Origin of the sequence: Microvirga zambiensis WSM3693, assembly GCF_016735695.1 — a bacterium.
In the GTDB taxonomy this organism is placed as follows: domain Bacteria; phylum Pseudomonadota; class Alphaproteobacteria; order Rhizobiales; family Beijerinckiaceae; genus Microvirga; species Microvirga zambiensis.
Map to the genome: position 1 here is coordinate 1 of NZ_JAERQD010000001.1, position 112,239 is coordinate 112,239.

The window sequence follows — 112,239 nt, forward strand, 5'->3', positions numbered from 1 at the left end:
CCGCCTCGCTGATGGAGCGCATGGAGAACGAGGGCATCGTCGGACCCGCAAACCACGCCGGCAAACGCGAGATTCTGCTCGAAACGCAGGGAGACGATTAAGGGGCGAGCATCGTTATTCGCTGACCCGGCGGGCCACGCGAGTGAAAACCGGGTCCACTTTTCCGCACGATGCGCTAATCGGAACCTTGACCTGCCTGCGGCTCTTCTGCGTCATGGACAATGGCCAGGCTGCGGTCATCATGGCTTTCCCGCGGAGATTCGTCCGGATGCGTCCCCTCTCCCTCGCCAGCTTGGCAACCGCCCTGTCCTTCGGGGCAGGCGCTCTGCCAGCCATGGGGCAGACGCTTCCGATCGAGCTGATCATGCCGCCGTCGCGGTCGGTGGCGGCGCAGCGCTTCAGTCGTTCCGCCTCTTCGCTCCCGACGGCGTTCTTCCATCGCGGACCGATGCCGGCCTCACCGCCCCGTCCGGTTATTCCCCGGCCCGCGAATGCGGAACAGGTTCTGGCCGTCACCACGCCGCTGCCGCCGAGCAGGCCCCCGGCGGCCGAGATGCAGGAAGATTTCGACAACGAGCCCATGGCGATCGCGCCCTTCGCGACGGCGGCGGTCGAGCTCGCTCCTCCGGCGCGGCCCCTGTCCAACAGCGCCGTGGTGGAGAAGGCCAATGCCTATTTCACCCATCTCAACACCCTGGTGGCCGACTTCAGCCAGGTCGGGGGCGACGGGCGGCGGGTGAAAGGAACACTCTTTCTCCAGCGCCCCGGCAAGGTGCGTTTCGAATACGACCCGCCCTCCAACCTGCAGGTGATCGCCGACGGCCGCTCGGTCGCCGTGCGCGACCGCAAGCTCGCCACGCAGGATCTCTATTCGATCTCGCAGACGCCGCTGAAGTTCCTGCTGCGCGAGCGGGTCAATCTCGGCCAGGACATCCGAATCACCGGCATCACCAATGACGGCGATTCGGTGCGCATCCATCTGCAGGATTCCTCGACGCTGGGCGGCACCTCGCGCATCACCCTCTATTTCGATCCGCAGGTTGAGATCCTGAGCCAGTGGCGCATCGTCGACGCACAGGGCTTCCAGACGATGGTGATGCTCGACAAGATCGAACGCGGACGGCGGATCGACCAGGACATGTTCAAGATCCAGTACGAGGCGATCCTCGGCGGGAACAATTAAATCTGTATTTAGTCAATGCTGAAGCGGAGACAACAGCCTGAGCCCTCATCCTGAGGAGGCCGTCAGGCCGTCTCGAAGGACGAGGGCGTCTCCAGCGCCCTCGTCCTTCGAGACGCAGCTGCGCTGCTCCTCAGGATGAGGTTGGGAAAGCCGCAGAGGTCGGAAGCGTGCCCTTCCCTCCGGCGCAAATCTGTCGTAGCCGAAGGGATCTTCCGAGGGCTTCTCCCGTGCAATTGACGATCTCGACCTGGAACATCAATTCCGTTCGCCTGCGCCTCGACCAGGTGGGCCGCTTCCTGAAGGAGCGCCGTCCCGACATCCTGTGCCTGCAGGAGACCAAATGCCCGAACGACAAGCTGCCCCTCAAGGAGCTGCAGGCCTTCGGCTATCCCTTCGTCGTCCATATGGGCCAGAAGGGCTATAACGGCGTCGCCATCCTCTCCCGCTATCCCTTCGCCGAGACCGGCGTGATGGAGATGTGCGGCCGCCAGGATGCGCGCCACATCACCGTCACCTTGAGCCGCGAGGCCAAGGCGGCGGCGGGGCTGACGATCCATAATTTCTATGTGCCCGCAGGCGGCGACATTCCCGATCCCGGCCTCAACGAGAAATTCAGGCACAAGCTCGATTTCATGGCCGAGATGCGCTCCTGGGGCGGCAAGGCGAAGCCCACCTCCGCGCCTGCCATCCTCGTGGGCGATCTCAACGTGGCGCCGCTCGAGCACGACGTCTGGAGCCACAAGCAGCTTCTCGACGTGGTGAGCCATACGCCGGTCGAAACCGCGGCCCTGGAGGAGCTGCGCCAGGAGGCGGAATGGATCGACGCGATGCGCATCCTCCGTCCCGAGCCGGAAAAGATCTATTCCTGGTGGAGCTACCGCTCGCCGGACTGGGCGGCCGCCGACAAGGGCCGCCGGCTCGACCATATCTGGCTCTCCAAAGGCATGCAGGACACCCTTCGCTCCATGGACGTCACCCGCGACACCCGCAGCTGGGACCGTCCCTCCGACCACGCGCCCGTGACGGCGGTGCTGGAGCTGTAACGCCCGCAAGCCAGCGGCAAGCTTAGCTGCCTAAGGAACCGTTTCCTTTCCAAAAGACGGTGCCTTGGGGGGCAAGCGGATGATTCTCAAACTGCGTTCGATCAAAAGCCGGGTCCTGCTGCTGGCGGGCCTAGGCTTCGTCGGGGCCTGCACGATCCTGACCTTCGCAGGCACGACGATCATGATGAGCTCCGCCCGGAGCGAGGCGGTCGTCGCCGCCGAAACCCTGCTCAACCAGTACAAGGGACAGGTCCAGGCCGAGATCGGACGCGCGATCTCGGCAGCCATGGTGATGAATTCCGCCGTCGAGGCGGTGATCTTCGACCAGAAGGTCGACCGCGACGAGCTCGCCGAGATCGTCGCCAAGACCGTCGAGAGCCAGCCCAATCTGCTCGGCATGACGCTGGCCTTCGAGCCGAACGCCCTCGACGGGCACGACAAGGATTTCCTCGCCCATACCTATTCCGACCCGACCGGCCGCTTCGCGCCCTATTTCTTCTGGCGCCAGGACCGTAAGGTCGGCGTCGAGCCGCTCGACCTGTCGAAGACGCAGGCCATCGCGAACTGGTACACCAAGCCCCTGCGCGACAACCGCAGCCAGATCGTTCCGGCCTATACCTATGCCATCGAGGGGAAAGAGGTGCTGATGTCGACCGTGAGCGTGGTCGTGCGCCGCTACGGCACGCCGGTCGGCGTGATCACGGCCGATATGAGCCTGAACGCGATCGCCGAAACCATCGCGGCGCTCAAGCCCTTCGGGGCGGGCACGGCGAGCCTCGTCGGCGCCGGCGGCTTGTGGGTCGCCAACAGGGATGCGCAGCTTCTCGGCAGGCGCGCCGAGGATTCCCTGCTCGCCGGGTTGAAGGAAAAAGCCGCATCGGCCGGCTTCGCCGACACCGTGATCGAGGATGCCGGCGTCGAGACCTATCGCGCGGTCGTCCCGGTGACCTTCCCCGGCATCGAGGAGCCCTGGCTCCTCGCCGTCTCGATCCCCGTCGACGCCATGATCGACGGGGCGCTGGACGCCCGCAACCTGATGCTGCTGACGGCGATGGGACTGCTGGTGCTCGCCCTCGCCGGTGCCTGGTGGGCCGCCCGCTCGCTCGCAACCCCGATCGCACGCATGACGCAGACCATGAAGGCGCTCGCCCATGGCGATACGGGCGTTGCCGTCACCGATACCGGCCGCGCCGACGAGATCGGCGCCATGGCCGGCGCGGTGCAGATCTTCAAGGATGCGCTGATCGCCAAGCGCGACGCGGACGAGGCCGCGGCGGTGGAGGCCGACGCGAAGATGCGCCGCGCTCAAGTGCTCGACCGGCTGACGAAGCAGTTCGAGGCCAATGTCTCGGTGCTCACCAACGGGTTGTCCACCGCGGCTTCGCGCATGGAAGGCACCGCCCGCTCGATGACCGCCGTGGCGGACCAGACCACGAGCCAGTCGGTGACGGTCGCCTCCGCGGCCGAGCAGACCTCCGCCAATGTGCAGACGGTGGCCGCGGCGACGGAGGAGCTCTCGATCTCCATCCGCGAGATCGCGTCCCAGGTCGGCCAGTCCTCGCGCATCGCCGAGCAGGCCGTGACGGAGGCGCAGCGCACCACCGCGACCGTGCAGGCGCTCGCCGCCTCGGCCGAGCGCATCGGCGACGTGATCCAGCTCATCAACAACATCGCGTCGCAGACCAACCTGCTCGCGCTCAACGCCACCATCGAGGCGGCCCGCGCGGGCGAGGCCGGCAAGGGCTTCGCGGTCGTGGCAAGCGAGGTGAAGAACCTCGCGAGCCAGACCTCGAAGGCGACGGAAGAGATCTCCGCACAGATCGGCGGCGTGCAGCAGGCGACGGTCGAGGCGGTGCACGCCATCGAGACCATCGCCCGCACCATCGGCGAGATGTCCCAGATCTCGGTGTCGATCTCCGCCGCCATGGAGGAGCAGGGCGCCGCCACCTCCGAGATCTCGCGCAACGTGCAGGAGGCCGCGCGCGGCACGGAAGCGGTCACGGGCAACATCAACGACGTGCGTCAGGGCGCCGGCGAGACCGGCACGGCAGCGGCGCAGGTGCTCGCCTCGGCACAGGAACTCGCCCGCCATTCCGAAACCCTCGGCGCGGAGGTCGGCTCGTTCCTGTCGGGGGTCAAGGCCGCCTAACAACGGAGCGGGCCTCAGGAAGGCCGGCTCGAAATTCTCCGACCTCATCCTGAGGAGCCGCTGAAAGCGGCGTCTCGAAGGAGGTTTCAGAGAGCACTGGAGACGCCCTCGTCCTTCGAGACGGACCTTACGGTCCTCCTCAGGATGAGGGCTACGGGGGCGCATCCTTCAGGAACCAGCCTCTAACCTTCGGGCTCGCTCTCGCCGTCGATGGCGATGAGCTGCTGGCGCACCCGTTCCAGCCCCTCGCTAAGGCGGACGAGCTCCTCGGCCATCGCCTCCCGGATCGCCTCGGCGGCGTCCGGGAATTCCTCCAGCACCCGGCGCATGAGGCTCGGGCTGACGCGGATGATCGTCGACGGTTCGCGGGCCGTGGCCGTGGCACGGCGCTCGATGCGGGCGAACAGGGCTGCCTGTCCGATGAGCGCCCCGGGGCCGGCGAGAAACGTCTCGGGCGAGCCGTCCTCCAGCGCATCGAGGGCGATGGCGCCGCGGCTCACCACATAGCCTCCGTCCGAGCGGTCGCCCTTGCGGAACAGGACATCGCCCTCGCGAAAAGTCCGGTTCTCCGAGGCGAAGGCGACGAGGCGCAGGGCATCCTTCTCCAGCAGGCCGAACAGGGGCGCCTGGCTCAAAATCGCGATGTCGTCGTCGAGCGCCATGATGGTGTTTTAGGGGATCAGCTTGTAGCCGCCGGGCTCGGTCACGAGGATGCTGGCATTGGACGGGTCGGATTCGATCTTCTGACGCAGACGGTAGATATGCGTCTCGAGGGTGTGGGTGGTCACATTCGAATTGTAGCCCCAGACCTCGGTGAGCAGGGTGTCGCGGCCCACCACCGCCTGGCCCGCGCGGTAGAGATAGCGCAGGATCGCCGTTTCCTTCTCGGTCAGCTTGAGCTTGGAGCCCTTTTCCGTGGTGAGCAGCTTCGAGCCCGGGCGGAAGATGTAGGGCCCGATCTGGAACACCGCATCCTCGCTCGCCTCGTATTGGCGCAGCTGCGCGCGGATGCGGGCGAGCAGGACCGCGAATTTGAAGGGCTTGACCACATAATCGTTGGCGCCGGCCTCCAGGCCCATCACGGTGTCGCTGTCCGAGCCTTGAGCGGTGAGCATGATGATCGGGCTGCGGAAGCCGTTCTGCCGCATGACCTTGACCGCTTCGCGCCCGTCCATGTCGGGCAGGCCCACATCCATGATGGCGAGATCGATCCGGTCGCCCTTCACCGCCTCGATGGCGCCGTTGGCCGTCTCGGCGGTTGCGACCTGGAACTCGTCATAGAAACCGAGCTGTTCGGCCAGGGTGTCGCGCAGGTCCTGATCGTCATCGACGACGAGGAGGCGGCTTGCATTCGACATCTCAAACCCTTCAACACGATGAATCGCAAAAGTCGCTGGCGCGGCCTTCCGGAAGCGGGAACCCCAGATACTAAAAACCTCTTGGGTCTCAAGCTGGTTCGTCCGCCCCTTGTCGCCGCGCACGATCCGGGTCGAAAATCGCGGCCTGGCATGACGCCGGCGCGAGCCTTGAGCTTCGGATCATGCTCGAGGCATAAGAGTAGTCATTCCCAGCTTGACAACAAGAGGGGCATCACGTCCCTTCCACTGCCCATGAAACCGTCTCGCGTCAATGTCATCCGCGTCTTCCGCTCACCCCTCGACCACCGGCGCGGGCGGCTGGAAGCCGGCAACCTCGTGCTGCCCTGCGCACTCGGGCGCTCCGGGACGAGCCGCGCCAAGCGCGAGGGCGACGGCGCCTCGCCGGTCGGGCGCTTCCGGATCCTGCAGGGCTTCTACCGGGCCGACCACGGCCCCCGGCCCCGGACGGGCTTGGTCCTCAAGCCGATTAGGCCCCATGACGGCTGGTCCGACGACATGCGGGATCGCCGCTACAACCGCCTCGTCCCCCTGCCCTGCCCCACCAGCCACGAAAAGATGTGGCGGGACGACCATCTCTATGACGTGGTGCTCGACATCGCCTGGAACCGCGGCCCGATCGTCAAAGGCCGCGGCAGCGCCATCTTCCTGCACCTCGCCCGCCCCGGCTTCTCGGCGACGGAAGGTTGCGTGGCGATAGAGAAACGCATGATCCGCCGCCTCATGGAGCGGATCGGGCCGGACACGCGGATCGAGATCGTGGGGTGACACCCCGTCGTGATGGCCATCATCGAGTTCGATCCGGGATTGACGCCCTTTCACGTCATGGCCGCGCGTGTCCCGGCCATCCCGATCCGAAGAGCACGGCGCTTCAGACAATCGGGATCACCGGCACGAGGCCGGTGATGACGTAGGTGGGTATGATGGCCGGCACTACGCACCAACCACACTCTCGTAAAACACCTCCGGCCCGTCGATCTCGCGCAACCTTCCCTTCTCGATGAGCAGAAACCGCGTGCCGATGGCTTTGACGAAGCTGCGGTCGTGAGAGACGACGATGCAGGTCGCCTCGTTGTCGAGAATCTCCGCTTCGAGCTGCTCGCGGCCGGGGATGTCCACGTGGTTGGTGGGCTCGTCCATGAGATAGAAATTCGGCTCGGACAGGCGCAGGGCCAGAAGCCCGAGCCGCGCCTTCTGGCCCGGCGAGAGTTTTGCGATGGGCAAGCCCTGTTTCTCGATGGGAAAGCCCGCCTCCGCCAGCACCGCGCGGCTGCGCTGATCGCCGAGTCGGAAGCCTGACAGGATGAAGTCGTGCGCGGTGCCTTTTTCCGGCAATTGCCGCATGTCCTGATCCACGAAGCCGAGCGCGAGGCTCGGGCTCACGCGGATGCCGTCGCATCCCTCCGGCGTCACCATCGCATTGTGCAGCAGGCGCACGAACTGCGACTTGCCGGCACCGTTGCGGCCGAGCACGATGATGCGATCTCCTTGCGCGATTTCTAGCTTCGGGATTGCAAAGAGCCTGCGTCCGTCCGGTGACAGGACAGTAACGTTGTCGAGCGCCACGAGCACGCGCGCGTGGGTGCCGCGGTTGCCGAGCCTGATCTCGCCCGGCCGTTCCCTGTGCACGGCGCGAGCAGCCTGTTCCAGCGCATCGGCGCGGCGTTTGATCTGTGCCGATTTCACCTGCGCCGCATCGCTGCCGCTGTTGATGCCGACATTGCGCAGTTCCGAGGCGCTCTGGCGCAGGCGCTTGACCTCGCGCAGAGTTTTTTCGCGCTGCGTCTGCGCAGCTGAATCGTGCGCGTCGAGCAGGTCACGGGCACGGCGATAAGGATGCGCGAAAGAGATCGATTCCTCCGGCCGCAGGAACAGCGTTTTCGTGGTGCAGGCGTCGAGGAAATCGCGGTCGTGGCTCGCCACGACGATGGGCGCCGTGTAGCCCGCCACGCCGACCCAGGCCTCGAGCTTGAACAGCTTTTCGAGATCGAGATGGTTGGTGGGCTCGTCGAGCAGCAGCAGATCCGGCTGCGTGATCCAGGCGCGTGCGATCAGCGCCAAACGCTGCCAGCCGCCGCTGAGCGCGCGCATCGGAAGCATGCGCAGTTCGGCCGGCGTCTCGAACTCGTCGAGCACCATGTCGACGCGCCATTGCTGGCTGTCCCGCTCGTCACTGGGAAGTGCGTCGAGCAGAACGTCGTGCAGCATCACGTCGAGCAGGTTTTGGGGAACATCCTGCTCGACGAGCGCGACGCGCAGACCGCGCGAGCGGACGATATCGCCATGCGTCGGCTCCATGAAGCCGGCGAGGCATTTCAGAAGGGTCGATTTTCCGGCGCCGTTGGCGGCGACGAGACCGATGCGGTCGCCCTCGCCGATGACGAGGTCGAGGTTTTTGAACAGGGGCGTGTGGGCGATAACGCCGACATTGCGAAGGCTCAAGGAGGCCATGAGGATCTCACTGGTGCGGCGCGCAGGCAAAGGCTGCGCGCTAAAAAGTCTGGAACGTGTCATGCGCGACCGATCCTTGTGGATCACAGGCGCGATAAGCCGTTCAGAGCTGACCAGGATGAGATGAAAGCAGGCGGAGCATTTTCAGCAAAAGTGGAAACCGGTTTTGCTTTAAGAAAATGCGGCAATAAAAACCTGCCGTCAGATCCGTTCGATGGCCGGCCCTGCAACAAGCTGCTGCAGGGCATTCCAGGGGCCGAACATGCGTAGATGCACCGCTTCGCACATGCAGCCCTCCTTCGGTTCGATGTGGATCGCTGCGCAAGAATTAACCGGAAAGCACTGTCGATGCAACGTCTCCCGCCGCACGGCGCTTGATGAAATCGACGAAAGCGCGCAGCGGCGCCGGCATATGCCGGCGGCTCGCGTAATAGATGAAGGGTCCGGAGAACGGCGGCAGCCACTCGTCCAGCACCGAGACCAGCGCGCCGCTTTTCACATGCGGCTCGACGAAGCCTGCGAAGGTGGCGATCAGCCCGAGCCCCTGGATAGCGGCGGCGATCTCGAGATCGATGCTGTTGGCGATCACGCGGGCATTCGGCGTGATCTTCACCACTTCGCCGTCGCGCTCGAATTCCCACGGATGCATCACACCGCTGGCAAAGCGATGGCGGATGCAGGCGTGATTGAGAATGTCCTTCGGATGTAAGGGCCTTCCATGCGCTTCGAAATAGGCCGGCGCGCCGACGACGGCGAAGCGCTGCACGCGCGGGCCGATGGGCACGGCGATCATGTCCTTCTCCAGCCGCTCGTCGTAGCGGATGCCGGCATCGAAGCCCGCCGCCAGCACGTCGACGAAGCTGTCCTCCGTGGTCACCTCCAGAGCGATGCCCGGATGAGCGGAGAGAAACGGCCCGAGGATTGGCGGCAGCACCAGCCGCGCCACGGCGGTCGGCACATTGAGGCGCAGGGTCCCGCTTGGCGAATCGCGAAAGCCGTTGACCGCATCGAGCGCGGCGGCGACTTCGCCGAGCGCCGGGCTCAGCCGTTCCAGCAGCCGCTCACCCGCCTCCGTCGGCGTGACGCTGCGGGTGGTGCGGTTGAGAAGCCGCACCCCGAGCCGCGCTTCCAGGCGACGCAGGGCCTCGCTCAGGGACGAGGCCGAAACCCCGCGCAGGCGGGCGACGCTGCGGAAGCTCCGCGCCCGCGCCACCGCCGCGAAGGCTTCGAGATCGGCGAGATCGACATCGCGCATTGTTCGAAAACCCAAACAGCCTGTTTCGTTTATGCCGGATTATCGCACGAACCGGAAGCGGGCATGATCCGTTCATGCCAGCGAACGCGCCGGCCGAGATTTTCAGGAGACCATCGATGCACTATCGCCAATTGGGACAAACCGGCCCCGAAGTGTCCGCCTTCGGCCTCGGCTGCATGGGCATGTCGGGCATGTACGGACCGGCGGATCGGGCCGAGAGCATCGCCACCATCCATGCGGCGCTGGAGGCCGGCATCACCCTGCTCGACACGGGCGACTTTTATGGCATGGGCCATAATGAAATACTGATCGGCGAGGCGCTGCAGGGCCGCGACCGCGACCGGGCGATCCTGAGCGTGAAATTCGGCGCCATGCGTGAGCCGTCCGGCGCCTGGCTCGGCTACGATGCGAGGCCCCAAGCCGTCAAAAGCTTCCTCGCCTACACCCTGCAGCGCCTGCGGGTCGATCACATCGACATCTACCGCCCGGCAAGGCTCGATCCGAACGTGCCGATCGAGGACACGATCGGCGCCATCGCCGACATGGTGAAGGCGGGCTATGTGGGCCATATCGGCCTTTCGGAGGTCGGCGCCGACACCATCCGCCGCGCAGCCGCCGTGCATCCGATCTGCGATCTGCAGATCGAGTATTCCCTGATCTCGCGCGGCATCGAGGACAGCATCCTGCCCGCCTGCCGCGAGCTCGGCATCGGCATCACCGCCTATGGCGTGCTCTCCCGCGGGCTGATCAGCGGCCATTGGCAGAAGGGCTCCCAGGGCCAGGGCGATTTCCGCCAGCACAGCCCGCGCTTTCAGGACGGCAACGTGGAGAAGAACCTCGCCCTCGTCGAAGGCCTCAGGTCCCTGGCGGACAGTAAGGGCGTCAGCGTCGCCCAGAACGCCATCGCCTGGGTTGCGGCGCAGGGCGAGGACATCATCCCCCTCATCGGCGCCCGCCGCCGCGACCGGCTCGCCGAAGCCCTCGGCGCCCTCGACGTGACGCTGACGAAGGAGGATCTTGTGACCATCGAGCGGATCGTTCCAAAGGGCGTCGCCGCCGGTGAGCGTTATCCATCGGCGCAGATGGGCATGCTGGACAGCGAGCGGGGGTGAGGTGTGCCCCTTCGACGTCATCACCGGCTTTGTGCCGGTGATCTCGATTAGGAAAAGCGCAGCGCTTTAAGGGATCGAGATGGCCGGGACAAGCCCGGCCATGACGAATGCGAGGGATTTGCTATAACAGATCTCAATCGCCTCGCAGGACCTGCTTCATGCCTTCGCACGCCCTCCTTCGCATCGTCTTGAGTACCGGAATCGGCCTGTCGATTCTTCCAGATGCCGTCGCTCAGGATCTCGGCGCCTGGCGGGCGTTGACGGCCGAGGAGGAGAAAGCGCGCATCGGCGATACTCCGCAAAAAGATGCCGATCCGTCGACGATCGAGGCCGACTTCGATGGCGACAAGGCAAAGGACAAGGCCCTGATTGCCGTCAGAGCGACGGATGGGGCCCGCGGGCTCGTCGTCTCCCTCAAAAGCGGGCTTCACGTTCTGGTGCTGTCCGGGGAGAACAGGGACGGGACCGATGCGGACAAGTCGCCCCTGCTGGAAGCGGGAATCCGCGTGGCCAAACCCGGCCCCTGGAGGGCGAACTGCTTCGAGGATTGCGTGGCTCATCCGCCCAGGACCTTCGCGCTGAGGAATCCCGGCATCTTTTTCTACGACGATGGCTCGACCATGCTCTACTGGTGGGATGCGAAGAAGAAGCGGTTTACCAGTGCCCTGATGGTGCATTGACAGGCGCTGTCACGCCTTCGCCCGGCTCCCGAAGATCGCACTGCCGACCCGCACATGGGTGGCTCCCAGCTGGATCGCGGCATCGAAATCGGCGCTCATGCCCATGGAGAGGGTCTTGAGCCCATGCTTCCTGGCGAGCGTGTTGAGCAGGGCGAAATGCGGCGACGGCGGATCCTCCGCCGGCGGGATGCACATCAGGCCCTCGATCTCCAGGCCGTATTGGCTGCGGCAGGCATTCAGGAAGGCGTCGAGCTCGGACGGCGCGACGCCGCCCTTCTGCGGCTCCTCGCCGGTATTCACCTGCACCAGCAGGCGGGGCTTTTTCCCCTGCTTCGCGATCTCCTTGGCGAGCGCCTCGGCGAGCGACGGGCGGTCCAGCGTCTGGATCGCGTCGAAGAGCGCCACCGCCTCCTTCGCCTTGTTGGACTGGAGCGGGCCGATCAAGTGCAGCTCGACGCCGTCATAGCGCTCGCGCAAGGCAGGCCATTTCGCCTTTGCCTCCTGAACATAATTCTCGCCGAAGACCCGCTGGCCGGCCGCTAGAACCGGCTCGATCGCCTCCGCCGGAAAGGTCTTGGAGACCGCCACGAGGGTGATCGCGGACGGGTCGCGGTCATAGTCGGATGCGGAGCGCCGTATGCTCGCCTGCACCTGCCTCAAACCCTCGACTGCGTCGTTCTCGCTCATGGGACCCTCTCATGATCATCTCGCATGCGCGAAACCGTTGACCGCGCCGGAGAGCTGTGTCCTAGTCCGGCGCAACGTGGCGGCGCAAGCCGCTTGAATCTCCAGCATGACGGATAGCGAAGAAAAATGAGGCCCGAGCGCTACAACGCCAAGGAAGCCGAGCTGAAATGGCGGAAGGTCTGGAACGACCGCGACCTGTTCCGGACGAACAACGACGACCCGCGTCCGAAATACTACGTGCTCGAGATGTTCCCCTATCCGTCGGGGCGCATCCATATGGGCCACGTGCGCAACTACACCATGGGCGACGTGGTGGCGCGCTACAAGCGCGCCAAGGGCTTCAACGTGCTCCATCCCATGGGCTGGGACGCCTTCGGCATGCCGGCCGAGAACGCCGCGATGCAGAACAAGGTCCATCCGAAGGAGTGGACCTACGCCAACATCGCCACCATGCGCTCGCAGCTGCAATCCATGGGTCTCGCCATCGACTGGAGCCGCGAGATCGCGACCTGCGATCCGAGCTATTACAAGCACCAGCAGCGCTTGTTCCTCGACTTCCTGGAAGCAGGCCTCGTCGACCGCAAGACGGCGAAGGTGAACTGGGATCCGGTCGATCACACCGTGCTCGCCAATGAGCAGGTGATCGACGGCCGCGGCTGGCGCTCGGGCGCGCTCGTCGAGCAGCGCGAGCTGACCCAGTGGTTCCTGAAAATCACCGATTACGCGCAGGATCTCGACGACCGGCTCGACAGTCTCGACCGCTGGCCGGACAAGGTGCGCCTGATGCAGCGCAACTGGATCGGCCGCTCGGAGGGCCTGATGGTCCGCTTCGCCCTGAAGCCGGAAACGGTGCCGAACGGCGAGACCGAACTGCAGATCTACACCACGCGTCCCGACACCCTGTTCGGCGCCAAGTTCATGGCGGTTGCGCCCGATCATCCGCTGGCGAAGGCGGCTGCCGAGAAGAATCCCGAGCTCGCGGCCTTCATCGAGGAAGCCAAGCGCATGGGCACGGCGCAGGAGACCATCGACAAGGCGGAAAAGCTCGGCTTCGACACGGGCGTCCGCGCGGTGCATCCCTTCGACCCGGACTGGACGCTGCCCGTCTATGTGGCGAATTTCATCCTGATGGAATACGGCACCGGCGCCATCTTCGGCTGCCCGGCGCATGACCAGCGCGATCTCGACTTCGTCAACAAGTACGGCCTCGGCAACACGCCGGTGGTCTGCCCGCCGGACGTGGATCCCGCCAGCTTCGTGGTCACGGACGTTGCCTATGACGGCGACGGCCGGATGATCAATTCCCGCTTCCTCGACGGCATGACCATCGACGAGGCGAAGGAGGAGGTCGCGCGCCGCCTCGAGAGCGAAATCCGCGGCAACCGGGCCGTCGGCGAGCGCAAGGTGAATTTCCGCCTGCGCGACTGGGGCATCTCGCGCCAGCGCTACTGGGGCTGCCCGATCCCGATCATCCATTGCGATGAATGCGGCGTCGTGCCCGTGCCGAAGGACCAGCTGCCCGTGGTGCTGCCTGAGGACGTGTCCTTCGACGTGCCGGGCAACCCGCTCGACCGTCATGCGACCTGGAAGCATGTGGATTGCCCGCAATGCGGCGGCAAGGCCCGGCGCGAGACGGATACCATGGACACCTTCGTGGATTCGTCCTGGTATTTCGCCCGCTTCACCGATCCGACCCTGACGGACAAGCCGGTGGACCGCGCCACCGTCGACGCGTGGCTGCCGGTCGATCAGTATATCGGCGGCATCGAGCACGCGATCCTGCACCTGCTCTATTCGCGCTTCTTCACCCGCGCGATGGAGAAGACCGGCCATGCCGGCATCGACGAGCCTTTTGCGGGCCTGTTCACGCAAGGCATGGTGGTGCATGAGACCTACAGGGACGAGAGCGGCAACTGGGTGCTGCCCGCCGACGTGCGCTTCGAAACCGACGACGGCGTGCGAAAAGCCTTCCATGTGGAGACCGGCGCCCCGATCGAGATCGGCTCGATCGAGAAGATGTCGAAGTCGAAGAAGAACACGGTCGATCCGGACGAGATCATTGCCTCCTACGGCGCCGACACCGCGCGCTGGTTCATGCTCTCCGACTCGCCGCCTGAGCGCGACGTGATCTGGACCGAGGAAGGCGTGCAGGGCGCGGGCCGCTTCGTGCAGCGCGTGTGGCGTCTCGTCGGCGAGATCGCCGACCGCACGGCCGGCGCGGACGCGAGCATCGGCACCGGCCCCATCGCCACCGCCGTGCGCAAGGCCGCGCACAGGGCGCTCGCCGCCGTCGAGGACGATGTGGAGCGCCTGCGCTTCAACCGCTGCGTCGCCCAGCTCTACGAGCTCGCCAATGCCCTGCAGGATCTGGCGAACCAGGCCAAGAATGCGGACGAGCCGGGCCTGGGCGGGGCTTTTGCGGAAGCCGGACGCATCTTCGTGCAGCTCTTAGGCCCGATGATGCCGCATCTGGCCGAGGAATGCTGGGAGACGCTTCAGCAGCCCGGCCTCGTCGCCGATGCCGCCTGGCCGCAGCTCGACCGCTCGCTGCTCGTCGAGAACACGATCACCCTGCCGGTGCAGGTGAACGGCAAGAAGCGCGCCGACGTGACGGTTGCCCGCGATGCGGATCAGGTTACAGTCGAGGCGGCCGTGCTCGCCCTCGACGCCGTGCAGAAGGCGCTCGACGGGAAGCCCGCCCGCAAGATCATCGTCGTTCCCCAAAGGATCGTGAATGTCGTCGCTTAGTTTCAGGGTCCTTGCCCGCGTTGCAGTGGTGGCAGGCCTTTCTCTCGGCCTGTCCGCGTGCTTCCGGCCGCTCTACGGTCCGACCGCATCCGGCCAGTCGCTCCAGACGGTGCTCGCCGCCATCGACGTGCCGGAGGTGCAATGGCCGCCGGCGCTTGCGAATACGGGGCATTATCTGCGCAGCGAGATGATCTACGCCCTGAACGGTTCGGGATCTGACACGCCGAAGCGTTATGCCCTGAAGATGGTCTTGGCCCAGAGCCAGTCGAGCCCGGTGATCGATACCCAGATCGGCGCGCCGAGCTCGGTGATCCTCGGCGGCACGCTCACCTACACCCTGACAAGCCTCGACGGAAAGACCGTCGTGACCACGGGCGTAGCGACCTCCTCCGCCAGCTTCGACCGCTTCCCGCAGCGCTTCGCCAATATCCGTGCCAACCGCGATGCGGAGATCAGGCTCGCCAAGGATCTGGCGCAGCAGGTGCGCACCCGGCTGTCGGCGGTGCTCGCGAACAGCTGATCCATGGTCGCGGTCAAAGCCGGAGACGTGGATGGAGCGCTGCGGCGCCCCGATCCGCGCATCGGTCTGTTCCTGTTCTACGGGCCCGATATGGGTCTGATCAACGAGCGTGCCCGCCTTGTCGCCGAGCGCTCGGTCGATGACCCCGCGGACCCGTTCCAGCTCATCCGGATCGACGGCGACGACATCGCCGCCGATCCCGCGCGCCTTGCCGACGAGGCCGGAACCATGGGCCTGTTCGGCGCCAAGCGCGCCATCTGGGTGAAATCCACCTCGCGCAACATCGCACCGGCCGTCGATGCGGTCCTGAAGGGCGAGTTACAGGACACGGTGATTGTCATCGAGGGCGGCGACCTGCAGAAATCCTCGCCCCTGCGCACCCTGTGCGAGCGCTCGCAGAAGGCACTCGCCCTGCCCTGCTATGCCGATTCCGGACGCGATCTCGGTAACGTCGTCGACGAAACCTTGAAAGACAACGGCTTTTCGATCCAGCGCGAGGCCCGCACCGCCCTGATCGCGAGCCTCGGCGGCGACCGCCTCGCCACCCGCGGCGAACTCTCCAAGCTGATGCTCTACGCCCATGGGCAGCGCGAGATTACGCTTGCCGACGTGGATGCGATCATGAGCGACGTGTCGAGCCTCGCCATGGATGCGGTGGTCGATGCCGCCTTCGCCGGCGAGGGTACGGGGCTCGAGACCGGCTCCCGGCGCCTCGCCGCAGAGGGCGTCAACGCCTCCGTGCTGCTCGGCGCGGCGCTCCGCCACGCGTTGATGCTGCTGAATGCCCGCCTTTCCGTTGAGGAAGGTCGCCCGATTCCGACGGTGATGGAAACCATGCGCAGCCTGCATTTCCGGCGCAAACCCCTGGTCGAGCGCCATCTCCAGCGCTGGACCGGCGACAGCCTCAGGAGCGCGATTTCGCTGCTTCAGACGAGCCTCCTGCAGACGCGCCGCATGGCCGATCTCGACGACACGATCGCGGCGAAGACGCTGCTAGACATTGCCCGGGCGGCACGGCGGTAGGGCACCCCGAGGAGATATAAATCGCGACGTCATGGCCGGGCTTGTCCCGATCACCCACGTCTTGGGAACCACCACGCTGCAAAGACGTGGGTCCCCGGGACAGGCCCGGGGATGACGGTGGAGGGCGGCATGAGGGACGGTGTCATTCCCGGCCGGACATGGCGCAGCCATTGCAGGGAAAGGGAATCCACTCATGAGCGCGACGCCATGGACCCCTAGTTTCGCTCACCGGGATCACACCATCACCCGTCATGGCCGGGCTCGTCCCGGCCATCCCGACAAGCCACAGCGCCTGAATCCATGGAGTTGCGGTATGAAATTTGTCGAGCAGATCGGCTCAGAAGGAATAGGTCTCGTTCATGGTTCCGGGCTCGGCTGTGAGGACACCCGAAATACATATTATAGTTGATAAACTTCGTCCAGCAAAAGCGTCACTGCGCTGTGCATGGATATGCGCAAGCTCATCGGTAGCAATTTCGCCCGGATCAGGCGAGAAAAAGGCTTGACCCAGGAACAGGTCGAGGAGCGGTCCGGATTGAGCCAGCAATATCTCAGCAGCCTCGAGCGGGGCCGAAGGAACCCGACGATCGTGACGGTCCATGAGCTGGCGCAGGCTTTGGGCGTCAGCCATCTCGACCTTCTCAAGCCGGATGGCCCGCCGCCGACACAGGGCTGAGGCTCTGCGATGCCGCGACCCTTCCGTCGCGGCTGGTGGCGCAAGCGCCTTACGGATTCAACCGCCGGCACAAGCCGTCGAGCTGGTCCAGGGTCTTGTACTTGATGCGCAATTCACCGCCGCTGCCCTTGTGGTCGATGCTCACCGTGAGGCCGAGCACGTCCTGCAGCGCTTTTTCGAGCGCCCTTGTGTCGGGATCCTTCTCCGCCTTGGCGGGCTTGGCCGCCTTGGCCTCCGTCTTCGCCGGCGAGGCATTATCGGTCTGCGCGATCTCCTCGACCTGGCGCACGCTCAGGCCCTCGTCGAGGACGCGCTTCGCCACCTGGACCGGATCCTTCACCGAGAGCAGCGCGCGGCCGTGGCCGGCGGTGAGCTTGCGCTCCATCAGCATCTTGCGCACGCCGACAGGCAGATCGGTGAGACGCAAAGTGTTGGCGATGTGGCTGCGGCTCTTGCCGATGACTTTTGAGAGATTCTCCTGCGTGTAGGAGAACTCGGCCATCAGGCGCGAATAGCCTTCCGCCTCCTCGATCGGGTTGAGATCGGCGCGCTGGACGTTCTCGAGGATCGCGTATTCGAGCGATGTCTTGTCGTCGATGCTGACGATGACCACCGGCACCCGGTGCAGCCCCGCCTTCTGCGCCGCGCGCCAGCGGCGCTCGCCGGCGACGATCTCGAATTCGTCCCTATGGTTCGGGATCGACCGCACCACGATGGGCTGGATGATGCCGCGATCCTTGATCGACTGTGTCAGCTCGCCTAGATCCGCGTCGTCGAAGACCTTGCGCGGGTTGCGCGGGTTCGGGCGCAGGAACTCCACCGGCACCGAGCGCGGCACGAAGCCCTTGCGCTCGAGGTTGCCCATCTCGTCCCCCACCTCGCCGATCAGGGCGGCCAATCCACGACCCAGGCGCGACTTACCTTCTTCTGCCATTGTCTCTCTCAAAAAATTTTAGGCCGCGCGCAGGGCGCGTTCACGCTGGATGACTTCCGAGGCAAGCCGCAGATAGGCCTGCGAGCCGGCGCATTTCAGATCGTAGAGCAGGACCGGCTTGCCATGCGACGGCGCCTCCGACACGCGGACATTGCGCGGGATCATCGTCTCGTAAACCTTGGCCCCCATGAACTGGCGCACATCCGCCACCACCTGTCCCGACAGGTTGTTGCGCGGGTCGAACATGGTCAGAACCACGCCGTGGATCGACAGATCCGGGTTGAGGGCCGAGCGGACCTGTTCGACCGTTTTAAGCAGCTGGCTGAGGCCTTCCAGAGCAAAAAATTCGCATTGGAGGGGGACCAGAACGGCGTCAGCAGCGGTCAACGCATTGATGGTCAGAAGATTCAGCGATGGCGGGCAGTCGATCAAAATATAGGTAAAAGGTTCACTTACCTCAGAGGCCGAAAGACCTTCGATGGCGGAGCGGAGCCGATGCGCCCGGTTGCGCTCGTTGGCGATCTCCAATTCGACGCCAAGAAGGTCGAGAGTCGAAGGCGCGACCGACAATCCGGGCACCACGGTCTCGGTGATCGCCTCCTCCAATGAGGCTTCGCCGGCGAGCACATGATAGGTCGAGACCTGACGGCTCTTGCGGTCGATGCCGAGACCGGTCGAGGCATTGCCCTGCGGGTCGAGATCGATGATCAGAACTTTCTCGCCGATGGCGGCGAGCGCCGTGCCGAGATTGATCGCCGTCGTCGTCTTGCCGACACCACCCTTCTGGTTGGCGAGGACGAGAACGCGTGGTGTCGCCCCAAGCGCGCCTGGTTCGGGTCCGTTGCGGTCGGTCATCATGAATGGCTCTCGATGGAGGTGATGCGCAGAATCCTGGCGTCAGGATCGGTCAGGCTCGGCAGGATCTCTGCCTCGAATGTCCACTTTTTCCGGGCCTCGGTCAATTCGATCTCGACGTCGCGACCCTTGGGAAAGAGACCCATTGTCCCCGCTTTCAACAACGGTGCGGTCCAGTCCAGCAGCATGTCGAGCGAGGCGAGCGCCCGAGCCGAGACCACATCGGCCTTGCCGACGAAGCCTGGCACAACGGTCTCAAGTCTCGCTTCGTGAATGGTCGCCGAGGCTCCGGTGAGCCGGGCGATCTGGCGCAGGAAGGCACATTTGCGCGAATTGCTCTCGACGAGATGGACGTGAAGTCCCCTCTCCGCGCCGGCAATGGCGAGGACCAGACCGGGGAAACCGGCCCCGGATCCGAGGTCGAGCCAAGTCCTCGCTTCGGGGGCGAGATCCAGAAGCTGCAGCGAATCGACGATATGGCGCTCCCAGATCTGGCTCAGCGTGGCCGGACCGACGAGGTTCTTGATCGCCTGCCAGCGCCGAAGCTCCCGCTCCAGCAGTTCCAGCTTCTCGAATGTTTCACGTGAAACATTCAGGTCGGAAGGGGTCAGAATAGTGGATTTCGTCACGAGAGAGGCTCGGCAATGTGGGCAGCGCGCCCCGGTGCCTTGCGGGCATGGGCGGCCAGAAGCGTCAGCGCGGCAGGAGTGATGCCTTCGATCCGAGCCGCCTGTCCCAGGGTCTTAGGACGGACGAGATCGAGCTTGGCCTTGATCTCATTCGAAAGGCCGGGCAGACCCTGAAAATCGATGCCCTCGGCCAGGACCACGCCCTCGTCCCGACGATAGGCGGCGATATCCGCCTGCTGCCGGTCGAGGTAAACCGCATAGGTCGCGTCCGTCTCAAGCCGCTCTTGGACAGGCCCGCTCACGGAAGATAGCTCCGGCCACACCCGAGCGAGGTCGGACCAGCCGATGCTCGGATAGGACAGTAGTTGGTAGGCGCTGCGGCGGATGCCGTCCTGGTTGAGCTCAAGCCCATGCCGGGCCGCTTCCTGCGGGGTCAGGCTGAGCGCCTGCAGCCGCTGCCGGGTGTCATGGATCTCAGCCTGAGAGCGTTGAAAATGCCTCTCGCGCTGCGTGCCGACGCAGCCGATCTCGAGGCCCTTGCCGGTCAGGCGCTCGTCCACATTGTCGATGCGCAGGCTCAGGCGATATTCGGAGCGCGAGGTGAACATGCGATAGGGCTCGCTCACGCCGCGGGTAATCAGGTCGTCGACAAGAACGCCGATATAGGATTCGGCCCGGTCGAAGACGATTCCATCCAGGCCGGACGCACGGCGGGCGGCATTGAGGCCGGCGACCAGCCCCTGGGCGGCCGCCTCCTCATAGCCGGTGGTGCCATTGATCTGGCCGGCGAGGAAAAGGCCCTCGACGGCCTTGGTCTCGAGCGCGGCATTCAGGTTGCGCGGGTCGACATAATCGTACTCGATGGCATAGGCCGGCTGCAGCATCCGTACTTTTTCCAGGCCCGGAATATGGGACAGGAAGGCGAGCTGCACGTCTTCCGGAAGGGAGGTCGAGATCCCGTTGGGATAGACGGTGAAGTTGTCGAGGCCCTCCGGCTCCAGGAAGATCTGGTGCCCGTCCCGGTCGCCGAAACGCACAACCTTGTCCTCGATGGAGGGGCAGTAGCGCGGCCCCCTGCCCTGGATCTCGCCGGAATACATGGCCGAACGGTGCAGGTTGTCCCGGATCAGCTCGTGGACCTTGGCCGTCGTGCGGGTGATGCCGCATTCGATCTGCGGGTTGTCGATCCGGGTGGTCAGCAGCGAGAATGGCACCGGCTCGTCATCGGCCGCCTGCTTGTCGACACCGGCCCAGTCGATGGTGCGGCCGTCAAGGCGGGGCGGAGTGCCGGTCTTAAGACGCCCGAGGCTGAAGCCGAGCCGCTCGAACGTCTTCGGCAGGCCGAGCGAAGGCCGCTCGCCCATGCGGCCGGCCGGGATCTTCTTCTCGCCGATATGGATCAGGCCCGACAGAAAGGTCCCGGTGGTGATGACAACAGTCCCGGCGGCGAGCACCTGACCGTCGGCGAGCAGAAGACCGGTAATCCGTCCGTTCTGTACGACGAGGTCGTCCGCCTCCCCCTCCACGATGGCGAGGTTCGGAATCTGCAGCAGCTCGGCCTGCATGGCACGGGCATAAAGCTTGCGGTCGGCCTGGGTGCGCGGTCCGCGCACGGCGGGGCCCTTGCGACGGTTGAGCAGGCGGAACTGGATGCCGGCCTTATCGGCGATACGGCCCATGACGCCGTCGAGCGCATCGATCTCGCGCACGAGGTGACCCTTGCCGAGCCCGCCGATGGCCGGGTTGCAGGACATGGCCCCGATGGTCGAGAGCTTGTGCGTGACCAGAGCCGTGCGCGCACCCATACGGGCAGAGGCGGCGGCCGCCTCGGATCCCGCGTGGCCGCCGCCGACGACGATCACATCGAACACCGCGCTCATCTTATCTCCTGTTGGAACGTCGAACTGGAAGCAGGTTCCAACCCGGTTTCAATCCGACGTCCGCTTATCCTGAACCGTCGCCAGCGCCCATCGCAGCTTCGCGTCAGTGAGACCGCGGGCTCACGATCCTCTGATGCGCTGATCTAGGTGCTGGTTCGGCAGAGGTCAAAAGGGCAAAATGTTTCACGTGAAACATTTTGGTTCTGCACAGCCTACCCACAGCGCATGCACGGCGGATTCAACATTGTTCCACCGATTCGTGAATGGGGAAATTGGCCTTCCGCGGGAAGGTTCGGTTGATACGCCTCCTGCGCAGCTCTTTTCCCCAAAGTCCGTATTGCTGAGCGCTCGCTCCGTCCTGAGAGCCACGCAATGGCGTCGAGAAGACCCCGTCCTGAATGCCTGGCTAATCAAGCGCGACTGACGTTCATTCACCACTCCTCCGTCGTTCCTAACCTACCCTCCAACGTCATCCCCGGGCTTGTCCCGGGGACCCACGTTTTGGCAACCGCAGCGGCGTAAAGGCGTGGGTGGCCGCAACAAGTGCGGCCATGACGGCGAGGGTGAGGTTAGGGGATGACATCTCGGGCAAGTCCGAAGCTCATGGGGAAGAGGGCTAGGGGCACAGCCCCTTCATCAGCCAGATTCTCTGGATGAGGCTAAGCAGCTTTCGCTTGAGTAAGAATCCCCGCAGCCGCAATCACTTGCCGATGCAGAAGCTCGAAAACAGGCGGTCGAGCACGTCCTCGACATCGACGCGGCCGGTGATCTCGCCGATCGCCCGGGCGGCGAGCCGCACTTCCTCCGCCGCCAGTTCGAGCGGTCCGCGGCTGACGAGCATGGAACGGGCGCGCTGCAGGGAGGCATGAGCACGCTCCAGCGCCTTGCGGTGACGCTCACGGGTGACGATGGCATCGCCCTGCCCCATCAGGTTCTCAGCCTCGGCCTCGAGACGCTCGATCAGCTCCGGCAGGCCCTCGCCAGTCGTGGCGGCGACCAGAAGATCGCAACCGGGCGGGGATCTGCCGAGATCGGCCTTGGTCCCCACTTTCAACAGGCGCCGGGCCGTAGGCGCGATATTCTCCTCGCCTTCCGGCGGCACGAGCCAGAGCACGAGATCGGCATCCTGCACCCGGGCGCGGGCACGGGAGACGCCCTCCTGCTCGATCAGATCCCCGCTCTCACGCAAGCCGGCGGTGTCGACGACGATCACCGGCAGGCCACCGAGATCGCAATGCACTTCGATCACGTCCCGGGTCGTGCCGGCGATCGGCGAAACGATGGCGACATCGCGTCGGGCGAGCGCATTGAGCAGGGTCGACTTGCCCGCATTGGGCGGGCCGGCAAGCACCACGGTCAGCCCCTCGCGCAGGCGCTCCCCGCTCCGGTTGGCGGCGGCGCGGCCGATCTCGCCAATGACCCGGTCGATCATGGCAAGGATCTCCCCCTCCAGATCCTCGGGCACGTCGCCCTCGTCGGAGAAGTCGAGGCTCGCCTCGAGCAGGGCCAGCACCTGCAGCACGCTCTCGCGCCAGCCTTCCGCTGCATTTCCCAATCGGCCGCCGAACTGGCGCATGGCCTGGCGCCTTTGCGCCTCGGTCTCCGCGTCGATGATGTCGGCAAGGCCCTCGACCTGGGCGAGGTCCATGCGGCCGTTGAGAAAGGCGCGGCGGGTGAACTCCCCTGCCTCTGCCGGGCGGCAATTCTCGATGGTGCCGAGCGCGCGGAGCACCGCCGCCCGGGTCGCCAGCCCGCCATGGATGTGGAGCTCGGCCTGATCCTCGCCTGTAAAGCTCTTCGGCCCCGGCATCCAGAGCACTAGTGCCTGATCGAGCGGCTCATCGGTGGCCGGGTTCTTCAAGGTCCGCACGACGGCCCGGCGCGGCTTGGGTACGCTTCCCGCCATCCGCTCCAGAATGGTTCTGCTCTCCCCGCCGCTGATCCGGATCAGGCACACGGCGGCGCGGCCGTGCCCGGAAGCCATCGCGAAGATCGTGTCGTCCGAACGCATGAGCGTGAACCTCGTGAGGAAAAGAGGATTTAAGGTTGACGATGTCTTAAAAACAGAAGGCGCGGACCGTAGCGAGTCCGATGCCGGAGCAGGTCCGATGAATCGCCTGAGCGAGGCCCATTCCCCCTACCTTCTGCAGCACAGGGACAATCCTGTCCATTGGTGGGAATGGGGTCCCGAGGCGCTGGCCGAGGCGAAGCGCCTCGACCGTCCGATCCTGATCTCGATCGGCTATGCCGCCTGCCACTGGTGCCATGTCATGGCGCATGAAAGCTTCGAGGATCCGGATGTCGCCTCGGTCATGAACGCCCTCTTCGTCAACATCAAGGTCGACCGCGAGGAGCGGCCGGATGTGGACCATGTCTACATGAGCGCGCTCCATCTCCTGGGAGAGCAGGGCGGCTGGCCGCTCACCATGTTCCTGACGCCCGAAGGCGAGCCGTTCTGGGGCGGCACCTATTTTCCGAAGGAGCCGCGCTTCGGCCGCGCCGGCTTCGTCGCGGTGCTGCGGGAGGTGAGCCGCCTCTACCACGCGGAGCCGGAGCGGATCCTCAAGAACCGGGATGCGATCAGGCAGCATCTGGCGAAGACGGAGCAGGGTGACGGCGGCACCCTCGGCCTGGACGATCTCGACCGTTTGGGATTACGCCTCTCCGGACTCATCGACACGGAGAACGGCGGCCTGCAGGGCGCCCCAAAGTTCCCCAACCCGCCGATCCTCGAAGTCCTCTATCGCTATGCCCGCCGCAGCGGCGACGCGGAGGCGAAACGGCGCTTTCTCCTGAGCCTGGAGCGCATGGCGCTCGGCGGCATTCGCGATCATCTCGGCGGCGGCTTTGCCCGCTACTCCGTCGACGAACGCTGGCTCGTGCCGCATTTCGAAAAGATGCTCTACGACAATGCGCAGCTGCTGGAGCTCTATGCGCTGGGATACGCCGAGACCGGACATCCCCTCTTCCGGGACGCGGCCGAGGGGATCGTCGCCTGGCTGCAGCGGGAGATGACGATTCCCGAGGGCGCCTTCGCCGCGAGTCTCGACGCGGATTCGCAAGGAGAGGAAGGCCGCTTCTATGTTTGGACCCTGGCCGAGATCCGCGAGGCCTTGGGCGAGGACGACGCCCCCCTCTTCGCCAAGGTTTACGACATCACGGAGGACGGCAATTTCGAGGGCCACAACATCCCGAACCGGCTGATCTCCGGTGATGCACCGCTTGGCGTTGAGGAGCGGCTGGCAATCATGCGGGCGAAGCTGCTGGAGCGGCGCGCCTCCCGCGTCACGCCCGGCCTCGACGACAAGGTGCTGGCCGACTGGAACGGGCTGATGATCGCCGCCCTCATCCGCGCAGCACCCCTCCTCGGCCGGCTGGACTGGATCGGCATCGCTCAGCGGGCCTATGGCTTCATCTCGAAGTCGATGAGCCGGGACGGACGGCTCGGCCATTCCTGGCGCGGCGCGCTGATCTTTCCCGGCTTCGCCCTCGACCATGCCGCGATGATGCGCGCGGCGCTTGCCCTTTACGAGGCGACGTCGGAGCCGTCCTATCTCCAGGACGCGCGGACCTGGCGCGACGTGCTCCTGGCGGAATACATGGTCGAGGACAATGGCTGCCTCGCCATGACGGCCCGGGGAGCCGACCCGCTCGTCGTCCGGCCGCAGCCGAGCACGGACGATGCCGTGCCCAATGCCAATGGGGTCGTTGCCGAAGCGCTTGTGAGGCTTGCGCAGATCACCGAGGAGGAGGCGGACATCGAACGCGCACAGGAGGTTCTGAGTCGGCTCGTCGGAATCGCCCGCTCATCGCCCCTCGGCCACGCCTCGATCCTCAACGCCCTCGACCTGCACCTGCGCGGTGTGAGCATTCTGATCACGGGACACAACGCCGGAGCATTGCATCAATCCGCCCTCGCCCTGCCCTATCTCGACCGCAGCGTTCGCCTTCTCAAGGCAGATGAGATGCTCCCCGACGATCATCCCGCCAAGGCCCTCGCCTCCTCGCACGCCGAGGCCCAGGCCCTCGTCTGCGCCGGCATGCGCTGCTCGCTCCCGGTCTTGGATGCGGATGGCTTGCGGGCGCGTGTGGAGGAAATGCTGGAGATCGGCAAGAAGAGCTAGCGAACTCTCGAAGAATACAACCTCGATGTCATGGCCGGCCTCGTGCCGGCCATCCCGATCCTGTGAAGCGCTTGCGCCTCTCTTCATCGAGATCACCGGCACTGATCCCCGGCTCAGGTCCGGGGAGGTGATGACAGGCGGTGAGTTTGCATAGGGACCTTAACAATCCGGCTCGCGCGTCACCGCCTCACGCTTGAGATGGGTCAGCGGCAGGGAGGCATCGGATTTCACCCGGGTCAGGGCGAAGTTCGAGCGGATGTCGCCGATCATCGGCAGGACGAGGAGTTTCTCCGTCAGCAGCCGCTCATAGGCCTTCAGGTTCGACACCACGATCTCGGCGATGAAATCCGCCGTGCCGGAGACCATGTGGCAGGCCACCACCTCGGGCATGGCGGAGAGCGCCTGCTGCAGCGCCTGCGCATTGTCGCGGGAATGCTTTTCGACCTTGATATCGACGAAGACCGTGAGCCCGAGACCGACCGATTCCCGGTCGAGCACGGCGCGGTAGGTGCGGATGAAGCCGTCGCGCTCGAGCCGCCGGACCCGGCGCAGGCAGGGCGAGGGCGAGAGGCCGACCTGATCCGCCAGTTCCTGGTTGGTCAGCCGCCCGTCGGACTGGAGCGCGCTTAAGATCCGCAGGTCGATGGCGTCGAGATCGATATAGGGCATGGTTTTACCGACAGCCGCTTTCGCGCAATTTTCTGCCAAGAAGTCCCGATAATCAAGTATCACTTCGCAAGGACATGCCATGTCATGCCAGGATATGCTCAAACGCATCGATGGAGATGCGTCATGTCCGACCTCGTTCACTCCCTGCCGCAGAGCCGGATCCGACCCGCTCTCATCGGCTGGCTCGCGGCCCTGGCGACGGTTACGATCTGGGCAGTTTGGGCGGTGGCGACCCGCCATGCGGTCACCCACGACCTGCCGCCGGTCGCCATCGGCATATTGCGCTTCGGCGTGCCTGCCGTGCTGCTGGCGCCGATTGCATGGCGCACCGGGCTCTTTCCTAAGGGACTGGGATTGCCGAAGAGTCTCGGCCTTCTCGGCTCCGGTGCTCCGTTCTTCCTCATCGTCGCGCTCGGCATGCAATTCGCGCCGGCGGCGGAGATCGGTCCGCTGCTGCCGGGCACCATGCCGCTCTTCGTCGCCCTCATCGGCTGGCTCGTCTTCGGCGAGCAGCTCGCCCGAATGCGCGCTTTCGGCTTCGCCCTGATCCTGATCGGTGTCGCCTGCATCGGCGGCCATGGGCTCTTCATGACGAGCAATGGAACCTGGCGCGGCCACCTGCTCCTGCTGACCGGCGCCTGCCTGTGGGGAATCTACACCCACGCCTATCGCCGCAGCGGTTTGTCGGCGCTGCAGGCGGCGTCCCTCATCGGGCTGTGGTCCTTCCTGATCCTCCTGCCCTTCGGCCTGCCGCCGCTCATCCGCGCGATCGGCAACGGCTTGGCCGGCCCGCTCGTGCTGCAGGCCCTTCTCCAGGGCTTTCTCTCGGGTGTTGCCGGCATCGTTTTCTACGGCATCGCCATCGACCGGCTCGGCGCCTCTCGCGCCGCCGCCATCTCGCCGCTCGCCATCGTGCTGGCGGCGCTGTTCGCGATCCCGATGCTCGGCGAGATTCCGGATGCGGCCGCGATGATCGGGATCACCTTGGCGACCCTCGGCGTCGTGCTGGCGAGCGGTGCGTTCGGATCTGCGCCGAAACTCTCACCCTGACTATCCAGCGTGATCTTCCCGACATTGTCATCACCTCCCCGGACTTGATCCGGGGATCGGTGCCGGTGATCCCGATCTGAAGAACGCTGTGCTTCACACCATCGGGATGGCCGGCACGAGGCCGGCCATGACGAGCGACATTTGCAGACACAACGAAAAACCCCACCCTCCGCGAGGAGGATGGGGCCGGGATTCCGTGAGGCGGGCGTTCCGCCTCAGGTGTTCATCGAGTCGAAGAAATCCTGGTTCGACTTGGTCTGGCGCAGCTTGTCGAGCAGGAACTCGATGGCATCCACCGTGCCCATCGGGTTGAGGATGCGGCGCAGCACGTACATCTTCTTGAGCGTGTCGCTTGGTACCAGCAGCTCTTCCTTGCGGGTGCCGGAGCGGGTGATGTCGATCGCCGGGAAGGTGCGCTTGTCGGCGACCTTGCGGTCGAGAATGATTTCCGAGTTGCCGGTGCCCTTGAACTCTTCGAAGATCACCTCGTCCATGCGCGAGCCGGTATCGATCAGCGCGGTTGCGATGATGGTGAGCGAGCCGCCCTCCTCGATGTTGCGCGCCGCGCCGAAGAAGCGCTTCGGACGCTGCAGGGCATTGGCATCGACACCGCCGGTGAGCACCTTGCCGGATGACGGCACCACGGTGTTGTAGGCGCGTCCCAGGCGCGTGATCGAGTCGAGCAGGATGACCACGTCGCGGCCATGCTCGACGAGGCGCTTCGCCTTCTCGATCACCATCTCGGCCACCTGCACGTGGCGCGTCGCCGGCTCGTCGAAGGTGGAGGCCACGACCTCGCCCTTCACCGAGCGCTGCATGTCGGTCACTTCCTCCGGGCGCTCGTCGATGAGCAGCACGATGAGGTAGCACTCGGGATGGTTGGTGGTGATTGACTGCGCCACGTTCTGCATCAGCACGGTCTTACCCGTGCGCGGCGGCGCGACGATCAGCGCGCGCTGGCCTTTGCCGATGGGCGAGACGATGTCGATGATGCGCGGCGAGAAATCTTTGCGCGTCGGATCGGCGATCTCGAGATTGAAGCGCTCGTGCGGGAAGAGCGGCGTCAGGTTGTCGAAGTGAACCTTGTGCCGGATCTTCTCCGGATCCTCGAAATTGATCGTATTGACCTTGAGCAGGGCGAAGTAGCGTTCGCCCTCCTTCGGGCCGCGGATCGGGCCGTCCACCGTGTCGCCGGTGCGCAGGCCGAATTTCCGGATCTGCGAGGGCGAGACATAGATGTCGTCGGGACCGGGCAGGTAGTTCGAATCGGCCGAGCGCAGGAAGCCGAAGCCGTCCTGCAGCACCTCGACCACGCCGGCGCCGATGATCTCGACCTCGCGTGCCGCCAGCTGCTTGAGGATGGCGAACATGAGCTCCTGCTTGCGCATGGTGCTCGCGTTCTCGACCTCGAGCTCTTCGGCGAAAGTGATGAGTTCGGTGGCGGATTTGGATTTCAGGTCTTGAAGTTTGATTTCCCTCATCGGGGAACACTCTCGGGGTAAAGTCGCGGGCAGAAGAGCTGTACGCGGGGGAGATTAAGGGGAACGTTCGACAGGGCCGCCGGGTTCACGAACCGTGACTGAGAGAGCCCTGAGGCCCCGTGCAGCGCACCTGTCTTTAGAGGAAGAGACCTTTGTTCTAGCCGTTTTCTCCGAAAATCACAAGAGCCTTCCTCGCCCCGTCCGGGAACGTTCCCTTTCACAAGGCGGTTATCGGTCGCCGAACAAGAGCATCGGACCCAAAAGTGGACCCACTTTTGGGATCCAATCCGATGCTCCGTTCCTAAACATGGCGCATCGTTGAATGCGGAAAACCGGGTCCACTTTTCCGCACGATGCGCAAGGAGAAACCTGCCGTGAGCCAGCTGACCCTCGCCGACCTGTCCGACAAGATGCGCGACATCGATTTCGCCATGCTCTCGACCCATGCGGAGGGCGGCGAGATCGCCGGGCGTCCGATCAGCAACAACGGCGATGTCGCCTACGAGGGCGATTCGTACTTCTTCTCCGACGGGAACACGCGGACGGTCGAGGATATCAAGCGCGACCCGAAGGTGTCCCTGTCGTTCCAGGGCAGCAAGGGCCTTCTCGGCAAGCCCCCGATCTTCATCGCCATCGAAGGCCGCGCCGAGCTGATCCGTGACAGGAAGGTCTTCGAGGAGCATTGGACGAAGGATCTGGAGATCTGGTTCAAGGACGGCGTCGACACGCCGGGCCTTGTCCTGATCAAGGTTCACGCCACCCGCATCCATTACTGGCACGGCACAGACGAGGGCGAAGTGAAGCCCTGACCGCAGGCGGTCAGAACGGCTTCACGATCACCAGGATCACGATGCCGATCATGAGAACCGTCGGCACCTCGTTGATCATGCGGTAGAATTTCGCCGGGCGGGTGTTCTGGTCGGCGGCGAACACTTTTACCGTCTTCGACAGGAAGCCGTGCACGCCCGACAGGATCAGCACCAAAAGCACCTTCGCATGCAGCCAGCCGGAGGTGTACCAGCCGCCCTGCCAGATCAGGACCAGGCCGAGGATCCAGGCGAGGATCATGGCCGGGTTGATGATCGCCTTGAGCAGGCGCCGCTCCATGAGCTTGAAGGTGTCCGACTGGATCGAACCCTTCGGCGCGTCGCAATGATAGACGAAGAGGCGCGGCAGATAGAGCATGCCTGCCATCCACGCGATGATCGCGATCACGTGGAACGCCTTGATCCAGTCGTACAGCATCGTGCCTAAGCCCCCCGCACGCGAGCGATCATTCGCTCCACATGGTCGATCGGCGTTTCCGGCAGGATGCCGTGGCCGAGATTGAAGATGTGCGGGCGGCCGCGGGCCGCGCTCAGGATGTGGTCGACGCCCTTGGTCAGCGCCTCGCCGCCGGCGATCAGGGCGAGCGGGTCGAGATTGCCCTGGGTGGCGAGGGACTCCGGCAGGGTCGGCAGCACGATCGCCGGATCAAGCGTCCAGTCGAGTGCGAGCGCATCGCCGATGCCGGTGGTTGCGAAACGGTGGAGATTGGCCCCGCCCCCGCGCACGAAGACGATCGCCTTGGCGTCCGGCCGCGCGGATTTCAGGCCCTCCACCATGCGGCGGATCGGATCGAGCGAGAGCCGGTCGAAGAGCGCTGGCGGCAGGGCGGACCCAAAACTCTCGAAAATCTGCACCGCCTCGGCCCCCGCATCGATCTGGCGGATGAGATAGGCGGTGGAGGCTTTGACCAGCCTGTCGATGAGCGCATCCATGAAGGCCGGATCGCGATAGGCGGTGAGCCGGGCCGGGGCCTGGTCCGGCGTGCCCTTGCCGGCGATCATGTAGCTCGCCACCGTCCAGGGCGCACCGCAGAAGCCGAGAAGCGTCGTCTCCTTCGGCAGGCTCTTGCTCAGGCGGTCCAGGGTTTCGAAGACCGGGTCGAGCCGCTCCAGCGGCAGTTCTTCGGCAAGCCTGGAAAAATCTGTCTGCGAGGTGATCGGATCGAGCTTCGGACCTTCGTTCTCGACGAAGCGCACGTCCTGGCCCAAGGCATGGGGAATGACGAGAATGTCGGAGAACAGGATCGAGGCGTCGAAGCCGAAGCGCCGGATCGGCTGGAGCGTCACCTCCTCGGCGAGCCTCGGATTGTAGCAGAGGTCGAGAAAGGAGCCTGCCTGCTTTCGGGTTTCGCGGTATTCCGGCAGATAGCGACCGGCCTGGCGCATGATCCAGATCGGCAGCGGCCAGACCGGCTCGCCGTTCAGCACGCGCAAAATCGCTTTGGTGGAACGCTCGCTCACAGGCCCTCTCTTAAAAGAATAATCTTTGAATCTAAGAATCTGATGTTTCTCTTGGGCCGTGAATCGCAAAGCCGCAACCCCGTCCACAGACACTCCACATGGGCTGCGGCGTTAAGGGTCCATTAACGGTTGGGGCGGTCCTGCCACAATCCTTTCCGAATTGTTAAACCTTAACAGCCCGTTAACGAAGCTTAACCAAGTCTGAATCGGATGGGTGCGGGTGATTCGTGCCGGATTCTCCCAGTTCGACAGCGCCGATGCTGCACAACGGGCAGCGCTGTTGATGAGATGGCCTGAATCCCACAGGCCCTCGTGCTGGACCTCTTCACCCAGGCGTTTTATCCACACTGATCGACTCCTGCAGTGGATGATGGGAGAGGCTGGCTCATCAAACTCTGACCTCATCCTGAGGAGCAGCGCAGCTGCGTCTCGAAGGAGGATCCAGTGTAGGCTGGAGACGCCCTGATCCTTCGAGACGGACCTGACGGTCCTCCTCAGGATGAGGGCTGGGGAAGGTGCCGATGATGAGACCGGCCTTTGAGGAGAACGAGTCGTGGGACGCAGCTATTTTCATCTCCATCTTGTCTCCGACTCGACCGGTGAAACACTCATCACCGTCGCCCGTGCGGTGGTCGCGCAATATGAAGGCGTCGCTGCCATCGAGCATGTCTACCCCCTCGTGCGCTCCAACACCCAGCTCGAACGCGTGATCAGCGAGATCGAGACCGCGCCGGGCATCGTGCTCTACACGCTGGTGGAGCAGGATCTCGCCGGACGCCTCGAAGAGGTCTGCCGCGCGACGGGCTCGCCCTATCTCTCCGTCCTCGAGCCGGTGCATGCCCTGCTCTCCTCCTATCTCGGCACCCATTCGACGGCCCGGCCCGGCGCGCAGCACATGCTGAACGCAGAATATTTCAAGCGCATCGACGCCATGAACTTCACGCTCCTGCACGATGACGGGCACCTGCCGCACGATCTCGACGAGGCAAACGTGATTCTGGTCGGCGTGAGCCGCACCTCGAAGACGCCGACCGCGATCTATCTCGCCAATCGCGGTCTGAAGACCGCCAACATTCCCCTCGTTCCCGGCGTGCCGCCGCCGGCTGTGCTCGAGACGGCGCGCAAGGCTCTCATCGTCGGCCTCGTCGCGACGCCGGAGCGCATCGTGCAGATCCGACAGAATCGGCTGCTCAGCCTCAATGCCGACGACGATACATCTTACGTGGACCGCGACGCGGTGGCGGAGGAGCTTGCCGCCTCCCGGCGCCTCTTCGCCCGCAACGGCTGGCCGGTGATCGACGTGACGCGCCGCTCCATTGAGGAGACGGCCGCCGCGATCATCGATCTCTACCGCGACCACCGCCTGCGCTTCATCGCGGAATAAACCAATGCCGGTGCTCTGGACCCCCAACGACAAGCTGCTTCTCGCCTCGACCAGCGCAACCCGCCTCGCCCTGCTGGTGAGTGCCGGGCTTGCGGTGGAAACGCAGAATTCGGGCATTGACGAACGTGCCGTCGAGGCGGCGGCGGAGCAGGAACGGCTTGACCCGCCGGCGCTCGCCCAGCGTCTCGCCGACGAAAAGGCGCTTGCCGTGAGCCGTCGCCATCCGGAGCGCGTGGTGCTCGGGGCCGATCAGGTGCTCGACGGCGCGGGCGAGGTCTTTCACAAGCCCGCCAACCGGGATGCCGCGCGGGCGCAGCTCTTGAAGCTGTCCGGGCATTCCCATGCGCTGCATTCCGCAGGCAGCCTCGCCATCGGCGGGCAGGTGGTGGAGCAATTCTCGCGCAGCGCCTATCTCGTCATGCGCCCGCTGACGGAGGAGGCGATCAATCTTTATCTCGACCTCGCCGGGCCCGATGTGCTCAAAAGCGTCGGCGTTTACCAGCTCGAAGGGTTCGGGGTTCATCTGTTTGAGGCGGTCGAGGGGGATCATTCCACGATCCTGGGACTCCCTCTCCTTCCGCTTCTCGCCGCCTTACGCCGCCTCGGCTGCCTGAGTCTTTAAAGGTTAGAGTTCATGCCGAAGGCCTTCGTCACCGGCCATCCGATCAAGCATTCCCGCTCGCCGCTGATTCACGGCCATTGGCTGAAGGAATACGGACTCGACGGATCCTATGAGCGCATCGACGTGGCGCCTGTGGATTTCGGGGAGTTTCTGCGCGGCTTTGCGGCTCGCGGCTTTGCCGGCGGCAATGTCACCATCCCGCACAAGGAGGCGGCCTTCCTCGGCGTCGACCGCAGGACGGCGCGGGCCGAGCGCGTCAAGGCGGTCAACACGCTCTGGATCGAGGACGGCGTGCTCTGGGGCGACAACACCGACGTGGCCGGTTTCATGGCCCATCTCGACGCGAGCCTGGGGACAGGCTGGGAGCAAAATGTGGATACGGCATTGGTGATCGGCGCGGGAGGCGCTGCCCGTGCCGTCGTGGCCGGCCTGCAGGATCGAGCCCTGAAGCGCATTTTCGTCACGAACCGGACCCTGGCCAAGGCGGAAGACCTGGTCCGCGATCTCCGGCCGGGCAGTGCGGTCGGTCTCGAGACATCCGCATGGGAGGCTCTCGGACGGGTGATCCCCCATGCAAGGCTCATCGTCAACACCACCTCGCTCGGCATGGCGGGCCAGCCTCCCCTCGCCCTCGACCTGGCGCGGGCTCCCCGCGATGCCGCCGTCGCCGACATCGTCTACGTTCCCCTCGAAACACCCCTCCTCGCAGCGGCGAAGGCGGAAGGCCTGAAAACCGTCGATGGGCTCGGCATGCTGCTGCACCAGGCGGTGCCGGGCTTCGAGCGCTGGTTCGGTGTCAGGCCCGAGGTCACGCCCGAATTGCGGGCCCTGATCCTTGCCGATATCGAGGGCCGCAAATGACTTTCGTGCTCGGGCTCACCGGCTCCATCGGCATGGGCAAATCGGCCACCGCCGATCTTTTCCGCAGGCTCGGCGTGCCGGTGCACGATGCGGACGCCACCGTGCACCGCCTCTATCGCGGACGTGCGGCGCCGCCGATCGAAAAGGCTTTTCCCGGCACCGTCGGCGACGGCATCGTCGACCGGGCACGCTTGAGTGCCGCTGTTCTCAACGATCCCGCGCGCATGAAGCAGCTGGAAGCCATCGTCCATCCGCTGGTGCGCGAGGAGGAGAAGAATTTTCTCGCAAGGGTTTCCGCCCTCGCGCCCGTCGCCGTTCTCGACATCCCTCTCCTCTTCGAGACCGGCGGCGAGCGGCGCTGCGATGCGGTTCTCGTGGTCACGGCGCCATTGTCTGTGCAGCGTGCCCGGGTTCTGGCCCGCCCCGGCATGACGGAGGAGAAATTCTCTGCCATCCTCGCCAAGCAGATGCCGGATGCGGAGAAGCGCGCCCGCGCGCATTTCCTGGTCGATACCGGCCGGGGCTTCGCCTCGGCGGAAGCGCAGGTCCGGACCATTCTCGCCTGTCTCGCCGGCCGGCCGGGACGGCGTCATCCCTTTGTGACGAAGAGCTGAATCAACGATGTTGCGTGAAATCGTTCTCGATACCGAAACCACCGGCACCGACCATGCCAAGGGCGACCGGGTGATCGAAATCGGCTGCGTCGAGCTCCTCAACCACATTCCGACGGGCCGGAACCACCACGTCTACATCAACCCGGAATTCCCGGTCGCGCCCGGCGCCTTCGCGGTGCACGGGCTCTCCAATGAGTTTCTCGCCGACAAGCCGGTCTTTGCGGCGATCGCGGATGAATTCGCCGATTTCATCGGCGATGCCCGCCTCGTCATCCACAACGCGGCCTTCGATATTGGCTTCCTCAATGCGGAATTCGCCCGCACCGGGCACCGGCAGTTCAAGCTGGCCGAGGCCGTCGATACCCTCGCGCTGGCCCGCCGCAAGCATCCGGGCGCCGCGAACAATCTCGATGCGCTCTGCGCCCGCTACGGCATCGACAATTCGAGGCGCACCAAGCACGGGGCGCTTCTCGACGCCGAGATCCTGGCCGAGGTCTATATCGAGCTGATCGGCGGCCGGCAGGTCGGGTTCGACCTGTCCCTGAAGCCCGCAGCCCGGGCCGGCGCCCTGCAGGCGCAGGCCGCCGGTCGCGAGGCACGCCCGCGCACCCTGATCTCGCGCCTCACCGAGGCCGAGCGTGCCGCACACGAGGCCTTCATCAAGTCCCTCGGCGAGAACGCCCTCTGGCGCGAATATCTCGGCAAGGCGCCGGAGGCCTCGTCCTAGAAATCCTAACCTACCCCCACAGCCCTCATCCTGGGGGCAGCCGCAGGCGGCGTCTCGAAGGAGCTTCCAGTGCTCTCTGGAACCTCCTTCGAGACGCAGCTTCGCTGCTCCTCAGGATGAGGGTTTATGGAGAAGGCGCAAAAGAAAAGGGCGAGACGGTAACCGCCTCGCCCGATCCAAAAAACGCGAACCTGTCGGAGTTCTTACGACAGCGTCGGACCGTTGCCGTTCTGCTGGCCCTGCACCTCGGCGGCGCGCTGGCGGTAGAGGGCGACGAAGTCGATCGGGTCGATGTAGAGGGGTGGGAAGCCGCCGTTGCGCACAGCCTCGGCCACCATCTGGCGGGCGAAGGGGAAGAGCAGGCGCGGGCACTCGATCATCACCACCGGATGCAGCTGCTCCTGCGGGATGTTCTGGATCCGGAACACGCCCGAATAGGTGAGCTCGAAGGCGAACAGCACTTCCTTGCCGCCGATCTTGGCATCGCCCTCGAGGGTCAGGTCGACCTCGAAATCGGCCTCGGCCAGCTGCTTGGCGTTCACGTTGACCTGCAGGTTGATCTGCGGGCCTTCCGCCTGCTGCTGCAGGGAGCGGGGGGCGTTGGGATTCTCGAAGGAAAAATCTTTGCAGTATTGCGCAAGCGCGTTGAGCGCGGGCGCTCCGTTCTGTGCCGGATTGTCGGCCATGGATTTATGCTCCCTAAGGGGGTGTCTCGTCGGGCCCTGACGGAACACTTTGTAAAGCAAAGCGCCGGCTCGCTTCGGGCCATGGGTCCTCGCGCTATCAGCTTCTCATAGCCGAAGCAAGATTGAGCCGATGCATTCGCTTGTCGGAGGAGGAGGTGGATGTTACGACCTCAGGACCCCATATGCGAAGGATGACCCCTTCGCCTCCTCGACATTACGCCCGGCGGCAACCGGGCGCGGGGGGCTCACAACGGATCGACGATGCAGGATTCCTTCGACATCACGACCCTTATCTTTATTGTACTCGCCGTTTTCGTGATCTGGCGCCTTCGCTCCGTCCTGGGACAGAAGACCGGCAACGAGCAGCCGCCCTTCGATCCGCTTTCGCGCCGCGATGCGCCCCTGCGTCCAGGCAACGCACCCGCCGAGCCGGATCACAATGTGGTGCGGCTGCCCGGCGCCACCGAGGCCCGTCCTACCATCGAGGTTGCCGCGGCCGAGCGCTGGAAGGGCATCACCGAGCCCGGCACGCCGACCGCCGCCGCCCTCGACGGCATCCTGCGCCTCGAGCCGAACTTCAACCCGTCCGAATTCCTGGAAGGCGCCAAGGCCGCCTACGAGATGATCGTCACCGCCTTCGCGCAAGGCGACCGCAAGACCCTCAAGGACCTGCTCTCCCGCGAGGTCTATGAGGGCTTCGAACGCGCCATCACCGAGCGCGAGCGCCGCGGCGAGACGGTCGAGACCACCTTCGTCTCCATCGACAAGGCCGAGCTCGCCGGCGCCGAGCTGCAGGGCAAGAACGCCCAGATCGTGGTGCGCTTCCTGTCCAAGCTGATCTCCGCCACCCGCGATGCCTCCGGCAACGTGGTCGACGGCAGCCCCGAGACCGTGGGCGACGTCACCGATGTCTGGACCTTCGCCCGCTCCTTGGGCAGCCGCGACCCCAACTGGCAGCTCGTGGCGACCGAAGCGGGGCAATGAGGCATGCCGGGCGGGCTCTTCTTGCTTGCTCTTGTCTCTGGACGCTGAGCATGTCCGCCGCGGCCGGATCGGCGCGCGAGGGCCAGGCGCGCCTCGAGCCCCTGCCCTTTACGGCGCTCGCGGGCTGGGACCAGGACGATCACGCCGCCGCCTATCGCGCCTTCCTGCGCTCCTGCCGGGCCCTTGATGCTTCCTCCGCCGAATTGCGGCCTGCCCAGGCGCCACAGGAAGATCTCCTTCGCATCTGCCGAGAGGCTCTGAAGACGCCTAGCCTCGGCAAGACAGGGGCCAAACGCTTCTTCGAGACCCATTTCCAGCCTGTCGCCGTGACGCCGCTTTCCGGAAACGGCTTTCTGACAGGCTATTACGAACCTGAATTTCAGGGCTCCCGCACGCGCAATGCGACCTATCGGGTTCCCCTGCTCGACCGACCCGACGATCTCGTCACCGTCCCGCAAGGTGAGACTCTGCCCGGCCTTCAGCCTGGGCTGCAGGCCGCGCGGCGCAGCAAGGACGGCTACGAGCCCTATCCCGACCGCGCCGCCATCGAGGAAGGGGCTTTGGGCTCGCGGGCCAAGCCCATCGTTTACCTGAGCGAGCCGGGCGAGGCCTTCATCATCCATGTGCAGGGCTCGGCCCGCATCCGGCTTTCCGACGGCACGGTGATGCGGGTGGCCTATGCCGGACGCAACGGGCGGCCTTACACCTCCATCGGCCGCCTGCTGGTGCAGCAGGGCGAGATGGATCTGGAGACCATGACGCTCGCCAAGCTCATGGGCTGGCTCAAGGATCATCCGGAACCGGCCAAGGCCCTGATGCGCCGGAACGAATCCTACATCTTCTTTCGCGAGGCCCGCGAACTCGCCCCGGAGGACGGCCCCATCGGTGGTGCCGGCATTCCCCTCGTTCCCGGCCGGAGCCTTGCGGTCGACCGGTCGCTCTGGGCCTATGGCCTGCCGGTCTGGCTCGACGGGCAATTGCCCCTGACCCTCGATGAGGCCGAGCCTCTGCGGCGGCTGATGATTGCGCAGGATACCGGGTCGGCCATCGTCGGCCCGGCGCGGGGCGATTTCTTCTTCGGCAGCGGCGAGGAGGCCGGCCGTCGCGCCGGCCTCCTGCGCCATCCCGTGCGCTTCGTGGTCCTGCAGCCGAAACCCCGTTCATGAGCAAGAGAAGCCGGACCCGTCAGCTCAGCCCCGAGGAGAAGCGGCTCTGGTCCCATGTGGCCCGGCACGTGAAACCCATGAAGGGCAAGCTTTTGCCGCCCGAGCCCGAACCCGGCGAGGCGCCAGCTCCTAAGCCTGCTCTTGCCCCGCCTTCCCCTGTTCTTCACCCTCTCCCCGTCCCCGCCAAGCCCGCCCTGCCGCCGCTCGCCCCCGTCGAGCGCCGAACGCTCCAGGCCCTGCGCCGGGGCCGCAAGGACGTCGACAGCGTCATCGATTTGCACGGCATGCGTCAGGAGGAGGCCCATTTTGCCCTGCTGAGCTTTCTTCACCGGGCGCAGAGCTCAGGCTACGGGCTCGTGCTGGTCATCACCGGCAAGGGCGGCGCGGCAGCCGGTTTCGGGATCTTCGAGGAGCGCGGGGTGCTCAGGCGGATGGTGCCGCACTGGCTGCGCCTGCCCGACCTGCGCGCTCTGGTGATCGGCTTCGAGGAGGCCTCTCCCCAGCATGGCGGATCCGGGGCACTCTATGTCAGGCTCCGCCGGCGGCGGAGTGCGGGATCGGGCGATGACACCCTTCGGTGAACGAGTGCGGCAGCTGCGCCGGGAGCGCGGACGGATGTTGAAGGACATGGCCGCGCATCTCGGCGTGTCCAGCGCCTATCTCTCCGCACTGGAGCGCGGCGAGCGCGGCAAGCCGACCTGGACCCTGATCCAGGGCGTGCTGCAATACTTCCACATCATCTGGGACGAGGCCGACGAGCTCACCCGCCTCGCCGACCTCTCCGATCCCCGCGTGAAGATCGACACGGCCAACACCGACCCGAAGGCGACGCTTTTCGCAAACCGCCTGGCGCGGGAGATCGGCGACCTGACCCCGGAGGAGCTGGAAGCCCTGCTCGCGGTGCTCGACCGGGCCCAGGAGCGGGAGCGGGGGGCGATCGGTGACAAGCACTCTTCCCTCCCCCTTGTGGGGCGGGATTGAGGGCGGGGGTGTGAGCGCGGTGCGCTTCCTGCTCTCTCGACGTCATCACCTCCCCGGACTTGATCCGGGGATCGGTGCCGGCGATCCCGATTAGTTAAAGCGCCACACTTCTCCATATCGGGATGGCCGGCACAAGGCCGGCCATGACGTGGCAGGTATGATAGGAAGCTCTCGCCCCGTCGGGCAGCCCCTTGACCTCCCCCGCCCCGGATGCGAAAGCGCCCCGTCATTTCATAACCCCGGTGGCTCATGTCCCAGACCCGCATCGACGTCCTTACCCTCGGCAACGCCATCGTTGACGTGCTCGCCCATACGGACGAGGCCTTCCTGCTCGAGAAGAAGGTGCACAAGGGCGCCATGCAGCTCATCGACGAGGCGCGGGCGGAAGAACTCTACGGCGACATGGGCCCGGCAACCATCGTGTCCGGCGGATCCGGCGCCAACACGGCAGCGGGGGCAGCATCCTTCGGCGTGAAGGCCGGCTTCATCGGCAAGGTGAAGAACGACGAGACGGGCAAGCTCTTCGCGCACGATCTCAAGGCCATCGACGTGCATTATGACGTGAAGCCGGCGCAGGACGGTCCCGCCACCGCCCGCAGCTTCATCCTGGTGACGCCGGACGGCGAGCGCACCATGAACACCTATCTCGGCGCTTGCCAGAACCTCACGCCTGAAGACGTCAATCCGGAGACCGTACGCGCTTCCTCCATCGTTTATCTCGAAGGCTATCTCTGGGATCCTCCGGCGGCCAAGGAAGCCTTCCGCAAGGCGGTGAAGATCGCCCACGAGGCCGGCAACAAGGTCGCGCTCACCCTCTCCGACGCCTTCTGCGTCGACCGCTACCGCGACGAGTTTTTGGGTCTCATGCGCGACGGCAGCCTGGACATCCTGTTCGCCAACATCCACGAGCTGCAGAGCCTCTACGGCACGTCCTCGCCCGAGGCTGCGCTCGCGGCCCTGCGTGAGGAAAACGTGCTCGGCGCCATCACCCGTTCGGCCGAAGGCGCGCTGATCGTCACCCGCGGCGAAACGAAGGCCGTGCCGGCCTTCCCCGTGGAGCGCGTGGTCGACACCACCGGCGCCGGCGACCTCTTCGCCTCCGGCTTCCTCGCCGGCCTGGTGAACAACCTCGACCTGACCGACTGCGCCCGTCTCGGAGGCCTCGCCGCCGCCGAGATCATCAGCCATCTCGGCGCCCGCCCGCAGGCGAACCTGCGTGAGATGGCACAGCAGCAAGGGCTGCTTTCGTAAGCAGCACCCTCCCCGTCATGGCCGCACTTGTTGCGGCCACCCACGTCTTGGGAGCCACAACGATGCAAAGACGTGGATACCCGGCCCAAGGCCGGGCATGACGCTGGGTTCCACCTCCGTCCCGGCGCCGTAAAAGGTCGTTACAGCCGCCGCAGCGCCACCGTCTCGATGCGATGGCTCGGGCCCTTCTTCAGGATCAGGCTGGCGCGCTGGCGGGTCGGCACGATGTTGTCGCGCAGGTTCGGCAGGTTGATGCGGTTCCACAATCCGTCGGCGGTGGCGATCGCCTCGGCCTCGGGCAGTTCCGCATAGCGCCGGAAATAGGAGAGCGGATCGCGGAAGGCCGTGTGGCGCAGGCGCAGGAAGCGGTTGACGTACCAGCGGTGAAGGTCGTCCTCGTCCGCGTCGATATAGACCGAGAAGTCGAAGAAGTCGGAGACGAAGGGAATGGCGGTGCCGTCCTTCGGCAGGCGCGCCGGCTGCAGCACGTTGAGGCCTTCGACGATGAGAATGTCGGGCCGGTCGACGGTCGTCTCCTCGCCGGGCACCACGTCGTAGACCAGATGGGAATAGAGCGGGGCCTTCACGTTGCGCTTGCCGGCCTTGATGTCGGCGAGGAAGTGCAGGAGCTTGCCCGTGTCGTAGCTCTCCGGAAAGCCCTTGCGCTCCATCGATCCGAGCCGCGTCAGCTCGGCATTGGGCAGAAGGAAGCCGTCGGTGGTGACGAGGTCGACCTTCGGCGTGTTGGGCCAGCGGGCGAGCAGCGCCTTCAGCACGCGGGCGGTGGTGGATTTTCCGACTGCGACCGAGCCCGCCACGCCGATGATGTAGGGCACCTTCTCCTGCTGCTCGGCCAGCAGGAAGCGCTGGGTCGCCTTGAACAGCCCCTGCGTCGCCGCGACGTAGAGGGAGAGCAGGCGCGAGAGCGGCAGGTAGATCGCCGCGACTTCGTCGAGAGAGATCGGGTCGTTGAGGGATTGCAGTTGCACCACCTCGTCGGCGGCGAGCGTCATCGGCGCATCGGCGCGCAGCTTAGCCCATTCGTCGCGCGAGAAGATGCGATAGGGCGACAGCCCGTCATCGGTCTCGGGGGGAAAAACCACGTTGGGCTGGTCCATGCGAACCACCTCTTTCGTTTACGTCTTGCGCGCGGCCTTTTCGGCAAGACCCGACTGCGCCGTGCGGCGCTCCAGTTCGGCCATGACGTCACTTAGAGGAATGTTTGCGCCCTGCAACACGACCAAAAGATGATAAAGCACATCCGCCGCCTCGGCCGTGAGGTTTTCCCGGTCGCCCTGGACGGCGGCGATCGCCGCTTCCACCGCCTCTTCCCCCAGCTTCTTGGCCGCCTTGGACGGCCCGCCGGCGATCAGCTTGGCCGTATAGGATTCAGCTGCAGGCGCCGATGCGCGCTCGGCGACGATGCGGGCGAGGTCGTTGAGGGTGAAGGAGGTCATGGGGTTTTCGTTGCCTCGTTGTCATCCCCGGCCGGAGCGAAGCGCAGGGGAAGGGGATCCAGGAATCCTCGCACTCTGAATGGATCCCCTTCCCGGCCCTCACGGGCCGCCGGGGATGACATCGTGTCCCTATTTCTCTGTTCCTACGCAGTCTTGTCCAGCCGCATCTTGAGGCCTTTGTCGGCCATATAGCCCTTGGCTTCCGCAATCGTATGGGTGCCGAAGTGGAAGATCGAGGCGGCGAGCACGGCGCTGGCATGGCCTTTTTCGACCCCATCGACGAGATGGTCGAGATTGCCGACGCCGCCGGAGGCGATGACGGGCACGGAGACCGCGTCCGCGATGGCGCGCACGAGCGCGAGATCGTAGCCGCCCTTGGTGCCGTCACGGTCCATGGAGGTGACCAGAAGCTCCCCTGCCCCGAGCTCGGCCACCTGCCGAGCGAAGGCAATGGCGTCGATGCCGGTGGCGTTGCGTCCACCATGGGTGAAGATTTCCCAGCGCGACGGCTCACTCTCGCCAGACACCTTCTTGGCGTCGATGGCGACGACGATGCATTGATTGCCGAACTTTTCCGCCGCCTCGCGCACGAAGTCCGGGTTCTTCACCGCGGCGGTGTTGATCGAGACCTTGTCGGCGCCGGCGAGCAGGAGCTTGCGGATGTCATCGACGCTGCGCACGCCTCCACCGACGGTGAGCGGCATGAAGCAGGCCTCGGCGGTGCGCTGCACGACATCGAACAGGATCCCCCTCGCCTCGTGGCTCGCGGTGATGTCGAGGAAGCACAATTCGTCGGCGCCCGCCGCATCATAGGCCTTGGCGGCCTCGACCGGATCGCCCGCATCGACGAGATCGACGAACTGCACGCCCTTCACGACACGGCCGTCCTTGACGTCGAGACAGGGGATGAGGCGAACTTTGAGCATCACGCGGGCTCCTTGCGCACCGCCTTCAGCAGCGCCAGCGCTTCCTGCGGGTCGATGCGGCCGTCATAGAGGGCGCGGCCCGAGATCGCGCCGTTGAGCACGGCGCAATCGGGTTCCGTCAGGCGCTCGATATCGGCCATGGAGGCGAGGCCGCCGGAGGCGATGACGGGGATCGAGACGGCGCGTGCCAACCCTAAGGTCATCGGGAAATTGAGGCCTTTCAGGATGCCGTCGCGGGCGATGTCGGTGTAGATGATGGCGGCAACCCCGGCATCCTCGAAACGCCGGCCGAGCTCTTCGGCCGACAGGGTCGAGGTCTGGGCCCAGCCTTCCACGGCGACGAGCCCGTCCTTGGCGTCGATGCCGACGGCGATCTTGCCCGGATGAAGGCGCGCGGCCTCGCGCACGAAGGCGGGATCGCGCACCGCCGCCGTGCCGATGATCACGCGGGAGACGCCCTTTCGGAGCCAGCCCTCGACCGTCTTCATGTCGCGGATGCCGCCGCCGAGCTGCACCGGAATGCTCACACGCTTGAGGATCTCCTCGACGGCGGACGCATTCATCGGCTTGCCGGCGAAGGCGCCGTCGAGATCGACCACGTGCAGCCACTCGAAACCCTGGCGCTCGAAGATGGCGGCTTGGTCGGCGGGATCGTCGTTGAACACGGTCGCCTGGTCCATGTCGCCTTGAACGAGGCGGACGCAGCGGCCTTCCTTGAGGTCGATGGCAGGATAGAGGATCACGGGCGCCACCTCAAAAAATTGGCGATGAGCTTGAGGCCGAGGGCCTGGCTCTTCTCGGGGTGAAATTGCGTGCCGACGAGATTGTCCCGCCCGACGATGGCGGTGACCGGGCTGCCGTAATCGGCAGTGGCGACCACGTCGTCCGGATGGGCGGGTGTCAGCGCATAGGAATGCACGAAATAGGCGTGCAGGCCGTCGGGCCCGGTCGGAATGCCGTCGAGCAGCGGGTGCGGCTTCGCGAGCGTCAGCGTGTTCCAGCCCATATGCGGGATCTTCAGGCCGGGGTCGCTCGGCGTGATCGCCTTCACGTCGCCGTGGATCCAGTCGAGGCCGTAGCTCACCGTGTGCTCGAGCCCGCGCGTCGCCATGAGCTGCATGCCGACGCAGATGCCGAGAAAGGGGCGCTTGTCCTCGTGCACGCGCCGCTGCAGCACCTCGACCATGCCGGGCACGGCATCGAGGCCACGGCGGCAATCGGCGAAGGCGCCGACGCCCGGCAGCACGATCCGGTCGGCTTTCGCGACGAGGTCGGGATCGGAGGAGACGGCGATGGACAGATCGAGCTCCGCTTCCCGCGCCGCGCGCTCGAAAGCCTTGGCAGCGGAGTGCAGGTTGCCGGACCCGTAATCGATGATGACGACGCTCACCGGGGACGCTCCGCATCGGGGAAGAGACCGATCACCGGTTCGGATCGTCTCGTCGTGGAGAGGAGCGGCGAGGGAGTCGGGCTGCGGGGCAGGGCGGCGGGCCTCGCCTCGAGCCAGCGGGCGAAGGCCTTGGCCTCCGCCTCATCCCGGTCGGCGGCGGTGACCGCATCGACCATGGGACGGCCGCGGCGGGTCAGAGTCCAGCGCCGCAGGCTGTTGGCCTCGAGCCCGATCAGAATCTGCAGCAGAACCTGCGCGATCGAGGCGGCGAGGGGATGCACGTCGAGGAGCGCCATCAGGCCGCCGAAGGCGACGACGAGGACCAGGACACCGATGCCGGCAAGCCAGAGCCGGTGGTAGAAGAACCACAGGAAGGTGAAGACGAAGGCCCCCCAGGAGAAGGAATCCTTCACGAGCTCGGACTCGTCCAGAGCTGTCGGATCACCCGGCCGCGCATCGCGGGCAAGGTGTAGGGTAAAGGTGGTCATGGCGACGTTTCCTCAAGCCCTGTCCGGTGAAGTGTCGCTGGCGTGCTCGCCGGACAAGGCGTCTCTTGAAGGGATCTAGAGCGTACCCTTGGTCGAGGGAATGCGGCCCTCTTCCCTTGGGTCCAGTGCCACGGCCTGACGCAAGGCCCGTGCCAAGCCCTTGAAGCAGCTCTCGGCGATATGATGGCTGTTCTCGCCGTAGAGCGTCTCCACATGGAGCGTCAGGCCCGCATTGATGGCGAAGGCCTGATGGAACTCGCGCACCAGCTCGGTGTCGAAAACGCCGATCTTTTCCGTCGGGAAGGTGGTCCGGAACACGAGGAAGGGGCGGCCCGATATGTCGAGCGCGACGCGCGTCAAGGTCTCGTCCATCGGAAGATGGATGTCGGCATAGCGCGTGATGCCCTTTTTATCGCCAAGCGCCTTCAGGATGGCCTGGCCGAGCGCGATCCCGGTGTCCTCGGTCGTATGATGCTGATCCACATGCAGATCGCCCGTCACCTTCACGGACAGGTCGAAATGACCGTGGCGGGCAAAGAGTTCGAGCATATGGTCGAGGAAGCCGACCCCCGTGGAGATCTCGGCCTTGCCGGTGCCATCGAGGGCGATCGACAGGGCGATATCGGTCTCGGCGGTGCGACGGCTGACGCTCGCGGAGCGCATCATCAAAATCCTCTGCGGAACAAGAGACAGGCGCCTTCTAGCAAGCCGCGGCGAGAAACGCCACCCGGCGGGCGTGTTTCCTCCCGTTGCAGGGGTTGGGTTAAATCCTCACCACAGGCGCGGTGGTGGGACGACAATGTGCGCTTCACCTCGGTCGCGCCCCGCAAGGGGAAGAAAAACTTCCGCGTTGTTTTCAAGCCATGAATGACTAAGTGAGGGTCCAACGATCATATCTTGTCCCGCCGGAGACCCTATTCCCGTGTCCGAAGACGCCGCACCCCGCATGCATGCCACCACCATTCTCATGGTCCGCAAAGGAGGCCGCGTCGTCATCGGCGGCGACGGGCAGGTGAGCCTGGGGCAGACCGTGGTGAAGGGCAACGCGAAAAAAGTCCGGCGCCTAGCCAAGGGCGGCGTGATCGGCGGCTTCGCCGGCTCGACGGCCGATGCCTTCACCCTGTTCGAGCGGCTCGAGGCCAAGCTCGAACAATATCCCGGCCAGCTCACCCGCGCCTGCGTCGAACTCACCAAGGACTGGCGTACCGACCGGTATCTGCGCCGTCTCGAGGCCATGATGCTCGTTGCCGACAAGGATGTCGGCCTGCTGCTTTCCGGCGCCGGCGACGTGCTCGAGCCGGAAAACGGCATCATGGCGATCGGCTCCGGCGGCAATTATGCGCTCGCCGCCGCGCGGGCGCTTGCCGATTCCGCCATGGACGCGGAAGCCATCGTGCGCCGCTCGCTCGCCATCGCCGCCGAAATCTGCGTCTACACGAATGCGAACATCGTCATCGAAACGCTCGATGAAGCCTGATTGCCCGTCATGGCCGGATGTGATCCGGCCATCCACGTCTTCACCCTCTCCACGCCGCAGGGCGTGGATCCCCGGGGACAAGCCGGGGGATGACGATCACCCTTTGAGCCAAGACATCTCATGACCACGTTTTCTCCCCGCGAAATCGTTTCCGAACTCGACCGCTACATCGTCGGACAGAACGACGCCAAGCGCGCGGTCGCCATTGCGTTGCGCAACCGCTGGCGCCGGCAGCAGCTCGAAGGGGCCCTGCGCGAAGAGGTGGCGCCGAAGAACATCCTGATGATCGGCCCCACAGGCTGCGGCAAGACCGAGATCTCGCGCCGTCTCGCCAAGCTCGCGGGCGCGCCCTTCATCAAGATCGAGGCGACCAAGTTCACCGAGGTCGGCTATGTCGGCCGCGACGTGGAGCAGATCGTGCGCGATCTCGTCGAGATCGGCATCGGCCTCGTGAAGGAGGAGCGCCGCCGGCAGGTGCAGGCGAAGGCGCATGTCGCGGCCGAGGAGCGCGTGCTCGATGCGCTCGTCGGCGCGACGGCCAGTGCCGCCACCCGCGATTCCTTCCGCCGCAAGCTGCGCGCCAACGAACTCGACGACAAGGAGATCGAGGTCGAGCTGCAATCGGGCGGAGGGCAGGGGATGCCCATGTTCGAGATTCCCGGCATGCCCGGCGCCTCGGTCGGCGCGATCAATCTCTCCGACATGTTCGGCAAGGCTTTTGGCGGCGGACGCGCGAAGACCCGCCGCACCACCGTGCGCGAGGCCTATGAGCCGCTCGTGACGGAAGAGGCCGACAAGATGATCGACCAGGACGCCATCGTACAGGAGGCTGTGCGTCAGGTCGAGAACAACGGCATCGTGTTTCTCGACGAGATCGACAAGATCGCCGGCCGCGAAGGCCGCACCGGCGCCGATGTCTCGCGCGAGGGCGTGCAGCGCGACCTGCTGCCGCTGATCGAGGGCACCACGGTCTCGACGAAATACGGGCCGGTGAAGACCGACCACATCCTCTTCATCGCATCGGGTGCGTTCCACGTCTCGAAGCCCTCGGATCTTCTGCCCGAACTGCAGGGCCGCCTGCCGATCCGCGTCGAGCTTTCGCCGCTCACCGTGGAGGATTTCAAGCGCATTCTCACCGAGACGGAGGCGAGCCTCATCAAGCAATCGGTCGCGCTGATGCAGACGGAAGGCGTCAGCCTCGTCTTCACCGACGATGCCATCGACGCGCTGGCGCAGGTGGCGGTCGACGTGAACAATTCCGTCGAGAATATCGGCGCGCGCCGCCTGCAGACGGTGCTGGAGCGCGTGCTCGACAACGTCTCCTTCACCGCCCCCGACCGCTCCGGCGAAACGGTGACCATTGACGCCGCTTACGTGCGCGGCGAGGTGGAGAGCCTGGCGAGGAACACCGACCTGAGCCGATTCATTTTGTAACGCGACGCTGTCGTCCCACTCTCCCGCGTCATCCCCGGCCTTGTGCCGGGGACCCACGTCATTGGAACCGCTGCGCTGCAAAGGCGTGGGTGGCCGCAACAAGTGCGGCCATGACGAGAGGTTGGTGGAACCACCCTCCCGATTCGCGACTTGCATCGGGATGAATCCGGACCTGGAAGACCTGAAGGCGAAGGCGCTGGCGATCCATGAGCGTCTCTGCGCGGTCTACGAATGTCCGATCCCTTATTTTCACAATCTCGACCCGCTGAGCGAACTGGTCTCCTCGCTCCTCTCCCATCGCACGCGCAATGCGGATTCGGGCCGCGCCTTCAAGGCGCTGCGAGCGCGCTATTCCGATTGGCAGGATATGATCGAGGCGCCGGTTGCAGAGGTGGAGGAGACGATCCAGGGCGTAACCTGGCCGGAACAGAAGGCGCCGCGGCTGCAGGCCGTTCTGCACGCGATCAAAGAACGCCATGGCGCCCTCTCGCTCGACTTCCTCGGCGCCATGCCGGTCGCCGAGGCGCGGGCCTGGCTCGAAAGCATTCCGGGTATCGGGCCGAAGACGAGCGCGGCGGTCTTGTCGTTCTCCGTGCTGCGCAAGGCGGCGCTTCCCGTCGACAGCCATCATCACCGCGTCGCCCAGCGCACCGGGCTCATTCCGCAATCCATGAGCGTCGGCCCGTCTCATGCGGCGCTCGCGGCGCTGCTCCCGGAGGATTGGGATGCGCAGGCGGTCTATGACCATCACGAGATCATGATGCTGCACGGCCAGCGCTGCTGCTTCTTCACGAATCCGGCCTGCGGGCGCTGCGCGATCCTGGAGCTTTGCCCGACGGGTCAGGGCAGGGTGCAGGCCGAGGGGCGCAGGCCCGCGCGGCGAAATCGCGAGCGGGCGGATCGGAGCCCGAATGTCTCCCGCTCCCGCGAGAGCTGACCCGAATTTGCCAAGTTACGGAACGACCTTAAGTCTCGGGCGTTCGCCTGTTGAGATTGGAGGACCGCCCCCATGCGTAAATTCTTGATGGCTATCGCAGCCACGGCCGTGCTTGGCACTTTTGGCCTCACCGCTCCGGCCTCGGCCGCCCAAACGCAGACCGCGCCCGTAAACGAGCTGGTCGCGGCGATCCAGAACGGCACGGTGAACGCCGAGTACGTGCAACGCAGGGGCGGCGGACGCCATGTGGCGCGCGGCGGCAGCTATCGCGGCGGCGCTCGACATGTCTATCGCGGCGGCGCGTATCGCGGCGGCCGCTATGCATATCGCGGTGGCGTGTATCGTGGCGGCCGCTATGCATATCGCGGTGGCGTGTATCGTGGCGGCCGCTACGTGAACCGTGGCTATTATGGGCGCGGCTACTATGGCGGGCGCTACTACGGGCCCCGCTACGGCTATTACGGTCGAGGCTACGGTTACGGTGCCGCAGCCGGCGCGATCGGGTTGACGACCGGCGCCATCGTCGGCAGTGCCATCGCGCAGTCCAACAACGCTGCATCCTACTGCGCGCAGCGCTACCGCTCCTACAATCCGGCGACCGGCACCTATGTCGGCTACGACGGCGTTCGTCGCCGCTGCCCTTAAGGGGTTCGGACGTGCGGATATACGAAGCGGGCCATTCGGCCCGCTTCTTTTTTGATCTCTACTTCGCCGCGATGACGGCGATCTCGACCTTGAAGGCGGGCGCTGCGAGCTTGGCCTCGACGGTGGCGCGGGCAGGGGTGTTGCCGGGCGAGACCCAGGCATCCCATACCGCATTCATCTCCTGGAACGTGCCCATGTCGGTGAGCCAGATATTCACCATCAGGAGCTTCGACTTGTCGGTGCCGGCTTCCGTCAGCAGGCCGTCGATGATCGCGAGGATTTCCTTGGTCTGCTCGGTGACGCTTTGCCCGGCGCTCTGGTTGGCGACCTGGCCGGCGAGATAGACCGTGCTGCCGTGAACGACGGCGCCGCTCATGCGCGGGCCGGGCTTGATGCGTTGGATCGTCATGGAATGTCCTCGTGCGTTTCCGGGATCTGCCTTTTCGGGGGCAGGGCGCTTCAGGTCAAGCCGTCAATAGAGACTCGTACGCTGCCTTTCCGGCAGTTCCTTGTCGTAGGCCTCGCCGCCGACCTCGTCGTTCGACAGGGCAGCCAGGATCCGGCCCGCGCTCGGCAGAGAGCCTCGCGCCACATGCTTTTGCGGGTTCCACAATTCGGAGCGCAGGATCGCGCGGGCGCATTGGAAGAATACGGCCTCCACCGCGATCGCGATCACCGATTTCGGCGCCTTGCCGTCGATGGAAAAGCTCTCCAGCAGGGACGGCTCGACCGAGATCGCGGCACGGCCGTTGACGCGCAGGGTCTCGCCGATGCCGGGGATCAGGAACAGCAGGGCGACATTCGGATCGCGCACGATGTTTTTGAGAGAATCGATTCGGTTGTTGCCGCGACGGTCGGGCAGCAGCAGGGTCTTCTCGTCATGGACGCGCACGAAGCCTGGCCCGTCGCCGCGCGGCGAGCAGTCGAGCCCTTCCGGCCCCCTCGTCGCCAGCGCCAGGAAGGGCGAAGCCTCGATCAGAGCCCGGTATTCGGGCACGATCCGGTCCGTCTCCTTCAGGAGGGAGCCTCTGTTGACCTCGCCATAGAGGGATTCGAGTTCGGTGATGGTGCTGATGATGTGGGACATGTCTCGACGGGCCGCCCCGGAACCCGTCCAGGGATCGTGATTTGACAATCCGCACTCTGGTGCAACTGCATGGCGGCAGGCAAGCCCGAAAGCTTATCAAGGCCGGGCGGATGTGAAAGGCGCGTATGAGCAGCGTTCAAGGCGGAGCCGCACCTTTAGCCCCGGGTTCCGAGTATCCCATCCGAACGCGCGAGGTTCGGCTTTTCACGGGCTTAGTGCTCGGCGCCTTCCTTCTCACCCATTTCAGCAACCATGCGCTGGGCCTCGTCTCGGTCGAGGCGATGGAGGCCGGGCGCGTGTGGTTCAACCGCCTGTGGCGCAATCCGGTCGGCACCGTCATTCTCTACGGCTCGGTCTTCGCGCATTTCGTGCTGGCTTTGCTCGCTCTCTACCGGCGTCGGACCCTGCGCATGCCGATCCGCGAGGCGGCGCAGCTGGCGCTCGGCGTGAGCCTGCCCTTCCTCCTGATCGCCCATGTAGTCGGAACCCGAATCGAATGGACCCTGACCGGTCACGATTCCGGCTATCCGGAGGTGGTTCGCAACCTCTGGATCAACAATCCCGATATCGGCGCCCGGCAGGCACTGGCCCTCGTGATCGCCTGGCTGCACGGATGCCTCGGGATCTATTTCTGGCTGCGCCCGAAACCCTGGTTTCCGGCCTATGCACTGCTTCTCTATACGGGCGCCGTCCTCGTCCCGGTTCTCGCGCTCCTCGGCTTCGCGGAGGCGGGGAGGGAACTCGCCGATCTGCCGGAGCGGTTTTCCCAACGGCCTGTTCATCCAGACTCCGACCTTCTGCCGATGGTCGGCCTCAGCCTTTACGCGATCTTCGGCGGCCTTGTGGTGGCGACGCTCGCGGGCCGCGCCGTCCGCAGCCTGCGCCTATGGTCGCGCCGGGTGCGCATCTTCTACCCCAACGATCAGGTCGCGACCGTGCCGCTCGGCTTCAGCGTGCTGGAGGCGAGCCGCATCGCCGGCATCCCGCATATCTCCGTCTGCGGCGGGCGCGGGCGCTGCTCGACCTGCCGCGTCCGCGTGCTCGAAGGCGCCCAGCGCCAGCCGCCGCCGACGCCGCAGGAGCGCGGCACGCTCGCGCGCATCAAGGCCGGCCCCAATGTGCGGCTCGCCTGCCAGTTCCGGCCGACCCACGACGTCTCGGTGGTGCCGATCCTGTCCACGGGCCGCAACGGGGTGACCGCCCTGGTGCGCGGCGGGCGGGCGCAGGGGCAGGAGCAGGAGATCGCGGTTCTGTTCTGCGACCTGCGCGGCTTCACGACGCTCGCCGAGCGGCGCCTGCCCTTCGATACGGTCTTCATCCTCAACCGCTATTTCGAGGCGGTAGGCGAATCGGTCGAGGATGCGGGCGGCTATATCGACAAGTTCATCGGCGACGGCGTGCTCGCCCTCTTCGGCCTGCGCACCACGCCGCAGCAGGCGGCGCAACAGGCGCTCGATGCGGCTTTGCGGATCAAGACGGCGCTCGTGCATCTCAACGAGGAATACGAGAGCGAATTCGAGCACCCCTTGAAGATCGCCATGAGCCTCCATGCCGGTCCCGCCATCGTCGGGCAGATGGGCTACGGCCAGGCCACCAGCCTCACCGCCGTCGGCGACACGATCAACGCGGCAAGCCGCCTGGAGGGGCTCGCCAAGGAACTCGACGTGGAGCTCGTGATCTCCGAAGACCTCGCCACCCGCGCCGGCCTCGACCTCTCCGACCGCGACCGCCAGATCGTCTCCATCCGTGGCCGCGCCGCACCCTTGGGGAGCTGGATCATTCCGCAGGCGGATAGTTTGGTCGGCTCCTCGCAGCAGCCCTCATCCTGAGAGGCTGGCTCATAGAGGTTTCCGCCCCCTTAGCCCTCATCCTGAGGGCCGCCAACGGCGGCGTCTCGAAGGACGAGGGCGTCTCCGGTGCTCTCTGGATCCTCCTTCGAGACGCAGCTTCGCTGCTCCTCAGGATGAGGAAAGAGCGGTCCGAGCATGAGGTAGGGGCCAATAAAAAAGCGCGGCGAGAGCCGCGCTTTTTCGTTCGCTCGAAGCTTTGGCGATGTTACTCGCCGGCCTGCTTCTGCTGGTCGCGCTGGGCGCGCTCGGCGTCGCGTTCGGCCTTGAGCTGCTCGGTGATGTCCTCGCCGGTCTCCTGGTTGACGACCTTCATGGAGAGGCGGACCTTGCCGCGCTCGTCCATGCCGAGGAACTTCACCTTCACCTTGTCGCCCTCTTTCACCACATCGGTGACCTTGCCGACGCGGTTCTTGGCGAGCTCGGAGATGTGGACGAGGCCGTCGCGGGAGCCGAAGAAGTTCACGAAGGCGCCGAACTCCATCACCTTCACCACCGTGCCCTCGTAGATCACGTTGACCTCGGGCTCGGCGACGATGGAGCGGATCCAGTTATAGGCCGCCTTGATCGACTTGCCGTCGGCGGAGGCGATCTTGATCAGGCCGTCGTCGTTGATGTCGATCTTGGCGCCGGTCTTCTCCACGATCTCGCGGATGACCTTGCCGCCCGAACCGATGACTTCGCGGATCTTGTCGACCGGGATCTGCATGGTCTCGATGCGCGGGGCATGCTCGCCGAGCTCGGCGCGCGGCGCGGTGAGCGCCTTGTTCATCTCGGCGAGGATGTGCGTGCGGCCGGCCTGAGCCTGCTCGAGCGCGACGCGCATGATCTCTTCCGTGATGCCGGCGATCTTGATGTCCATCTGGAGCGAGGTGATGCCCTGCTCCGTGCCGGCCACCTTGAAGTCCATGTCGCCGAGGTGATCCTCGTCGCCGAGAATGTCGGACAGGACCGCATAGCGCTCACCCTCGAGGATGAGGCCCATGGCGATGCCGGCCACCGGACGGCGGAGCGGTACGCCCGCATCCATCAGCGCAAGCGAGGCGCCGCAGACGGAGGCCATGGAGGAGGAGCCGTTCGATTCCGTAATCTCCGACACGACGCGGATCGTGTAGGGGAAGTCGTGGGCGGCCGGCAGCATCGGGTGAATGGCGCGCCAGGCGAGCTTGCCGTGGCCGATTTCGCGGCGGCCGGGCGAGCCCATGCGGCCGGTCTCGCCGACGGAATAGGGCGGGAAGTTGTAGTGCAGCAGGAAGGTTTCCTTGCGGGTGCCTTCGAGCTCATCGATGAACTGCTCGTCCTCGCCGGTGCCGAGGGTGGTCACGACCAGCGCCTGGGTCTCGCCGCGGGTGAACACGGCCGAGCCGTGGGTGCGCGGCAGGACGCCGACTTCCGACACGATCGGACGGACGGTCTTGAGGTCGCGACCGTCGATGCGCGAGCCGGTGTCGAGGACGTTCCAGCGCACGACCTTGGCCTGGGCCTCCTTGAAGACGGCCTTGACCTTCTCGGCCTCGAAGCGGGCTTCACCCTCGGCCGGGCAGAGCGCCTCGAACACCTTCGCCTTGACGGCGTCGACGGCGGCATAGCGGTCCTGCTTCTTGGTCAGCTTGTAGGCTTCGCGCAGGTCCTTCTCGGCGATTTCGAGAACGGCCTTTTCCACCTCGGACACGTCCGCGGGCTGGTAGTCGCGCGGCTCCTTGGCGGCCTTCTCGGCAAGGCGGATGATCGCCTCGATCACCGGCTGGAAATGCTTGTGGCCGAACATCACGGCGCCGAGCATCACGTCCTCGGCCAGTTCCTTGGCCTCGGACTCGACCATGAGCACGGCGTCGGCGGTGCCGGCGACCACGAGGTCGAGGGAGGTCTGCTCCATCTCCTGCAGCGGCGGGTTCAGCTTGTACTGGCCGCCGATATAGCCGACGCGGGCGGCGCCGACCGGGCCCATGAAGGGCACGCCGGACAGCGTCAGGGCCGCGGAGGCGGCAACCATGCCGACGATGTCGGGATCGTTCTCGAGATCGTGCGAGAGCACGGTGACGACGACCTGGGTGTCGTTCTTATAGCCCTCGACGAAGAGGGGGCGGATCGGACGGTCGATGAGGCGGGAGACCAGGGTCTCCTTCTCGGTCGGACGGCCTTCGCGCTTGAAATAGCCGCCCGGGATGCGGCCTGCGGCGTAGGTGCGCTCCTGGTAGTTCACCGTGAGCGGGAAGAAGTCGAAGCCGGGCTTCGGCTCCTTGGCCGAGACGACGGTGGCGAGAACGGTGGTCTCACCGTAGGTGGCGACGACGGCGCCGTCGGCCTGGCGGGCCATCTTGCCCGTCTCCAGCACGAGCTTGCGCCCGGCCCAAATCAGTTCTTCGCGTTGAATGTCGAACATGTTGCGTCTTTCATGACAGCGGGGCGGGGGCTCGATGCCATGAGCAAGACGGCGAGAGGCTCCGCCGGGATTCGAACCCGCCTGCAGAAGCCTCTTGCGATCCTGCCATGGTCATCGTGTCTGCCGCCTCCTTTGAGAACACCGGGACCTTATGATCGAACCGGTGGAGGCCGTCCGGAGCCGGGCTCCGGACGGAAGTTTCATCGCAAAGCTTAGCGGCGGATGCCGAGCTTCTCGATCAGCGTGCGGTAGCGGCCCTCGTCCTTCTTCTTCAGATAGTCGAGGAGCGAACGGCGCGACGACACCATCTTCAGAAGGCCACGGCGGGAATGGTTGTCCTTCGTGTGGCTCTTGAAGTGGCCGGTCAGGTTGTTGATCCGCTCGGTGAGAATGGCGACCTGCACCTCGGGGGAGCCGGTGTCGCCAGCCGTTTGGGCGAATTCCTTCACGAGCGCGTTCTTGCGCTCAGCCGTAATCGACATCGTATGTCCTTTCAGGTTTGCATTAAGGGAGACCGTGAGCCTTCAGGGCTTCGGGTCAGGGGCATCCGGAAAGGGCCGGGCCGGGATGTCGTCCAGCGCGGTCCGAACCCGGACGCGTCTTTTTCGGGGTTAAGCATCGGACCCAAAAGTGGATTTGCACTTTTGGGATCCATCCGATGCTTATTTAAACCGGCGCATCGTTCAGCGCGGAAAAACGGATCCACTTTTCCGCACGATGCGCTGAACCCTCGAAAAGATGGCGCACCATACACGAAAAGCGTCCAAGCGCCAGAGAAATCGTTTTTCTCAAGCGGGGCAATAGGATGGGCCTGCAAACGCACCCTCGTCATGGTCGGGCTCGTCCCGGCCACCCACGTCTTCATGCCGGCTGGCAGACGTAGGTCCCCGGAACAAGTCCGGGGATGACGTACGAGGAAGTCTCAAGCGCCGAGATTGAACACCCGGTGCGGCACGAGCTCGCCGCGCTCCACGTCGCCGACGGCGACGAGGACGCCGTTGCAGGTGGCGAAGACCTTGCCGGAGAGCGGCGCCTCGCGACCGCGCAGGATGATGGACTGGCCGCGCATGAGGCGCCCGGCCATGTCGCGGCTGACCGCGATGGAGGGAATCTCGCTGAGCGCCGTCTCCACCGGGCGAAGCGCCGCAGGATCGGTGGCGACATCCTCGACGGTGACCGCCTCGTGCTCGGTGAAGGGCCCGACGCGGGTGCGCCGGAGCGCCGCGATATGGCCGAGGCAGCCGAGCGCCCGGCCGAGATCGCGGGCGATGGCGCGCACGTAGGTTCCCTTGCCGCAATCGGCCTCGATCACCGAACGGTTGCCCGCGTGGTGGATCAGGGACAGGCGGTCGATCTCGACGGTGCGCGCCTGCAGCTCCACCACCTCGCCGTCGCGGGCGAGGTCATAGGCGCGTTCGCCGGCGATCTTGATGGCGGAAAACCGCGGCGGCACCTGCTGCACCTGACCGGTGAAGCGGGGCAGGTGGGCTTCGATTTCGGAGGCCTCGGGCAGGAGGTCGGTGCGCTCCACCACCTCGCCCTCGGTGTCGTCCGTGGTGGTCTCCTCACCCCAGGCCACGGTAAAGACGTAGGATTTGCGCCCGTCCATGACGAAGGGGACCGTCTTGGTCGCTTCCCCGAGTGCGATCGGCAGGATGCCGGAGGCAAGCGGATCGAGGGTGCCGGCGTGTCCCGCCTTCTTGGCGGACAGGCCGCGCTTGACCACCGCCACCGCATGGGTCGAGGTCATGCCGACGCCCTTGTCGAGGATGATCCATCCGTTGACGTCGCGCTTCTTCGGGCGGTCGCCGTGCGGCCTCCGCTGCGGGCGTTCTTCGCTCATCGCACTCACTCGCTGTCGTCCTCGGAGGTGTCGGAGGCAGGCTTTGCCGTGTCGCGGGCGACCCGCTCGGAGCGCAGCAGCGCATCGATGCGTGCGGCCTCGTCGAAGCTCTCGTCGCGACGGAAGCGCAGGTCGGGCGCGAATTTCAGGTTGACCCGGCGGGCCACCTCCTGGCGCAGCACCTTCCTGTTGCGGTCGAGAGCCTTGAGCACCGCCTCCTCGTCGCGACCGCCGAGCGGCATGATATAGGCCGTGGCGAGCTTGAGATCGGGCGACATGCGCACTTCGGGGATGGTGATCACGTTGCGCGTCAGCGCGTCGTCCTGCAGGTCGCCGCGGGAGAGGACCTCGGCCAGCGCATGGCGAATGAGCTCGGCCACACGCTGCTGGCGCTGGGAGGGTCCTGTGGTTTGTTCGAAACGTTTGGCCATTGTTACTTCTCCGGGATTGGACCGGATCATTGAGGGACGTCAGGGCCGGGTCCGTCCCGGCCATCCCGATTGAAAGAGGCATGCTGCCCGTCAAAGCGAGATCACCGGGACAAGCCCGGTGATGACGCATTGTTCAGGGATGAGTGCGAAGCGGCAGCTTACAGCGTCCGCTTCACCTCCTCTACGCGGTAGCACTCGATGATGTCGCCTTGGCGCATGTCCTGGTAGTTCTCGAAGGCCATGCCGCATTCCTGGCCGGACGTGACCTCGCGGGCATCGTCCTTGAAGCGCTTGAGCTGCGAGAGCTTGCCTTCGTGGATCACCACGTTGTCGCGGATCAGGCGGACATGGGCGCCGCGCTGGACCACGCCGTCGAGGACGCGGCAGCCCGCGACCTTGCCGACCTTCGACACGTTGAACACCTCGAGGATCTGCGCCTCGCCGAGCCGCTCTTCGCGCAGCGTCGGAGCGAGCAGTCCGGACATGGCCGCCTTCACGTCATCCACGAGGTCGTAGATGATGTTGTAGTAGCGGATCTCGATGCCGGCGCGCTCGGCCGCCTCGCGCGCTTCCTTGTGGGCACGCACGTTGAAGGCGAGGATGATGGCGCCCGAGGCTTCCGCCAGGGTGACATCGGATTCCGAGATGCCGCCGACGCCGGCCTGGATGATGCGGGCTGCGACCTCTTCGTTGCCGACCTTCTCGAGAGCGCCGACGATCGCTTCCGCCGAACCCTGCACGTCGGCCCGGACCACGAGCGGGAATTCCTTGCGGCCCGCTCCGGCCTTGAGGTCGCGCATCATGTCGGCGAGCGTCCGTCCGGACGAGCCCATGCGGGCCGCCTGACGTTCGCGCTTCTGGCGCGTGCGGTATTCGGTGACTTCGCGGGCGCGGGCTTCCGACTCGACCACCGCCACGCGGTCGCCGGCTTCCGGAGTTCCGTTGAAGCCCAGCACCTCGACCGGAACCGAGGGACCGGCCTCCTTCACGTTGGCGCCGAGATCGTTGATCAGGGCGCGCACGCGGCCCCATTCGGCGCCGGCCACGACGATGTCGCCGGTGCGCAGCGTTCCGCGCTGGACGAGCACGGTGGCCACGGGACCGCGGCCGCGATCGAGCTTCGCCTCGATGACGGTGCCTTCCGCCGAGCGCTCGGCATTGGCCTTGAGCTCAAGGATTTCGGCCTGGAGCTGGAGGCCTTCGAGCAGGGTCTCGAGACCCTCGCCGGTCTTGGCCGAAACCTCGAATTCGAGGGTCTCGCCGCCCATCGACTCGACGACGATGGAGTGCTGCAGCAGCTCGGTACGAACCCGCTGCGGATTGGCGTCGGGCTTGTCGATCTTGTTGATCGCCACGATCAGCGGCACGCCGGCCGCCTGCGCATGAGTGATCGCCTCGACCGTCTGGGGCATGACGCCGTCATCGGCTGCCACCACGAGCACGACGATATCCGTCACCTTGGCGCCGCGGGCGCGCATGGCGGTGAAGGCGGCGTGGCCGGGGGTGTCGATGAAGGTGATCTTGCCGCCGAGCGGCGAGGTCACCTGGTAGGCGCCGATGTGCTGCGTGATGCCGCCGGCCTCGCCGGAAACCACGTTGGTCTTGCGGATCGCATCGAGCAGCGAGGTCTTGCCGTGATCGACGTGACCCATGATGGTCACGACCGGCGGACGGGTGACGAGGTTCTCGTCCACATCCGGCGTATCGAACAGGCCTTCCTCAACGTCCGACTCGGCGACGCGCTTCACCGTGTGGCCGAGCTCTTCCGCGACGAGCTGCGCGGTATCGGCGTCGATCACGTCGGTGATCTTGTGCATCTCGCCCTGCTTCATCAGGAACTTGATCACGTCCACGGCGCGCTCCGACATGCGGTTGGCGAGCTCCTGGATGGTGATCGTCTCCGGAATCGTCACCTCGCGGGCGATCTTTTCCTTCTGCTCCACCTGGCGGTGGCCCATGAGACGCTGATTGCGGCGACGGAAGGAAGCGAGCGAGCGGGTGCGCTCGTCCTCGCCCGAGGTCGCGTTGGCCAGGGTCAGACGGCCGCGGCGCTTCTCTTCGCCGGGGGCGGTCTTGGGCGTCTTCGGCAGGGCTGCGGGCTTTGCCGCGACGCCGGGACGACGGATGGTGCGTGCACCCTCCTCCTCCTCCGTCGCAACGGCGCGGGCCGCAACTGGGGCAGCCGAGCGGACATTCGGCTTTGCCGTTTCCGGATCGGGCGCGACGGGCGCAGCGGGGCGCGCCATGTGGTTCAGGCTCGGCGGACGGCCGCCGGTCGTTCCCACGCCGGGACGGGACCCACCGAAACCGCCGGGACGCGGACCGCCGGAGCGGGGACCGTCGCCGCGCGGACGCTCGGTCCGGGGGCCTTCGAAGCGTCCGCCATCCTGGCGCGGAGCGCCGGTGCGGGCTGCCGGAGCAGATCCTTGGGCCGGACGCGGCGGGGTGGCCTCTTCGCCGAGACGGCGGCGAGCCTCGTCCTCGGCGCGGCGCTTGCGCTCCTCGTCCTGACGGCGGCGCTCGTCTTCCTCGCGCTTGCGGGCTTCGGCAGCTTCGCGGTCCTTGGCCTCGGCAGCCTCGCGCTCGGCGCGGCGGACAGCCTCGTCGGCCTGCCGCTTGCGGTCTTCCTCGTCGCGACGGCGGGCATCGACCAGCGCGTTCATGCGCGCATCGCGCTCCTGCTCGGAGAGCGTCTGCAGCACCATGCCGCCGGATCGGGGCGTGTTCGGCGCGCTGCGCTGCGGACGGCCACCCTGAGCGGGCGCTGCCGGCCTCGGGGCCGGAGCGGCGGGCTTGGGCGCGCTCGCGGGTGCCGCGGCGGCGTGATGCGTCGCGGGCTTCTCATTGGCCCCGCCGGGGCCGACAGCAGGGCGACGCTTGACCGTCTCCACCACGACCGACTTCGACCGGCCATGGGAGAAGCTTTGGCGCACCGTGCCTTGCTCGACAGGTCGCTTCAGAGAAAGCGTCTTGGACGACACATGAAGAGTCTTGTCGCCCTGGTTTTTCGTATCAGTCATTCCGCCTCAGTTCCTGCGGGTTTCATAGTCGTGGGTTCGCCGGTCCCGTTTCCGAGGCCAGTTTGATCGGCGTCGGTGCCGCAAAAGGTGCGGTAACGATGCCAGCGGTTCAGAAAGCCGTCGCTCCCAGCGCCCGCGACGAGGGCAGCATGTATCACATGTGACCGGCCTAATGCCAAATCCAATTCGTCATTCGACAATTCTTGGATGACCGGAAAGCTAGATATTGCCTCGCCGAGGCGTTTACGCAACTGGTTCGCCAATTTTCTTCGCCCATCTTCGGCCGCCTCTGCGGCGTGAATAAGGGCAACGACGGGCTTATCCGTGATGGCCGACTCGACCTTGAAGAAGCCCGTGATCACCGAGCCGGCCTTGTTGGCGAGCGACAGGCCCTGGCGAAGGTCCTCCCGAAGGAGGTTCCCGATATCCGCGGCGAGGGTCTCCGACGCCTTGGTCTCGGTCTTGAAGGCTCGTGAGAAGAGGCGACGTTTAGCCGCCTCCTCCACCTTGTCGTAGCGGGCCGTGACCCAGACGCCGCGGCCCGGCAGCTTGTGCCGGAGGTCGGGCACGACCTGATTGTCGGGCCCGAGGACGAAGCGGATCAGTCCCGCGGGGCTTTGAGCCTCGCGGGTGACGATGCAGGTGCGCTCCGGTTCATGCCGCGGCACGGGTGCTGACCTCGCTCCATCATAGCCGGTTTTAAGACGGCTGAGCTTCGGTCTCGGCCTCTTCGGCCGATCCCTCGGTCTCAACGATCTCTTCCGGCTGCTCGATCCATCCCGCCTTCACGCGGGCGGCCATGATCATGTTCTCGGCATCGGCGCGGGAAACGTCGAAACCGTCCAGCGCCCCCTTGTAACGGGTCGCCTCCGGACCGCGTCCCTCCGTCCAGCCGACGAGATCGTCGGTGGCGCAGCCGGCCAGATCCTCGAGATTCTTGATGTCGTTCTCGCCGAAGGCCACCAGCATGGCGGTGGTGACGCCGTCGATATCCTTCAGGTCGTCGTCGACGCCGAGCTCCTTGCGGCGGGCCTCGTTCTCGGCCTCGATGCGGGAAAGGTATTCCTGGGCGCGGCTCTGGATCTCGGCGGCGGTGTCCTCGTCGAAGCCCTCGATGGAGGCCACTTCGCCGGAATCCACATAGGCGATTTCCTCGACCGAGCGGAAGCCTTCCGATGCGAGGAGCTGGCCCACCACCTCGTCCACGTCGAGGGCGTTCATGAACAGCTCGGTGCGCTCGGCGAATTCCTTCTGACGGCGCTCGGATTCCTCGGCTTCCGTGAGGATGTCGATGTCCCAGCCGGTGAGCTGGGAGGCGAGGCGCACGTTCTGGCCGCGGCGGCCGATGGCGAGGGAGAGCTGATCGTCCGGCACCACCACCTCGATGCGGTCGGCCTCCTCGTCGAGCACGACCTTGACCACTTCCGCGGGCTGGAGCGCGTTGACGATGAAGGTCGCCTGATCCTGCGACCAGGGGATGATGTCGATCTTCTCGCCCTGGAGCTCGCCGACCACCGCCTGGACGCGGGAGCCGCGCATGCCGACGCAGGCGCCGACGGGATCGATCGAGGAATCGCGCGAGGAGACGGCGATCTTGGCGCGGGAGCCCGGATCGCGGGCGACGGCCTGGACCGTGACGATGCCGTCGTAGATCTCCGGCACTTCGGAAGCGAAGAGCTTCGCCATGAACTGCGGATGCGTGCGCGACAGGAAGATCTGGGGCCCGCGGGCCTCGCGGCGCACGTCGAAGAGATAGGCGCGGATGCGGTCGCCCGGGCGGAAGGTCTCGCGCGGGATGAGCTCGTCGCGGCGGATGATCGCCTCGCCGCGGCCGAGATCGACGATCACGTTGCCGTATTCGACGCGCTTGACCGCGCCGTTCACGATCTCGCCGATGCGGTCCTTGTATTCCTGGTACTGGCGGTCGCGCTCGGCGTCGCGCACCTTCTGCACGATCACCTGCTTGGCCGACTGGGCGGCGATGCGGCCGAAATCGAAGGGCGGCAGGGTATCGGCGATCACGTCGCCCACCTGGGCCGCCGGGTTGTGGCGGGTGCGGGCCTCGGACAGGGTGATCTCGCGGGAATCGTTCTCCACAGCGCCGTCATCGACCACGAGGAGGTGCCGCGCCAGGCGCAGTTCGCCGGTCTTGGAATTGATCTCCGCGTGGATGTCGGTCTCGGCGCCGTAGCGGGACCGGGCAGCCTTGGCGATGGCATCCGCCATGGCGTCGAGGACGATCTGCTTGTCGATCACCTTCTCGCGGGCGACCGCATCGGCGATCTGCAAGAGTTCAAGCCTGTTGGCGCTGATAGCCATCGAGGTCGCTCCTTAATTCGGTTTCTTCTGATCGGACGGGTCCTGCGGCTCGTCGGGCGCGTCGACCATATCCGTGTCTTCGTCAAGATCGTCCGTGGTCGGCGCGGTTCCCCGGCGCAACGATTCACGGATCAGCTCATCGGTGAGAACGAGATGCGCCTCGCCGAGATCCGTCAGCGGCACGCGGGCGATAGGCTCGAGGCCTTCCTTCACGTCCGGCAGCTCGATCACGAGCTTCCCGTCCTCCACGCCCCGGAGGAAGCCGCGGAAACGCTTGCGGCCCTCCAGCGGAACGGCCATCTCGACCTTGGCCTCATAGCCGCCCCAGCGCTCGAAGTCGCTGGCGCGCACCAGCGGGCGGTCGATGCCCGGCGAGGAGATTTCCAGGTGATAGGCCGTCGCGATCGGATCCTCAAGATCGAGCACCGGCGAAATCGCCCGGCTCACGGTCTCGCAATCGCTCACGGACATGGTGCCGTCCGGCCTCTCGGCCATGATCTGCACGGTGCATCCGTTCGCGCCCGTGACACGCACCCGCACGAGATTGAACCCGAGATCTTCGATCACAGGCTCGACGATCGCCGCCACACGGGCAGCGACGCCGTTCTCCGTAATCAGCCGCTTGTCGCGTTCGTTTGTCATGGCTCTCCGACGCTCTGGCGTTCAAGCAATAAAAAAGAGCGGACCCCGGGGGGCCCACTCTCGACCAGCAGCTTGACGCTGCAACCAGAGCTGACGTCGCAGATATACCGATTCAAGGCAAAAAAAGCAAGGGACCTGCAAAAGGCGGGTTTTCGGCGCCCTATCGGATCAGATCCGGACGAAGGTCAGGTAGCTCGGCACCCGGCCCTCGCGGATCGCCTTGGCCTCGTAGCGGGTGCCCGGCCAGCCCTCATAGGGCTTGCGCCAATCGTCGGCGCGGGTGGCTGTCCAGCGGAAATGCCGGGAGCGATGGGCCCTTGTGAGAACCCAGCCGATATAATCGTCGATATCGCTCGCAAAGCGCAGCTCCGCTCCGGGCTTCATCACGCGTGCAAGCGTCTCGAGCATCTCGTCCGAGACGAGGCGGCGCTTGCGCTGCCGGCGCTTCGGCCAGGGATCGGGATAGAGGATGTAGACGCGGTCGAAGGACGCATCGGGCAGGGTCGGCAGCAGGTCCGTGACGTCGTCGTCCCAGACGCGGATGTTGTCGAGACGCTCGTGCTCGATCACGGCCAGAAGCTTCGCCATGCCGTTCACGAAGGGCTCGCAGCCGACGATGTTGACGTCGCGATGGGTGCGGGCCTGAGCTGCCAGATGCTCGCCGCCGCCGAAGCCGATCTCGAGCCAGCTTTCCCGCGCGGCGCGGTTCGGGAACTGGCTGGGGAGGTCCTGGCCCGGAATCGCACGGATGGCGGGCAGCAGGTTCTGGATCAGCTCGTCCTGCCCGGCGCGCAGCTTCTTGCCTTTGCGGCGACCGAAGAAGGCACCGGCCCATTCGGAGGCTTCGCTCATCGGACGCATGCTCCTGACAACATCACGACCCGGATCATAAATAACCCGGCGCTTTATACATTGAGAGCCGGTCCCTTTCGGGAACCGGCTCAACTTTAGGAATTCCCAGCGCCGCCGAAGGCAGGCTCGGCGGCCGGAACGCTTTTAGCGGAAGGCCGCCTTCAGACGATCGGCGAGGTCCGTGCGTTCCCAGGAGAAGCCGCCATCGGCCTGCGGCGTGCGGCCGAAATGGCCATAGGCCGAGGTGCGGGCATAGATCGGCCGGTTGAGGCCGAGATGGGTGCGGATGCCGCGCGGCGAGAGGTCCATGGCGTCCATGAGCACCGCCTCGAGCTTGCCCTCGTCCACCTTGCCGGTGCCGTGCAGGTCGACATAGATCGACAGGGGCTTGGCGACGCCGATGGCGTAGGAGAGCTGCAGGGTGCAGTTCTCGGCGAGGCCGGCTGCGACCACGTTCTTGGCAAGATAGCGGGCGGCATAGGCAGCCGAGCGGTCCACCTTGGTCGGATCCTTGCCCGAGAAGGCGCCGCCGCCATGCGGGGCCGCGCCGCCATAGGTGTCGACGATGATCTTGCGGCCGGTGAGGCCGCAATCGCCGTCGGGTCCGCCGATGACGAACTTTCCGGTGGGGTTCACGTGCCAGATCGTGTCGGCCGAGATCCAGCCGGACGGCAGCGTCTCGCGGATATAGGGCTCGACGATGGCGCGCACGTCGTCGGAGGACAGGGTCTCGTCGAGATGCTGTGTGGAGAGAACGATCTGGGTGGCCGCGACGGGCTTGCCGTTCTCGTAGCGCAGGGTGACCTGGCTCTTGGCGTCGGGGCCGAGCTTGGCGGCATCGCCGACCTTGCCCTTGCGGGCGGCGGTCAGGTTTTCGAGGATCTTGTGGGCGTAGTAGATCGGCGCCGGCATCAGCTCAGGCGTCTCGTTGCAGGCATAGCCGAACATGATGCCCTGGTCGCCGGCACCCTCGTCCTTGTTGCCGTCGGCATCGACGCCCTGGGCGATATGCGCCGACTGGGCGTGGAGATAGACCGAGACGTCGGCGTTCTTCCAGTGAAAGCCTTCCTGCTCGTAGCCGATATCCTTGATCGCCTCGCGGGCAAGCTCGATCACCGTGTCCTTGGTGATGGAGTCAGGGCCGCGCACCTCGCCGGCGATGACGACGCGGTTGGTGGTGGCGAGCGTCTCGCAGGCCACGCGGGCCTCGGGCTCTGCAGCCAGATAGGCATCGACGACGGCATCGGAAATCCGGTCGCAGACCTTGTCCGGATGCCCCTCGGAAACGGATTCGCTGGTGAAAAGGTAGCTCGAGCGCCGCACGATGGAGGTTCCTTCAGGCAATAGAATATCGGTGCCCGGGGGTCGGCCACAGGCTTCAAAGCATGGTCATGCCGCAGGCTTGCGGAAAGGTCAAGCGGACGCGTTCGTTATGACGAACGCTCGACCTCGTCCTGGGCGGCTAAGGAAGCGACCAGCTGCACGATGCTCTTGCGGACCTTTGAATTCTTGATGCCGGTAAAATGCCGCACCAGCTGCAGACCCTCGGGCGTCGACATCATATCGGCGACATAGGCCGGCGCACCACCGTCCGCGAAACCGGATTCGCCCTTGGTCGGCTTGATGCCGTCGAAAAAGAAATCGATATCGACACCCAGGATCCTGGCGATCTCGACGAGACGCGCCACGCTGATCCGGTTCATGCCCTTTTCGTATTTCTGAACCTGCTGGAAGGTCAGCCCCAGCATATCGCCAAGCTTTTCTTGGCTCATGCCAATAGAAACGCGGCGCATCCGCACTCGGCTACCAATTTCCTTATCGATCGACCCCGTCGACTTCTTCATCGTGGCCTGTCCCCTCGGCAAAACTGACGCAACGGCAGGACATTGTTACTTAAGGAGAGGTTGATTGGTGCCTGCGGCGCACAGTCAAGATCATTAAGCAGATCGCAAGCGTGGCCGTCAAAGAAAACCTGCCCACCCTCCTATAAAGAGTAACGGGTTCCGCAACTGGAAGAGAAGCATCTAGAACGCCATCAACTCCCAGTGGCAATTCGTTCAGGATTCTCCCGAAGGGATCGATGATCGCGGAGATTCCCGTGTTGGCTGCCCTGACCAAAGGCAAGCCCTCCTCGACAGCCCGCAGACGGGCTTGGGCGAAATGCTGATACGGCCCCGGCGTCCGGCCGAACCAGGCATCGTTCGTCACGTTCAGGATCAAGTTAGGGCGGGGGCCGTCGGCCAGGATCTCGCCTGGAAAGATCGCCTCGTAGCAGATCGTCGCAGCCGTCGGAGGCAGGCCCGGAATCGCAAGTGTGGCCCGCTTCGCGCTCGGCTCGAATCCGCCGGGAATATGCACGAACTGGCGCAGGCCGAGCGAGCGGATCAGGGTATCGAGGAAACCCGGCACATACTCGCCGAAGGGGACGAGATGCACCTTGTCGTAGGAACCGAGGATCGTTCCGCGGTCGTCGATCACCTGGATCGCGTTGTAGAACTTGCCGACCTCCTCCCCCGGCAGGGGCTCGTCCATGCGCGCCGCACCCGTGATCAGAGCCGTGCCGGGTTCCAGCAGGGCAGCGATCTGCGCCAGGGAGGCGGGATCGCGATGGAGCAGGAAGGGAAAGGCCGATTCCGGCCAAATGATATGGGTCGGCGCGCCCGCACCGTCGTTCCAGCCAGGCCTGGCGCTCAGCGACAGGTAATGCCGCATGATCGGCGCACGGTTGCGTGGATTGAACTTGGCGTCCTGGGGCAGGTTGGGCTGCATGATGCGCAGGCGCACATCCGGCACGCTGGGCGAGGCCTCAGCGGGCAGGCGCCAAAGACCGAAGCCCGCCATAGCGGCGAGCAGGGCGGCCGCAAGCGCCGGTGCCATCCAGCGCTCGTTTCGCGTCCGACCGGTGATCAGAACCGCCGGCGCCGCCCCGATGCAGAGGCTCAGGAAGGTCAGGCCGTAGAGGCCGACCATGGAGGCGGATTGCATCAGCCAGAGGTTCTGGCCGAGCGCCATGCCGGGGTTGTTCCAGGGAAAGCCGGTGAAGAGGTGTCCGCGCAGCCACTCGGCGATCGTCATGCCGACAGCGAAGGCGAGGATGCGCCAGGCATCGGGCAGCCAGAAGAGGCGGGCGAGGACGAAGCCCAAGGCCGGGAAGACGGCGAGAACGGCCGGCAGGCCGAGAACCCCGAAGGGCATGGCCCAGGCGAATTGGTCGGCTTCCACCAGGAAGGCGGCACCGAGCCACCAGAGCCCGGCGACGAAATAGCCGAAGCCCCAGAACCATCCGAGAAAGGCTGCGGATCTATAGGGCGCCCATTGGGACGGGCCGTCCTTGACCGTCCCGTCGAGCAGCCAGATGACTGGTGCCAGCGACAGGGCGAGGGCGGGCAGGAAGCCGAAGGGCGGCATGGCCAAAGCCCCGACGGCCCCCGATGCAAAGGCCGTCAGCCAGCGGCGCCAGCCCCTCAGGAGACCGGCGCGCTTCGCGAGCAGAATCATTCAGCGGCAGCGCTTTCAGGGCGCGGAGCGAGCGGCTGGCCCTCGCTGATTTCCACATCGGTGGCGACGACGCGGCGGTGGATGCGTAAGCGTTTCACCCGTCGGGGGTCGGCGTCCAGAACCTCGAATTCGAGGCCGGCGGGGCCGACGATCACCTCACTGCGCGAGGGCACGCGGCCGGCGAGCGTGACGATGAAGCCGCCGAGCGTGTCGATGTCCTCCGCGCCTTCCTCCTCGGTGAGATCGACGCCAAGCACCTCCTTGACCTCGTCGAGGCTGGCGCGGGCATCGGCGATGTAAGAGCCGTCGGTGGCCTGCGTGACGGTGAGGGTCGAATCCTCGTCGTGCTCGTCCTCGATGTCGCCGACCACCATCTCGACCAGGTCCTCGATGGAGACGAGGCCGTCGGTGCCGCCATACTCGTCGATGACGAGGGCCATGTGGGTGCGCGTTGCCTGCATCCGCACCAGAAGGTCGATAGCCGGCATGGAGCGGGGCACGAAGAGGACGGGGCGCAGGATATTGGCGGAGGATAGGGTCATCGACAGGTCGATCTGACCGAGGCTCGGCGGCGGCGTCTTGTCATCCGTCCCCGCTCCCTGCGTGCCGTTGTCGGCACCCATGGCGATGAAATCGAGGAAGTCCCGGATATGGACCATGCCCTTCGGGTCGTCGAGGGTCTCGCCATAGACCGGCAGGCGGGAATGGCCCGCGGTGCGGAAGAGGCTCAAGAGGTCGCCCAGATTGGTGTCGGCCGACACCGCCACGATGTCGGCGCGGGGCACCATCACATCCTCCACCCGGATGCGGTGGAAGGAGAGCACGTTCTTGAGCATCGCCCGCTCCCGGGGCGAGAAGTCCGTGTCCTCGACGGTCTCGGCGAGGGCATCCTCAAGATCGTGGCGGATGGATTCGCGGGGTTTCAGGCCGAGGCGGGTCAGAACCCGGTCGTACCAATGGTCGCGACCTTCGTCTGTCTCGGTGACAGGTCGGTCGCTACGACTTCGATCTTCGTTCATGGTCGTGGGTTGTCAGCTCTCATGCTGCCATATCGCGGTAGGGGTCGGCGATGCCAAGGGTGGCGAGCGCCTTGACCTCCAGACCTTCCATGATCTCCGCCTCCGCCTCGACTTCGTGGTCGTAGCCGAGAAGATGCAGAACTCCATGGACGATCAAATGGGCAAAATGATGCGCGAGCTCCTTGGATTCCTCCTCGGATTCGCGCACCAGGGTCTCGTAAGCTAAAGCAATATCGCCGAGATGGCGAGGCCCCGTCGCTCCCGGCTGCTCCGGCGCCGGAAAGGACAGCACGTTGGTGGGCTTGTCCTTCGCCCGCCATGTACGGTTCAGCTCCCGGACCTGGGCATCGTCGGTGAGCATCACGCTCGCCTCAAATGCGCCCCCGGCCTCGTAAGTGACGGCGAGCGCGGCCTCGGCCGCCTTCTGCGCCAGGGCTTCCGCATCCGGCAGGCGTTCCCACGCGCCCGCCTCGATCATGATGCCGAGCTCGATCACGGCCTGCGCTCCCGATAATCCTGGCGCGGCGGCTCCGGCGGCGCCTCGCGGGCAGCCTTGTCGTAGGCGGTGACGATGCGGCGCACGAGATCGTGACGCACAACGTCCTGCTCCTTGAAGATGACGCGGGCGATGCCCTCGACCCCCTGCAGGATGCGCACCGCCTCGACGAGGCCCGATTTCTGGCCCGGCGGCAGGTCGATCTGCGACGGATCGCCGGTGATGATCATGCGCGAGCCTTCGCCGAGACGGGTCAGGAACATCTTCATCTGCATCGAGGTGGTGTTCTGCGCCTCGTCGAGCAGAACCAGCGCGTTGGTCAGCGTGCGCCCGCGCATGAAGGCCAATGGCGCGATCTCGATCATGCCGGTCTGCAGGCCGCGGTCCACGTGCCGGGCCTCCATGAAATCGTAGAGCGCGTCATAGATCGGGCGTAAGTAAGGATCGACCTTCTCGCGCATGTCGCCGGGCAGGAAGCCGAGGCGCTCGCCCGCTTCCACGGCGGGGCGCGAGATTATCAGGCGGTCCACCTGTCCCGCTTCGAGCAGCGACACCGCATAGCCGACCGCGAGCCAGGTCTTGCCGGTGCCGGCAGGCCCTTCCGCGAAGACGAGCTCGTTCTGCTTGATCGCCTTGATATAGGCGTTCTGCGCCGCGTTGCGGGCGCGCACCGCCCCGCGCCGGCGGGTGGAGATCTGGTCGAAGGCGGTCATGCCCGGAACCGGCGGTTCCTCGGCGGCGGGAAAGAGGCTGCCCTGCAGGGTGCTTTCCTCGACCGCGCCGTCCACGTCGCCGGGGCCGAGCGCTCCGCCCTGGCGGGCGCGCTCATAGAGGCCTTCCAGCACGCGGCGTGCCATCTCGGAGGCTTCCGGCGTGCCCTTCACCGTGACCCGGTTGCCGTTGGCGATGGCGGTCACGTTGAGGCGCCGTTCCAGATGGGCGAGGTTCTGGTCGTATTGTCCGAAGACGAGGCTGGCGAGGCGGTTGTCCTCGAAGGTGAGGATGATCTCGGCCTCTTCGACGACGCCGGGATGCAGGCTGCCGGCGTTCCGTCCCTTTTGTGCACGTGCGGTCGCGTTGTCCGCTGGGCTCAAATGCCTCTCCTCTGAATGTTCGCCGCAAGGCTCGCGGCCAACGAATATGGGGTCTTTCGGTACAACGATCTAGCGCATCGTGCGGAAAAGTGGCTCCGGTTTTCGCTTGCGCGGCCCGCTGGGTCCGCGCTCAACGATGCGCTCGTCAAACAGTGGAGCACCGGATTGGATCCCAAAAGTGGGTCCACTTTTGGGTCCGATGCTCTAAGCCGCTTCCTGGCTGCCGGATCCGACCCATTCCCCGAGCAGGCTGTTGGAGCCGGCCTGGGTGATCCGCACCGTCACGATCTCGCCGATGGCGTGGCTCTCGCTCGCGAAATGCACGGCCTGCAGATAGGGCGACTTGCCCGCCATCTGGCCCGGATGACGACCAGGCTTCTCCACGAGAACGTCGAGACTCTGGCCCACGGTTCCGCGATTGAAGGCCTGGCGCTGCACTTCCAGCAGAGTCTGCAGCCGCGCCAGACGCTCGGCCTTCACGGCCTCGCTCACCTGGTTCTCGATCTCCGCCGCAGGCGTGCCGGGGCGGGGGCTGTACTTGAACGAGAAGGAGCTGGCAAAGCCCACATCGGATATGAGCCGCATGGTCTCCTCGAACTCCGCATCGGTCTCGCCGGGGAAGCCGACGATGAAGTCGGAGGACAGTGCCAGATTGGGCTGCGCCTTGCGGATGCGCTCGATCAGGCGGCGGTACTCGTCGCCGGTATGCTTGCGGTTCATCACGTCGAGAATGCGGTCGGAGCCGGATTGCACCGGCAGGTGAAGATAGGGCATCACCGCAGGCAGATCGCGATGGGCGGCGATCAGCTCGTCGTCCATGTCGCGCGGATGGCTCGTGGTGTAGCGCAGGCGTGCGATGCCGGGCACCTCCGCCAGGCGATGCAGCAGCCGGCCCAGCGACCAGACCGAGCCGTCCGGTCCCTCGCCGTGATAGGCGTTCACATTCTGCCCGATCAGCGTCAGCTCGCGCACGCCCGCATCGGCAAGGCGCAGGGCCTCGTCGAGGATTTTTGCGACCGGGCGCGAGACCTCCGCGCCGCGGGTATAGGGCACGACGCAGAACGTGCAGAACTTGTCGCAGCCTTCCTGAATGGTGAGGAAGGCCGACACGCCGCGGGTCCTGATGGCCGCCTTCGAGGGCTTGGGCAGATGATCGAACTTGTCCTCGACCGGAAATTCCGTGTCGACGATGCGATCAGCGCGCGACTTCTTCAAGAGCGCCGGCAGGTTGTGGTAGTTCTGCGGACCCACCACCACGTCCACGGCGGGCGCCCGGCGCAGAATCTCCTTGCCCTCGGCCTGCGCGACGCAGCCGGCGACGACAACCCTGGTCTCCTGGCCCTGAGCCTGCCGCTCCTGCTTCAGCTCGCGCACGCGGCCGAGCTCGGAATAGACTTTCTCGGCGGCCTTCTCGCGGATGTGGCAGGTATTGAGGATGACGAGATCCGCCTCCTCCATCGCCTTGGTCTCGCTATAGCCTTCGGTCGCCAGCATGTCCGCCATGCGCTCGGCGTCATAGACGTTCATCTGGCAGCCATAGGATTTGACGAAAACTTTTTTCACGAGGTCGGACCGCTTCTGCTTTGAAATCGAGCGCCCTTTTAAGCCTTTTATACGTGCAAGAGAATAGCGGCCGTTTGGCTCAAGGAATCCCAGTTGCTTCGGCCGGTTGCAAACCCGTCTCGTCATCCCCGGGCTTGTCCCGGGGACCCACGTCTTCGCAGCGCCACGGTTCCCAAGAGCATCGGACGGATCCGTCTCGACCGATGCTCTCATTCAAGAAGAAAGCATCAGAATCATCCCAAAAGTGCAAATCCACTTTTGGGTCCGATGCATTAGACGTGGGTGGCCGGATCAAGTCCGGCCATGACGGGCGGTGTGAGTTTCAGGCGATGTCTCTCACTCCCGAAACGCGCCCTCCACCGGCGCCGACAATTCCGCATCGGCGGCGAGGATCTCGGCGATCACCTTCGCGAAGGCCGGACGCGCGCTGACCCGCGTATACCAGGAGGCCAGGGCGTCGTGGCCTTTGAGCGATGGACCACCGAGGCGGCGGGTCCAGAACACGGCCATGAAGACCGCGATGTCGGCGGCGGAGAAGGTGCCGCAGAGATAATCCCGGCCCTGCAGCTTCCGGTCGAGCTCGGCGAATTGGCCGGAAAGGACCGGCTCGGCCTCCCGTGCCTTCAGCTCCTGCGCGTCCCGGCGCGCGAGATCGTCGGGCTTCGGCTCGGTGCGATGCATCAGGAAGCGCAAGGGGGCGAGCATGACCTCGTCGGCGAAGAGGTCGAGCAATCGGCAGCGGGCGCGCTCCGCCGGTGCCTTCGGAAAGAGCGCCGGCTCGGGATAGGCATCCTCGAGATATTCCAGGATCAATGTCGAATCGTAGAGGGACAGATCGCCGTCGACGATGACCGGGACCTGTCCCTTGGGGTTGATCGCCATCACCTCCGGGTTCCGGGGGCTGTATCCCTTCGTCTGGGTGAACGGCACCAGGATCTGCTCGAAGGCGAGCCCCTTCTCGCGAAGCGCGATTTCGACCTTGCGCGAGAAGAGACTGACAGGTCCGGAATAAAGCTTCATCGGGTCGGCTTTCGGGACTTCAGCGGCTGAAGGTGGTGGGCAGGTGATCCTGCCAGGAGGCAGCATTCAAGCCATCCACATCGGCCCGCGACAAGCCGATATCGGCCAGCGCCCTGTCGTCCATCTGGTAGAGTTCCTTCGAGCTCTTGCGCCGGTCGAGCCAGGATTCGAAGCGCAGGAGCAGCTCAAGCACGTTGTTCCGGTGCTCGCGGCGGGCAGCGTGGAGCCCAAGATTTGCTGAGGCATATCCGATCGCCATGACAGGTCTCCTTGAATGGCTTTCCATTGAGGAGAAATGTGCTCCTGTGATAGGTTATAAGCAAACGAGAAGATCTTCAGTTCAGCCCAAGGAAAGCTTGGGCATCAGACCGGATCCGCCATGTCCCGCCGCCGTCTTCCGCCACTCAATTCCTTACGCGCCTTCGAGGCCGCGGCGCGCCATCTGAACTTCGAGAAGGCCGGCGACGAAATCGCCGTGACGGCGAGCGCCGTGGGCCAGCAGGTGAAATCGCTCGAGGCCTGGCTCGGGCGGCCGCTCTTCCTGCGCCAGCCGAGCCGCGGCGTTGTGCTGACGCCGCTCGGCGAGCATTACGCCGCCTCGCTCTCCGACATTCTCGACCGGCTCGACGACGCGACGGCGCAGGCCCTGCGCTCCGACCGCTCCAGCGTGATCACGGTGAGCTCCATGCCGAGCTTCGCCGCCGGCTGGCTGATCCCTCGTCTCGGCTCGCTGAAGGCGCAGCATCCGGATCTGGAGGTGCGGGTCTCCGTCGATACGCGGCTGACCGATTTCGCCCGCGAGGACGTGGATGTGGCGATCCGTTTCGGGCGCGGAAACTATCCCGGCCTGCGCTCGAACCTTCTAATGGAGGAGTATTTCTTCGCCGTCTGCAGCGCATCCCTGATGGGTGATTCGAAGCGGCCGCTGAACGAGCCCGCGGATCTGCGCCATCACACGCTGCTGCACGAAGCTGTCGAGACCATCCCGGACTACACGACCTGGGATCGCTGGCTCGCATCCATCGGCGTGACGGGCATCGACACCTCCCGAGGCCCGCGCTTCGCCCATACCTATCTCTGCCTGCAGGCGGCGGCCTCCGGCCAGGGCGTGGCGCTCGCCACCAACGTGCTGATCGGCGATTACCTGCAGGCCGGCCGCCTGATCCAGCCCTTCCCGCAGCAGGTGAAGGGATCCTATCAATATTACGTCGTCTGCCCCGAGGCGACGGCCGACCGCCCGGCGCTCTCCGCGTTCCGGTCCTGGCTGCTGGCGGAGGCAAGGGCGCATGTGGAGGCGGCAAGGGTTTAATCCAACCCGTCATGGCCGGGCTTGTCCCGGCCACCCACGTCTTTGGACCCCCAGCGCTGCAAAAGACGTGGGTCCCCGGGACAAGCCCGGGGATGACGGCGGAGGCGACGCCATGACGAGTGTTGTGCTCACGCCGCCTTCAGCGCGCGCCGCACTTCCGATTCGGCGAACGCGGTCGCCTGCTTGCGGCTGCCGTTGAACGGGATCGGATCGCCCCAGGTCACGACCACGTCGAGGGGAACGCCGCGGATGAACAGTTTGAGATGGGGCCCAAGGTCCATGTCGCCGTACCAGGCGATGAAGGGGCGCTCGCGCCGGGTCACGGGCAGCCCGTTGCGGTTCGTATAGGCGATGGCGAGCGGCTGCAGGAATACGCGCTCGACACTGTCGTGCATCAGCGCGGTCTGGGCCGCGCCGACGAGGGATGAGCGGAAGGGCAGGAGCCGGTTGCCGTCGCTGGTGGTGCCCTCGGCGAACAGCACGATCGCCTCGCCTTTCACGAGGCGATGGGCGAGGGCGGCGTTGACCTCCGCCGTCGCCTTGCGGCGCTGGCGGTCGATGAAGACGGAGCGCTGCAGCCGCGCGAACAGGCCGACCACGGGCCAGCCTGCGACCTCCGATTTCGCGATGAACGAGAGCGGATGCAGCGAGCCGATCACGGGGATGTCGAGCCAGGAGACGTGGTTCGACACCACGATGGTCGGCGCGTCGGTGGGCGGCGTACCCCGCTCGATCACGCGGACATTGAAGAGTTTGAGCAGAATCCGGTGAAACCACACCGGCAATACGTGCAGGACCGACGACCAGCCGAAATGCAGGGCGAGCATCTGCAGCGGAATGAGCACGAGGCTGCACAGGCCGAGCAGGAGCAGCCGGAAGACGGAGGCGATCTGCGTCACGCCTCGTCCCTGTCGAGGGGCACCGCATAGAGCTCGAGCCGGTGATAGACCACCTTGTAGCCGAGCCGCTTTGCGATCTCGTTCTGCAGCGCCTCGATCTCCTCGGAGCGGAACTCGATCACGGCTCCGGTCTCGAGATTGATGAGGTGATCGTGGTGCTCGCGCGCGGCCTGCTCGTAGCGCGAGCGGCCGTCGCGGAAATCGAGCCGCTCGAGAATGCCCTCGGTCTCGAACAGTTTCACCGTGCGATAGACCGTGGACAGCGAGATACGGTCGTCCACCACCGCGGCACGCCGGTGCAGCTCCACCACGTCCGGATGGTCTTCCGCCGCGTCGAGGATCTGCGCGATGATGCGGCGCTGGCCGGTCATGCGCAGGCCCTTGTTGCGGCAGGCGCGCTCGATGGCGTCCGACCGGCGCGGCTTGGCGGATGTCATGTTGCGTGGGGCCACGGCTTACCTACTCCTCACCGAGGCTTATAGGGGACACGGGCTAGAGGGCCAAGGCCATGGTCAGCGCCGCGACCCTCGTTCCGTCGGGCTTGCGGTAATAGCCCTCGCGGCGTCCGGTCTCCGCGAAGCGCAGGCGGCGATAGAGCGCGATCGCAGGCAGGTTGCCTTCCTCGACCTCGAGATGCACGCGGGCAACACCCTTGCGCGAGAGCGCGTCGAGATGGTGCGCAAGGAGCGGGCGTGAATGGCCCCTGCCCCGCGCCTCGGGAGCGACGGCGACCGTGATGATCTCTGCCTCGTCGAGCACGATCCGCGACAGGACGAAGCCCGCCGGCTTGGACGCGCGTCCGAGAAAGAGCCCGTCGGCGAGGACGCCGCGTTCTCCGAGCAGACGCTCGAAGTCGAGGGTGCTCCAGCCGCGGGAGAAGGCGGAGGCATGGATGGCGGCAAGCCGCGCGGCGGCCTCGGTGCCCAGAGCCGCGCAGCGCGGGGCGGGCGGATGGATGAACCGGTCGAGAATGCTCATTGCGAGATTCTCATTGCCGGGCGATTCGGGCCCCGTCCTGCGGCTTGGCGTCGGGCTCGCGCAGATAGAGCGGCTTCGGCAGGGCCTGATTCGGATCGGCGAGGGCGCCTAGCCGCGCGACCCAGCCGATATCGGGAAAGCCCGACACTTCGCCGATATGGGCCTCGACACCCTGTGCCCTCGCCTCGGCGGCGAGCATCGCAGCCGCCGATCCGGCGACGAGGATCGGGCCGGAGCCGAGAAGGCGGATCGCCTCGCGATAGGTCATGAGTCCCGGCGGAATGATGGTGCGTCCGCCGGCGGCGATGGCCTGGATGTAGATATGGCCGTGCTTGGCATCGATGGCGGCGGTGAAGAGCCCGCGCCGGTCGCCGACCATGAGGGGCGCGAGAAAGGCCGAGAGCGTCGCGACCCCGACCACCGGGATGCCGGCGGCAAGACCGATGCCCCGCGCGGCGCTGATGCCGACCCTGAGGCCCGTATAGCTGCCGGGGCCGACCGTGACGGCGACCCGGTCCAGCCCCTCGAAGCCGCCCTCGACCTGCGCGGAAAGCCGGTCGAGCAGCGGCATAAGGGCCTCCGCATGGCCGCGCTCCATGGGAATGGTCTCGGCCGCCAGCGGCACGGGCTCTCCCGCCTGGAGAATGCAGGCCGAGCAGGCGCCGAGGGCGGTATCGATGGCAAGGACACGCAAGCTTCGTCTCCGTCAGGTCTCCGTTTCTTTAGAGCAGGTAGCGCGGGAAAGGGAACCCGGAAATCGGGCCTCGGCACGTGAGCCTCGCTGCTCCCTCCGCCGTCATGGCCGGGCTTGTCCCGGCCACCCACGTCTTAGCAGCGCTGCGGTTCCCAAGACGTGGGTCCCCGGGACGAGCCCGGGGATGACGTCGGTGGGTGGGATGGACGGTGGGAGGATAACGTCAGCGGTGAGGTTGCAGATGTCGTGCCTCAGCCCTGCGGCAAAGCGCTCGCCTCATATTGTGCCGCGAATTCCGCGCTCGGTGGGATCGGCTTGATCACGTCGATCAGCACGCCGTTAGGGTCGCTGGTGATGAAATGGCGCTGGCCGAAGGGCTCGTCGCGAAGCGGGATCAGGATCGGCAGACCGGCCGCCTGTACCTCCCGGTAGAGGGCGTCCGGATCCTCGATCTCGAAGTTCAGGATCATCCCGGCGGCGGGGCGCCGGGCCTGTGGCGGGATCGTGTCGTGTTCGCTGTCGAGGATCGCCAGATTGACGGATTCGTCGCCGGCGAACTGAAGATGCACGTACCAGTCGCTGCTGAAGGCGGGCCGGAAGCCGAAATGCGCTTCATAGAAGGCGGCGGTGCCGGCCACGTCGCCGGTCAGGATCACCGGGTAATAGCTCGTAATCTTCATCCCTGTTCAACCTCCGCCATTTGACATACATTCTGCATGTTTCTGGCAAATAACATACAGGCTGTATGTATGCAACCAAGGCGAACCAATCCCGAGAGGGCGGAGGCGACCAGGGCAGCCCTGCTCGAGGCCGCGCGGGCGCTTTTCGTCGAGAAGGGCTATGCCAAAACCTCTACGCCGGAGATCGTCGAGGCGGCCAAGGTGACGCGCGGGGCGCTCTATCACCACTTCGCCGACAAGCCCGATCTGTTCCGTGCCGTGCTGGAACGGGAGGCCCAGGCGGTGGCCGACGAGATCGAGGCGGCCGCGTCTCCAGGTCCGGCGCCGCGCGCGGCCGTCATCGCCGGAAGCCTCGCCTATCTCGACGCCATGTCCGTTCCGGGACGGACGCGGCTGCTTCTCGTCGATGGCCCGGCCGTGCTCGGACCATCGGAAATCGCCTCCATCGACGAGGCCCATGCCGCGCGAAGCCTGCGCGAAGGGCTGGAAGCAGCGTTAGGGCCTAAACCGCGCGCCTTTTCCATTCCGGCCATGACCGCTCTACTGTCCGCGGCCTTCGACCGGGCGGCGCTCGCCATCGAGGCGGGCTCCGATCCGGCAGCATTCAGGTCGGCTATGATCAGTCTCGTCGAGCGGGTCGTGCCGCCCGCGTGAGGGATATTCTGACGATCCAGGTCTACCTCCAACCTCATCCTGAGGAGCAGCGCAGCTGCGTCTCGAAGGAGGATCCAGCGCACACTGGAGGCGCCCTCGTCCTTCGAGACGCCGCCTACGGCGGCCCTCAGGATGAGGGCTTAGGGCGATGCAGATTTGAGCCGAATTTTCACGCGACCGTGCAGAAATCCTCGAATGCGAGGCGCGGCTGGCGCTCATGGAGCTTTTCCGGAATGCCGTAGCCGAGATTGATCAGAAAATTCGACTTGTACCGGCCGCCGGGGAAGAAGGCCTCGTCGACGCCCCGGCGGTCGAACCCGCCCATGGGGCCGCAATCGAGCCCAAGCGACCGAGCCGCCATGATGAGATAGGCGCCCTGCAGGCACGAGCCCTGGAACCCGGCCCGCTCGATCGCGTCGGGCTTGCCGGCGAACCAGCTGCGGGCATCCGGGCTGTTCGGGGCGAGGTAGAACAGTTTTTCGTAGAACTCCGTGTCGTAGGCGACGATCACGGTCGCCGGTGCGCTCATGGTCTGGCGCAGATTGCCTTCGTCGAGATGCGGCCGAAGCTTCTCCTTGGCTTGAGGAGACACCACGAAGACGAAGCGGCCGGGGCAGGAATTGGCGCTCGTCGGGCCCATTTTCGCAAGCTCGGCGACCTCGCGCAGGGTTGCTTCCGGGATCGCTCGGTCCTGCCACCAGCGATGAGTGCGGGCGTCGCGGAAAAGCCGGTCGAGGACGGCATCGGGCAGGGCGGACAACAGGCGAACTCCAAAGAAAAAGCGCGGCTCGAAAGGGGCCGCGCTTCGATAGCTGAAACCTCAGGCGTGAATCAAACCTGGAGGTTAAACCGCCTGCACCTCGCGCACGTCCGGCAGGAAGTGGCGCAGCAGGTTCTGGATGCCGTGGCGCAGGGTCGCCGTCGAGGACGGGCAGCCCGAGCAGGCGCCCTTCATGACGAGATAGACGGTGCCGTCCTTGAAGCCGCGGAAGGTGATATCGCCGCCGTCGCCGGCCACCGCCGGGCGGATGCGGGTCTCGAGCAGCTCCTTGATGGTCTCCACCGTCGAGGCGTCCTCGGGGTCGAAGAACTCCTCGCCATCCTCTTCCGTGGCGCCGTAGCCGTTGGCGAAGAGCGGCGCGCCGGTCATGAAATGCTCCATGATCCCGCCGAGGATGGCGGGCTTCAGGTGCTGCCACTCGCCATCCGCCTTGGTCACGGTGACGAAATCGTAGCCGAAGAAGACGCCAGTGACGCCCGGAACGGCGAAAAGGCGCTGCGCCAGGGGCGAGACCTCGCCCTGTTCGGGCGTCTTCGCCTCGAAGGTTCCTTCGGGCATGACCACGCGGCCGGGCAGGAATTTCAGGGTTGCAGGATTGGGGGTGGCTTCGGTCTGGATGAACATCGCTTCGAGATCCTCTGCGCCGGTTCAAGGCCGGCCGAGCATGGGTGTTAGAATCGTTCTAACAGGTTCCGGTCTCAATGTGGAATGGATCGGGGTGGATTCCAAGGGGAGAACGTATTCACTCGCGTCAAGGCCGGGGTCGCATGGCGGGATCCGGACTCGGGTGACGAATGTGGCGCGATTTCCCTCCCCCTTGCGGGGAGGGGTAGGGGTAGGGGTGGTTCGACGGGATGAGTGTTGAACAGATGAGGCTGTAGCAGCTTTCATGCTTTCGATGAGGTGCGGAGCTTCGACTTTGCGACCCCCACCCTCGATCCCTCCCCGCAAGGGGGAGGGAAGGACGCCTCAACCCGCCAGCGCGTCGATCTCTTCGTCCGACAGGCTGCCCGGCACGATGACGATGGGGACGGGGAAGGAGGCGGCGGCCTTGCCGGCCAGCGTCGAGACCAGGGGGCCGGGTCCCTCCTTGCCGCTGCCGGCGGCAAGCACAAGGAAGGAGATGTCCTCGTCCTCGTTGATGAGCTTGATGATCTCGTCGGCCCGGTTTCCCACACGGATCGCCTGTTCCGGCTCGACGCCCGCGGCGCTGCGGGCCTCGCGGGCGGCGGCATCGAGCCGCTTCTGCGCCTCTTCGCTCGCCTCCTCGATCATCGCTTCGCCGACGCCGATCCACTCGAAATTGTCCGGCGGATCCACCACGGCGAGCATGACCAGGCTCGCACCAGTGCGCGCTGTTCGCCTTGAGGCGAAATGCACTGCGCGGGCACATTCCGGGGTCTGGTCGATGACCACCATGAATTTCGGCCGGTGGCCGGATTCGAAGGATCGGCGCTTGCCGCTCACAGCACGCTCTCCTGCATCGGGACAGATGCTGCCCTGCCCTGAGGGCAAGAGCAAGCCCAGGCATCAGCAGCATTTTTAGGCATCAGCGCGCGCGCACGAAACCGACGATGTCCTTGACCGCGTCCATGGTCACGGAAGCGATGGCGCGGGCCCGGGCGGAGCCGTCAGCCAGCACCGCATCGATATGGCCGGGATCGGCCATGAGGCGGCGCATCTCGTCGGCGACGGGCGAGAGCTTGGTCACCGCCACGTCGACGAGCGCGGCCTTGAAGCCGGAGAACTGCGAGCCGCCGTGCTGGCGCAGCACCTCGTCCGGCGTCATGTCCATGAGCGCGGCATAGATCGCCACCAGGTTCTCGGCTTCAGGCCGGGTCTTCAGGCCCTCGACCTCGGAAGGCAACGGCTCCGGATCGGTCTTCGCCTTGCGGATCTTCTGGGCGATGGTGTCGGCATCGTCGGTGAGGTTGATGCGCGAATAATCGGACGGGTCCGATTTCGACATCTTCTTCGAGCCGTCGCGCAGCGACATGACGCGGGTCGCAGGACCCTGGATCATCGGCTCGGTGAGCGGGAAGAAGGCCTCGCCGAAGCCGTGCGCGGCGATCGATTCGGCCCAGTCGTTGTTGAACTTCTGAGCGATGTCGCGGGTCAGCTCGAGATGCTGCTTCTGGTCCTCGCCCACCGGCACGTGGGTGGCGCGATAGACAAGGATGTCGGCCGCCATCAGGTCCGGATAGGCATAGAGGCCGACGGAGGCGTTCTCCCGGTCCTTGCCGGCCTTGTCCTTGAACTGGGTCATGCGGTTGAGCCAGCCGAGGCGGGCGACGCAGTTGAACACCCAGGCGAGTTCCGCATGCTGCGGCACCTGGCTCTGGTTGAACACGATATGGCGCTTCGGGTCGATGCCGGCGGCGATGAAGGCGGCAGTCACCTCGCGGATCTGGCGGGTGAGATCGGCCGGGTTCTGCGGCACCGTGATCGCATGCATGTCCACGACGCAGTAGATGCAGTCGTGGGTCTCCTGCATCGTCACGAAGCGCTTGATGGCGCCGAGATAATTCCCGAGATGAAGGTTTCCGGTCGGCTGAACGCCCGAGAATACCAGCTCCTTGAACTGCGCCATCGCCTTGAACTCCCACAGGGGCAGGTGCGGTTCCACGTCAGCCGCCAACAGCCCCGGATATCGTCTGACTGCTTTTCTTGAGACGAAGCACGGACCGCTTCGCCGGAAAATGGTCCATTGAGGCGCGCGTTATGACAGGGCCGCGCCACGATGCAAGGGTTCTCATGGGTTCTCAGGCGTTTTTTGGGTTCTCATGCGTTTTTCGTGAGAGAGGCCCAGTCGCTGCGGGTCACGGCGCCGGTGGCGAAGGCGGCGAGGGCATAGAGCGCGAGGCCGCCGAGGCAGAGGGCGGCCAAGGACGCGGCGCCCGCCTGCGGAGTCAGGCGCATGGCGGCAAGAAGCCCGAGGCTCATGGCGAGCACCGCGGCCGCGGTTCGCGCAACGCGAACCGCAAGCGCCCGGTCAGGCTGCCAGAGGCCGAATCGGTGCAGGCCGAACGCCACCGCGCCGGCATGGCCGAGACAGCCGATGCTGACCCCGAGCGCGATCCCGGTCGGGCCGAGGGGAAAGGCGAGGAAGACACTGGCGACCACGGTCAGGACGAGACCGACGATGGCGGCCATGAGCGCCGCACGTAAGGAGCCGCAGGCGAACAGGCTCTGGCTCAGCACCTTCGCCACGGTGGCGAAAGGCAGGCCGAGGCTGAGCGCCGCGAGCACCATGGCGGTCCCTTCCGCATCCGCGGATTCGAAGGCGCCGCGCTCGAACAGGACCGCGCTCATCGGCCGGGCCAGGATCACCAGGGCGGCGCCCGCAGGCAGGGAGAGCAGCAGCGCCGCCTCGAGCGCCCGGTTCTGCGCCGCGGCGATGGCCTGCAACTCGCCGGCCCGATAGCGCCGGGCGAGTTCCGGCAGCAGCAGGCTCGCGCCGAGCGCGGCCATCAATCCGAGCGGCAGCTGCATCACGCGTTCCGCATAGTAGAGCCACGACACGCCGGACGGCCAGAACGAGGCGATCTGGGAGGCGGCCAGGATGAAGATCTGCACCGCGCCGCTCGCCACGAGGGCGGGAAAGCCGGCAAGCAAAAGGTTCTTCATCAGCGGCGACCAGCGCGGCGCACGGAAGCTGACGAGGCGCGGCCTGTCGTGCAGGAGCGCAGCAGTGACGATGCAGAGCTGGATCAGGCCGGCGAGGCTCGATGCGGCGGCGAGCCACGCCGCCCTCTCGGCGAGCGGCAGGGTGAAGCCTGCTTCGATGACGACGAGCGCCAGGATGAGCCCGCCATTGACCACGAGCGGCGCAAGAGCGGTGGCCGCGAAGCGCCCGCGCATGTTGAGAAGGGCCGCGCCGATGGAGGCCAGCGTCACGCAGACGACGATGGGAAAGGACAGGCGCGTATAGAGCGCCACCAGCGCCAGGGTTCCATCGTCGTGAAGGCCCGGCGCGAGAATGAACGCGAGAAGTCCCGCGCCGATCTCCACGACGCCTGTCAGGGCGAGGAGCGCGAGCCCGAAGATGCCAAGCACGTCGCCCGCAATCGCCGCGGCCTCCTCCGGCTCCTGGCGGCTCAGGGCCGGAATCAGCGCCGGATTGAGCCCGCCCTCGCCGACGATGCGGCGCACCAGGTTCGGCAGCCGGAAGGCCGCGAGAAACGCATCCGCCACCGGGCCTGCCCCCAGCGCCTGCGCGAACAGCACGTCGCGCACGAAGCCGAGAACGCGCGAGGCGACCGAGCCGAGACCGACCAGGAGGGAGGAGCGGATAAGCGACATGCCCTTCGGGCTTAGCCGGTCGTCCGAGAGGCCGCAACTTCCCTCTCAGACGCTTACGTCATGGCCGGGTTCATCCCGGCCATCTCGGTCCCTTGAGGCGCCGCGCTCTATGCAATCGGGATCACCGGCACAAGGCCGGTGATGACGTTGAGGGTATAAAACAGCTCACCCCCGCGCCCGGGCGATGGCCTCGCGCTTCTGCTCCAGGCTCATGCCGCCGATATAGGCTTCCGTCCCGATCAGGAAGGATGGGGTGGCGACGAGGCCGAGATCGTTGCCGGTTGAAAACGCATCCTTCATCCATTGCGTCGTCTGCGCGCTGTCAGCGATCTCGGTCATGCGCTTCGTATCGCCACCGAGACGCTCGGCCTCGGCCAGAGCGCGGGGGCCGTCGACCGTGCCGCGCAGCTTGAACAGGGCGAGATGGAAGGGCAGGTAGCGCTCGGATCCGTAGAGCTTCAGATAGGCCAGCGCCGCCCGTGTCGCGGCCACCGACTGCGCGCTCAGCACCGCGAAGTTCACGAGCACATAGGTGAGCTCCGGCTCGGCCTTCAGCAGGTCGGGCAAGCTTTGCGCGGAGCGTTTGCACCAGGGGCAGTTGTAGTCGAAATACTCCACCATGATCACGTCGCCATGCTGGTGGCCCAGCTTCGCGATGGAGGGCAGGTTCAGCGTGTTCTCGATCAGCTCCACCGGGATCATCTGCGGCTCGGGCGCGGATTGCGCGAAGGCGGGAGCCTTCGCGCCGGCAAGGGCAAGTCCGGCAAGAAGAACGCGGCGGGACACGATCATGAATGGGAACTCTCTCAAAAACTGCGCCACTCGTGCCGGCCGATCATGGCGATGGCATGGCCAAGGTTTATCTTCTCGCAGCTTCGTGAGGGTTGGGTTAAGCGCCCGTTACGCTCGCTCACATCCCCGTCCACGACGCGATGAAGGACGGTACGTCCTCCGCCGGCATGGGACGGCCGATGCGGTAGCCCTGCACGAGGTCGCAGCTCAGGCGCTGCAGCAGCGATTGCTGAACCGCGGTCTCGACGCCCTCGGCGACGACCTCGATGCCGAGATTGCGGCCGAGGCTCAGGAGCGCCCTGACGATGGCGGCGTCGCCCGCGTCGGTTTCCAGGCCGCTCACGAAGGTCCGGTCGATCTTGATCGCATCGACCGGGAAGCGCTTGAGATGCGAGAGCGACGCATAGCCGGTGCCGAAATCGTCGAGGGCGATGGTGACGCCCTCAGCGCTCAAAGCACGCAAAGCCCGCTCGACGTATCCGGCACCGGAATCGAGGAAAACGCTCTCGGTCACCTCCACCTCGAGGCAGCTTGCCGGCAGATCCGCATGCCGCAATTCGTCGATTACGCGCTCCGCATAGTTGTCGCGCCGGAATTCGGCGGCGGAAACGTTGATGGCGATCCGGCCGATGGGCAGGCCCGCCTCGCGCCAGCGGCGCAGATCGCGGAAGATGCAGGCGCGCATGCGCTCGCCGATGGCGGTGCCGAGTTCCGTGTCGTTGAAGGCCGGGGCGATCTTTTCCGGCGATTGGATTCCGTTGCGCGGATGGTGCCAGCGCAAAAGCGCCTCGAAGCCGTTCAGCGTGCCGGCGGCCAGGATCATCTTGGGCTGGTAGAACGGCACGATCCAGTCCGACGCCAATGCGCTCGTCGCCACCTCCAGTGCGGAGGCGTTCTTCTGGGCCTCCTCGCGCATGGTTGTCACGAACATCCGGAACGAGCCCCGTCCGGACGTCTTGCTGCGGTAGAGTGCGAGATCCGCCTGCTTCTGGAGCTCCTCCGGGCTCATGCCGAATCCGAGGGAGATGGCGCCGCCGATGCTGGCGCGGCAATCGAGAAGCTTGCCGTCGCGTTTCAGAGGCTCCTGCATGCGCGACAGGATCTCATCGGCCATGGCGACGATATCCGGCTCTCCGGCGATGCCCGGCAACATCACCGCGAATTCGTCGCCGCCAAGGCGGGCTATCGTGTCGGTGCTGCGCGCAACGCTGCGCAGGCGATGGGCGAATTCCTTCAGGAGATCGTCGCCCGCGTCGTGGCCGAACCTGTCGTTGATCTGCTTGAGATGATCGAGATCCATCACCAGCAGGCCGGTGGCCGGATGCGCCTCCGATGCCGCGTCGAGCGCGCGCTGGAGGCGTTCGCGGAAGAGCCTGCGGTTGGCGAGCCCCGTCAGATCGTCGTGATGCGCGGCCCAGCGCAGGGTTTCCTCGGTAAGCTTGCGGTCGTGGATATCCTCGACAGTACCGTACCAGCGCACGACGCTGTCGTCCTCGGCCCGGCGGGCCGCGGCGCGGGAGCGGAACCAGCGATAGGATCCGTCGGCCATGCGCAGCCTGTAATCGACATCGAGCGGCTCGCTCGTCGCGATCGAGCGGGACCATTCGCGCAAGGCGTTGGGGCGATCCTCGGGATGAAGCGCTCTGCTCCAGCCGGAGCCCTCCGCTTCGCTCACGCTTATTCCGGTGCGATCCTGCCAACGGGAGGATATGTCGAGGAGATCGCCCTGTGGATCGGCCGTCCAGGAGATCTGCGGATTGAGCTCGACGGAGTTGCGATGATGCTCCTCGCTCTCGCGCAGGGCCGCGTCGTCGCGCTGCCGCTCGATGGCGAGCGCCGCCAGGTGCTGCACGGCATCCATGCGCTCGATCTCGGCCTGCGTCGGGGCGCGGGGCTCGTCGTAATAGAGTGCGAGCGTCGCGAGCACCTCGCCGGAGCGTGAGAAGACGGGCTTCGACCAGCAGGCCCGCAGGCCATAGGAGAGGGCAAGATCGCGCCATTTCGACCAGAGCGGGTCCGTCGCGATGTCGGTGACGATGACGCTACTGCGCGTGTGGGCGGCCGTCCCGCAGGAGCCGACCGTCGGCCCGACGCCTACGCCATCGATGGCGGCGCAATAGGCCGCCGGAAGGCTCGGCGCCGCGCCGTGCCGGAGCAGGTTGCTCTCGGGGTTGTAGAGCAGGATCGAGCAGCGCGCCTCGGGAATCCTCTCTTCCGCGAGCCGGCAGAGCGCCGCGAGGATCTCGCCCACCGGCTGTCCCGCGGCAACCATTTCGAGCACCCGGGCATGGCCCTGGAGGGTCTGTTCCGCATCCTTGCGGTCGTGGATGTCTTCCGTGGTGCCGTACCAGAACGCGATCGCTCCGGTCTCGTCGCGGCCGGCGGCCGAGCTCGAACGGCACCAGCGATAGGTGCCGTCAGCGGTTCTGATCCGGTATTCGCATTGATAGGGTTCGCCCGTGGCCAGGCTCTTGCGCCGCGTCTCGACCAGCCGAGGCAGATCGTCGGGATGGACCAGCTTGACCCAACCCTTGCCGACCAGCTCCTCGGGCTGCTGGCCGATCCATTCCGCCCAGCCGGGACCGACCTGTATGACGTTGCCTTCCGCGTCCGCCATCCAGGGGATCTGGCGGCTCAGCTCGAACGCATAACGATACAGGCTTTCAGTAAGTGATCGTTCTTTCCTCTGCGGCAGATGCAAGTCTTCACGAGCCCTGCCGTAGGCAGAAGCGAATGGGATATCATCGTGACGTTGCATTCAGCAGACCAGCAACCGCGAATATGAGATAAATCCTTGTCTCACATTACGAGATCTGTCCATGGCGGATTGATGCTGGCCGTTCCTTTTCGGAATTCCTGAAATACAGCTTCGATCTATGATTGACGAGTAAGGTTAAGCGCTTCCCGTCCCGCAGCGACCTCGGCGGCAATGGCCAAGGTTGCGGGGAATCATCGCCGTTGCCCAGGACGGTTCGACCCGGCGGCCGTGCGGCAATTGCCGGCGCTCAGCCCTCTTCGCCGGTCACGCCGGCCGCATCCTGGGCCTTGAGCACTTCCGGGCGGGGCATCGAGATGACGTTGTAGCCGGAATCCACGTAGTGGATCTCGCCGGTGACGCCATTCGAGAGGTCCGAGAGCAGATAGAGCGCCGAGCCGCCGATATCCTCGATGGTCACCGTGCGGCGAAGCGGAGCATGCGCCTTCTGATAGGTGAACATCAGGCGCGCATCCGAGATGCCTGCGCCGGCAAGCGTGCGCACGGGACCGGCCGAGATGGCGTTGCAGCGGATCCCCTGCGGGCCAAGATCGGACGCGATGTAGCGCATGGAGGCTTCCAGCGCCGCCTTCGCCACACCCATCACGTTGTAGTTCGGCATGACCCGGGTCGAGCCGCCATAGGTGAGGGTGAGGAGCGAGCCGCCGTTCTTCATGCGCTTGGCCGCGCGCTGGGCGATCTCCGTGAAGGAGAAGCAGGAAATCACCATGGTGCGGGAAAAGTTCTCGCGGGTGGTGACGTCCACATAGGAGCCCTTGAGCTGCGACTTGTCGGAAAAGCCGATGGCGTGGACCACGAAGTCCAGGTTCTCCCATTGCTTGTCGAGAGTGTCGAACACGGCATCGACGGATGCGATGTCCTCCACGTCGCAGGGGATGACGAGACTGGAGCCCAGCGACTGCGCGAGCGGCGTCACGCGCTTGCCGAGGGCTTCGCCCTGATAGGTGAAGGCGAGTTCGGCGCCGTGCTGGGCCAGGGTCTTGGCGATGCCCCAGGCGATGGAATGGTCGTTGGCGACGCCCATGATGAGGCCGCGCTTTCCTTGCATCAGACCGGTCACTTGGGTCCCCCTATGCATCGGCTCCATCGTGCGACGCCAATTGTTATGAAAGTGTGCATCGCGGGCCGGAAGAATGGTGTGATGAAGCGTGTCCATGCGAGGCCCCTTGAAAATCGGTGGGGCATCGCATGGACCTGTCTCAGGTTGATGATTGTGTCTTACCCGTTGTAGCGGCTGAAGACGAGTGTGGCATTGGTGCCGCCGAAGCCGAAGGAGTTCGACAGGACCGTGTCCATCTTGGCATCGTCGACGCGGCTGCGAACGATGTTCATGTCGGCGAATTCCGGATCGAGCTCGTCGATATGGGCGCTCTCGCAGATGAAGCGGTTGTTCATCATCAGCAGCGAATAGATCGCCTCCTGCACGCCGGTGGCGCCCAGCGAGTGGCCGGTGAGCGACTTCGTCGCCGAGATCGGCGGGCACTTGTCGCCGGAACCGAAGACCGTGCGAATCGCCTCGATCTCCTTCTGGTCGCCGACCGGGGTCGAGGTGGCGTGCGGGTTGATGTAGTCGACCGGGTCGTGCACGTCTTTGAGCGCCATGCGCATGCAGCGGATCGCGCCCTCGCCCGAAGGGGCCACCATGTCGTAGCCGTCGGAGGTCAGCCCGTAGCCGACGATTTCGCCGTAGATGCGGGCGCCGCGCGCCTTGGCATGCTCCAGCTCCTCCAGCACCAGCACGCCGGCGCCGCCGGCGATGACGAAGCCGTCGCGGTTGGCGTCATAGGCGCGGGAGGCGCGGGTGGGCGTGTCGTTGTACTTGGTGGACATGGCGCCCATGGCGTCGAAGAGGTTGGACATGGTCCAGTCCAGATCCTCGCAGCCGCCGGCGAACATCATGTCCTGCTTGCCGTATTGAATCATCTCGTAGGCGTTGCCGACGCAATGGTTCGAGGTCGCGCAGGCCGAGGAGATGGAATAGTTCACGCCCTTGATCTTGAACCAGGTCGCAAGCGTCGCTGAGGCGGTCGACGACATGGCCTTGGGCACCGCGAAGGGACCGATGCGCTTGGGACCCTTCTCGCGGGTGATGTCGGCGGCTTCCATGATGATGCGGGTGGAAGGCCCGCCCGAACCCATGATGATGCCGGTGCGCTCGTTGGAGATGTCCGTCTCCTCGAGACCCGCGTCCCGGATCGCCTGATCCATGGCCACATGGTTCCAGGCCGTGCCGCGCGCATGGAAGCGCATGGCGCGCCGGTCGACCATCTCTTCCGGGTTGAGGCTCGGCGCACCCTGCACCTGGCAGCGGAAGCCGTACTTGGCGTAGTCCTCGGCCTTGCTGATGCCGGACTTCGCTTCGCGCAGAGAGGCCAGCACCTCCTGCGTGTTGTTGCCGATGGACGACACGATGCCCATTCCGGTGACGACGACGCGCCTCATAGCCTACCTCTTCAAAGGATCTTCGATGTCAGCCTTAACGATTCAACACGTAAGGTCGACGCCGCCCATTCTCAACACTTAAGCCATGCGAATGGGATGAAAGCGTGGTTCCCGCTCCACAAAACGCACGGCCGAACAGCAGGGCCGGTTCTTTAAAAAAGATCACGCTTTGTCAATATGATGGAGACGCTGACGTTGGGTCACCGCCTCCGATGCCTCAGCCGCCGGCGGGCGTCTCTGCCTGGAACAGGCCGACGCGCATGTCCTTCGCCTCGTAGATCCGGCGCCCGTCGGCCTCGAGCCAGCCATCGGCGATGCCGAGCACCAGCTTGGAGCGGAAGACACGCTTGAGATCGACGCCGTAGACCACCTTCTTGACGGACGGCAGGACTTGGTCGGAGAACTTGACCTCGCCGACGCCGAGCGCCCGGCCGCGACCGGCCGAGCCGCCCCAGCCGAGGAAGAAGCCGGTCATCTGCCAGAGGGCATCGAGCCCCAGGCAGCCCGGCATCACCGGGTCGCCCTTGAAGTGGCACGGGAAGAACCAGAGGTCCGGCCGCACGTCGAGCTCGGCGACCACATGGCCCTTGCCATAGGCGCCGCCGTCCTCACCGATGGAGGTGATGCGGTCGAACATCAGCATGGGGGGAAGCGGCAATTGCGCATTGCCGGGGCCGAACAACTCTCCGCGCCCGCAGGCAAGGAGCTCTTCATAGGTAAAGCTGGACTGGCGGGCCATTCCGGATGCCGATCCTTTCCTCGGTCTTAAAGGGGGCCTCAAGAACGCCTCGGGGCCGTGAATGCGGCTCTGGTAGCACAGGCTTGGCCATCCATCAAAGGACCCCGGCAGGATTCCTGCACCTGCCGGGAAATCATGCCGAGCGCTACCCGGAAGGGCCGCCTTGCGGCAACCCTCTCGCTTTCTTATGATTGTGGTGTTAGAAGCCCCTATTCGTCCAATCAGTTCCGCCGATGACCGATCCTTTGTCCGCCTATATCGAGTCTACCATCGCCCCGGCTCACCGGAGGGGATGCCCCGTGTCCGAGCTGCGGGACAAGCTGCGCCGCGTGGGCCTGCGCCCGACCCGGCAGCGCGTGTCCTTAGGCTGGCTCCTGTTCGGCAAGGGCGACCGGCATATCACGGCCGAAATGCTGTTCGACGAGGCGACCCGGGCCCGTGTCCCGGTCTCGCTGGCCACCGTCTACAACACTCTGCACCAGTTCACGGAAGCGGGCCTCCTGCGCCAGCTCGCGGTGGACGGAGCCAAGGCCTATTTCGACACCAACCCGACCGAGCATCACCATTTCTTCCTCGAGGAAGAGGGTGAGATCGTCGACATGCCCACTTCGGGCTTAAGCGTCGCCGACCTGCCCGAGCCTCCCGAAGGCATGGAAGTGGCCGGCGTCGAGGTCATCGTGCGCCTGCGCCGCAAGAGCGCCTAAGTCTCCGTCCCATCGCAACGGCGGCGGTTGGATTTCTGCGCCGAACGATGCGCAGCTCATGGGATTGAGCATCGGATCAATCCCAAAAGTGCCCTCCACTTTTGGGTCCGATGCTTCCAATGCCGCTCAGCCATATCCTCGCCGCTCTTCTCGTCACGGCCATCTGGGGCCTGAGCTTCGTCGTCATCAAGCTCGGGGTCGGCACCATGCCGCCGCTGCTGCTCGCGGCTCTGCGCTTTCTGTTCGCGGCCCTGCCGGCCGTTTTTTTCGTCCGGCTGCCGAAGACCGACTGGCGCCGGGTGGTCGCCTATGGCTTCTTCCTCGGCGTCGCTCAGTTCGGCCTGCTCTTCGCGGCGCTCGGCCTGGGCATGCCGGCGAGCCTCGCCTCCGTGGTGATGCAGGCGCAGGTCTTCTTCACGATCCTTTTCGCCGCCCTCGTCATGGGCGAGCGGCCGGGGCCGCATCAGGTGATCGGCGGCCTCGTCGCGAGCTTCGGCCTCATCCTGATCGCCTGGCCGCGCATGACCGGCGGCGGGGCGGTGCCCTTCCTCATGACGGTGCTTGCTGCCGCTTCCTGGGGCGTGGCCAACATCGTTTCCAAGAAGGCCGGCCGGGTCGACATGCTCGGCTTCATCGTCTGGTCGAGCCTGGTGGCGCCGCTGCCGCTCCTCGGCCTCTCGCTGTGGCTCGACGGTCCCGGTACGGTCTGGACGGCGCTGACGCAGATCGACCGGAATACCTTGCTCGCCGTGGCCTATCTCGCCTACCCGACCACGATCTTCGCCTTCGGGATCTGGGCCTATCTCCTGTCCCGCCATCCGGCGGCGACGGTCACGCCCTTCGCCCTCTTCGTGCCCGTTGCCGGCATTCTGGGCTCGGCCCTCATCCTCGGCGAGGAAATGCATCCGATCGAGGCCATGGGCGGCGCCGTGATCGTGCTGGGCCTCGCCTTCAATATCTTCGGCCCGCGCCTGATGGGTTCGCTTCGGCGTTAACGGTCTCTGGCACCCGTCCCAAATTACAGGCTCGAATTCGATCCTTGCAGGTACCTCTTCAGGTTGAATATAGCACTTATTAGCAATCTAAGATTGTTTGCTGTTCATGCTATCAACCCGATCGGGGGGCCTATACAGGGAGGCCTGTCATGGACTCACGGGTTTACAGCGTCGAAGAGGTTCGCGTCGAAGGCTTGGATGTCGTCGCCGGTGCTCCCCTGGCCATCACGGTATCGGCATGTGGGAAGGTGAACTCTACGGGTTGGACGAATCCGCGATTGAATCCTTGGATCTACATCGTTCCGCCGAAAGACGGGATTCTGGATCTCGATTTCACCGCGACAGCTCCAACCGGCTACGTTCTATTCGTCATTTCACCCATCTGTGCCGGGCTCGTCTTCCCTGTCCCGCATTGGGTGTGCGGGGTCCGGGTCCATGCTTCGACGAACAGCATGGAGGCCAAGTTCAACCGACCCAAGGAGGTCGTGGACCAGGACTTCCGAGGACTGCCCGGACCTTGGCCATTCCCCTGGCACGCGCCCTCAGCGACGAAGTAGCGTAAATAGGGCTGCCGCGCTAGCGCAGCAGCCCGAATCCGACCAGCGCGTAGGCGACGAGAAATATCGCGACGATGACATTGAGGAAGCGCGGGGCCACGATCGAAGCGGCGGCGAGAACCAGCGCGAGGATCGGGAGAGCGTTTTTAAGGCTGAGAGAAAGGGTCAAGGGGCAGACTTTCCTGGAGATGGAAACGATGTTGCCTTCTACCCGCCCATTGCTTGATAAATCGGAAAAATCCTACTCGACCGTCTCGTTGGGATAGACGCCCCACAGCTTCTCCTGCTGGATATAGCCGTCCACATCGCGGGCGCCGTCCATCACGATCATCACGCGGCACCATTTGCCGTCGCAGCCCTTGATGTTGGTGATCACGCCCGGCTGCAGATGAGCCACCACGCCGGCCTTGTCGTCGGTGCGGTCGACCAGGGTGATCGGCGGCTGGTTGCCCTTGGCCCAGGGCATGACGAGCGCCGTGCGCCGGCCCGAGAGCAGCGAATGCAGCACCCAGCCCTCCGTGCCTTCCGAATCGCGGATGCGCCGCCAGGTCTCGTATTCTGCGATGATCTCCACGGGCAGGCCGGCGCGCTGGAACACCCAGGCGGTCCGGTGATCCTTCGACGGCCCCTCGCGCAGGTTCACCCGGTCGGTCTTGAGGCTCACATAGCGCGGCACGGGAAGGCCGGTGCCGAGACGCCCGCCCGGAGGCTGCTGCTGGGCCGGCGCCGGCAAGGCGCTCAGGCCGACAAGAGCAAGGGCAAGGACGATCTTGCGCATGGTTCCCCCGGATGGTGTCTTTGTCTTGAGTCGAGGCTCTGGTAGAGAAGCTTGACGGAAACCGCCACGCGGCGGGTCGTCACCTTTGATCGCCGAGTCAGGGTTAAGAGAGCGTGAAACTCTTTGCATTTCGCGGCTTTTTCAATGTTGGGGGACGTTGAACCGATGAAGAAGAGACCAGTCGTCGTCGTCACCCGCCGCCTGCCCGACGTGATCGAGACGCGTCTGCGCGAATTGTTCGACACGCGCCTCAATCTCGAGGACAAGCCGCTCTCACCCGAGGAGCTCACTGACGCCGTCCGCACGGCCGACGTGCTGGTGCCCACGATCACCGACGAGATCGATTCCGCCGTGCTGGGCCAAGCCGGTCCGAACCTGAAGCTCATCGCCAATTTCGGCAACGGGGTCGACAACATCGACGTCGCGGCGGCGGTCGCGAAAGGCATCGCCGTCACCAACACCCCCGGCGTCCTCACCGAGGACACCGCCGACATGACCATGGCGCTGATCCTCGCCGTCGCGCGCCGCATCCCGGAGGGCGCCCGCGTGATCCCCGACGGGGAATGGGCCGGCTGGTCGCCGACCTGGATGCTCGGTCGGCGCATCACCGGAAAACGCCTCGGCATCGTCGGCATGGGCCGCATCGGCCAGGCGCTGGCGCGCCGCGCCAAGGCCTTCGGCCTGTCGATCCACTACCACAACCGCCGCCACGTGCCGCCGAAGATCGAAACCGAGCTCGAGGCGACCTATTGGGAATCCCTCGACCAGATGCTGGCGCGCATGGACATCGTCTCCGTGAACTGCCCGCATACGCCCGCCACCTATCACCTGCTCTCGGCCCGGCGCCTCAAGCTCATGAAGCCCGACGCGATCCTGGTGAACACGGCCCGCGGCGAGATCATCGACGAAGCTGCGCTCACCAAGCTCATCGAGGCGGGTGCCATCGCCGGCGCCGGCCTCGACGTGTTCGAGGAGGAGCCCGCCGTCAATCCGCGCCTCGTGCGCCTCGCCAAGCAGGGCAAGGTGGTGCTCCTGCCCCATATGGGCTCGGCCACCCATGAGGGGCGGGTCGCCATGGGCGAGAAGGTGATCGTCAACATCCGGGCCTTCGTCGACGGCCACAAGCCGCCGGACCGGGTGCTTCCGAGCATGCTGTAAGCGGGAAACAGACCGGAATTTTGTCTCTTGCACTAACGTCACGACATGAGCAGACTAACATAGGTTAGTTCCACTGATTCGCGTTCCCACCGCGTAGACCCCACCTTTCCCGCGAGCGCCCCCTGCTCTCATGAACGGCCACCCGACCCCGCAGCGGCCCGTGGTGCTCCTCGTCGAGGATGAGCCCTTCGTTCGCATGGCAGCCGCCGACGCGCTCCAGGATGCCGGGTTCGAGGTGATCGAGACCGTCCATGCGCAGGCGGCGCAGGAGGTGCTCCGGAGTCGTGACGACATTCGGGTCGTCTTTACCGACGTGAGGATGCCGGGCTCCATGAACGGCCTCGAGCTTGCCACCCTCGTGCGCCGCTGTTGGCCGCATATTTCGCTCGTAGTCACGTCCGGTCACCTGGAACCGGCCTGCTGCCTGCTGCCCGAAGCCGCGGTTTTCATCGCCAAGCCCTATGCGGAAAACACGCCGGCGCAGGTCATACAGGCCCTGCTCGCTTAGACCACCCGGAGCACCCGGGCCGCTCGCCGAAATCGTGAAGCTTGGGACAAGGCGACGCGCACCCTAAAACCATTCTAGGAATATAACATATGTGAGTGCGGCCGAGATTGGTCTTTGGCGAGAACAGAATTTCCTGTTTCGTTCTGCGGCCCTTATGACCAACCCCCTGATTTTGAAGCTCGAACAGCGCGACAGTTTGTCGGACGCCGAGAAAAGAGCGTTGGAAAACGCGATCGCGCGGATTCGGATCGTCGAGGCCGACGAGGACATCGTGCGCGAGGGAGATCGCCCGAACGAGAGCTGCCTGCTCCTCGACGGCTTCGCCGCGCGATACAAGATCGTGTCGAACGGACGGCGGCAGATTTCCGCTCTGCAGATCGCCGGCGATTTCATCGACCTTCACAGCTTTCTCTTGAAGACGATGGACCATGGAGTCCTGGCACTCACCACCTGCCGCATCGCGACAGTCCCTCACGCGACGCTGGAAAAGATCACCGCCGAGTTTCCGCATCTCACCCGCATGCTCTGGCTCGATACCCTGATCGACGGCGCCATCCACCGCGAATGGCTCACCGCCATGGGACGTCTTTCCGTCACGGCGCATATGGCGCAGCTGATCTGCGAACTCTTCCTGCGACTCAAGGCGGTCGGCCGCATCGAGGGCGACACGATCTACCTTCCGATCACGCAGGCGGAACTCGGCGACACGCTCGGTCTCTCGACGGTCCACGTGAATCGCGTGCTGCAGGAATTGCGCAAGGAAGGGATGATCCGTTTCCAGGGTGACGCGTTGACCATTCTCGACTGGGAGCGGCTGAAGAGCGTGGGCGAGTTCAACCACACCTATCTCAGCCTCCAGAACGAAGACCGGTAGCCTCAAACTGCGGATACACGATGCGTGACATCACTCTCCAGCCCATGCCGGTTTTGGCGGATGGCGGCAGGCATGAAGGACAGCTCATTCTCGCGGATGGGCAATTGGTGGCCGTCTTCACCTGGGTGACGTCTGAGGAAACCGCCGGCGGGGACGAGCGCGCCGGAGGCTGGTTTCTCGAGGCGGGCTTCGGTCCGTGCAGCAGCCTGATCAGTGCGACACCCCCGGTTCTCGCCACGCTCAATGATGCGGTGAGCTGGGTGCGGGATCGATTGGATCACGGCCTGACCCCCTGACGGGGTCACTGCAGCCGCGAAATGATCTCGGCAGCCGCCCGCTCGCCCTCCTCCCACGCGCCGCCCGCCGTGCCCCACTGCGCGCGCGAGAGCGCCTCGCCCGCAAACCAGATCCTGTCTCCGACCGGCGCCTTCAAAATATCGCGGATCGCATAGAGTCCCGGCGGCACCACGGCCCAGGAGGCGCGCGACCAGGGATCGTTCCGCCAGGCGGTGGCATGCATGGCCGAGAGATTGCGGATCGCCTTGTGCCCGAAATGCTCCGCCAGCACCGAGCGGGCATAGCGATAGGGCGCATTCGCATCGCGCCGGTCGAACCCAGCGGCGATGGGCTGGTCGAGCTCGAAGAAATGGAACGGCGTGCCGTCGATGCGGGTGAGGAGCCCTGGCGGCTGTCGGTGGGTGCCGGTGAGGCTCGCCAACCGGTCGGCGCCGCGAAACGGCGCATCGGGCCAGTGCAGCACCACATGCTCGTAGACGCCCTGGGTGAAGCCGTGGATTGCTTCCCCGACGGCGTCGGGCAGGGCTGGAGCGAAGCGGATCGCCTCCCGCTGCAGCACCGCCATCGGCGCCGTGACGATCGCGGCCTTCGCGTGGAGCGTGCCGGCGGAGCTCTCGATCCGCACGCCCTGCCCGGACCAGTCGATGGCATGGACGGCCGTGCCGAGCCGGATCGGCACGCCATGGGTGAGCCGGCAGATATAGGCGCCGAGCCCGCCGGCGATGAAGAGATTGTCCGAATATTCCATGCTTGGAAAATCGTGCAGGCTCACCTCGTCGAGCGGCCGGCCCGAGACCAGGCCATGGATCGTCGCGACGCGCCGGCCCTGCGGTCCCATGGGCGGCAGGGTCTTGGAGGCCGGCTGATCGTCCCGTGCCTTCGCTCCTTGAGTCATGGCCCGGTCGGCCATGTCGAAGGCGCGGTCGAGCGCTGCGCGCTCGCTGCGGCTGCCCGGCCTGCCGCGCACGAAGAAATGCCCGTTGACCGGTGCACGGCGCAAGGGTTCGTGCCGCTCCCGCCCGAGCTTCACCAGCGGGTTGATCGGGCCGGCATGGAGCCAGTGGGCGCCGAGATCGAGCGGGTGGCCCCTGAACCGGCGTGTCACTGTCCGTCCGCCGATGCGCCCGCGCGCCTCGAGGATCGTCACGCTCAGGCCGGAGGCGAGGAGGCCACGTGCTGCGGCGATTCCGGCGCTGCCTGCGCCGATGATCACCACGTCCGGCGCCGCAGTGGGATCGGTTGGCGTTTCACTTGTCGCGGACACGGCTTCCTCCACCCCTCGCTTTGCGGCTGGTTCGTTCATAAGTAAACTCCGCGTTCCGCATCGGGCGGGGCTGCTGGGGCAAGGCATGATGCCTTGAAGGAGACGAACGACAGATGCTGATCCAATCGGTTTTCGCGGCGGCCCGCGAGATTTTCTCGCCCGCTTTGCGGCGCATTCTCTGGAAATCGATTGGATTGACGATCGCGCTGCTGATCCTGGTCTGGCTCGGCCTGACCAAGCTGTTCGATATCTTCCTCACCAATCACGCCTTGAGCGCCACTTATCCGATCATCGACAGCTTCGCCTTCTTCCTCGCCGGCTTCGGCCTCTTCGTCGCTCTCATCTACCTGCTGCCGGCGGTTTCGGCCATCGTGGCGGGCTACTTCCTCGACGATGTGGCCGACGTGGTCGAAAGCAAGGATTATCCCGCCGATCCGCCCGGGCGCGCCCTGCCCTTCGGCCAATCCCTGTTCTACGGCCTGCGCTTCGCCGGCCTGTCGCTGCTGGTGAACCTCGTCGCCCTGCTCCTGTTCTTCATCCCCGGCGTCAATATCGCCGCGTTCTTCGTCGCCAACGCGTATCTGCTCGGGCGCGAATATTTCGAGCTTGCGGCCGGCCGCTTCTGGCCGGCGGAGGAGGTGGCGCGGCTGCGCAACGAGCATCGCGGAACCGTGCTCGCCGCCGGCGCCGTCGTGGCGGCCCTGGTGCTCGTGCCGGTGCTGAACCTGCTCGTGCCGATCTTCGGCGCAGCGATGATGGTTCACCTGCACAAGAAGCTTACCCGCGACCGGGCCGCATCGATGACGCTGGTCCGGGACGAGCGCGCCGCTCTGAAGAATTCCCGAAGCGCCTGAGATTCGGGCGTCTTACCGGCCGGTCGTGGTCGACGGGGCGTTGCGCTTGAGGTCGAACTGGCCGGTCTTGCGGAAGCGCAGGATGTAGCTCGGCACGATGGCTTCGATGGTGGTGGGCGTGAGGCCCAGGCCCTGGAGCGTGCGGTTTTCGGCAATCGCATCCGCGGAGACCACGTTGTCGCTCTCCAGCAGGATCGCCTGGTCGCGGGTGGTGACGAGTTCGTCCGGGATCAGGCCCAGCGTCAGCCAGTCGAGCGTGCCGAGCACGCCGCCCATGGCCCGGGCGAGATTGTTCGGCAGCGCCACGATGGCGCGCTTGCGCTCGGTGACCGCGAAGACGAAGTCCATCATCTCGCGCATGGTGCGGATCTCGGGCCCGCCGAGCTCATAGGTTCGGCCGCCCGGCACGCCACCCTCCACGGCACGTACGATCGCCTCGGCCACATCGCCGGCATAGACCGGCTGAAACCGCGTCTCGGCGCCGGGCAGCGGCAGGACGGGGAGCATGCGGGCGAGCGCTGCGAAGCGGTTGAAGGAGCTGTCGCCCGGCCCGAACATCAGCGACGGACGCAGGATGACCGCATCCGGCCGTTCCCGGAGCAGGGCTGACTCGCCCTCGGCCTTGGAGCGGGCATAATCCGATTCGGACGCGGCATCGGCGCCCAGCGCCGAGACCTGGGTGAACGAGACGGCCTTCGTCGCATGCCGCGCGATCATCGCCGGCGCCTGCGCCTGGAGGGCATTGAAGCGCTGCCGGCCGGTCTCCTGCAGGATGCCGACCAGGTTGACCACATGATCGGCCCGCGCCACGGCGTGGGCGATCGAATCCTCGTTGCGCAGGTTCGCATGGATCGGCGTGATCTGGCCGACCTTGCCGAGGGGGAGGAAGTTCGAGAGGTTCGGCTGCCTTGTCGGCACCAGGATACGGTAGCCGCGCTGGGCAAGCGCGCCCACCACATAGCGGCCGAGAAAGCCCGATCCGCCGAAGACGGTGACGGTTTGCTGCTCAGGCGTGCGAAGGGCACCGATCATGAAACTCTCCTGCCCTGACAGGGCTAGCATCGAGCTTGGGGGTCAAGTTTAACTTGGGGGTCAAGTTCAAAACGTCTCTAGTCAAACCCCGCTCCCCTGTGAAGAGGCGCGGCCCAAGAAAGCGCATCCGCCGCATTTTCACCGATTGACGCGCCGCCAGAACCACCGTAAACGAAGCCTCGCCGACGAGGCATGCCCAGGTGGCGGAATTGGTAGACGCACTGCTTTCAGGTAGCAGCGGGTAACACCGTGGAGGTTCGAGTCCTCTCCTGGGCACCATCTTTCCTGGATGGTCCACCGCCTTTCTAATCAACGATTTCCCCTAATCCTTCAACGCTCTTGCGGGTCTCTGGTCTCACACAGGGGTCTCACACATGCGTTCACGATGGCTCGTCCGTGGAAGGACAAGAAGACGGGCAAACTACACCTACGACAACGTATCCCGAGCGACATGAGGGGCCTCAAAGGCACCTTTGTTACACTCCCGGTTGGCAAGCGAACCAAAACAATCAAGATTGGTGAGATGGTCCAGATGTCCCTTCACACTAGGGACACCATCGAGGCCAAGCGGCTCCATGCTATTGCCGATGCGGCCCTCAAGAGGTTCTGGGAGGCGCACCGGACGGGGGAAGGGGCCAACAGTAGTGACAATCTTGGTCCGGCAGCGAGTTGGCTGCCAGAGCAGGGGTTAATGACTGCAACACCCAAGCCCCAACCAGACAGTGATCTTATAACCACAGATGCTCTAATAGAGAGATGGTTGGCCTACCATTCGGACAAGAAGGCCAAGAACACACTGAAGCGGTACAAAGCCAGCCTGAGATCCCTTGCCGCTTATACAGGAGCGCGTGACGTCCGAGCCCTGACGGATGACGACCTACATGCTTGGGCCGAGCATCGACGTGATAAGGACGGTGTGAGTCCTCGGGCGATCAACAAAAACGACCTCGTTGCGGCTAGTTCGATGTTCAAATGGGCGTTAGATCGGAACGGGAGGCGGTTAATGGCAACTAATCCCGCTGCAGGAGTTCGCTTGGGTGAGCCCAAAGCATTAGTGAAGCGGGAACGAACCTTTCGTCCAAATGAGATAAGGGCAATCCTCAAGGCTTCTTTGAACGTACAGCCCCATCCAAGAGATCTATCTATCTCCAATGCCGCCCGTTGGTGTCCTTGGCTTGCGGCCTATTCAGGGGCAAGAATTGGGGAGCTTTGTAACCTCCGAGGAACAGACATTTGGGCAGAAGAGGGCGTTCTCATTATGCACCTTCGGAGAACGAAGAGTGGTATCCCTCGGAAAGTGCCCATTCATACCCACTTGCTGGAGCAGGGTTTCTTCGAGTTTGTGAGATCTTGTGGCGGGAAACCACTATTCTATGACGAAGCTCGGCACCGGACAGGAGCATTAACAGATCCCGCCGAGATCAGGGCACAACAACTCGCAATTTGGGTTCGTGAGGCCGCAGGGCTGAATGATCGTGATGTAGATCCGCAACACGGATGGAGACACTCTTTCAAGACCATTGCACTTGGGGCAGGTATCGATGAGCGCATACGAGATGCCATCACAGGGCACAAGGTTGCGTCAGTCGGTAGGAAGTATGAGTCACCCCCTGTCCCGATGTTGGCGGAAGCCCTTCTGCGCTTTCCACGGTACAAGCTTTGAAGACTTCGGAGCTACCCCGATCCTCTGGTAGTGTGTAGTAAGGCATCGGGGCCTTGGGAATATGCCAAGCAGTTGGGTTCCCCATCCTGACTACCACCCAGGTTCATGCTCCGAGCCAAAGTTCCCATGCTATCGTTTCAACCGTTTGAAGAGGATTGGAGCAGACAGTGGTGGAACTCTTCATCGACACAGGGCAGGTGCGATTCGTCGAAAGACCGGGAAAAGGTTTGATCGTTGAACAGGGCGACCAGAAGTATCTCGCCCGTGGCTGGAGATTGACACCTGAGTTCGAGGCCACTGTACGGAAAATTCTAGATCACGGCCTCACGTGCCTGATACGGAGAATGCAACCCAGTCCCAAGCACCTGAACACCGATAAAGGCGTGGAGTATATCGGCTTTAGCCGCACTGCTAATGAGCGCTGGGTTATGGTGCTTGACCAGTACTCAGGACGACCATCGATTGACCGCATAACTGTAGAGAAGGGCTATAGAGATGTTCTAGCTGATGCCAAGGTGCCATTCGTTTGGGAGACCTCGGGAGGCCAGAACATCTTCGTTGAAAGCAAGTATGTTCGTGAACTGCTTGCAGCCCTCACCTCGGAAGCCATCGAAGCGGTAGAGCATCAACGGGGATTATCACCAAGTGTAAGCTGGGGGCGGTCAGGACTTATCGTCTCCGAAGCCGCCCTGCAGTCGGCCTTGGCACTCTCTTTAAGGGCTGGACTGTTCAACGAGTTCTTTGGATCAGTCATCAAGGTTGTTGAGCATCCCCGCTGGGGACGTATCGAGAATGGAGCATTGCCCTACAAACTGGATATCCCTGATATCATCCTACTAACCAAGGAGACGATGTTCATTCTTGAATTGAAGGTAAATCAGATCGGAACCCAATCCATACATCAGGCGATCCGCTACCTTGATAACCCCAGCGCGCTTCTCCTTGCCGAGGGACGCCAATTGCAAGGTGTTGTAATCGGGCCTCGCCTGTCGCCGAACATCGAAAATCCAATCGCGTTCAAGAACCATGCGTGTGCTCCAATCCGCGTGCTGACCTATTTGCGTTCGGAGGCGGGTAATCTTCTACTGTCAGAGGCAGCAGGTGCCATGTCAGGTGACTCTCTAGAACTCTCACTGCTCCCTCAGGTCCAATAACACCAAAAAAGCCTTTAACCCGACTTTTGAAAGTGCCCTCCCACCTTAGCCCCCTGGGGTCACTTTTGGCGGGCGGGACTCCTAAGAAGCCCAGGGCTCAAAACTCTCTTCAGAATCTTGGTTCCTGCCGCTCCTTTGTCGGCAAGTAATCTGGCTCAATCTCAGCTGACACAAAGGAACTGACCACGAGGAGCGCAATCCCAATCCAGGTGAGGAAGGGCCTATATGATAAGGAGCCCACCACCTCCGCTGCGGTATATGCGACTTGGCAAGGCGTAGTTGTGTAGAACAGGCAAGGCCACGCGTTCTGAAACAGATCCGGGACCTTCACAGAGATTGCACTGCTCACCCTTTCAAAAAACCAGTACCACCACGTGACAGAAGCAGCCACGCAAGTGAACCCGAGTGCTTTCAGCCAGCCATTCAAGCTCATTGGTTCTTAGCCCCACGCAATTTCTGGGATTGTTTCGTAACTTTCCTTAGGGAGAGCTTAAGCCATCCTCAGGTTCAAGTTCTTGCGGAGCAGCTACCTCGGTACTGGGAGGGAATCGGTAAACCAGCGAGCGAAGTGTGCCGGGAATGAACTGCTGGAAAGCTCAACCCGTCCGAGGATTTGAAAACGGTTGTAATTATTACGTTTCCCGAATCCGTGACCTCAAGGAAGTTCCAGGCTGTCTCCCCCTGCCAGAAGCTAACTTTCACGGCCCCTACATTGCCGATGAATTGTGCCTCATGCCGTTGAAGGTTGAGACTAGCAAAGGTGAAATCCATACTTCCCTTAGTCGCATCCGCCGACCAATCACCGGCATACTTCGCCGCTATGCCTTGATCAAAGGTGCATACGAACGCCTTTGGTTCGGAAGCGAAAGCGTTAGTTATCGGACAGAGGAGCAAAGACGCCGCAGCAACGGTTGTAATCTTCATTGGCGAAATTCCCACACCAATCCTGATGCTATCGGTATCACCGAGAGCCAGCTATAGGCTTTCTGCGGTGAGCCTCTGAATCTTCCTAGAAATTTAGGTGAGGGCCGCTGCTCCCTCAGGTCCAACAACACCAACAAGGCATTTAGCGGTGTTTTTGAAATACCCTACTGGCTCAGCCCCCCTAGGGTCATCTTTGGCGGGTGGGACTCCCAAGAAGCCTTAGGCAATTCCTACGGGATACAGCCTAGGGCGCTAATTCAAAGCGAAGCTCAGATAGACAGCGACCAGCAAGCTCAGAAAGCTCACCCCAAGGGCAGCCAGCAAGATCACGAAAAGGTCTTTGGTGTCATCAGTGTCCATAGTTTGCCCCTACGGAAGCTCTATGCAAACGGACGACGCCCTTGGTTTATTCCTTATAGGGTAGCCCAAACTGTCACCAGTGGCTTGGTAGCCCCTTTGGTTAGTCGTCTTGAACAATCAGCCTCTCAATAAGTTAGGACGCTCACGGAGGCTGAAATGTTGCTCAACGGTGATCCGCTCCTTATCCGCGCTGAAGCTGTGATCAACGAGGCATCTCGGCTCCGGGTTGCCCATCAGCAATTCCATGCTGACGTCCTCCGGCAGGTTGAGCGGATGAAACAGATCGAGGCGGAACTTGATAAGATGCTACCCCACCCGCCTGAGGAGCTTGCCATCGTACGAGGAATCCTTGCGCACGAAACAGAGCTTTTAAAACCTGATACAGAACAGCAATCGTAACATAGTTTAAGGCAATCGTGGGCAGATCAGCCCATGCTGCAAGCTATGAGCAAGTTACAGTTCGACAAGCAGCAGATGCACCTACGCTGGCGCACAACGCACCTTGCGCTCAAGCTGTCCAAAAAGAGGGTTGAAGATACCAAGCGCATAATCGAGGACAGCGGCAAGCTGATTGACCGGCCTGTATATCCCTTTGATCCCCGGACGGCTCCCAAACTCGACAAGTGAGCCTTACGAACGCGCAGAAAGAAAAACCCCAAGCGATAAACTTGGGGCTCTCCTAGGCGGGAGGTTTGTGAGTCTCTCGATAGCCTGAACCAAGGACACGCGGGGCTAAACGACCCTGGATGTATGAACAACGCCACAGCGCCGCCTTAGATCCTTTAGACTCGATGATTTCGCTCAGGCGAAAGCGTGGCTCGACAACAAGGGAGGACTCAAAGCCGTAAGCGAGTTCAACACGTGCGGAAACATTCTCCACTCAGGCTGTTACCGACAAAACGGGAGCAGTTATGTCTGAAGCCGATAGAGCGGTGTACTACCGAGGATTAAAGCAAGAGCTGGACTTGCGGGAAACAGAGGCTCGGCTTCTCGCGGCTGCGGCCGAAAAGCTTGAAAGGGAGGGGCAAAGCTCATTGGCTGAGTCGATCCGAGATATGTGGCGTCTCAATGAGGTGGGGCGGCTTAGGCTTCAGACACAGTTAGGTGCTCTATTCTTCTGTTGAACAATGGTTGCACCTTGGCCTAGCCATAAGGGAATGGCCGTTTGGCCTGTATGCTCTTAGGCGGCATGGGCAACTCTTTGTAGGTTTCTCCCATCACAGCCCTTTGGATCACACTGCGATTAACCCCGTAGTCCCGAGCGAACCTGCTCCACTCCCGTTCACCACAAGCATATCTCAAGCGAGCCTCAAGAACCTGTTCAGGGGTAAGCTTCGCGGAAGGGGACGGCACGGCGAATCTCCATAAGAACGAAAAGGGAACATCTCATAGAGGTTGAGGGTTCGTCCACGGGTTGAACTTGAGCCTGTGAACAGTGGGGACACTCTGTCGGCTCGGACCACAATTGGCGACTAGTCCCTCTCCTGATCTCGCTCGGCCTAAAGGTACCTGTACCCCTAGTTACCATTTTGATAGGCGGAGACGTTTCCCAGAAAAGGGTGTGGGTGGATGCTGGGGGTCTTAAAAGTGTCTGTGAATTTTCCAGGGTCTTTCACTGCAGTCTTCGGTGGGAACAACACCACAACAAGGTTTAGCGGGATCTTCAAAGTGGGATGTGCCCTTGAGCCCAAGGGGGGTCGATTTTGGCTCTGGAGTCCCTGAACACCCGACCAAAAGAGCCCTCCTAGTAAGAGCCTGGATGGCCTCAGGCCAGTCCATGAAAAGCTTTCTCTGCATGGGCACAAACTATGTTACAGCGTGGTCTTAAGCTTCCAGTACTCCTGACAATCATGGGCCTATGCTTGGACTATTTCGTCAACGGCTTTCCTGCTGCTTGAAGTTTAGCATTTAGCGCAGCTTTCCGCTCCGCCCGTACTGCTGGTTGGACATAGAAGTGCTGGAACATCTCCTCAACTATCTCTAGACACCACTCAGCTTCGTGTGGCTCTACATCAATCACCTGAAGTGATGTTCTATCTGTGATCGGATGTGCAGAGAAATTGCCAAAGTTCCGCACCCCATCAATCATGTCCCTGAGGCTTAGAGGGAGGCCTTTGGAGGGATCATTCTCGTTGAGAACCAAATCAATTTCTTTGGCCAAGTCGCGGTCTTTATATCCTTGCCCATGAAGAATTGCCTGTAAGCAGCGACGAGCAAGAGCGGCGGCAGCTTTGGGACTGATTGGAAGAACGCCACATGCCTCTGTGTAGTCCTTCGCAATATGCTGAGGAACTTCTTTTGGTGCTGGACCACGTGAGGAAGTGAGCGGAAAGACCTGTCGCCACTCCAACTCAGGCATGAGGTTCGCAAAAGCCTCAAGCGCTGAGTCGCCTTTGACGACCTTGGTTGGGACCTTTATCTTACCCAGTTCAAGGATGTCTTTCTTGCAGGTTGGGCAAGCTGCTAACCGTATCCTCCAGACAGATCGCTTACCATCTCGAGTGATTTCGTTGTCCTGCCAGTTTTCATGAAAGCTGATTGAGCAATGAGGGCACTTCATGTCGGTCTCGTTTAGCGCGTAGCTTTTCCTAATTCGGTTTGAGATGGGTTACAACTTCGGCTTCTTGTAAAATTGCCAAACGTTGGTATGGTGGATTTACACAGAGGCCAACCACCATGCTCCGCCCCAACACGGCCATTGCTTATTACCGGGTTTCAACCAAGAAGCAGGGGCGCAGCGGGCTTGGGCTGGAGGCACAGCGTGAGGCTGTTCATAGGTTCGCAGCGCAGGAAGGCGTTGAGATCCTGGCTGAATACACCGAGGTTGAAACTGGCAAGGGCTCTGATGCTCTTGAGCAGCGCCCCCACCTCGCCTCAGCTATCGAGAAGGCCCAGCGCCTCAACTCCATCGTCCTGACCGCAAAACTGGATCGCCTCTCTCGTGATGTCCACTTCATCAGCGGTCTTATGAAACACAAGATCCGGTTTGTCGTCACCGAGCTTGGGGCCGATGCTGATCCCTTCATGCTTCATCTATATGCAGCATTGGCGGAGAAGGAACGCTCTCTGATTGCCCAGAGGACCAGGGATGCCCTGGCTGTGGCTAAGGCCCGAGGGGTGAGGCTTGGAAATCCTAAAGGGGCCGAGCATCTCAAAGGGCGAGGCAACAAAGAAGCGGTGGAAGCTGTCGCCCAAAGGGCCGACGATAGAGCCAAGATGCTTGTTGGCGTCTTGGACGACCTAAGGGCTCAGGGAACTACCTCAGCCAATGGCATTGCAAACGTCCTCAATAGCCAGGGTATAGCTACTGCTAGGGGTGGCAAATGGACGGCTAGGAGCGTCCTGAATGTCCTTAAGAGGCTCAGTGAGTAATCTCTGGCACAGGGATAATGCTAGGGATCAAGCTAGTCGCGGCCTGTGAAGCTTTTGAACAGATTAGATCGTGTTGACACATCAGCAATCAAACACTTCAACACTCTAAGTATTCAACATATAAACATCTATATATTATTTGTTTCTTAGTTGAGAATCATTTCTAGTTCAGTTATGGAAACGTCAATTAAATTGACAGTAGGTACCATAACCAATGGATGATTTGGCCTTTATTAGGCGTGAGGAGCTTCTGGGTGCTCCTATGGCCACCCTAACTCGCAGGGCTGACACACCTGAAGCCAAGAGCCTTGTGGGGGCTGTTGTGGCTGTCCTGGAGGATCATGAGTCAAGCCAGGGCACCAGGAAGCGCAAGCGTGATGATGAGGCTCAGAGAGGCTTAGATAGGGCTGTAGAGGCCTTTCTGGGGGACCTGTATCTAGGAGCTAGGAAAGCCAAGGGTGCTTGGGTTTACCGTTCACGCCACACCAACAGCTTCACTGGTGAGGAGGTTAGCGCACGTCACTTTAAAGCCGTCGTCGATGCCATGGAGCCCTTGGGACTCATTGAGATTGTTAAGGGCTTCAATGCCCCCAAGATCGTCCAATGGGAGGGCTTTCCAGACAGCCGATACCAACAGGGGAAAGCCGCCCGCTACAGGGCTACACAAGTGTTGCTGGAACTGGGCTCAAGGGCAGGGGTGGAGGTCATTAAGGCTGGGCGGCATTTCCAAGAACCTAAGCCCACAGAGCTAGTCATCCTCAAGGATTCCTCGCACTGGGAGGGTAAAGATAAGATACCTGGAAAGCGTATAAGCTTCCTCAAGACGCCTCACGTGGACCATATTGAAGCTGAGGTAAGGTTAATCAACGCGTTCCTAGAGGGTGTAAACATCCAGGGAGGCATCCATAGGGGCTTCTATACAGTCTACAACATGGGCAATATCCCAGGATTTAACTGGAATAAGGGTGGGCGGCTCTATAGCGTTGGTAATGACAGCTACCAGCGGGACAGTGGTGAGACACGCCGGAATATGGCCCTGGATGGTGAGCCAGTGGCCGAGTTGGATATCAGGGCAAGCTATTTGACTGTCCTACACGGCAAGCTTGGTGTACCCCTCAAGGCTGATGGTGATGATCTTTATGAAGTTCCTGGGATCAGTAACAGAGACATTGTGAAGGGTTGGCTGATTGCCACCCTGAGCAAGAATGGACACCTGAAAAGGTGGCCTAAGGAGCAAGCGAAGGCTTTCCTCAAGGACAACGGGCGCGACCTGGAACAGGCTTATCCCATCCAGACCGTCAAGGAAGCCATGGTAACCAAGTATCCTGTCTTGAAGTCATGGGGTCAGGTTGAGGTTGATTGGGGAGACCTGATGTGGGCTGAGGCTAAGGCGATCAGGGGGGCAATAATCCAGCTCATCAAGACGCGCCAAGTGCCCAGCTTGCCTGTTCATGACTCTTTGCTGGTGCCTGTGTCTGCGATCCTCCAAGCCATGGACGCTCTAACAGACAATTATAAATATCACTGCAAAATTGAACCCAGGATCAAGATCAATCCTGAGAAGTGGGATATATAACTTCGTGTATATGTCCTTATATGAATACTAATAGCCTAAGTCTCTCCTAAGTGCATCTTAAGGGTTTACTGGTAACGCTAAGAAGAGGGCATCGTCAGGAAGCCGATAGACTAGGGCACATAGCGTTTGGATAGCCTCAGTAACATGCGCTGCCGGACTCCAGAACGGCCAACTGTGGTGTTCTGGTGCTAGGTACTCAAGAGCCTCCCAAGGCTGTCCTAAGGCCTTCCTGAGCGACTGGAGGAACCTTCAGAACTATCGGCCTCCTAAAGAATTTCCCCAAATCCTCTTGATAAATTTACCCGCCAAGATGCGACACTTCAGATGTTTAGAACTCTTTACAAAATCCATGGATTCCTAGGCTTCTTCTGCTAAGAGCTACCGTTACGTAACTAATTTCCTGAATCGTAAAAAGCCAGGATTTGGGCACAGCGCCGGTTCGGGAACGAGGGGCGCAACAGGGGGAATAGGTGGCTAATTTTATCGCGTACAATGCGGCGGGCGTTGGCTTCAACATGTCCACGACCGGGGATTCCGGCTGGGCCTATATTGAGTCGGACCCAAATATCCAGACATACCTACGTAACTCCGGCGACATGGACGCGTTCGGGAACAAGTTCGTTGAGTTCGACGTGACAGGGAATCCCTACGCTAACTGGATGGGTATGCTGTTTTGGACGAACGACTATGATGTTCAAATCAACTACATGCTCTCCGGCTTTGTTGATGCGTATGGGAACGTCACGAAGACCATGGAAATGTCCAATCTAAACCTTTGGACGACAGTCTCGGACTTGCAGTCCAATGCGTGGATGGTTCGCTTAAACCAAGGCAACGATACGTTCGAGGGGAATGACTACAACGACGTCATTCGTGCTGGATACGGCAATGACCTTGTTATCGGTTACGCTGGTAATGATACGCTCCTGGGCGACCAAGGTAATGACACAATCGGCGGTGGCTACGGGAATGACATCCTCATTGGCGGTGATGGCTATGATACAGCGAGCTTCGGTGGCGTCAGCACCAACTACACCTTCACCCTGAATTATGATGGCTCAGTCACCGTCACAGATTGGGTCGGTGGGTGGGGTTCTGATATCATCTCAGGCGTTGAGGCGCTCTATTTTGATAACGGGACCTTCAGCCTATCCAGCCTGCTCCCAGCCAACCCTCCTCCACCTCCGACACCTGAGGAAGTCTATGCGGGAACCGACACTCTGAGCGGGACATCGGGCAGCAACACACTCAAGGGCTATGGCGGCAACGACAAGCTCTATGGGCTGGATGGCAACGATTTCCTTTATGGCGGAGCCGGGAATGACACCCTTTACGGTGGTAAGGGGAAGGATGCTTTTGTATTTGACACGAAGCCGAACACACGTACGAACAAGGATGCCATCAAAGATTTCAAGGTCGTCGATGATACAATCCGTCTGGACAACGCCTTGTTCACTAAGGTCGGTGCGAACGGCACCCTCAAGTCATCAGCGTTCTGGACGAACAACACAGGGAAGGCGCACGACAAGGATGACCGGATTATCTACGATAAGGATAGTGGCGTTCTCTACTACGATGCTGATGGCTCTGGAAAAGGTGCAGGAGTAGCCTTCGCGACGATCTCAAAAAACCTTGCGCTGACCAACAAAGATTTCTACGTCGTTTAAGGACATCCACGATTGTAAGATGAATAGGCTCCGGAGCAATCCGGAGTCTTCTTATTTGGTCGGGTGGCTCCGAGCCAAGTCACTGACAAAACCGGCTCAGTTGACGTTCACACAGAACTCTCACACAGTGCGTCAAGGTCTCGCATAAGCTTTGAAGGATGGTTGTTGATCGGAAACCCTGGGTGCCTTAGAGAAACAGGCCATGCCCAGGTGGCGGAATTGGTAGACGCACTGCTTTCAGGTAGCAGCGGGTAACACCGTGGAGGTTCGAGTCCTCTCCTGGGCACCATCCCTTCTCAGGGATTAGTGTTTAAAATCAAGATATTGGGTCCGTAGCGATGGCGCTCGTGGTGATACACGGGTGATACATGCGCCGGGCCTTTTTTGTTTATGGGGTATTCAAGGTGGGGGTGCAGTACCTCAGCCAGAAGAACGGGGTGTTCTGGTATTACAGAAGAATCCCCAAAGACCTTCGGTGCCACTTCAGCGACAAGGACTTCATCAGGAAGAGCCTCGGAACGCGGGATGCTCATGTCGCAGCTCAACAGGTTTCAGCTCTGGCTGCTGCCGATGATGCGCTCTGGGCCTCCTTGAGATCGCCTGAGGCGGTGGAACTCGGTCTGACCACTCAGGAGAATCGCCGCGCTGCTGAGGCCTTGCTGACCACGCTAGGGCTGGCTCATGGCGACATCCATCATCCGCAACGTGACGACTTTGCTGCTGAGAAACTCGAGACTTATTTCGAGGATCGCTATGGTAAGCGCTACCTCAACGTCCGACACGATGAGTATCGGTCGAACGAAGACATGACCGCGCTGTTCAACCCCGTGGAGCGGGAGGCCTACCGCCTCGTCACGGAGGATCCGAAGAGCCGCCGCTATGTCCTGACAGATGCGCTTGAGGTCTATCTCAAGAACCACGACAACGGTGAGCAGGAGAAGTTCGCCCGAGACACCCGTCGAGCCATCAGCCATGTGATTGCGACTGCCGGAGACCTGCCGCTCGACCTCTACCGTCGGGAACATGCCAACAAAGTTCGTGACTATCTCCTTGGCAAGGGCGGGAAGACTGCAACGGTGCGGCGCGAACTCAATCGGATCAAGGCTGTCTTCAACGTCGGTCTCGTTGAGTTCGACCTCGGGTCCGTGAAGAATCCGTTCGAAAAACTTCGCATCACAAACGAAGACCAAGACGCAGGGAAGCGGGAGCCGTTCACCATGAGTGAACTCCGCACCATTGATGATGCCTGTCGTGGTAAGAACGACGACATCCGCCATATCATCGGCCTTCAGGCAGATACGGGCGCTCGTCTGGGTGAAATCGTTGGTCTACGGGTGGACGATGTGGTCCTCGACCATGCGGTGCCGCACATCCATATTCGTGCTTACAAGAGTCTCGGGCGTACACTCAAGACAGAACCCAGCGAACGAAGGGTGCCACTGGTAGGTGTCGCCCTGTGGGCTGCACAGAGGGCCGTTGAGGCCAGCAAGAAGCGCCACGACAAATCTGGTTGGCTGTTTCCTCGCTATGCGTCCGACGGAGAAGTCGATGGCACCACTGCAGCAAACGGTGTCAACAAATGGCTCAAAAAGCTGACCAAGACGACGAAGACGAGTCACTCGTTTCGCCACTCCATGCGGGACCGTCTTCGGCACGTTGGTGCGCCCGTGGACATCCAGGATGCCATCGGCGGCTGGGGCAGCAAGACTGTCGGCATGGGATACGGGGAAGGGTATCGCCTGGAGCAGTTGCAGAGCTACCTGGAGAAGGTGGTCTTGGCCGATCTGGAGGAGCGCTGACGGCGCGACCCAGCTTTGATATGAGGTGATCTCCTTGAGCAAGGATCCCTAGAATCCCGTGACGACCTTCCTGACTGAAGTCCCAACCCTTGAGGACAACTGGAGAGCGATCATCCTCTTCGGGAAGAACACCGCCTCGTACAAGTTCGCGCTTGGACAGGCTCTGCTCTCCCTTGGGAAGACCCAGGACGATCTCGTTCGCTTGGACGAGTTGGCGCTCCCCTACGCTCGGGCGCTTTGTGACCATCTCCAGAAGGCACCCAAGCAGGGAACCTTCGAGAAAAGTACCTTCCTCCGCGAGTGTCAGAAGCGGATCGATGGTGAGTACACCGACGAGCAACTCCGCGACGCTACAGTCAAGCACGGGTTCGGGGATGTGCTGGACGCCTTCCACAACCTCGGTCGGGGGCAGGAGAGCGTGAGGTTCTTCCTCAAGGAGCAGCGCCCCACGAAGGGCATCCGACTCACCTCAGAGTTCTATCGCCTCGCGAACGAAGGTGTGGCCTCGGATCTCGAACAGGAGGTTGAAGGGCGCTGGCGCCTCGTCGAGACTGCCTGGGAGGCTGGTGTTGCCGTCCCACTGATCGAGCCGGAGGACCGGGGGGAGAAACTCATCGCACTGTTTGGAGACGAGCAGGATGGTCTCACCGTCCGGCGGCGGGTCGCCGTCACCTCCTCCCGCAATGCTTTGAACGGCTACCAGAAGGGCCATTGCTTCCATTGCTTCGCTCAGATCGGGATCACTCCAGGTGGAAGCGGCCTTGCCGATGTGGATCATGTGTTCCCCCATGCTCTGGGACCGCTGCTGCCAGGGAACGTGAACGGGGTTTGGAACCTCGTCTTGGCTTGTCGTGAATGCAATCGGGGCGCCAGTGGCAAGTTCGACCTCGTTCCTGCCCTCCAACTTGTACAGCGGCTGCATACTCGCAACGAGTTCCTGATCGGCAGCAAGCATCCGCTGGGAGAGACTATCGTACGGCAGACGGGCAAGACACCATCTGCCAGGGCAGGGTTTCTGCAGAAGGCCTTCAACCAAGCGAGAGCCGCCAGGATCGCAGTCTGGACCCCTCTCCATCGCGCAGATCCGGTGTTCTGAGATGTCCATCGACTTCTACAACAAGAACGCAGATCAGTTCTTCAACGACACGGTGACTGCCGACGTCAGCGTCCTCCGAGACAGGTTCGTCCGCGAACTGCCACCATCCGCCAGTATTCTGGATGCAGGTTGTGGCTCCGGGCGCGATGCAAAGGCGTTCGTGGATCTCGGGTTCAACGTGACTGCCTTCGATGCCTCGGCTGAGATGGTGGCCCGTGCAGCACTACATGCTGACTGTCCCGTGCTTCACCTGACCTTCGACGAGATGTCATGGGACTCTGAGTTCGATGGGATCTGGGCCAGTGCGTCTCTGCTGCACGTTCCCAGGGCGTCCTTGGTGCCTACAGTGGCCCGTTGTCGGCAAGCACTCAAACCAGGAGGCGTCCTCTATACATCCTTCAAGTACGGAGATGCGGATCGAGCGAAGGACGGGCGGCATTTCACAGATCTGAACGAAGACCTGTACCAAGACATCCTGACCGAAGCTGGCGGGATGCAGGTCGTCGAATTGTGGCGCACTGCTGATGTGCGACCAGGACGGCAAGACGAGATGTGGCTGAACGCTCTAGCGCGAAGGGCGGATTAGCCAGCACCGGAAGCGCCA

112 protein-coding genes and 2 tRNA genes are annotated in these 112,239 nt (G+C 64.0%); 52 read left to right on the forward strand and 62 right to left on the reverse strand.

Features of this window, described 5'->3' with window-relative positions; translation table 11 throughout:
• The 4 genes from JKL46_RS36780 to JKL46_RS00015 all read left to right on the forward strand — a co-directional run.
• The coding region (locus JKL46_RS36780) for a DNA translocase FtsK (RefSeq protein WP_425493230.1) at positions 1–101 on the forward strand (101 nt) is incomplete at its 5' end.
• A 167-nt stretch (positions 102–268) separates the two neighbouring features.
• A complete protein-coding gene (locus JKL46_RS00005) occupies positions 269–1,183 on the forward strand; it encodes an outer-membrane lipoprotein carrier protein LolA (protein ID WP_246529070.1) in 915 nt (304 codons plus the stop codon).
• Positions 1,184–1,410: 227 nt separating this feature from the next.
• Positions 1,411–2,226: an exodeoxyribonuclease III gene (xth, locus tag JKL46_RS00010; protein WP_201829023.1), complete on the forward strand. Its 816-nt coding sequence runs from the start codon at positions 1,411–1,413 to the stop codon at positions 2,224–2,226.
• Between the two features lie 79 nt (positions 2,227–2,305).
• A complete protein-coding gene (locus JKL46_RS00015; RefSeq protein ID WP_201829025.1) occupies positions 2,306–4,375 on the forward strand; it encodes a methyl-accepting chemotaxis protein in 2,070 nt (689 codons plus the stop codon).
• A gap of 182 nt (positions 4,376–4,557) precedes the next feature.
• Here the strand turns inward: JKL46_RS00015 and JKL46_RS00020 are convergent, their stop codons facing one another.
• Both JKL46_RS00020 and JKL46_RS00025 read right to left on the reverse strand, forming a co-directional pair.
• Positions 4,558–5,037, reverse strand: coding sequence for a cyclic nucleotide-binding domain-containing protein (locus tag JKL46_RS00020; RefSeq protein WP_201829027.1), 480 nt, complete (start codon positions 5,035–5,037; stop codon positions 4,558–4,560).
• Between the two features lie 9 nt (positions 5,038–5,046).
• A complete protein-coding gene (locus tag JKL46_RS00025) occupies positions 5,047–5,733 on the reverse strand; it encodes a response regulator transcription factor (protein ID WP_201829029.1) in 687 nt (228 codons plus the stop codon).
• Positions 5,734–5,985: 252 nt separating this feature from the next.
• Here JKL46_RS00025 and JKL46_RS00030 point away from each other — a divergent pair, with 252 nt between their 5' ends.
• The gene (locus JKL46_RS00030) at positions 5,986–6,519 is read left to right on the forward strand and encodes a L,D-transpeptidase family protein (RefSeq protein WP_201829031.1); all 534 of its coding nucleotides are present in this window, start codon (positions 5,986–5,988) and stop codon (positions 6,517–6,519) included.
• Between the two features lie 165 nt (positions 6,520–6,684).
• Here the strand turns inward: JKL46_RS00030 and JKL46_RS00035 are convergent, their stop codons facing one another.
• Complete coding sequence (locus JKL46_RS00035; RefSeq protein WP_201829723.1) at positions 6,685–8,202, reverse strand: ABC-F family ATP-binding cassette domain-containing protein; 1,518 nt, start codon at positions 8,200–8,202, stop codon at positions 6,685–6,687.
• A gap of 123 nt (positions 8,203–8,325) precedes the next feature.
• On the opposite strand from JKL46_RS00035, the gene JKL46_RS00040 reads away from it, so the two are divergent.
• Positions 8,326–8,472 (forward strand): hypothetical protein, encoded by a 147-nt coding sequence (locus JKL46_RS00040; RefSeq protein ID WP_201829033.1) that lies wholly within the window; start codon positions 8,326–8,328, stop codon positions 8,470–8,472.
• Positions 8,473–8,530: 58 nt separating this feature from the next.
• On the opposite strand, the gene JKL46_RS00045 is transcribed toward JKL46_RS00040, so the two are convergent.
• Positions 8,531–9,457, reverse strand: coding sequence for a LysR family transcriptional regulator (locus tag JKL46_RS00045; protein WP_201829035.1), 927 nt, complete (start codon positions 9,455–9,457; stop codon positions 8,531–8,533).
• 116 nt (positions 9,458–9,573) lie between these two features.
• On the opposite strand from JKL46_RS00045, the gene JKL46_RS00050 reads away from it, so the two are divergent.
• Positions 9,574–10,569 (forward strand): aldo/keto reductase, encoded by a 996-nt coding sequence (locus JKL46_RS00050; protein ID WP_201829037.1) that lies wholly within the window; start codon positions 9,574–9,576, stop codon positions 10,567–10,569.
• A 158-nt stretch (positions 10,570–10,727) separates the two neighbouring features.
• Positions 10,728–11,249 carry a hypothetical protein gene (locus JKL46_RS00055; RefSeq protein WP_201829039.1) on the forward strand — a complete coding sequence of 174 codons (522 nt, stop codon included), beginning with the start codon at positions 10,728–10,730 and terminating at the stop codon, positions 11,247–11,249.
• Between the two features lie 9 nt (positions 11,250–11,258).
• Here the strand turns inward: JKL46_RS00055 and JKL46_RS00060 are convergent, their stop codons facing one another.
• The gene (locus JKL46_RS00060) at positions 11,259–11,936 is read right to left on the reverse strand and encodes a YggS family pyridoxal phosphate-dependent enzyme (protein ID WP_201829041.1); all 678 of its coding nucleotides are present in this window, start codon (positions 11,934–11,936) and stop codon (positions 11,259–11,261) included.
• A gap of 126 nt (positions 11,937–12,062) precedes the next feature.
• On the opposite strand from JKL46_RS00060, the gene leuS reads away from it, so the two are divergent.
• The 4 genes from leuS to JKL46_RS00080 all read left to right on the forward strand — a co-directional run bounded on the left by leuS (position 12,063) and on the right by JKL46_RS00080 (position 16,903).
• The gene (gene leuS, locus JKL46_RS00065) at positions 12,063–14,684 is read left to right on the forward strand and encodes a leucine--tRNA ligase (RefSeq protein WP_201829043.1); all 2,622 of its coding nucleotides are present in this window, start codon (positions 12,063–12,065) and stop codon (positions 14,682–14,684) included.
• On the forward strand, positions 14,671–15,204 hold the full coding sequence (gene lptE, locus JKL46_RS00070) for an LPS assembly lipoprotein LptE (RefSeq protein WP_201829045.1): 534 nt from the start codon (positions 14,671–14,673) through the stop codon (positions 15,202–15,204). Before leuS ends, lptE begins: the two co-directional genes overlap by 14 nt.
• Before the next feature lie 3 nt (positions 15,205–15,207).
• Entirely contained in the window at positions 15,208–16,227 is a 1,020-nt protein-coding gene (holA, locus tag JKL46_RS00075) for a DNA polymerase III subunit delta (protein WP_201829047.1), read from the forward strand.
• Between the two features lie 445 nt (positions 16,228–16,672).
• The gene (locus JKL46_RS00080; protein WP_201829049.1) at positions 16,673–16,903 is read left to right on the forward strand and encodes a helix-turn-helix domain-containing protein; all 231 of its coding nucleotides are present in this window, start codon (positions 16,673–16,675) and stop codon (positions 16,901–16,903) included.
• 49 nt (positions 16,904–16,952) lie between these two features.
• Here the strand turns inward: JKL46_RS00080 and JKL46_RS00085 are convergent, their stop codons facing one another.
• The 5 genes from JKL46_RS00085 to mnmE all read right to left on the reverse strand — a co-directional run bounded on the left by JKL46_RS00085 (position 16,953) and on the right by mnmE (position 23,212).
• Positions 16,953–17,837, reverse strand: a complete 885-nt coding sequence (locus tag JKL46_RS00085; RefSeq protein ID WP_201829051.1) for a ParB/RepB/Spo0J family partition protein — start codon at positions 17,835–17,837, stop codon at positions 16,953–16,955.
• A gap of 18 nt (positions 17,838–17,855) precedes the next feature.
• Positions 17,856–18,695: a ParA family protein gene (locus JKL46_RS00090; protein WP_201829053.1), complete on the reverse strand. Its 840-nt coding sequence runs from the start codon at positions 18,693–18,695 to the stop codon at positions 17,856–17,858.
• On the reverse strand, positions 18,692–19,321 hold the full coding sequence (gene rsmG / locus JKL46_RS00095) for a 16S rRNA (guanine(527)-N(7))-methyltransferase RsmG (protein ID WP_343073989.1): 630 nt from the start codon (positions 19,319–19,321) through the stop codon (positions 18,692–18,694). Before rsmG ends, JKL46_RS00090 begins: the two co-directional genes overlap by 4 nt.
• Complete coding sequence (gene mnmG, locus JKL46_RS00100) at positions 19,318–21,201, reverse strand: tRNA uridine-5-carboxymethylaminomethyl(34) synthesis enzyme MnmG (RefSeq protein WP_201829055.1); 1,884 nt, start codon at positions 21,199–21,201, stop codon at positions 19,318–19,320. The genes rsmG and mnmG overlap by 4 nt, the downstream gene beginning before the upstream one ends.
• A gap of 700 nt (positions 21,202–21,901) precedes the next feature.
• Positions 21,902–23,212 (reverse strand): tRNA uridine-5-carboxymethylaminomethyl(34) synthesis GTPase MnmE, encoded by a 1,311-nt coding sequence (gene mnmE, locus JKL46_RS00105; protein WP_201829057.1) that lies wholly within the window; start codon positions 23,210–23,212, stop codon positions 21,902–21,904.
• A 97-nt stretch (positions 23,213–23,309) separates the two neighbouring features.
• Here mnmE and JKL46_RS00110 point away from each other — a divergent pair, with 97 nt between their 5' ends.
• Positions 23,310–25,325 (forward strand): thioredoxin domain-containing protein, encoded by a 2,016-nt coding sequence (locus JKL46_RS00110; protein ID WP_201829059.1) that lies wholly within the window; start codon positions 23,310–23,312, stop codon positions 25,323–25,325.
• 159 nt (positions 25,326–25,484) lie between these two features.
• Here the strand turns inward: JKL46_RS00110 and JKL46_RS00115 are convergent, their stop codons facing one another.
• Entirely contained in the window at positions 25,485–25,994 is a 510-nt protein-coding gene (locus tag JKL46_RS00115; protein WP_201829061.1) for an Lrp/AsnC family transcriptional regulator, read from the reverse strand.
• Between the two features lie 123 nt (positions 25,995–26,117).
• Here JKL46_RS00115 and JKL46_RS00120 point away from each other — a divergent pair, with 123 nt between their 5' ends.
• Positions 26,118–27,044, forward strand: a complete 927-nt coding sequence (locus tag JKL46_RS00120) for a DMT family transporter (protein WP_201829063.1) — start codon at positions 26,118–26,120, stop codon at positions 27,042–27,044.
• Between the two features lie 215 nt (positions 27,045–27,259).
• Here the strand turns inward: JKL46_RS00120 and rho are convergent, their stop codons facing one another.
• A complete protein-coding gene (gene rho / locus JKL46_RS00125) occupies positions 27,260–28,525 on the reverse strand; it encodes a transcription termination factor Rho (RefSeq protein WP_201829065.1) in 1,266 nt (421 codons plus the stop codon).
• 374 nt (positions 28,526–28,899) lie between these two features.
• Here rho and JKL46_RS00130 point away from each other — a divergent pair, with 374 nt between their 5' ends.
• Positions 28,900–29,334 (forward strand): pyridoxamine 5'-phosphate oxidase family protein, encoded by a 435-nt coding sequence (locus JKL46_RS00130; RefSeq protein WP_201829067.1) that lies wholly within the window; start codon positions 28,900–28,902, stop codon positions 29,332–29,334.
• 10 nt (positions 29,335–29,344) lie between these two features.
• On the opposite strand, the gene hemJ is transcribed toward JKL46_RS00130, so the two are convergent.
• Entirely contained in the window at positions 29,345–29,767 is a 423-nt protein-coding gene (hemJ, locus tag JKL46_RS00135; protein WP_201829725.1) for a protoporphyrinogen oxidase HemJ, read from the reverse strand.
• An 8-nt stretch (positions 29,768–29,775) separates the two neighbouring features.
• Positions 29,776–30,813, reverse strand: coding sequence for a uroporphyrinogen decarboxylase (gene hemE / locus JKL46_RS00140; protein ID WP_201829069.1), 1,038 nt, complete (start codon positions 30,811–30,813; stop codon positions 29,776–29,778).
• Between the two features lie 553 nt (positions 30,814–31,366).
• Between hemE and JKL46_RS00145 the strand changes: the two genes are divergently transcribed.
• The 5 genes from JKL46_RS00145 to dnaQ are packed head-to-tail and all read left to right on the forward strand — an operon-like array spanning position 31,367 to position 35,021.
• A complete protein-coding gene (locus JKL46_RS00145; protein ID WP_201829070.1) occupies positions 31,367–32,197 on the forward strand; it encodes a pyruvate, phosphate dikinase/phosphoenolpyruvate synthase regulator in 831 nt (276 codons plus the stop codon).
• A gap of 4 nt (positions 32,198–32,201) precedes the next feature.
• Entirely contained in the window at positions 32,202–32,819 is a 618-nt protein-coding gene (locus JKL46_RS00150; RefSeq protein ID WP_201829072.1) for a Maf family protein, read from the forward strand.
• 12 nt (positions 32,820–32,831) lie between these two features.
• Entirely contained in the window at positions 32,832–33,680 is an 849-nt protein-coding gene (locus JKL46_RS00155) for a shikimate dehydrogenase (protein ID WP_201829074.1), read from the forward strand.
• Entirely contained in the window at positions 33,677–34,294 is a 618-nt protein-coding gene (coaE, locus tag JKL46_RS00160; protein ID WP_201829075.1) for a dephospho-CoA kinase, read from the forward strand. Before JKL46_RS00155 ends, coaE begins: the two co-directional genes overlap by 4 nt.
• Before the next feature lie 7 nt (positions 34,295–34,301).
• Complete coding sequence (gene dnaQ / locus JKL46_RS00165) at positions 34,302–35,021, forward strand: DNA polymerase III subunit epsilon (RefSeq protein ID WP_201829077.1); 720 nt, start codon at positions 34,302–34,304, stop codon at positions 35,019–35,021.
• A 203-nt stretch (positions 35,022–35,224) separates the two neighbouring features.
• Here dnaQ and secB read toward each other — a convergent pair whose 3' ends face one another.
• A complete protein-coding gene (gene secB / locus JKL46_RS00170) occupies positions 35,225–35,707 on the reverse strand; it encodes a protein-export chaperone SecB (RefSeq protein ID WP_201829079.1) in 483 nt (160 codons plus the stop codon).
• Positions 35,708–35,968: 261 nt separating this feature from the next.
• On the opposite strand from secB, the gene JKL46_RS00175 reads away from it, so the two are divergent.
• The 5 genes from JKL46_RS00175 (at position 35,969) to JKL46_RS00195 (ending at position 40,089) form a co-directional block, all read left to right on the forward strand.
• On the forward strand, positions 35,969–36,691 hold the full coding sequence (locus JKL46_RS00175) for a Tim44/TimA family putative adaptor protein (RefSeq protein ID WP_201829081.1): 723 nt from the start codon (positions 35,969–35,971) through the stop codon (positions 36,689–36,691).
• Positions 36,692–36,741: 50 nt separating this feature from the next.
• Entirely contained in the window at positions 36,742–37,857 is a 1,116-nt protein-coding gene (gene mltA / locus JKL46_RS00180; RefSeq protein WP_246529071.1) for a murein transglycosylase A, read from the forward strand.
• Complete coding sequence (locus JKL46_RS00185; RefSeq protein ID WP_201829085.1) at positions 37,854–38,438, forward strand: Smr/MutS family protein; 585 nt, start codon at positions 37,854–37,856, stop codon at positions 38,436–38,438. Before mltA ends, JKL46_RS00185 begins: the two co-directional genes overlap by 4 nt.
• Entirely contained in the window at positions 38,422–38,838 is a 417-nt protein-coding gene (locus tag JKL46_RS00190; protein WP_201829087.1) for a helix-turn-helix domain-containing protein, read from the forward strand. Before JKL46_RS00185 ends, JKL46_RS00190 begins: the two co-directional genes overlap by 17 nt.
• Positions 38,839–39,087: 249 nt before the next feature.
• Positions 39,088–40,089 carry an adenosine kinase gene (locus JKL46_RS00195; protein ID WP_201829089.1) on the forward strand — a complete coding sequence of 334 codons (1,002 nt, stop codon included), beginning with the start codon at positions 39,088–39,090 and terminating at the stop codon, positions 40,087–40,089.
• 140 nt (positions 40,090–40,229) lie between these two features.
• On the opposite strand, the gene coaA is transcribed toward JKL46_RS00195, so the two are convergent.
• The 7 genes from coaA to hisB all read right to left on the reverse strand — a co-directional run bounded on the left by coaA (position 40,230) and on the right by hisB (position 45,013).
• Positions 40,230–41,207, reverse strand: coding sequence for a type I pantothenate kinase (gene coaA / locus JKL46_RS00200; RefSeq protein ID WP_201829091.1), 978 nt, complete (start codon positions 41,205–41,207; stop codon positions 40,230–40,232).
• 18 nt (positions 41,208–41,225) lie between these two features.
• Positions 41,226–41,546: a phosphoribosyl-ATP diphosphatase gene (locus JKL46_RS00205; protein WP_201829093.1), complete on the reverse strand. Its 321-nt coding sequence runs from the start codon at positions 41,544–41,546 to the stop codon at positions 41,226–41,228.
• Between the two features lie 143 nt (positions 41,547–41,689).
• A complete protein-coding gene (gene hisF, locus JKL46_RS00210; RefSeq protein WP_201829095.1) occupies positions 41,690–42,472 on the reverse strand; it encodes an imidazole glycerol phosphate synthase subunit HisF in 783 nt (260 codons plus the stop codon).
• A complete protein-coding gene (hisA, locus tag JKL46_RS00215) occupies positions 42,472–43,224 on the reverse strand; it encodes a 1-(5-phosphoribosyl)-5-[(5-phosphoribosylamino)methylideneamino]imidazole-4-carboxamide isomerase (RefSeq protein WP_201829097.1) in 753 nt (250 codons plus the stop codon). Before hisA ends, hisF begins: the two co-directional genes overlap by 1 nt.
• Positions 43,212–43,862, reverse strand: coding sequence for an imidazole glycerol phosphate synthase subunit HisH (hisH, locus tag JKL46_RS00220; RefSeq protein WP_201829099.1), 651 nt, complete (start codon positions 43,860–43,862; stop codon positions 43,212–43,214). The genes hisA and hisH overlap by 13 nt, the downstream gene beginning before the upstream one ends.
• On the reverse strand, positions 43,859–44,350 hold the full coding sequence (locus JKL46_RS00225) for a DUF2628 domain-containing protein (protein ID WP_201829101.1): 492 nt from the start codon (positions 44,348–44,350) through the stop codon (positions 43,859–43,861). The genes hisH and JKL46_RS00225 overlap by 4 nt, the downstream gene beginning before the upstream one ends.
• A 75-nt stretch (positions 44,351–44,425) precedes the next feature.
• Positions 44,426–45,013 (reverse strand): imidazoleglycerol-phosphate dehydratase HisB, encoded by a 588-nt coding sequence (gene hisB, locus JKL46_RS00230; RefSeq protein ID WP_201829726.1) that lies wholly within the window; start codon positions 45,011–45,013, stop codon positions 44,426–44,428.
• 283 nt (positions 45,014–45,296) lie between these two features.
• On the opposite strand from hisB, the gene hslV reads away from it, so the two are divergent.
• The 4 genes from hslV to JKL46_RS00250 all read left to right on the forward strand — a co-directional run bounded on the left by hslV (position 45,297) and on the right by JKL46_RS00250 (position 48,843).
• Entirely contained in the window at positions 45,297–45,827 is a 531-nt protein-coding gene (hslV, locus tag JKL46_RS00235) for an ATP-dependent protease subunit HslV (RefSeq protein WP_210381167.1), read from the forward strand.
• A 120-nt stretch (positions 45,828–45,947) separates the two neighbouring features.
• Positions 45,948–47,261: an ATP-dependent protease ATPase subunit HslU gene (gene hslU, locus JKL46_RS00240; protein WP_201829103.1), complete on the forward strand. Its 1,314-nt coding sequence runs from the start codon at positions 45,948–45,950 to the stop codon at positions 47,259–47,261.
• Between the two features lie 160 nt (positions 47,262–47,421).
• Positions 47,422–48,198, forward strand: a complete 777-nt coding sequence (locus JKL46_RS00245) for an endonuclease III domain-containing protein (protein WP_201829728.1) — start codon at positions 47,422–47,424, stop codon at positions 48,196–48,198.
• Between the two features lie 72 nt (positions 48,199–48,270).
• Complete coding sequence (locus JKL46_RS00250) at positions 48,271–48,843, forward strand: BA14K family protein (RefSeq protein WP_246529072.1); 573 nt, start codon at positions 48,271–48,273, stop codon at positions 48,841–48,843.
• A gap of 58 nt (positions 48,844–48,901) precedes the next feature.
• Here the strand turns inward: JKL46_RS00250 and JKL46_RS00255 are convergent, their stop codons facing one another.
• On the reverse strand, positions 48,902–49,252 hold the full coding sequence (locus tag JKL46_RS00255) for a RidA family protein (RefSeq protein WP_201829105.1): 351 nt from the start codon (positions 49,250–49,252) through the stop codon (positions 48,902–48,904).
• Between the two features lie 63 nt (positions 49,253–49,315).
• Positions 49,316–49,930, reverse strand: a complete 615-nt coding sequence (locus tag JKL46_RS00260) for a pyridoxamine 5'-phosphate oxidase family protein (RefSeq protein ID WP_201829107.1) — start codon at positions 49,928–49,930, stop codon at positions 49,316–49,318.
• Positions 49,931–50,055: 125 nt separating this feature from the next.
• On the opposite strand from JKL46_RS00260, the gene JKL46_RS00265 reads away from it, so the two are divergent.
• Positions 50,056–51,759: an adenylate/guanylate cyclase domain-containing protein gene (locus tag JKL46_RS00265; protein ID WP_201829109.1), complete on the forward strand. Its 1,704-nt coding sequence runs from the start codon at positions 50,056–50,058 to the stop codon at positions 51,757–51,759.
• A 226-nt stretch (positions 51,760–51,985) separates the two neighbouring features.
• On the opposite strand, the gene pnp is transcribed toward JKL46_RS00265, so the two are convergent.
• The 18 genes from pnp to JKL46_RS00355 form a co-directional block, all read right to left on the reverse strand.
• Positions 51,986–54,160, reverse strand: coding sequence for a polyribonucleotide nucleotidyltransferase (pnp, locus tag JKL46_RS00270; protein WP_201829111.1), 2,175 nt, complete (start codon positions 54,158–54,160; stop codon positions 51,986–51,988).
• A 212-nt stretch (positions 54,161–54,372) separates the two neighbouring features.
• On the reverse strand, positions 54,373–54,642 hold the full coding sequence (rpsO, locus tag JKL46_RS00275; protein WP_201829113.1) for a 30S ribosomal protein S15: 270 nt from the start codon (positions 54,640–54,642) through the stop codon (positions 54,373–54,375).
• Positions 54,643–55,082: 440 nt separating this feature from the next.
• Positions 55,083–56,003, reverse strand: coding sequence for a tRNA pseudouridine(55) synthase TruB (gene truB, locus JKL46_RS00280; protein ID WP_201829114.1), 921 nt, complete (start codon positions 56,001–56,003; stop codon positions 55,083–55,085).
• Between the two features lie 5 nt (positions 56,004–56,008).
• Positions 56,009–56,434, reverse strand: coding sequence for a 30S ribosome-binding factor RbfA (gene rbfA, locus JKL46_RS00285; protein WP_201829116.1), 426 nt, complete (start codon positions 56,432–56,434; stop codon positions 56,009–56,011).
• Between the two features lie 158 nt (positions 56,435–56,592).
• Entirely contained in the window at positions 56,593–59,454 is a 2,862-nt protein-coding gene (infB, locus tag JKL46_RS00290) for a translation initiation factor IF-2 (protein WP_201829118.1), read from the reverse strand.
• Entirely contained in the window at positions 59,451–60,122 is a 672-nt protein-coding gene (locus JKL46_RS00295; protein ID WP_201829120.1) for an RNA-binding protein, read from the reverse strand. Before JKL46_RS00295 ends, infB begins: the two co-directional genes overlap by 4 nt.
• Before the next feature lie 31 nt (positions 60,123–60,153).
• Positions 60,154–61,773: a transcription termination factor NusA gene (gene nusA / locus JKL46_RS00300; protein WP_201829122.1), complete on the reverse strand. Its 1,620-nt coding sequence runs from the start codon at positions 61,771–61,773 to the stop codon at positions 60,154–60,156.
• 12 nt (positions 61,774–61,785) lie between these two features.
• A complete protein-coding gene (gene rimP, locus JKL46_RS00305; RefSeq protein ID WP_201829124.1) occupies positions 61,786–62,415 on the reverse strand; it encodes a ribosome maturation factor RimP in 630 nt (209 codons plus the stop codon).
• A gap of 168 nt (positions 62,416–62,583) precedes the next feature.
• On the reverse strand, positions 62,584–63,267 hold the full coding sequence (trmB, locus tag JKL46_RS00310) for a tRNA (guanine(46)-N(7))-methyltransferase TrmB (RefSeq protein WP_201829126.1): 684 nt from the start codon (positions 63,265–63,267) through the stop codon (positions 62,584–62,586).
• A gap of 144 nt (positions 63,268–63,411) precedes the next feature.
• Positions 63,412–64,590 (reverse strand): methionine adenosyltransferase, encoded by a 1,179-nt coding sequence (metK, locus tag JKL46_RS00315; protein ID WP_201829128.1) that lies wholly within the window; start codon positions 64,588–64,590, stop codon positions 63,412–63,414.
• A 107-nt stretch (positions 64,591–64,697) separates the two neighbouring features.
• Entirely contained in the window at positions 64,698–65,111 is a 414-nt protein-coding gene (locus JKL46_RS00320; protein ID WP_201829130.1) for a helix-turn-helix domain-containing protein, read from the reverse strand.
• Between the two features lie 49 nt (positions 65,112–65,160).
• Positions 65,161–66,765 carry an apolipoprotein N-acyltransferase gene (gene lnt / locus JKL46_RS00325; RefSeq protein ID WP_201829132.1) on the reverse strand — a complete coding sequence of 535 codons (1,605 nt, stop codon included), beginning with the start codon at positions 66,763–66,765 and terminating at the stop codon, positions 65,161–65,163.
• Positions 66,762–67,784 carry a hemolysin family protein gene (locus JKL46_RS00330; RefSeq protein WP_201829134.1) on the reverse strand — a complete coding sequence of 341 codons (1,023 nt, stop codon included), beginning with the start codon at positions 67,782–67,784 and terminating at the stop codon, positions 66,762–66,764. The genes lnt and JKL46_RS00330 overlap by 4 nt, the downstream gene beginning before the upstream one ends.
• Before the next feature lie 19 nt (positions 67,785–67,803).
• Positions 67,804–68,262 (reverse strand): rRNA maturation RNase YbeY, encoded by a 459-nt coding sequence (gene ybeY, locus JKL46_RS00335; RefSeq protein WP_201829730.1) that lies wholly within the window; start codon positions 68,260–68,262, stop codon positions 67,804–67,806.
• Positions 68,263–68,276: 14 nt separating this feature from the next.
• Complete coding sequence (locus tag JKL46_RS00340; protein ID WP_201829136.1) at positions 68,277–69,374, reverse strand: PhoH family protein; 1,098 nt, start codon at positions 69,372–69,374, stop codon at positions 68,277–68,279.
• Positions 69,375–69,578: 204 nt separating this feature from the next.
• Positions 69,579–70,937, reverse strand: a complete 1,359-nt coding sequence (gene miaB / locus JKL46_RS00345; RefSeq protein WP_201829138.1) for a tRNA (N6-isopentenyl adenosine(37)-C2)-methylthiotransferase MiaB — start codon at positions 70,935–70,937, stop codon at positions 69,579–69,581.
• A gap of 336 nt (positions 70,938–71,273) precedes the next feature.
• Positions 71,274–71,957, reverse strand: a complete 684-nt coding sequence (locus JKL46_RS00350) for a glutathione S-transferase family protein (protein ID WP_201829140.1) — start codon at positions 71,955–71,957, stop codon at positions 71,274–71,276.
• 19 nt (positions 71,958–71,976) lie between these two features.
• On the reverse strand, positions 71,977–72,216 hold the full coding sequence (locus tag JKL46_RS00355) for a DUF1127 domain-containing protein (RefSeq protein ID WP_201829142.1): 240 nt from the start codon (positions 72,214–72,216) through the stop codon (positions 71,977–71,979).
• A 120-nt stretch (positions 72,217–72,336) separates the two neighbouring features.
• Here JKL46_RS00355 and gcvA point away from each other — a divergent pair, with 120 nt between their 5' ends.
• Positions 72,337–73,266 carry a transcriptional regulator GcvA gene (gcvA, locus tag JKL46_RS00360; protein WP_201829144.1) on the forward strand — a complete coding sequence of 310 codons (930 nt, stop codon included), beginning with the start codon at positions 72,337–72,339 and terminating at the stop codon, positions 73,264–73,266.
• Between the two features lie 128 nt (positions 73,267–73,394).
• Here gcvA and olsA read toward each other — a convergent pair whose 3' ends face one another.
• The 5 genes from olsA to JKL46_RS00385 form a co-directional block, all read right to left on the reverse strand.
• A complete protein-coding gene (gene olsA / locus JKL46_RS00365) occupies positions 73,395–74,165 on the reverse strand; it encodes a lyso-ornithine lipid O-acyltransferase (protein ID WP_343073990.1) in 771 nt (256 codons plus the stop codon).
• Positions 74,162–74,602 carry a Fur family transcriptional regulator gene (locus tag JKL46_RS00370; RefSeq protein ID WP_201829732.1) on the reverse strand — a complete coding sequence of 147 codons (441 nt, stop codon included), beginning with the start codon at positions 74,600–74,602 and terminating at the stop codon, positions 74,162–74,164. Before JKL46_RS00370 ends, olsA begins: the two co-directional genes overlap by 4 nt.
• Before the next feature lie 55 nt (positions 74,603–74,657).
• Entirely contained in the window at positions 74,658–75,143 is a 486-nt protein-coding gene (locus JKL46_RS00375; RefSeq protein WP_201829146.1) for a GNAT family N-acetyltransferase, read from the reverse strand.
• 10 nt (positions 75,144–75,153) lie between these two features.
• On the reverse strand, positions 75,154–75,837 hold the full coding sequence (tsaB, locus tag JKL46_RS00380; RefSeq protein ID WP_201829148.1) for a tRNA (adenosine(37)-N6)-threonylcarbamoyltransferase complex dimerization subunit type 1 TsaB: 684 nt from the start codon (positions 75,835–75,837) through the stop codon (positions 75,154–75,156).
• Positions 75,838–76,088: 251 nt separating this feature from the next.
• Positions 76,089–76,517: a VOC family protein gene (locus tag JKL46_RS00385; protein WP_201829150.1), complete on the reverse strand. Its 429-nt coding sequence runs from the start codon at positions 76,515–76,517 to the stop codon at positions 76,089–76,091.
• A gap of 69 nt (positions 76,518–76,586) precedes the next feature.
• On the opposite strand from JKL46_RS00385, the gene JKL46_RS00390 reads away from it, so the two are divergent.
• On the forward strand, positions 76,587–77,171 hold the full coding sequence (locus JKL46_RS00390) for a TetR/AcrR family transcriptional regulator (protein WP_201829152.1): 585 nt from the start codon (positions 76,587–76,589) through the stop codon (positions 77,169–77,171).
• 169 nt (positions 77,172–77,340) lie between these two features.
• On the opposite strand, the gene JKL46_RS00395 is transcribed toward JKL46_RS00390, so the two are convergent.
• The 10 genes from JKL46_RS00395 to fabA form a co-directional block, all read right to left on the reverse strand.
• Positions 77,341–77,934, reverse strand: coding sequence for a malonic semialdehyde reductase (locus JKL46_RS00395; RefSeq protein ID WP_201829733.1), 594 nt, complete (start codon positions 77,932–77,934; stop codon positions 77,341–77,343).
• Between the two features lie 81 nt (positions 77,935–78,015).
• Complete coding sequence (locus JKL46_RS00400) at positions 78,016–78,576, reverse strand: NifU family protein (protein ID WP_201829154.1); 561 nt, start codon at positions 78,574–78,576, stop codon at positions 78,016–78,018.
• Positions 78,577–78,921: 345 nt separating this feature from the next.
• On the reverse strand, positions 78,922–79,419 hold the full coding sequence (locus tag JKL46_RS00405; protein ID WP_201829156.1) for a universal stress protein: 498 nt from the start codon (positions 79,417–79,419) through the stop codon (positions 78,922–78,924).
• Between the two features lie 82 nt (positions 79,420–79,501).
• A complete protein-coding gene (gene trpS, locus JKL46_RS00410; protein WP_201829734.1) occupies positions 79,502–80,542 on the reverse strand; it encodes a tryptophan--tRNA ligase in 1,041 nt (346 codons plus the stop codon).
• A 191-nt stretch (positions 80,543–80,733) separates the two neighbouring features.
• Positions 80,734–82,254, reverse strand: a complete 1,521-nt coding sequence (murJ, locus tag JKL46_RS00415) for a murein biosynthesis integral membrane protein MurJ (protein ID WP_201829158.1) — start codon at positions 82,252–82,254, stop codon at positions 80,734–80,736.
• 165 nt (positions 82,255–82,419) lie between these two features.
• Positions 82,420–83,046: a thioredoxin domain-containing protein gene (locus JKL46_RS00420; RefSeq protein WP_201829160.1), complete on the reverse strand. Its 627-nt coding sequence runs from the start codon at positions 83,044–83,046 to the stop codon at positions 82,420–82,422.
• A 118-nt stretch (positions 83,047–83,164) separates the two neighbouring features.
• Positions 83,165–85,804 carry a sensor domain-containing protein gene (locus tag JKL46_RS00425; protein ID WP_201829162.1) on the reverse strand — a complete coding sequence of 880 codons (2,640 nt, stop codon included), beginning with the start codon at positions 85,802–85,804 and terminating at the stop codon, positions 83,165–83,167.
• A gap of 247 nt (positions 85,805–86,051) precedes the next feature.
• On the reverse strand, positions 86,052–86,882 hold the full coding sequence (gene fabI / locus JKL46_RS00430) for an enoyl-ACP reductase FabI (protein WP_343073991.1): 831 nt from the start codon (positions 86,880–86,882) through the stop codon (positions 86,052–86,054).
• 158 nt (positions 86,883–87,040) lie between these two features.
• Positions 87,041–88,264: a beta-ketoacyl-ACP synthase I gene (fabB, locus tag JKL46_RS00435; protein ID WP_201829166.1), complete on the reverse strand. Its 1,224-nt coding sequence runs from the start codon at positions 88,262–88,264 to the stop codon at positions 87,041–87,043.
• 217 nt (positions 88,265–88,481) lie between these two features.
• The gene (fabA, locus tag JKL46_RS00440; protein WP_201829168.1) at positions 88,482–89,003 is read right to left on the reverse strand and encodes a 3-hydroxyacyl-[acyl-carrier-protein] dehydratase FabA; all 522 of its coding nucleotides are present in this window, start codon (positions 89,001–89,003) and stop codon (positions 88,482–88,484) included.
• Positions 89,004–89,236: 233 nt separating this feature from the next.
• On the opposite strand from fabA, the gene irr reads away from it, so the two are divergent.
• From irr to JKL46_RS00455, 3 genes are all read left to right on the forward strand, one after another.
• Complete coding sequence (gene irr, locus JKL46_RS00445) at positions 89,237–89,707, forward strand: Fur family transcriptional regulator Irr (protein WP_246529074.1); 471 nt, start codon at positions 89,237–89,239, stop codon at positions 89,705–89,707.
• 119 nt (positions 89,708–89,826) lie between these two features.
• On the forward strand, positions 89,827–90,702 hold the full coding sequence (locus JKL46_RS00450) for an EamA family transporter (protein ID WP_201829172.1): 876 nt from the start codon (positions 89,827–89,829) through the stop codon (positions 90,700–90,702).
• A 149-nt stretch (positions 90,703–90,851) separates the two neighbouring features.
• Complete coding sequence (locus tag JKL46_RS00455) at positions 90,852–91,259, forward strand: hypothetical protein (protein ID WP_201829174.1); 408 nt, start codon at positions 90,852–90,854, stop codon at positions 91,257–91,259.
• Between the two features lie 19 nt (positions 91,260–91,278).
• Here the strand turns inward: JKL46_RS00455 and JKL46_RS00460 are convergent, their stop codons facing one another.
• Both JKL46_RS00460 and JKL46_RS00465 read right to left on the reverse strand, forming a co-directional pair.
• A complete protein-coding gene (locus JKL46_RS00460; RefSeq protein WP_201829176.1) occupies positions 91,279–91,428 on the reverse strand; it encodes a DUF3096 domain-containing protein in 150 nt (49 codons plus the stop codon).
• Between the two features lie 72 nt (positions 91,429–91,500).
• The gene (locus tag JKL46_RS00465) at positions 91,501–92,037 is read right to left on the reverse strand and encodes an SH3 domain-containing protein (protein WP_201829178.1); all 537 of its coding nucleotides are present in this window, start codon (positions 92,035–92,037) and stop codon (positions 91,501–91,503) included.
• A 165-nt stretch (positions 92,038–92,202) separates the two neighbouring features.
• On the opposite strand from JKL46_RS00465, the gene JKL46_RS00470 reads away from it, so the two are divergent.
• From JKL46_RS00470 to JKL46_RS00485, 4 genes are all read left to right on the forward strand, one after another.
• Complete coding sequence (locus tag JKL46_RS00470; protein WP_201829180.1) at positions 92,203–93,195, forward strand: 2-hydroxyacid dehydrogenase; 993 nt, start codon at positions 92,203–92,205, stop codon at positions 93,193–93,195.
• A gap of 130 nt (positions 93,196–93,325) precedes the next feature.
• A complete protein-coding gene (locus JKL46_RS00475) occupies positions 93,326–93,703 on the forward strand; it encodes a response regulator (RefSeq protein WP_201829182.1) in 378 nt (125 codons plus the stop codon).
• A 154-nt stretch (positions 93,704–93,857) separates the two neighbouring features.
• Positions 93,858–94,577 carry a Crp/Fnr family transcriptional regulator gene (locus JKL46_RS00480; RefSeq protein WP_201829184.1) on the forward strand — a complete coding sequence of 240 codons (720 nt, stop codon included), beginning with the start codon at positions 93,858–93,860 and terminating at the stop codon, positions 94,575–94,577.
• Between the two features lie 20 nt (positions 94,578–94,597).
• Positions 94,598–94,873 carry a hypothetical protein gene (locus JKL46_RS00485; RefSeq protein ID WP_246529075.1) on the forward strand — a complete coding sequence of 92 codons (276 nt, stop codon included), beginning with the start codon at positions 94,598–94,600 and terminating at the stop codon, positions 94,871–94,873.
• A gap of 5 nt (positions 94,874–94,878) precedes the next feature.
• Here JKL46_RS00485 and JKL46_RS00490 read toward each other — a convergent pair whose 3' ends face one another.
• Positions 94,879–96,138 (reverse strand): flavin monoamine oxidase family protein, encoded by a 1,260-nt coding sequence (locus JKL46_RS00490; RefSeq protein WP_343073992.1) that lies wholly within the window; start codon positions 96,136–96,138, stop codon positions 94,879–94,881.
• A 113-nt stretch (positions 96,139–96,251) separates the two neighbouring features.
• Between JKL46_RS00490 and JKL46_RS00495 the strand changes: the two genes are divergently transcribed.
• Positions 96,252–96,992, forward strand: a complete 741-nt coding sequence (locus JKL46_RS00495) for a sulfate transporter family protein (protein WP_201829188.1) — start codon at positions 96,252–96,254, stop codon at positions 96,990–96,992.
• A gap of 12 nt (positions 96,993–97,004) precedes the next feature.
• Here JKL46_RS00495 and JKL46_RS00500 read toward each other — a convergent pair whose 3' ends face one another.
• Positions 97,005–98,024 (reverse strand): complex I NDUFA9 subunit family protein, encoded by a 1,020-nt coding sequence (locus JKL46_RS00500; RefSeq protein WP_201829190.1) that lies wholly within the window; start codon positions 98,022–98,024, stop codon positions 97,005–97,007.
• Between the two features lie 194 nt (positions 98,025–98,218).
• On the opposite strand from JKL46_RS00500, the gene JKL46_RS00505 reads away from it, so the two are divergent.
• From JKL46_RS00505 to JKL46_RS00525, 5 genes are all read left to right on the forward strand, one after another.
• Positions 98,219–98,303 (forward strand) — tRNA-Leu (locus JKL46_RS00505).
• Between the two features lie 106 nt (positions 98,304–98,409).
• Complete coding sequence (locus tag JKL46_RS36785; RefSeq protein ID WP_425493225.1) at positions 98,410–99,687, forward strand: DUF6538 domain-containing protein; 1,278 nt, start codon at positions 98,410–98,412, stop codon at positions 99,685–99,687.
• 170 nt (positions 99,688–99,857) lie between these two features.
• Positions 99,858–100,841, forward strand: coding sequence for a hypothetical protein (locus tag JKL46_RS00515; RefSeq protein ID WP_201829194.1), 984 nt, complete (start codon positions 99,858–99,860; stop codon positions 100,839–100,841).
• Positions 100,842–102,281: 1,440 nt separating this feature from the next.
• On the forward strand, positions 102,282–102,524 hold the full coding sequence (locus tag JKL46_RS00520) for a hypothetical protein (protein ID WP_201829196.1): 243 nt from the start codon (positions 102,282–102,284) through the stop codon (positions 102,522–102,524).
• A gap of 33 nt (positions 102,525–102,557) precedes the next feature.
• Positions 102,558–102,752: a hypothetical protein gene (locus tag JKL46_RS00525; protein WP_201829198.1), complete on the forward strand. Its 195-nt coding sequence runs from the start codon at positions 102,558–102,560 to the stop codon at positions 102,750–102,752.
• 1,240 nt (positions 102,753–103,992) lie between these two features.
• Here JKL46_RS00525 and JKL46_RS00530 read toward each other — a convergent pair.
• Positions 103,993–104,685, reverse strand: coding sequence for a DUF4145 domain-containing protein (locus tag JKL46_RS00530; RefSeq protein WP_201829200.1), 693 nt, complete (start codon positions 104,683–104,685; stop codon positions 103,993–103,995).
• Positions 104,686–104,801: 116 nt separating this feature from the next.
• Here JKL46_RS00530 and JKL46_RS00535 point away from each other — a divergent pair, with 116 nt between their 5' ends.
• The 7 genes from JKL46_RS00535 (at position 104,802) to JKL46_RS00565 (ending at position 112,221) form a co-directional block, all read left to right on the forward strand.
• Positions 104,802–105,497 (forward strand): recombinase family protein, encoded by a 696-nt coding sequence (locus JKL46_RS00535; protein ID WP_201829202.1) that lies wholly within the window; start codon positions 104,802–104,804, stop codon positions 105,495–105,497.
• Positions 105,498–105,711: 214 nt separating this feature from the next.
• Positions 105,712–107,073: a hypothetical protein gene (locus JKL46_RS00540; protein WP_201829204.1), complete on the forward strand. Its 1,362-nt coding sequence runs from the start codon at positions 105,712–105,714 to the stop codon at positions 107,071–107,073.
• Positions 107,074–107,543: 470 nt separating this feature from the next.
• Positions 107,544–108,740, forward strand: coding sequence for a calcium-binding protein (locus tag JKL46_RS00545; protein WP_201829206.1), 1,197 nt, complete (start codon positions 107,544–107,546; stop codon positions 108,738–108,740).
• A gap of 204 nt (positions 108,741–108,944) precedes the next feature.
• Positions 108,945–109,029, forward strand: a tRNA-Leu gene (locus JKL46_RS00550).
• 79 nt (positions 109,030–109,108) lie between these two features.
• A complete protein-coding gene (locus tag JKL46_RS00555) occupies positions 109,109–110,539 on the forward strand; it encodes a DUF6538 domain-containing protein (RefSeq protein ID WP_201829208.1) in 1,431 nt (476 codons plus the stop codon).
• A gap of 58 nt (positions 110,540–110,597) precedes the next feature.
• Positions 110,598–111,635 (forward strand): HNH endonuclease domain-containing protein, encoded by a 1,038-nt coding sequence (locus JKL46_RS00560; protein WP_201829211.1) that lies wholly within the window; start codon positions 110,598–110,600, stop codon positions 111,633–111,635.
• A 1-nt stretch (position 111,636) separates the two neighbouring features.
• Positions 111,637–112,221, forward strand: a complete 585-nt coding sequence (locus JKL46_RS00565; protein ID WP_201829213.1) for a class I SAM-dependent methyltransferase — start codon at positions 111,637–111,639, stop codon at positions 112,219–112,221.
• The last annotated feature ends 18 nt before the right edge of the window (positions 112,222–112,239 follow it).

Excerpts from the sequence above, each read along its gene's own strand:
- JKL46_RS00005 (WP_246529070.1), top strand. The coding sequence starts at position 269 with ATGCGTCCCCTCTCCCTCGCCAGCTTGGCAACCGCCCTGTCCTTCGGG.
- JKL46_RS00015 (WP_201829025.1), top strand. The coding sequence starts at position 2,306 with ATGATTCTCAAACTGCGTTCGATCAAAAGCCGGGTCCTGCTGCTGGCG.
- JKL46_RS00020 (WP_201829027.1), bottom strand. The coding sequence starts at position 5,037 with ATGGCGCTCGACGACGACATCGCGATTTTGAGCCAGGCGCCCCTGTTC.
- JKL46_RS00025 (WP_201829029.1), bottom strand. The coding sequence starts at position 5,733 with ATGTCGAATGCAAGCCGCCTCCTCGTCGTCGATGACGATCAGGACCTG.
- JKL46_RS00030 (WP_201829031.1), top strand. The coding sequence starts at position 5,986 with ATGAAACCGTCTCGCGTCAATGTCATCCGCGTCTTCCGCTCACCCCTC.
- JKL46_RS00035 (WP_201829723.1), bottom strand. The coding sequence starts at position 8,202 with ATGGCCTCCTTGAGCCTTCGCAATGTCGGCGTTATCGCCCACACGCCC.
- JKL46_RS00040 (WP_201829033.1), top strand. The coding sequence starts at position 8,326 with ATGAAAGCAGGCGGAGCATTTTCAGCAAAAGTGGAAACCGGTTTTGCT.
- JKL46_RS00045 (WP_201829035.1), bottom strand. The coding sequence starts at position 9,457 with ATGCGCGATGTCGATCTCGCCGATCTCGAAGCCTTCGCGGCGGTGGCG.
- JKL46_RS00050 (WP_201829037.1), top strand. The coding sequence starts at position 9,574 with ATGCACTATCGCCAATTGGGACAAACCGGCCCCGAAGTGTCCGCCTTC.
- JKL46_RS00055 (WP_201829039.1), top strand. The coding sequence starts at position 10,728 with ATGCCTTCGCACGCCCTCCTTCGCATCGTCTTGAGTACCGGAATCGGC.
- JKL46_RS00060 (WP_201829041.1), bottom strand. The coding sequence starts at position 11,936 with ATGAGCGAGAACGACGCAGTCGAGGGTTTGAGGCAGGTGCAGGCGAGC.
- leuS (WP_201829043.1), top strand. The coding sequence starts at position 12,063 with ATGAGGCCCGAGCGCTACAACGCCAAGGAAGCCGAGCTGAAATGGCGG.
- lptE (WP_201829045.1), top strand. The coding sequence starts at position 14,671 with ATGTCGTCGCTTAGTTTCAGGGTCCTTGCCCGCGTTGCAGTGGTGGCA.
- holA (WP_201829047.1), top strand. The coding sequence starts at position 15,208 with ATGGTCGCGGTCAAAGCCGGAGACGTGGATGGAGCGCTGCGGCGCCCC.
- JKL46_RS00080 (WP_201829049.1), top strand. The coding sequence starts at position 16,673 with ATGGATATGCGCAAGCTCATCGGTAGCAATTTCGCCCGGATCAGGCGA.
- JKL46_RS00085 (WP_201829051.1), bottom strand. The coding sequence starts at position 17,837 with ATGGCAGAAGAAGGTAAGTCGCGCCTGGGTCGTGGATTGGCCGCCCTG.
- JKL46_RS00090 (WP_201829053.1), bottom strand. The coding sequence starts at position 18,695 with ATGATGACCGACCGCAACGGACCCGAACCAGGCGCGCTTGGGGCGACA.
- mnmG (WP_201829055.1), bottom strand. The coding sequence starts at position 21,201 with ATGAGCGCGGTGTTCGATGTGATCGTCGTCGGCGGCGGCCACGCGGGA.
- mnmE (WP_201829057.1), bottom strand. The coding sequence starts at position 23,212 with ATGCGTTCGGACGACACGATCTTCGCGATGGCTTCCGGGCACGGCCGC.
- JKL46_RS00110 (WP_201829059.1), top strand. The coding sequence starts at position 23,310 with ATGAATCGCCTGAGCGAGGCCCATTCCCCCTACCTTCTGCAGCACAGG.
- JKL46_RS00115 (WP_201829061.1), bottom strand. The coding sequence starts at position 25,994 with ATGCCCTATATCGATCTCGACGCCATCGACCTGCGGATCTTAAGCGCG.
- JKL46_RS00120 (WP_201829063.1), top strand. The coding sequence starts at position 26,118 with ATGTCCGACCTCGTTCACTCCCTGCCGCAGAGCCGGATCCGACCCGCT.
- rho (WP_201829065.1), bottom strand. The coding sequence starts at position 28,525 with ATGAGGGAAATCAAACTTCAAGACCTGAAATCCAAATCCGCCACCGAA.
- JKL46_RS00150 (WP_201829072.1), top strand. The coding sequence starts at position 32,202 with ATGCCGGTGCTCTGGACCCCCAACGACAAGCTGCTTCTCGCCTCGACC.
- JKL46_RS00155 (WP_201829074.1), top strand. The coding sequence starts at position 32,832 with ATGCCGAAGGCCTTCGTCACCGGCCATCCGATCAAGCATTCCCGCTCG.
- coaE (WP_201829075.1), top strand. The coding sequence starts at position 33,677 with ATGACTTTCGTGCTCGGGCTCACCGGCTCCATCGGCATGGGCAAATCG.
- dnaQ (WP_201829077.1), top strand. The coding sequence starts at position 34,302 with ATGTTGCGTGAAATCGTTCTCGATACCGAAACCACCGGCACCGACCAT.
- secB (WP_201829079.1), bottom strand. The coding sequence starts at position 35,707 with ATGGCCGACAATCCGGCACAGAACGGAGCGCCCGCGCTCAACGCGCTT.
- JKL46_RS00175 (WP_201829081.1), top strand. The coding sequence starts at position 35,969 with ATGCAGGATTCCTTCGACATCACGACCCTTATCTTTATTGTACTCGCC.
- mltA (WP_246529071.1), top strand. The coding sequence starts at position 36,742 with ATGTCCGCCGCGGCCGGATCGGCGCGCGAGGGCCAGGCGCGCCTCGAG.
- JKL46_RS00185 (WP_201829085.1), top strand. The coding sequence starts at position 37,854 with ATGAGCAAGAGAAGCCGGACCCGTCAGCTCAGCCCCGAGGAGAAGCGG.
- JKL46_RS00190 (WP_201829087.1), top strand. The coding sequence starts at position 38,422 with ATGACACCCTTCGGTGAACGAGTGCGGCAGCTGCGCCGGGAGCGCGGA.
- JKL46_RS00195 (WP_201829089.1), top strand. The coding sequence starts at position 39,088 with ATGTCCCAGACCCGCATCGACGTCCTTACCCTCGGCAACGCCATCGTT.
- coaA (WP_201829091.1), bottom strand. The coding sequence starts at position 41,207 with ATGGACCAGCCCAACGTGGTTTTTCCCCCCGAGACCGATGACGGGCTG.
- JKL46_RS00205 (WP_201829093.1), bottom strand. The coding sequence starts at position 41,546 with ATGACCTCCTTCACCCTCAACGACCTCGCCCGCATCGTCGCCGAGCGC.
- hisF (WP_201829095.1), bottom strand. The coding sequence starts at position 42,472 with ATGCTCAAAGTTCGCCTCATCCCCTGTCTCGACGTCAAGGACGGCCGT.
- JKL46_RS00225 (WP_201829101.1), bottom strand. The coding sequence starts at position 44,350 with ATGACCACCTTTACCCTACACCTTGCCCGCGATGCGCGGCCGGGTGAT.
- hisB (WP_201829726.1), bottom strand. The coding sequence starts at position 45,013 with ATGCGCTCCGCGAGCGTCAGCCGTCGCACCGCCGAGACCGATATCGCC.
- hslV (WP_210381167.1), top strand. The coding sequence starts at position 45,297 with ATGCATGCCACCACCATTCTCATGGTCCGCAAAGGAGGCCGCGTCGTC.
- hslU (WP_201829103.1), top strand. The coding sequence starts at position 45,948 with ATGACCACGTTTTCTCCCCGCGAAATCGTTTCCGAACTCGACCGCTAC.
- JKL46_RS00245 (WP_201829728.1), top strand. The coding sequence starts at position 47,422 with ATGAATCCGGACCTGGAAGACCTGAAGGCGAAGGCGCTGGCGATCCAT.
- JKL46_RS00250 (WP_246529072.1), top strand. The coding sequence starts at position 48,271 with ATGCGTAAATTCTTGATGGCTATCGCAGCCACGGCCGTGCTTGGCACT.
- JKL46_RS00255 (WP_201829105.1), bottom strand. The coding sequence starts at position 49,252 with ATGACGATCCAACGCATCAAGCCCGGCCCGCGCATGAGCGGCGCCGTC.
- JKL46_RS00260 (WP_201829107.1), bottom strand. The coding sequence starts at position 49,930 with ATGTCCCACATCATCAGCACCATCACCGAACTCGAATCCCTCTATGGC.
- JKL46_RS00265 (WP_201829109.1), top strand. The coding sequence starts at position 50,056 with ATGAGCAGCGTTCAAGGCGGAGCCGCACCTTTAGCCCCGGGTTCCGAG.
- pnp (WP_201829111.1), bottom strand. The coding sequence starts at position 54,160 with ATGTTCGACATTCAACGCGAAGAACTGATTTGGGCCGGGCGCAAGCTC.
- rpsO (WP_201829113.1), bottom strand. The coding sequence starts at position 54,642 with ATGTCGATTACGGCTGAGCGCAAGAACGCGCTCGTGAAGGAATTCGCC.
- truB (WP_201829114.1), bottom strand. The coding sequence starts at position 56,003 with ATGAGCGAAGAACGCCCGCAGCGGAGGCCGCACGGCGACCGCCCGAAG.
- rbfA (WP_201829116.1), bottom strand. The coding sequence starts at position 56,434 with ATGGCCAAACGTTTCGAACAAACCACAGGACCCTCCCAGCGCCAGCAG.
- infB (WP_201829118.1), bottom strand. The coding sequence starts at position 59,454 with ATGACTGATACGAAAAACCAGGGCGACAAGACTCTTCATGTGTCGTCC.
- nusA (WP_201829122.1), bottom strand. The coding sequence starts at position 61,773 with ATGGCTATCAGCGCCAACAGGCTTGAACTCTTGCAGATCGCCGATGCG.
- rimP (WP_201829124.1), bottom strand. The coding sequence starts at position 62,415 with ATGACAAACGAACGCGACAAGCGGCTGATTACGGAGAACGGCGTCGCT.
- trmB (WP_201829126.1), bottom strand. The coding sequence starts at position 63,267 with ATGAGCGAAGCCTCCGAATGGGCCGGTGCCTTCTTCGGTCGCCGCAAA.
- JKL46_RS00320 (WP_201829130.1), bottom strand. The coding sequence starts at position 65,111 with ATGAAGAAGTCGACGGGGTCGATCGATAAGGAAATTGGTAGCCGAGTG.
- lnt (WP_201829132.1), bottom strand. The coding sequence starts at position 66,765 with ATGATTCTGCTCGCGAAGCGCGCCGGTCTCCTGAGGGGCTGGCGCCGC.
- JKL46_RS00330 (WP_201829134.1), bottom strand. The coding sequence starts at position 67,784 with ATGAACGAAGATCGAAGTCGTAGCGACCGACCTGTCACCGAGACAGAC.
- ybeY (WP_201829730.1), bottom strand. The coding sequence starts at position 68,262 with ATGATCGAGGCGGGCGCGTGGGAACGCCTGCCGGATGCGGAAGCCCTG.
- JKL46_RS00350 (WP_201829140.1), bottom strand. The coding sequence starts at position 71,957 with ATGAAGCTTTATTCCGGACCTGTCAGTCTCTTCTCGCGCAAGGTCGAA.
- JKL46_RS00355 (WP_201829142.1), bottom strand. The coding sequence starts at position 72,216 with ATGGCGATCGGATATGCCTCAGCAAATCTTGGGCTCCACGCTGCCCGC.
- gcvA (WP_201829144.1), top strand. The coding sequence starts at position 72,337 with ATGTCCCGCCGCCGTCTTCCGCCACTCAATTCCTTACGCGCCTTCGAG.
- JKL46_RS00370 (WP_201829732.1), bottom strand. The coding sequence starts at position 74,602 with ATGACATCCGCCAAGCCGCGCCGGTCGGACGCCATCGAGCGCGCCTGC.
- JKL46_RS00375 (WP_201829146.1), bottom strand. The coding sequence starts at position 75,143 with ATGAGCATTCTCGACCGGTTCATCCATCCGCCCGCCCCGCGCTGCGCG.
- JKL46_RS00385 (WP_201829150.1), bottom strand. The coding sequence starts at position 76,517 with ATGAAGATTACGAGCTATTACCCGGTGATCCTGACCGGCGACGTGGCC.
- JKL46_RS00390 (WP_201829152.1), top strand. The coding sequence starts at position 76,587 with ATGCAACCAAGGCGAACCAATCCCGAGAGGGCGGAGGCGACCAGGGCA.
- JKL46_RS00400 (WP_201829154.1), bottom strand. The coding sequence starts at position 78,576 with ATGTTCATCCAGACCGAAGCCACCCCCAATCCTGCAACCCTGAAATTC.
- trpS (WP_201829734.1), bottom strand. The coding sequence starts at position 80,542 with ATGGCGCAGTTCAAGGAGCTGGTATTCTCGGGCGTTCAGCCGACCGGA.
- murJ (WP_201829158.1), bottom strand. The coding sequence starts at position 82,254 with ATGTCGCTTATCCGCTCCTCCCTCCTGGTCGGTCTCGGCTCGGTCGCC.
- JKL46_RS00420 (WP_201829160.1), bottom strand. The coding sequence starts at position 83,046 with ATGATCGTGTCCCGCCGCGTTCTTCTTGCCGGACTTGCCCTTGCCGGC.
- JKL46_RS00425 (WP_201829162.1), bottom strand. The coding sequence starts at position 85,804 with ATGCAACGTCACGATGATATCCCATTCGCTTCTGCCTACGGCAGGGCT.
- fabB (WP_201829166.1), bottom strand. The coding sequence starts at position 88,264 with ATGAGGCGCGTCGTCGTCACCGGAATGGGCATCGTGTCGTCCATCGGC.
- fabA (WP_201829168.1), bottom strand. The coding sequence starts at position 89,003 with ATGGCCCGCCAGTCCAGCTTTACCTATGAAGAGCTCCTTGCCTGCGGG.
- irr (WP_246529074.1), top strand. The coding sequence starts at position 89,237 with ATGACCGATCCTTTGTCCGCCTATATCGAGTCTACCATCGCCCCGGCT.
- JKL46_RS00450 (WP_201829172.1), top strand. The coding sequence starts at position 89,827 with ATGCCGCTCAGCCATATCCTCGCCGCTCTTCTCGTCACGGCCATCTGG.
- JKL46_RS00455 (WP_201829174.1), top strand. The coding sequence starts at position 90,852 with ATGGACTCACGGGTTTACAGCGTCGAAGAGGTTCGCGTCGAAGGCTTG.
- JKL46_RS00465 (WP_201829178.1), bottom strand. The coding sequence starts at position 92,037 with ATGCGCAAGATCGTCCTTGCCCTTGCTCTTGTCGGCCTGAGCGCCTTG.
- JKL46_RS00470 (WP_201829180.1), top strand. The coding sequence starts at position 92,203 with ATGAAGAAGAGACCAGTCGTCGTCGTCACCCGCCGCCTGCCCGACGTG.
- JKL46_RS00475 (WP_201829182.1), top strand. The coding sequence starts at position 93,326 with ATGAACGGCCACCCGACCCCGCAGCGGCCCGTGGTGCTCCTCGTCGAG.
- JKL46_RS00480 (WP_201829184.1), top strand. The coding sequence starts at position 93,858 with ATGACCAACCCCCTGATTTTGAAGCTCGAACAGCGCGACAGTTTGTCG.
- JKL46_RS00485 (WP_246529075.1), top strand. The coding sequence starts at position 94,598 with ATGCGTGACATCACTCTCCAGCCCATGCCGGTTTTGGCGGATGGCGGC.
- JKL46_RS00495 (WP_201829188.1), top strand. The coding sequence starts at position 96,252 with ATGCTGATCCAATCGGTTTTCGCGGCGGCCCGCGAGATTTTCTCGCCC.
- JKL46_RS00500 (WP_201829190.1), bottom strand. The coding sequence starts at position 98,024 with ATGATCGGTGCCCTTCGCACGCCTGAGCAGCAAACCGTCACCGTCTTC.
- JKL46_RS36785 (WP_425493225.1), top strand. The coding sequence starts at position 98,410 with ATGGCTCGTCCGTGGAAGGACAAGAAGACGGGCAAACTACACCTACGA.
- JKL46_RS00520 (WP_201829196.1), top strand. The coding sequence starts at position 102,282 with ATGTTGCTCAACGGTGATCCGCTCCTTATCCGCGCTGAAGCTGTGATC.
- JKL46_RS00525 (WP_201829198.1), top strand. The coding sequence starts at position 102,558 with ATGCTGCAAGCTATGAGCAAGTTACAGTTCGACAAGCAGCAGATGCAC.
- JKL46_RS00530 (WP_201829200.1), bottom strand. The coding sequence starts at position 104,685 with ATGAAGTGCCCTCATTGCTCAATCAGCTTTCATGAAAACTGGCAGGAC.
- JKL46_RS00535 (WP_201829202.1), top strand. The coding sequence starts at position 104,802 with ATGCTCCGCCCCAACACGGCCATTGCTTATTACCGGGTTTCAACCAAG.
- JKL46_RS00540 (WP_201829204.1), top strand. The coding sequence starts at position 105,712 with ATGGATGATTTGGCCTTTATTAGGCGTGAGGAGCTTCTGGGTGCTCCT.
- JKL46_RS00555 (WP_201829208.1), top strand. The coding sequence starts at position 109,109 with ATGCGCCGGGCCTTTTTTGTTTATGGGGTATTCAAGGTGGGGGTGCAG.
- JKL46_RS00565 (WP_201829213.1), top strand. The coding sequence starts at position 111,637 with ATGTCCATCGACTTCTACAACAAGAACGCAGATCAGTTCTTCAACGAC.